Origin of the sequence: Komagataeibacter saccharivorans, from assembly GCF_003207825.1 — a bacterium.
GTDB lineage: Bacteria > Pseudomonadota > Alphaproteobacteria > Acetobacterales > Acetobacteraceae > Komagataeibacter > Komagataeibacter saccharivorans.
Map to the genome: position 1 here is coordinate 1 of NZ_NKTY01000010.1, position 104,156 is coordinate 104,156.

95 protein-coding genes, 4 tRNA genes, 2 other RNA genes and 2 pseudogenes are annotated in these 104,156 nt (G+C 63.1%); 42 read left to right on the plus strand and 61 right to left on the minus strand.

Annotation, left to right across the window (positions count from 1 at the left end; all coding sequences use genetic code 11):
* Positions 1-415 precede the first annotated feature (415 nt).
* Positions 416-1,240, plus strand: a complete 825-nt coding sequence (locus tag CFR79_RS07580; protein ID WP_102325212.1) for an SDR family NAD(P)-dependent oxidoreductase — start codon at positions 416-418, stop codon at positions 1,238-1,240.
* Positions 1,241-1,286: 46 nt separating this feature from the next.
* Here CFR79_RS07580 and CFR79_RS07585 read toward each other — a convergent pair whose 3' ends face one another.
* The gene (locus tag CFR79_RS07585) at positions 1,287-2,654 is read right to left on the minus strand and encodes an 8-oxoguanine deaminase (protein ID WP_110547481.1); all 1,368 of its coding nucleotides are present in this window, start codon (positions 2,652-2,654) and stop codon (positions 1,287-1,289) included.
* 178 nt (positions 2,655-2,832) lie between these two features.
* Between CFR79_RS07585 and CFR79_RS07590 the strand changes: the two genes are divergently transcribed.
* Complete coding sequence (locus tag CFR79_RS07590) at positions 2,833-3,396, plus strand: DsbA family protein (protein ID WP_110547482.1); 564 nt, start codon at positions 2,833-2,835, stop codon at positions 3,394-3,396.
* A gap of 44 nt (positions 3,397-3,440) precedes the next feature.
* Positions 3,441-3,617 (plus strand): hypothetical protein, encoded by a 177-nt coding sequence (locus CFR79_RS15850; RefSeq protein ID WP_181417394.1) that lies wholly within the window; start codon positions 3,441-3,443, stop codon positions 3,615-3,617.
* 94 nt (positions 3,618-3,711) lie between these two features.
* On the opposite strand, the gene CFR79_RS07595 is transcribed toward CFR79_RS15850, so the two are convergent.
* Positions 3,712-3,786 (minus strand) — tRNA-Thr (locus CFR79_RS07595).
* Positions 3,787-3,882: 96 nt separating this feature from the next.
* Complete coding sequence (locus tag CFR79_RS07600; RefSeq protein WP_110547483.1) at positions 3,883-6,024, minus strand: AsmA family protein; 2,142 nt, start codon at positions 6,022-6,024, stop codon at positions 3,883-3,885.
* Positions 6,025-6,223: 199 nt separating this feature from the next.
* Between CFR79_RS07600 and ilvD the strand changes: the two genes are divergently transcribed.
* Positions 6,224-8,086 carry a dihydroxy-acid dehydratase gene (gene ilvD / locus CFR79_RS07605; protein ID WP_110547484.1) on the plus strand — a complete coding sequence of 621 codons (1,863 nt, stop codon included), beginning with the start codon at positions 6,224-6,226 and terminating at the stop codon, positions 8,084-8,086.
* 80 nt (positions 8,087-8,166) lie between these two features.
* Here the strand turns inward: ilvD and CFR79_RS07610 are convergent, their stop codons facing one another.
* Positions 8,167-8,412, minus strand: coding sequence for a hypothetical protein (locus tag CFR79_RS07610; RefSeq protein ID WP_181417398.1), 246 nt, complete (start codon positions 8,410-8,412; stop codon positions 8,167-8,169).
* A 95-nt stretch (positions 8,413-8,507) separates the two neighbouring features.
* Here CFR79_RS07610 and CFR79_RS15640 point away from each other — a divergent pair, with 95 nt between their 5' ends.
* Positions 8,508-8,921 carry a hypothetical protein gene (locus CFR79_RS15640; protein WP_181417395.1) on the plus strand — a complete coding sequence of 138 codons (414 nt, stop codon included), beginning with the start codon at positions 8,508-8,510 and terminating at the stop codon, positions 8,919-8,921.
* A gap of 171 nt (positions 8,922-9,092) precedes the next feature.
* Complete coding sequence (locus tag CFR79_RS07615; protein WP_258373462.1) at positions 9,093-9,731, plus strand: hypothetical protein; 639 nt, start codon at positions 9,093-9,095, stop codon at positions 9,729-9,731.
* 15 nt (positions 9,732-9,746) lie between these two features.
* Here the strand turns inward: CFR79_RS07615 and CFR79_RS15855 are convergent, their stop codons facing one another.
* A complete protein-coding gene (locus CFR79_RS15855; RefSeq protein ID WP_181417396.1) occupies positions 9,747-9,914 on the minus strand; it encodes a hypothetical protein in 168 nt (55 codons plus the stop codon).
* 111 nt (positions 9,915-10,025) lie between these two features.
* Between CFR79_RS15855 and CFR79_RS07620 the strand changes: the two genes are divergently transcribed.
* Both CFR79_RS07620 and CFR79_RS07625 read left to right on the plus strand, forming a co-directional pair.
* Positions 10,026-10,835 carry a DNA/RNA non-specific endonuclease gene (locus tag CFR79_RS07620; protein WP_110547485.1) on the plus strand — a complete coding sequence of 270 codons (810 nt, stop codon included), beginning with the start codon at positions 10,026-10,028 and terminating at the stop codon, positions 10,833-10,835.
* A 17-nt stretch (positions 10,836-10,852) separates the two neighbouring features.
* The gene (locus CFR79_RS07625) at positions 10,853-11,134 is read left to right on the plus strand and encodes a hypothetical protein (protein WP_110547486.1); all 282 of its coding nucleotides are present in this window, start codon (positions 10,853-10,855) and stop codon (positions 11,132-11,134) included.
* 215 nt (positions 11,135-11,349) lie between these two features.
* On the opposite strand, the gene rpsI is transcribed toward CFR79_RS07625, so the two are convergent.
* Both rpsI and rplM read right to left on the minus strand, forming a co-directional pair.
* Complete coding sequence (gene rpsI, locus CFR79_RS07630) at positions 11,350-11,853, minus strand: 30S ribosomal protein S9 (RefSeq protein WP_102325205.1); 504 nt, start codon at positions 11,851-11,853, stop codon at positions 11,350-11,352.
* Positions 11,854-11,857: 4 nt separating this feature from the next.
* Positions 11,858-12,340: a 50S ribosomal protein L13 gene (gene rplM, locus CFR79_RS07635; protein WP_110547487.1), complete on the minus strand. Its 483-nt coding sequence runs from the start codon at positions 12,338-12,340 to the stop codon at positions 11,858-11,860.
* 229 nt (positions 12,341-12,569) lie between these two features.
* On the opposite strand from rplM, the gene CFR79_RS07640 reads away from it, so the two are divergent.
* Positions 12,570-13,916 carry a hypothetical protein gene (locus CFR79_RS07640; RefSeq protein WP_110547530.1) on the plus strand — a complete coding sequence of 449 codons (1,347 nt, stop codon included), beginning with the start codon at positions 12,570-12,572 and terminating at the stop codon, positions 13,914-13,916.
* Positions 13,916-14,785 (plus strand): NAD(P)H-binding protein, encoded by an 870-nt coding sequence (locus CFR79_RS07645; RefSeq protein ID WP_110547488.1) that lies wholly within the window; start codon positions 13,916-13,918, stop codon positions 14,783-14,785. Before CFR79_RS07640 ends, CFR79_RS07645 begins: the two co-directional genes overlap by 1 nt.
* A 19-nt stretch (positions 14,786-14,804) precedes the next feature.
* Here the strand turns inward: CFR79_RS07645 and CFR79_RS07650 are convergent.
* Positions 14,805-14,880 (minus strand) — tRNA-His (locus CFR79_RS07650).
* 43 nt (positions 14,881-14,923) lie between these two features.
* On the minus strand, positions 14,924-16,129 hold the full coding sequence (locus tag CFR79_RS07655) for an aminotransferase (RefSeq protein ID WP_110547531.1): 1,206 nt from the start codon (positions 16,127-16,129) through the stop codon (positions 14,924-14,926).
* A 151-nt stretch (positions 16,130-16,280) separates the two neighbouring features.
* Here CFR79_RS07655 and CFR79_RS07660 point away from each other — a divergent pair, with 151 nt between their 5' ends.
* From CFR79_RS07660 to CFR79_RS07685, 6 genes are all read left to right on the plus strand, one after another.
* A complete protein-coding gene (locus CFR79_RS07660; protein ID WP_102325202.1) occupies positions 16,281-16,619 on the plus strand; it encodes a P-II family nitrogen regulator in 339 nt (112 codons plus the stop codon).
* Between the two features lie 121 nt (positions 16,620-16,740).
* Positions 16,741-18,201: a type I glutamate--ammonia ligase gene (glnA, locus tag CFR79_RS07665; RefSeq protein ID WP_102325201.1), complete on the plus strand. Its 1,461-nt coding sequence runs from the start codon at positions 16,741-16,743 to the stop codon at positions 18,199-18,201.
* A 217-nt stretch (positions 18,202-18,418) separates the two neighbouring features.
* Positions 18,419-19,459 carry an NAD(P)H-quinone oxidoreductase gene (locus tag CFR79_RS07670; protein WP_181417397.1) on the plus strand — a complete coding sequence of 347 codons (1,041 nt, stop codon included), beginning with the start codon at positions 18,419-18,421 and terminating at the stop codon, positions 19,457-19,459.
* Positions 19,460-19,473: 14 nt separating this feature from the next.
* Complete coding sequence (locus CFR79_RS07675) at positions 19,474-20,265, plus strand: alpha/beta fold hydrolase (protein WP_110547533.1); 792 nt, start codon at positions 19,474-19,476, stop codon at positions 20,263-20,265.
* A gap of 138 nt (positions 20,266-20,403) precedes the next feature.
* A complete protein-coding gene (locus tag CFR79_RS07680) occupies positions 20,404-21,561 on the plus strand; it encodes an energy transducer TonB (RefSeq protein ID WP_102325200.1) in 1,158 nt (385 codons plus the stop codon).
* A gap of 30 nt (positions 21,562-21,591) precedes the next feature.
* Complete coding sequence (locus CFR79_RS07685) at positions 21,592-23,046, plus strand: AMP nucleosidase (RefSeq protein WP_110547489.1); 1,455 nt, start codon at positions 21,592-21,594, stop codon at positions 23,044-23,046.
* A gap of 72 nt (positions 23,047-23,118) precedes the next feature.
* Here the strand turns inward: CFR79_RS07685 and CFR79_RS07690 are convergent, their stop codons facing one another.
* The 5 genes from CFR79_RS07690 to CFR79_RS07710 all read right to left on the minus strand — a co-directional run bounded on the left by CFR79_RS07690 (position 23,119) and on the right by CFR79_RS07710 (position 25,392).
* Positions 23,119-23,934, minus strand: a complete 816-nt coding sequence (locus CFR79_RS07690; RefSeq protein WP_110547490.1) for a TIGR00282 family metallophosphoesterase — start codon at positions 23,932-23,934, stop codon at positions 23,119-23,121.
* 14 nt (positions 23,935-23,948) lie between these two features.
* A complete protein-coding gene (locus CFR79_RS07695) occupies positions 23,949-24,554 on the minus strand; it encodes a 5-formyltetrahydrofolate cyclo-ligase (RefSeq protein WP_110547491.1) in 606 nt (201 codons plus the stop codon).
* A gap of 10 nt (positions 24,555-24,564) precedes the next feature.
* A non-coding RNA gene (ssrS, locus tag CFR79_RS07700) (6S RNA) lies at positions 24,565-24,723 on the minus strand.
* A 9-nt stretch (positions 24,724-24,732) separates the two neighbouring features.
* Positions 24,733-25,074, minus strand: a complete 342-nt coding sequence (locus CFR79_RS07705; protein ID WP_102325196.1) for a cell division protein ZapA — start codon at positions 25,072-25,074, stop codon at positions 24,733-24,735.
* 3 nt (positions 25,075-25,077) lie between these two features.
* On the minus strand, positions 25,078-25,392 hold the full coding sequence (locus CFR79_RS07710) for a hypothetical protein (RefSeq protein ID WP_110547492.1): 315 nt from the start codon (positions 25,390-25,392) through the stop codon (positions 25,078-25,080).
* Between the two features lie 56 nt (positions 25,393-25,448).
* On the opposite strand from CFR79_RS07710, the gene CFR79_RS07715 reads away from it, so the two are divergent.
* Positions 25,449-25,868 carry a hypothetical protein gene (locus tag CFR79_RS07715; RefSeq protein ID WP_258373464.1) on the plus strand — a complete coding sequence of 140 codons (420 nt, stop codon included), beginning with the start codon at positions 25,449-25,451 and terminating at the stop codon, positions 25,866-25,868.
* Positions 25,869-25,926: 58 nt separating this feature from the next.
* Positions 25,927-26,553 (plus strand): thiamine phosphate synthase, encoded by a 627-nt coding sequence (thiE, locus tag CFR79_RS07720; protein ID WP_110547494.1) that lies wholly within the window; start codon positions 25,927-25,929, stop codon positions 26,551-26,553.
* A 50-nt stretch (positions 26,554-26,603) separates the two neighbouring features.
* On the opposite strand, the gene epmA is transcribed toward thiE, so the two are convergent.
* On the minus strand, positions 26,604-27,626 hold the full coding sequence (gene epmA, locus CFR79_RS07725; RefSeq protein ID WP_110547495.1) for an EF-P lysine aminoacylase EpmA: 1,023 nt from the start codon (positions 27,624-27,626) through the stop codon (positions 26,604-26,606).
* Positions 27,627-27,677: 51 nt separating this feature from the next.
* On the opposite strand from epmA, the gene CFR79_RS07730 reads away from it, so the two are divergent.
* From CFR79_RS07730 to CFR79_RS07755, 6 genes are all read left to right on the plus strand, one after another.
* Positions 27,678-28,757: a lysine-2,3-aminomutase-like protein gene (locus CFR79_RS07730; RefSeq protein WP_110547496.1), complete on the plus strand. Its 1,080-nt coding sequence runs from the start codon at positions 27,678-27,680 to the stop codon at positions 28,755-28,757.
* Positions 28,758-28,843: 86 nt separating this feature from the next.
* Positions 28,844-29,410 carry an elongation factor P gene (gene efp, locus CFR79_RS07735; RefSeq protein WP_102325191.1) on the plus strand — a complete coding sequence of 189 codons (567 nt, stop codon included), beginning with the start codon at positions 28,844-28,846 and terminating at the stop codon, positions 29,408-29,410.
* 99 nt (positions 29,411-29,509) lie between these two features.
* Positions 29,510-30,331, plus strand: coding sequence for an inositol monophosphatase family protein (locus CFR79_RS07740; RefSeq protein WP_162900519.1), 822 nt, complete (start codon positions 29,510-29,512; stop codon positions 30,329-30,331).
* 69 nt (positions 30,332-30,400) lie between these two features.
* On the plus strand, positions 30,401-31,162 hold the full coding sequence (locus CFR79_RS07745) for an OmpA family protein (protein WP_110547497.1): 762 nt from the start codon (positions 30,401-30,403) through the stop codon (positions 31,160-31,162).
* Between the two features lie 12 nt (positions 31,163-31,174).
* A complete protein-coding gene (locus CFR79_RS07750; protein ID WP_102325188.1) occupies positions 31,175-32,221 on the plus strand; it encodes a flagellar motor protein MotA in 1,047 nt (348 codons plus the stop codon).
* Between the two features lie 21 nt (positions 32,222-32,242).
* Positions 32,243-33,205, plus strand: a complete 963-nt coding sequence (locus CFR79_RS07755) for a peptidoglycan -binding protein (RefSeq protein WP_102325187.1) — start codon at positions 32,243-32,245, stop codon at positions 33,203-33,205.
* A gap of 243 nt (positions 33,206-33,448) precedes the next feature.
* Here the strand turns inward: CFR79_RS07755 and CFR79_RS07760 are convergent, their stop codons facing one another.
* The 3 genes from CFR79_RS07760 to CFR79_RS07770 form a co-directional block, all read right to left on the minus strand.
* The gene (locus CFR79_RS07760; protein ID WP_408884565.1) at positions 33,449-34,069 is read right to left on the minus strand and encodes a tetratricopeptide repeat protein; all 621 of its coding nucleotides are present in this window, start codon (positions 34,067-34,069) and stop codon (positions 33,449-33,451) included.
* A gap of 80 nt (positions 34,070-34,149) precedes the next feature.
* Positions 34,150-34,275 carry a type B 50S ribosomal protein L36 gene (gene ykgO, locus CFR79_RS07765; protein ID WP_003617324.1) on the minus strand — a complete coding sequence of 42 codons (126 nt, stop codon included), beginning with the start codon at positions 34,273-34,275 and terminating at the stop codon, positions 34,150-34,152.
* Between the two features lie 98 nt (positions 34,276-34,373).
* Positions 34,374-35,309, minus strand: a complete 936-nt coding sequence (locus CFR79_RS07770; RefSeq protein WP_102325186.1) for a hydrogen peroxide-inducible genes activator — start codon at positions 35,307-35,309, stop codon at positions 34,374-34,376.
* Positions 35,310-35,573: 264 nt separating this feature from the next.
* On the opposite strand from CFR79_RS07770, the gene CFR79_RS07775 reads away from it, so the two are divergent.
* Both CFR79_RS07775 and CFR79_RS07780 read left to right on the plus strand, forming a co-directional pair.
* Positions 35,574-35,650, plus strand: a tRNA-Asp gene (locus CFR79_RS07775).
* 144 nt (positions 35,651-35,794) lie between these two features.
* Positions 35,795-36,892: an NADH:flavin oxidoreductase/NADH oxidase gene (locus CFR79_RS07780; RefSeq protein ID WP_110547498.1), complete on the plus strand. Its 1,098-nt coding sequence runs from the start codon at positions 35,795-35,797 to the stop codon at positions 36,890-36,892.
* Between the two features lie 24 nt (positions 36,893-36,916).
* Here CFR79_RS07780 and CFR79_RS07785 read toward each other — a convergent pair whose 3' ends face one another.
* From CFR79_RS07785 to tkt, 11 genes are all read right to left on the minus strand, one after another.
* Positions 36,917-37,744, minus strand: a complete 828-nt coding sequence (locus CFR79_RS07785) for a fructosamine kinase family protein (RefSeq protein ID WP_110547499.1) — start codon at positions 37,742-37,744, stop codon at positions 36,917-36,919.
* Positions 37,741-38,214 carry a low molecular weight protein-tyrosine-phosphatase gene (locus CFR79_RS07790; RefSeq protein WP_110547500.1) on the minus strand — a complete coding sequence of 158 codons (474 nt, stop codon included), beginning with the start codon at positions 38,212-38,214 and terminating at the stop codon, positions 37,741-37,743. The genes CFR79_RS07785 and CFR79_RS07790 overlap by 4 nt, the downstream gene beginning before the upstream one ends.
* Positions 38,215-38,784, minus strand: coding sequence for a gluconokinase (locus CFR79_RS07795; protein WP_162900399.1), 570 nt, complete (start codon positions 38,782-38,784; stop codon positions 38,215-38,217). It abuts the gene before it with no gap.
* Positions 38,781-39,485 (minus strand): ribose-5-phosphate isomerase RpiA, encoded by a 705-nt coding sequence (gene rpiA, locus CFR79_RS07800; RefSeq protein WP_102325181.1) that lies wholly within the window; start codon positions 39,483-39,485, stop codon positions 38,781-38,783. The genes CFR79_RS07795 and rpiA overlap by 4 nt, the downstream gene beginning before the upstream one ends.
* A 98-nt stretch (positions 39,486-39,583) precedes the next feature.
* Positions 39,584-40,333, minus strand: coding sequence for a 6-phosphogluconolactonase (pgl, locus tag CFR79_RS07805; protein WP_102325180.1), 750 nt, complete (start codon positions 40,331-40,333; stop codon positions 39,584-39,586).
* The gene (locus CFR79_RS07810; protein WP_110547502.1) at positions 40,326-41,156 is read right to left on the minus strand and encodes a Cof-type HAD-IIB family hydrolase; all 831 of its coding nucleotides are present in this window, start codon (positions 41,154-41,156) and stop codon (positions 40,326-40,328) included. Before CFR79_RS07810 ends, pgl begins: the two co-directional genes overlap by 8 nt.
* Before the next feature lie 27 nt (positions 41,157-41,183).
* Positions 41,184-42,011 carry a Cof-type HAD-IIB family hydrolase gene (locus tag CFR79_RS07815; RefSeq protein WP_110547503.1) on the minus strand — a complete coding sequence of 276 codons (828 nt, stop codon included), beginning with the start codon at positions 42,009-42,011 and terminating at the stop codon, positions 41,184-41,186.
* Between the two features lie 4 nt (positions 42,012-42,015).
* Positions 42,016-43,545, minus strand: a complete 1,530-nt coding sequence (gene zwf / locus CFR79_RS07820) for a glucose-6-phosphate dehydrogenase (RefSeq protein WP_110547504.1) — start codon at positions 43,543-43,545, stop codon at positions 42,016-42,018.
* A 155-nt stretch (positions 43,546-43,700) separates the two neighbouring features.
* A complete protein-coding gene (gene gnd, locus CFR79_RS07825) occupies positions 43,701-44,702 on the minus strand; it encodes a phosphogluconate dehydrogenase (NAD(+)-dependent, decarboxylating) (protein WP_102325176.1) in 1,002 nt (333 codons plus the stop codon).
* Positions 44,703-44,821: 119 nt separating this feature from the next.
* Positions 44,822-47,680, minus strand: a complete 2,859-nt coding sequence (locus CFR79_RS07830) for a bifunctional transaldolase/phosoglucose isomerase (protein WP_110547505.1) — start codon at positions 47,678-47,680, stop codon at positions 44,822-44,824.
* Between the two features lie 111 nt (positions 47,681-47,791).
* Positions 47,792-49,903 (minus strand): transketolase, encoded by a 2,112-nt coding sequence (gene tkt / locus CFR79_RS07835; protein WP_110547506.1) that lies wholly within the window; start codon positions 49,901-49,903, stop codon positions 47,792-47,794.
* A gap of 376 nt (positions 49,904-50,279) precedes the next feature.
* Between tkt and CFR79_RS07840 the strand changes: the two genes are divergently transcribed.
* From CFR79_RS07840 to CFR79_RS07855, 4 genes are all read left to right on the plus strand, one after another.
* Positions 50,280-51,305, plus strand: coding sequence for an MBL fold metallo-hydrolase (locus tag CFR79_RS07840; protein ID WP_110547507.1), 1,026 nt, complete (start codon positions 50,280-50,282; stop codon positions 51,303-51,305).
* Positions 51,306-51,402: 97 nt separating this feature from the next.
* Positions 51,403-51,957, plus strand: a complete 555-nt coding sequence (locus CFR79_RS07845; protein WP_102325307.1) for an ankyrin repeat domain-containing protein — start codon at positions 51,403-51,405, stop codon at positions 51,955-51,957.
* An 88-nt stretch (positions 51,958-52,045) separates the two neighbouring features.
* A complete protein-coding gene (hisC, locus tag CFR79_RS07850; RefSeq protein WP_110547535.1) occupies positions 52,046-53,116 on the plus strand; it encodes a histidinol-phosphate transaminase in 1,071 nt (356 codons plus the stop codon).
* A gap of 131 nt (positions 53,117-53,247) precedes the next feature.
* Positions 53,248-53,526 carry a mitochondrial import receptor subunit TOM20 gene (locus CFR79_RS07855; protein WP_102325172.1) on the plus strand — a complete coding sequence of 93 codons (279 nt, stop codon included), beginning with the start codon at positions 53,248-53,250 and terminating at the stop codon, positions 53,524-53,526.
* 92 nt (positions 53,527-53,618) lie between these two features.
* Here the strand turns inward: CFR79_RS07855 and CFR79_RS15645 are convergent, their stop codons facing one another.
* Both CFR79_RS15645 and CFR79_RS07860 read right to left on the minus strand, forming a co-directional pair.
* Entirely contained in the window at positions 53,619-53,813 is a 195-nt protein-coding gene (locus CFR79_RS15645; RefSeq protein ID WP_146220123.1) for a hypothetical protein, read from the minus strand.
* 121 nt (positions 53,814-53,934) lie between these two features.
* The gene (locus CFR79_RS07860) at positions 53,935-55,251 is read right to left on the minus strand and encodes an MFS transporter (protein WP_102325171.1); all 1,317 of its coding nucleotides are present in this window, start codon (positions 55,249-55,251) and stop codon (positions 53,935-53,937) included.
* Between the two features lie 751 nt (positions 55,252-56,002).
* Here CFR79_RS07860 and CFR79_RS07865 point away from each other — a divergent pair.
* Complete coding sequence (locus CFR79_RS07865) at positions 56,003-56,455, plus strand: hypothetical protein (protein ID WP_110547536.1); 453 nt, start codon at positions 56,003-56,005, stop codon at positions 56,453-56,455.
* Positions 56,456-56,476: 21 nt separating this feature from the next.
* On the opposite strand, the gene mdoH is transcribed toward CFR79_RS07865, so the two are convergent.
* From mdoH to CFR79_RS07880, 3 genes are all read right to left on the minus strand, one after another.
* Positions 56,477-58,654: a glucans biosynthesis glucosyltransferase MdoH gene (gene mdoH, locus CFR79_RS07870; RefSeq protein WP_110547508.1), complete on the minus strand. Its 2,178-nt coding sequence runs from the start codon at positions 58,652-58,654 to the stop codon at positions 56,477-56,479.
* Positions 58,642-60,147, minus strand: a complete 1,506-nt coding sequence (locus CFR79_RS07875) for a glucan biosynthesis protein (RefSeq protein ID WP_110547509.1) — start codon at positions 60,145-60,147, stop codon at positions 58,642-58,644. Before CFR79_RS07875 ends, mdoH begins: the two co-directional genes overlap by 13 nt.
* A 127-nt stretch (positions 60,148-60,274) precedes the next feature.
* A complete protein-coding gene (locus CFR79_RS07880; RefSeq protein ID WP_110547510.1) occupies positions 60,275-60,619 on the minus strand; it encodes a winged helix-turn-helix domain-containing protein in 345 nt (114 codons plus the stop codon).
* A gap of 81 nt (positions 60,620-60,700) precedes the next feature.
* Here CFR79_RS07880 and CFR79_RS07885 point away from each other — a divergent pair, with 81 nt between their 5' ends.
* Positions 60,701-61,249, plus strand: coding sequence for a GNAT family N-acetyltransferase (locus tag CFR79_RS07885; RefSeq protein ID WP_258373465.1), 549 nt, complete (start codon positions 60,701-60,703; stop codon positions 61,247-61,249).
* An 18-nt stretch (positions 61,250-61,267) separates the two neighbouring features.
* Here CFR79_RS07885 and CFR79_RS07890 read toward each other — a convergent pair whose 3' ends face one another.
* The 4 genes from CFR79_RS07890 to CFR79_RS07905 form a co-directional block, all read right to left on the minus strand.
* Complete coding sequence (locus tag CFR79_RS07890) at positions 61,268-62,731, minus strand: mannitol dehydrogenase family protein (RefSeq protein WP_110547511.1); 1,464 nt, start codon at positions 62,729-62,731, stop codon at positions 61,268-61,270.
* A gap of 43 nt (positions 62,732-62,774) precedes the next feature.
* Positions 62,775-63,893 (minus strand): FUSC family protein, encoded by a 1,119-nt coding sequence (locus CFR79_RS07895; RefSeq protein ID WP_110547512.1) that lies wholly within the window; start codon positions 63,891-63,893, stop codon positions 62,775-62,777.
* Positions 63,894-63,899: 6 nt separating this feature from the next.
* Entirely contained in the window at positions 63,900-65,459 is a 1,560-nt protein-coding gene (locus CFR79_RS07900) for a DegQ family serine endoprotease (RefSeq protein WP_110547513.1), read from the minus strand.
* Positions 65,460-65,536: 77 nt separating this feature from the next.
* Positions 65,537-66,697 (minus strand): OpgC family protein, encoded by a 1,161-nt coding sequence (locus CFR79_RS07905; RefSeq protein ID WP_110547514.1) that lies wholly within the window; start codon positions 66,695-66,697, stop codon positions 65,537-65,539.
* A 246-nt stretch (positions 66,698-66,943) separates the two neighbouring features.
* Between CFR79_RS07905 and CFR79_RS07910 the strand changes: the two genes are divergently transcribed.
* Entirely contained in the window at positions 66,944-68,092 is a 1,149-nt protein-coding gene (locus CFR79_RS07910; RefSeq protein WP_110547515.1) for an Mrp/NBP35 family ATP-binding protein, read from the plus strand.
* A 103-nt stretch (positions 68,093-68,195) separates the two neighbouring features.
* Here the strand turns inward: CFR79_RS07910 and CFR79_RS07915 are convergent, their stop codons facing one another.
* Genes CFR79_RS07915 through queA form a run of 5 tightly spaced genes read right to left on the minus strand, consistent with a single transcriptional unit; the run spans position 68,196 to position 72,631 of the window.
* Positions 68,196-69,011: a TerB family tellurite resistance protein gene (locus tag CFR79_RS07915; protein ID WP_110547516.1), complete on the minus strand. Its 816-nt coding sequence runs from the start codon at positions 69,009-69,011 to the stop codon at positions 68,196-68,198.
* A gap of 26 nt (positions 69,012-69,037) precedes the next feature.
* The gene (locus tag CFR79_RS07920) at positions 69,038-69,334 is read right to left on the minus strand and encodes a ribbon-helix-helix domain-containing protein (protein WP_102325303.1); all 297 of its coding nucleotides are present in this window, start codon (positions 69,332-69,334) and stop codon (positions 69,038-69,040) included.
* Complete coding sequence (queG, locus tag CFR79_RS07925) at positions 69,331-70,416, minus strand: tRNA epoxyqueuosine(34) reductase QueG (protein ID WP_174234084.1); 1,086 nt, start codon at positions 70,414-70,416, stop codon at positions 69,331-69,333. Before queG ends, CFR79_RS07920 begins: the two co-directional genes overlap by 4 nt.
* Positions 70,416-71,576, minus strand: a complete 1,161-nt coding sequence (tgt, locus tag CFR79_RS07930; RefSeq protein WP_102325160.1) for a tRNA guanosine(34) transglycosylase Tgt — start codon at positions 71,574-71,576, stop codon at positions 70,416-70,418. The genes queG and tgt overlap by 1 nt, the downstream gene beginning before the upstream one ends.
* Positions 71,573-72,631, minus strand: a complete 1,059-nt coding sequence (gene queA / locus CFR79_RS07935; RefSeq protein WP_102325159.1) for a tRNA preQ1(34) S-adenosylmethionine ribosyltransferase-isomerase QueA — start codon at positions 72,629-72,631, stop codon at positions 71,573-71,575. The genes tgt and queA overlap by 4 nt, the downstream gene beginning before the upstream one ends.
* 202 nt (positions 72,632-72,833) lie before the next feature.
* Here queA and CFR79_RS07940 point away from each other — a divergent pair, with 202 nt between their 5' ends.
* Both CFR79_RS07940 and CFR79_RS07945 read left to right on the plus strand, forming a co-directional pair.
* Entirely contained in the window at positions 72,834-73,061 is a 228-nt protein-coding gene (locus tag CFR79_RS07940) for a hypothetical protein (protein ID WP_102325302.1), read from the plus strand.
* A gap of 103 nt (positions 73,062-73,164) precedes the next feature.
* Positions 73,165-73,659 carry a kinase inhibitor gene (locus CFR79_RS07945; protein ID WP_102325158.1) on the plus strand — a complete coding sequence of 165 codons (495 nt, stop codon included), beginning with the start codon at positions 73,165-73,167 and terminating at the stop codon, positions 73,657-73,659.
* Between the two features lie 9 nt (positions 73,660-73,668).
* Here CFR79_RS07945 and CFR79_RS07950 read toward each other — a convergent pair whose 3' ends face one another.
* The 5 genes from CFR79_RS07950 to ssrA form a co-directional block, all read right to left on the minus strand.
* Positions 73,669-74,580 carry an MIP/aquaporin family protein gene (locus CFR79_RS07950; protein ID WP_110547517.1) on the minus strand — a complete coding sequence of 304 codons (912 nt, stop codon included), beginning with the start codon at positions 74,578-74,580 and terminating at the stop codon, positions 73,669-73,671.
* 5 nt (positions 74,581-74,585) lie between these two features.
* Positions 74,586-74,978, minus strand: coding sequence for a VOC family protein (locus tag CFR79_RS07955; RefSeq protein ID WP_110547518.1), 393 nt, complete (start codon positions 74,976-74,978; stop codon positions 74,586-74,588).
* Between the two features lie 65 nt (positions 74,979-75,043).
* Positions 75,044-76,696 carry a fumarate hydratase gene (locus CFR79_RS07960; protein ID WP_110547519.1) on the minus strand — a complete coding sequence of 551 codons (1,653 nt, stop codon included), beginning with the start codon at positions 76,694-76,696 and terminating at the stop codon, positions 75,044-75,046.
* Between the two features lie 108 nt (positions 76,697-76,804).
* Complete coding sequence (locus tag CFR79_RS07965) at positions 76,805-77,389, minus strand: SspB family protein (RefSeq protein ID WP_102325301.1); 585 nt, start codon at positions 77,387-77,389, stop codon at positions 76,805-76,807.
* Between the two features lie 207 nt (positions 77,390-77,596).
* Positions 77,597-77,917: a transfer-messenger RNA gene (ssrA, locus tag CFR79_RS07970) on the minus strand.
* Here ssrA and CFR79_RS15860 point away from each other — a divergent pair.
* The 4 genes from CFR79_RS15860 (at position 77,907) to CFR79_RS07985 (ending at position 80,804) form a co-directional block, all read left to right on the plus strand.
* Entirely contained in the window at positions 77,907-78,047 is a 141-nt protein-coding gene (locus CFR79_RS15860; protein WP_162900400.1) for a hypothetical protein, read from the plus strand. The genes ssrA and CFR79_RS15860 overlap by 11 nt on opposite strands.
* 18 nt (positions 78,048-78,065) lie before the next feature.
* A complete protein-coding gene (gene thyX, locus CFR79_RS07975; protein WP_102325154.1) occupies positions 78,066-79,016 on the plus strand; it encodes an FAD-dependent thymidylate synthase in 951 nt (316 codons plus the stop codon).
* A 417-nt stretch (positions 79,017-79,433) separates the two neighbouring features.
* Positions 79,434-80,171 (plus strand): MlaA family lipoprotein, encoded by a 738-nt coding sequence (locus CFR79_RS07980; RefSeq protein ID WP_102325153.1) that lies wholly within the window; start codon positions 79,434-79,436, stop codon positions 80,169-80,171.
* 18 nt (positions 80,172-80,189) lie between these two features.
* Positions 80,190-80,804, plus strand: a complete 615-nt coding sequence (locus tag CFR79_RS07985) for an MlaC/ttg2D family ABC transporter substrate-binding protein (protein ID WP_102325152.1) — start codon at positions 80,190-80,192, stop codon at positions 80,802-80,804.
* Positions 80,805-80,890: 86 nt separating this feature from the next.
* On the opposite strand, the gene CFR79_RS07990 is transcribed toward CFR79_RS07985, so the two are convergent.
* The 3 genes from CFR79_RS07990 to CFR79_RS08000 form a co-directional block, all read right to left on the minus strand.
* On the minus strand, positions 80,891-81,421 hold the full coding sequence (locus tag CFR79_RS07990; RefSeq protein ID WP_258373466.1) for a GNAT family N-acetyltransferase: 531 nt from the start codon (positions 81,419-81,421) through the stop codon (positions 80,891-80,893).
* Between the two features lie 74 nt (positions 81,422-81,495).
* Positions 81,496-83,175, minus strand: a complete 1,680-nt coding sequence (gene ettA, locus CFR79_RS07995) for an energy-dependent translational throttle protein EttA (RefSeq protein ID WP_102325150.1) — start codon at positions 83,173-83,175, stop codon at positions 81,496-81,498.
* Between the two features lie 100 nt (positions 83,176-83,275).
* Positions 83,276-83,349, minus strand: a tRNA-Ile gene (locus CFR79_RS08000).
* A gap of 240 nt (positions 83,350-83,589) precedes the next feature.
* Here CFR79_RS08000 and ppa point away from each other — a divergent pair.
* Positions 83,590-84,117 (plus strand): inorganic diphosphatase, encoded by a 528-nt coding sequence (gene ppa / locus CFR79_RS08005; RefSeq protein WP_110547539.1) that lies wholly within the window; start codon positions 83,590-83,592, stop codon positions 84,115-84,117.
* A 40-nt stretch (positions 84,118-84,157) separates the two neighbouring features.
* On the opposite strand, the gene CFR79_RS08010 is transcribed toward ppa, so the two are convergent.
* From CFR79_RS08010 to CFR79_RS08040, 7 genes are all read right to left on the minus strand, one after another.
* Positions 84,158-85,411, minus strand: coding sequence for a glycosyltransferase (locus CFR79_RS08010; protein ID WP_110547521.1), 1,254 nt, complete (start codon positions 85,409-85,411; stop codon positions 84,158-84,160).
* 25 nt (positions 85,412-85,436) lie between these two features.
* On the minus strand, positions 85,437-86,504 hold the full coding sequence (locus CFR79_RS08015) for a hypothetical protein (RefSeq protein ID WP_110547522.1): 1,068 nt from the start codon (positions 86,502-86,504) through the stop codon (positions 85,437-85,439).
* 91 nt (positions 86,505-86,595) lie between these two features.
* Complete coding sequence (locus CFR79_RS08020) at positions 86,596-89,553, minus strand: glycosyltransferase (protein ID WP_110547523.1); 2,958 nt, start codon at positions 89,551-89,553, stop codon at positions 86,596-86,598.
* Positions 89,510-91,270 carry an SEL1-like repeat protein gene (locus CFR79_RS08025; RefSeq protein WP_110547524.1) on the minus strand — a complete coding sequence of 587 codons (1,761 nt, stop codon included), beginning with the start codon at positions 91,268-91,270 and terminating at the stop codon, positions 89,510-89,512. The genes CFR79_RS08020 and CFR79_RS08025 overlap by 44 nt, the downstream gene beginning before the upstream one ends.
* Positions 91,271-91,287: 17 nt before the next feature.
* Positions 91,288-92,745 (minus strand): HlyD family type I secretion periplasmic adaptor subunit, encoded by a 1,458-nt coding sequence (locus CFR79_RS08030; protein WP_110547525.1) that lies wholly within the window; start codon positions 92,743-92,745, stop codon positions 91,288-91,290.
* Positions 92,742-94,982, minus strand: coding sequence for a peptidase domain-containing ABC transporter (locus CFR79_RS08035; RefSeq protein ID WP_102325144.1), 2,241 nt, complete (start codon positions 94,980-94,982; stop codon positions 92,742-92,744). The genes CFR79_RS08030 and CFR79_RS08035 overlap by 4 nt, the downstream gene beginning before the upstream one ends.
* 87 nt (positions 94,983-95,069) lie before the next feature.
* The gene (locus CFR79_RS08040) at positions 95,070-95,441 is read right to left on the minus strand and encodes a hypothetical protein (protein ID WP_102325143.1); all 372 of its coding nucleotides are present in this window, start codon (positions 95,439-95,441) and stop codon (positions 95,070-95,072) included.
* A gap of 187 nt (positions 95,442-95,628) precedes the next feature.
* Between CFR79_RS08040 and metH the strand changes: the two genes are divergently transcribed.
* Complete coding sequence (metH, locus tag CFR79_RS08045) at positions 95,629-99,138, plus strand: methionine synthase (RefSeq protein ID WP_110547526.1); 3,510 nt, start codon at positions 95,629-95,631, stop codon at positions 99,136-99,138.
* A 166-nt stretch (positions 99,139-99,304) separates the two neighbouring features.
* Here metH and CFR79_RS08050 read toward each other — a convergent pair.
* The 3 genes and pseudogenes from CFR79_RS08050 to rfaE1 form a co-directional block, all read right to left on the minus strand.
* A pseudogene (locus CFR79_RS08050) lies at positions 99,305-100,111 on the minus strand (IS630 family transposase).
* Positions 100,112-100,195: 84 nt separating this feature from the next.
* Positions 100,196-100,957, minus strand: a pseudogene (locus CFR79_RS08055) (IS5 family transposase).
* A gap of 116 nt (positions 100,958-101,073) precedes the next feature.
* A complete protein-coding gene (gene rfaE1 / locus CFR79_RS08060) occupies positions 101,074-102,510 on the minus strand; it encodes a D-glycero-beta-D-manno-heptose-7-phosphate kinase (protein ID WP_110547527.1) in 1,437 nt (478 codons plus the stop codon).
* Positions 102,511-102,778: 268 nt separating this feature from the next.
* Here rfaE1 and CFR79_RS08065 point away from each other — a divergent pair, with 268 nt between their 5' ends.
* Complete coding sequence (locus CFR79_RS08065) at positions 102,779-103,969, plus strand: AGE family epimerase/isomerase (RefSeq protein ID WP_110547540.1); 1,191 nt, start codon at positions 102,779-102,781, stop codon at positions 103,967-103,969.
* The last annotated feature ends 187 nt before the right edge of the window (positions 103,970-104,156 follow it).

Genomic DNA, 104,156 nt, shown 5'->3' on the forward strand with positions numbered 1-104,156 from the left:
CCGCATACCGTTTCCGCGTAACCTTGCCCATAAAACCCGTCCTCGTTCAGGCCAGATGATAGCTTACCGCCCTGTCCGAAAAATGGGGGCCACTTCTATGTGCCCTTACGGAAAGCGAACAAAAGACAAATCAGGCCGCTGTTGCAGCGCGTCCTCGCGAACACGGGTACAGGCACAAGAAGCGGCCTGTGGCCAAAGACATAATAACCCGGTCGACAACACTGATGAATAACAGTGAATGACGCCATAACGGTGTGTGGTGGTCGACGGATTATTCCATTCCCGATAATATGGACATAATCGGGAAACAGATGATCTTTCATCCTATCGCAGGGAAAATGGCTTGCGGATCATCGGTTGAGAAGCCTATCAGGCACCATGGCAGGGCCAGACCGGCAGGGAAGTATAAAAATCGTTGGAAAATAGTGATTTAAACGAAAAAAGAGGGGCATCTTCCCGCAGAATCGCCGTTGTAACAGGAGCAACCGGGGGGATCGGGCAGGCCCTTGTACGCGACATGACCCAACGCGGTTACACGGTCATCATCCTGTCGCGGCAGTCTCTGCCACAGATGCCCGGCGTTTCGACGGTGCGATGCGACCTGACCGATATGGACAGCGTCCGTCAAGCTGCCGCCGACATTCTCGGGCAGGCACCGCAGATAGACATTCTTGTTCATTGCGCCGGTATCATTACGCCACAGCCCGTAGGCCAGTTGGACAGCGTGACGGTGGCCAGCCAGATTGCGGTTGACCTGAGCGCCCCGATCGAACTGACCAATGCCCTGCTGCCCGCCATGGGGGCCGGGGGGCATATCGTGTTCGTCAATTCGATGGCGGCTGTCTTTCCACTGGCTGGCAGCAGCGTCTATACCGCCGCCAAATTCGGCCTGCGCGGCTTTGCCCGGGCGCTGGAGCAGGAACTGCGGCCACGGCGCATCCGCGTCTCGTCAATCTATCCCGCCAGCGTCAATACACCCATGCTCAAACGGGAAATGGAGACTGGCGGGTCGATGTACAACTTTATCGACCCACCGCTGGAGCCGGAGGTCATCGCCCGGCGGATACTGAAATGCTGTGAGTCCGCCAGCCGCGAAACCTTCAGTTCCGTATTCGACAAGCTGTTCACCCATGCCTGCCTGCTGTCCATGCCGCTGCTCAACCTCAGCCTGCCGATCATGAAAATGCTCGCCCGCCGGGGCTACCGCGCCCACCAGCGCCGGGATTCCTCACGTTCCTGATTCTTCACGGCGGAACATTCAGGAATGTTCCCCGTGAAACAATACTTCAGACTTTTTCCAGCAGTTCACGCGCCAATTCGTTATGCCGCCGGGCCAGCGCGAACGGATCATGCCCCGTAAACTGTCCGTCACGGATCAGTACGCGCCCGTTGACAATGCTGCACGCAACGCGCCGTGGCGTGCAGAAAACCAGTGCCGCCACCGGGTCCGACTGCGCGCCCGCATGGTCGATCCCGCGCAGGTCGAATGCCACGATATCGGCCGCCATGCCGGGGGCCAGATACCCGATATCATCGCGCCCCAGCACGGCGGCCCCACCGCGCGTAGCCAGTTCCAGCACTTCACGCGCACGCATCATCGGCTGATTGTCGGGGGTTTCCAGCAGGCGCCCCAGCAGCATGGCCTGACGGGCCTCACCCAGCATATGACTGCCATCATTGGAGGCGGAGCCATCCACCCCCAGACCGACCCGCATACCCGCCGCAACCATCTTCCGCACAGGGGCAATACCCGACCCAAGCCGCATGTTGGAACACGGGCAATGGGCCATGCCCGTATGCGTCGCGCCAAAGCGGGCAATACCCGCGCTGTCCAGTTGCACGCAGTGGGCGTGCCATACATCCGCGCCGATCCATCCCGTATCCTCGGCATATTCAGCGGGGGTCATGTTGAATTTTTCACGGCTATAGGCGATGTCGCTGGCGTTTTCAGCCAGATGGGTATGCAACATCGTGCCGGTGGCGCGCGCCAGGGACGCCGCGTTGCGCATAAGGTCACGGCTGACCGAAAACGGGGAACAGGGCGCCACCGCGACCCGCTGCATCGCAAGCGGTGCGGGGTCATGATAGGTTTCAATCACACGCTGGGTATCGGCCAGAATCGCGTCCTCATCCTCCACCACACGATCGGGAGGAAGACCGCCCTGACTTTCACCCACGCTCATCGCCCCACGGGCGGCGTGAAAGCGCATGCCCATCAGTTGCGCGGCTTCGATTTCATCATCAAGACGCGCGCCATTGGGGAACAGGTAAAGGTGATCGCTGCTGGTCGTGCAGCCTGACCACAACAGTTCCGTCATGGCCGTACAGGCCGAAACCCGGATCATTTCCGGCGTCAGCCCCGCCCAGATGGGATAGAGCGCCTGCAGCCACCCGAACAGGGAGGCATCCTGCGCCGCCGGAATGACGCGCGTAAGGGTCTGGTACATGTGGTGGTGGGTATTGACCATGCCCGGCATCACCACATGGCCGGTCATGTCCATGACCTCATCAGCGGGGGGCAGCGGGTCCGCCGGAGTGCCGATTGCAGCAATCTGCCGGTCGCGCACCAGCACCCAGCCCCTTTCGATCTCGCGCCTGTCCGCGTCCATTGTCACCAGACGCAGCGTATTCCTGAGCAAAAGAGTGCGGGCCATGCATTACCACCGTACACAAACATAGAAACATGCCGCTTATGCAGGTTTTTCGGTGGGCTGCCTATATGGGACCGAAACGAACCGGTATCCATCTACCTTTTTACAGGCCGTCCAATAGCATTTACGGGTAAAATATCCCGTGCGTCTTCATCCCGAATGACAAAAGGAAACCGTGATCATGTCACTCTCCCCTACCCCAATTCATGCCGATCCGCTGGAATGGGGACATGGCCCCAGGGTTTTTGAAGTTTTTCTGGAACCAACCTGCCCGTTTTCGGTCCGCGCCTTCAACAAGCTCGACGAATTGCTGACCAGGGCGACAGCCGAACGCATCACCATCAGGATCCGGCTTCAGTCCCAGCCGTGGCATATGTTTTCAGGCGTGATCGTGCGCTGCATTCTGGCGGCATCGACACTGGAAGGTGGCCGGGAAACGGCGCGCGCGGTCATGGCGGCAGTTGGCGCGCACCGGGAAGAATTCGAATTCACCGATCACTGCGCCGGTTCCAATATGGATGCCACCCCCAATGACATCATCCGTCGCATCGAGAAATACAGTGGCGTTGCACTGGCGCAGGCATTTGCCCGGCCCGAACTGCAGAAAGTCATAAAATGGCAGTGCAGATATTCCCGCCAGAATGGCATCCACGTCTCACCCACCTTCATGGTCGACGGGCTGATCGACCCCGCAATCAGCAGTGGCGACAGCGTGGAATCATGGATGGAACGCATCTTCGCGTGATGGCCTGCCGGCCGTCCTGACTGCCAATCGGGCCAGGGCAGCCGATGATGCGGAACCGAGCGCCGCCGATCCAGCAGCATCCACAACCGTCTCGACCGGGCATCGAGACGGTGCAGGAAGCGGAAACCGAAACAGCAGCGGCAGACAGCAAGCCAGAGGCGACCGAAGCCACCGCCGGAAAGGAAATCAGGGCCAAAGACCGCAACGCCAGAACCGAATGATTTGACGGTAAAGCCCATGCCGTCTTTTTGACGGGTCCGTATGCGAGACATGCGCCCCGTGCGCTTTTTCAGGTCACTGTTTTGTATGGGGATATGGTGCCGGGTGAGGGATTTGAACCCCCGGCCTTCGGTTTACAAAACCGCTGCACTACCACTGTGCTAACCCGGCCCAGCAATGGATCAGACCCCTTTAACGGGTCATCCAGTGCATCTGTTCCCCCTTTTTGCCGAAATGCCCTGCATGGTCAAGCAGGGATTCCACCCTTTAATGCCTGCTCATCCGTCCTGCCCATACGGACTGGATGTAATCACGTTCAGCCGGGCTCAACCCGTCCGAACCCTTCCTCGCCGCGCCATGCCCATGCGCGGTGGCCGGGGTTTTCCGCGCCGCCACATCCGCACGGCGCGCAGGACGGCTGGCATGGGGCGCGATGCCTGCTGCCGGGTTGGTATTAACCTCCCGTATGGCGTCGGCACAGGCGGACTTCTTGCCCACCCCGGCTTCGATCGTGGGCAGCAGACCGACAGGGGAGAAAACGAAGCCCGTCAGCACGGATGCGACAGCCCGGCCGATTACCTCCGCCCCCGGGCGGACACTGGGGCTTTTCAGCGCACCGGTGATGTAAAGCGGACCGGGAAAGGATGCGACGGCAAAATGGCGCGACCGCGTCAGAAGGGCATATTTGATGGTATTGTTGTTGAAATTGACATCCCCCTTGCCAACCGTGCTGGTGTCCCCCGTTTCCATCAGCATGGTGTGGGTATGGAACACCCCTTCCTGCAGGGGCATATCCACAATCAGGCATTTCAGATCGGTGCGACCGGGCAGGCCGAGGGCGGACAGCAGCGCCTTGCCCAGTTCCAGCCCCAGCAGATCGGGCAGGATGGCGGAAATATCGCCCCCTTCATCCAGCGCCATGGTCACGCCGCCATTGCCGCTGCCGACAATTTCAGCCAGCGAGCGACCACGACCATGCACCATGATGTGGCCGCCAATCGTGCCCTGCCCATGGTAGTTCCCCAGCGCCTGCATGAGACGCGACAGGTCGATCTCCTCCATGTCAACGCGGATGCGCGCATCCACGCCATTGCCTGCCGGGATAAAGGTGCCACTGCTGGCCAGCCTGCCGCTGCCCACGCCAAAATTCAGGTGATGGACGTCAATCGTGCCATCACGCACGTCCAGCAGCACATCGATATTGTCCAGCGGCGTATGCCGGTTTTCGATGTGATCGCCGTGATAGGCCAGATGGACATTGGTGGCCCTGAGCTTGGGCATATTGATCGGCGTATTCGGCAGGACCGCGCCGCTGGCCTCATGCGCCTTTTCTTCCGCCGCCTGCTGCGCGGTCGATGGGTGATCGCCCGGCGTGGCCCCGAAAAACCCGCCCAGATCGGCCAGGTCAACATGACGCGAATGCAGGTCTGTATCCACGAATGTCACCGCCTGATGCGGATCGATGCTCAGCGTGCCGCCAAGGTCGCTGGACCCCACCTTGCCCTCGAAATCATGGAAGCGGATGCGCCGGTCCAGGTAATCAAGGCTGCCCGCCACATTATAGGCGGGCGTCTGCGGGATCACCACGCCGGTCAGCGGATAGAGCAGGGACATGTCCGGCCCCGCCAGCGTCAGGCGCAGCCGCGCGCCCCCGAAGGACAGCGGATCATCCACCGAACCCACCAGTGTAAGCTGCGTGGGGCCATGATGGACCGTCAGGTCCACCGGGTAAGGCCGCGCCCTGTCCGCAAGGGAAACCAGCGCCCCGCCGGAAAAATGGCCGGTCAGCATCTGCCCGGTATAGGTACCCCGTACATCCGCCACGATCCGCGCATCCGTATTGCCCTGCGCCGGGGTCGTATGGATTTTTGCACGCATGTCGCTGCGCAGGCCCGCATGCACCAGATGTAGCTGCCCGTCCGCAATATTGAGTTCACCAATCTGCGGCATGGGGGAAGCTGAAGATCCGTCCCCCTTGCCGGGGAACTGGTAATTGGCCCTGCCATCCTTGCGGGCGGCAAGTTCGACCGCCGGCCTGTCCAGCGCTATGACCGGCAGGTCCACCTTCCCGCCCAGCAGGTGCCACACATTAACCCCTACCGTCAGATGGTCCGCCGTGGCGAAGGGGGGCAGGCTGTCGAAGCCTTCCGGTTCATCAATGCGCACGTCATCGGCGGTGATGCGCGTCACGCGTCCCAGCAGGACATGCAGATGCGCGATGGAGACCTTGCGGCCCAGCGCCTCCCCCGCCTTGCGATCCACGAAGGGCACGAACCAGTCCCACGACCAGAAGATGACCAGTGCCAGCAATGCCGCCGCCAGCGCGCCCGTAACCGGAAAATATATCTGTTCCAGCACGCCGCTTCCCTGACCGTGCGGCCTGCTGTCATGACGGTCCAGTTCGGGCATGCGTTGCGGACTCCTTGCGAAACGTAAAAAAGGTATCAGATAAACGGGCAGCCACAACCGGAGTTGCGGCCCACGCGCCATCATCCCGTCCCCACGCCGCCTGCGGCACGTTTGGGCTGGCATGTGGCACGCGTGTCCTGTATGCGGTCAGGCATCCTTGTCCCGTATGGTAATCTGTTTGTCGCGAGAGGTCACTGTCATGCCTGCCTACCGTTCCCGCACTACGACACATGGCCGCAATATGGCCGGTGCGCGCAGCCTGTGGCGTGCAACCGGCATGCAGGACGGTGATTTCGGCAAGCCGATCATCGCGGTCGCCAATTCCTTCACCCAGTTCGTGCCCGGCCATGTCCACCTGAAGGATCTGGGCCAGCTTGTTGCAGGCGCCGTGGCCGAAGCGGGCGGCGTCGCGCGCGAGTTCAATACCATCGCCGTGGATGACGGCATCGCCATGGGCCATGGCGGCATGCTGTACAGCCTGCCTTCGCGCGAACTGATCGCCGATGCGGTGGAATACATGGTCAACGCCCACTGCGCCGATGCGCTGGTGTGCATAAGCAACTGCGACAAGATCACCCCGGGCATGCTGATGGCGGCCATGCGGCTGAACATCCCCACCATCTTCATATCCGGTGGGCCGATGGAAGCAGGCAAGGTGCTGAACAACGGCACGGAACAGCGTGTTGACCTCATTTCCTCCATGGTGGCGGCGGCCAATTCGGATGTGAGCGATGAACAGTCGGCCCAGATCGAACGGTCCGCATGCCCCACCTGCGGATCGTGCTCGGGCATGTTCACCGCCAATTCCATGAACTGCCTGACCGAAGCACTTGGTCTGGCGCTGCCGGGCAACGGCAGCCTTGTGGCCACCCATGCCGACCGGCGCGAACTGTTCCTGCGCGCGGGGCGCGAGATCGTGGCCCTTGCCCGCCGCTGGTATGAAAAAGACGACGCGACCGTCCTGCCGCGCGGCATCGCCACAAAGCCCGCATTTGAAAACGCCATGTCGGTCGATATCGCCATGGGCGGGTCAACCAATACCGTGCTGCACCTGCTGGCCGCCGCCCATGAAGGGCAGGTCCATTTCACCATGGCGGACATCGACCGCCTGTCCCACCGGGTGCCGAACCTGTGCAAGGTTTCGCCCTCGCGCATGGACATCCATATGGAGGACGTGCATCGCGCCGGTGGCATTCCCGCCATCATGGGTGAACTGGCCCGCATGGGACTGCTGCACATGGATGTACCCAGCGTCCACGCCCCCAGCGTCAGCGCCGCACTTGCCAAATGGGACATCAACGTCACTACGGCGGACGAGGATGCGCGCACGTTCTTCCGCGCGGCCCCCGGCGGCGTACGCACCACGCAGGCCTTCTCCCAGTCCAGCCGTTACAAGGCGCTGGATACCGATCGGGCCAATGGCGCGATCCGCGATGCGGCCCATGCCTACAGTCAGGATGGCGGGCTTGCTGTCCTGTTCGGCAACCTTGCGGAAGATGGCGCCATCGTCAAAACCGCGGGGGTGGCGGCCAACCTGCTGACCTTTACGGGGCCTGCGCGCATTTTTGAAAGTCAGGATGCCGCCGTATCCGCCATCCTGGGCAACGAAATCGTGGCTGGCGACGTGGTGGTGATCCGCTACGAAGGTCCCAAGGGTGGACCGGGCATGCAGGAAATGCTGTATCCGACCAGCTACCTGAAATCCAAGGGACTGGCTGAAAAATGCGCGCTGATTACCGATGGCCGTTTTTCGGGCGGTAGCTCGGGCCTGTCGATCGGTCATATTTCGCCAGAAGCGGCGGAAGGCGGCATTATCGGGCTGCTTGAGGAAGGCGATACCATCGAAATCGACATCCCCAACCGTATCCTGCGCACCACGGTCACGGATGCCGAACTGGCCGCGCGGCGCGACCGGATGGAAGAACGCGGCGACCGCGCATGGCAGCCCGACCGCAAGCGTACGGTTTCCGTCGCCCTGCAGGCCTACAGCGCCCTGACCACCAGCGCCGCCCGTGGCGCGGTGCGTGATGTCAGCCAGCTTGGCCGCCGCACCAGCCGCTGAACCATCCACTGCCCTGAAACGCAGAACGCCCCGGCGGGACAGGATTTCCGCCGGGGCATTCCGCGTTCCATCGTCCCATGTCAGGACTGCACCGGACGGGGCCCCGCAATCTGCCTTACATCCCCACGCACACTGCCCTGTGTGCCGATGCGGCGGAATGTTGCCGTGACACGATGCCGCAGGGCCGCCAGATCCGGCAGGATGGCGTTGTGAAGCGAGCGTACGCTTTCATGGGTCGCATAAAAGCGCAGCGATGTGGCAATGCCGGTAATGATTGCCGCCCCCACAAACACGCCATCTACTTCTATAATCTTTGAATCGAACATCATTTCCTGCCCTGAGATGCCGACGGTCCTGACAGGCCCGCGCATCTCCGTTCCAGATAAGCTGCCAACATGCCGTTTGCGGCATATTCTGCTGTTTGGGTTATTGTGACCGCGCTAACGCAGCAAAAAGGGAAGAAGTTCCACAGGCGCATGATTTTCCAAAAGAAATATACTGCAAAAAACTGTATATCTTTAACCGGATCGACATTATGCACCTGCCATCCATTTCTGAACGGGCGCTATCAAACCCGTTATTATGGCATTTCCATGGCTGGACACGGACCATACGGATCGACACTGAAACAATACATCCACATCATGCCGGAAAAGAAATTATTATTAACGTAAAATATATCTTTACGGTACAGACGAAGGCGCTCTGGCATCGAAAGGCCGGGATGCGAAAAAACGTCCTGACTGACCCATCCCCGGCGGATGATCGAGCAGATACCGGGCATGAAGCCGGATGGGCGGAAACAGTTTCCTACCCTGACTGGCAGGAAACTTGAGAAAGGCCGGGGACCGACGGGCGATGATGGCTGCCCCTACCGGGCAGGACTGTCATCTTCTGCCCCTTCATGACAGAAAGGGCGGGAAGCATTTTCCTTCCATCATGTAACCAACGGACAGGTGCCGCTTTGCCTTGCCTGACACATCATTCCTTCCCGTCATCACGCTCCATGTCTCGTCGCGCAACGTGGGGCGCTGCACTGGCGGTCTGCCTTGCCTTCGCCAGCCAGACGACCAGCACGCAGGCCGCTCCCGCCTATCCCGCGCCAATCGTTGGTAAGGAGACGACTGCCCATGCGTGGGGGGTCGAAACCCGCTTTACCCAGAGCACGCCGTGTCAGGTGGACATCACCCTGAACCAGACAGTTTTTCTGGCCCATATGCCGGAGATGATCCATCAGGGAATCTTCAACAGTCAGGTCACGCCTGCACTGCAGCAGCAGGCACCGCATTACCTGATGAACACGTTCCAGACCGATACAACGCCCGGCTTTGTCCATACGCTGTTCACCCAGAGCGGCGCGCCTGCCCGCTGCCGGTTTGCGTGGTCCTATATCACCCCGGATGGCACGCGCCACCCGATGCTGGCTTTTGACATGACACGGCAGGCCCATGACCGGATCGACTGGAACCACCCGCGTTTTGGCGAAATGGCGGCAGCAGCCCAGAACCCGTGGGTAGACCGGGAGTTTGATACGGTGGTCAATCAGGAAACCCTGGATGTCACCATCGCCCTCGCCAAAAATCACGATTCATCGGCAGACCTGCCGCCACCATCCGACGCGGCATCCCGCACTGACCAGCCCTGATCACGGGGCTGACCGTCATGGTCCGTGCCGCAGCAGTCTTGCCGCCAGATCGATCAGCATCACGGCCAGCAGCAGCACCGTAACCACACGCAGGGCCATACGCGCCCTGCGCTGCACGGGTGTAGGGGGGCTGTTCGCGACGATGCAGGACAAAAGCACCCTGCTGCGGGTCTGTGGGGACATCAGATCGCCTGCTCATTGCCCTGCTCCATCCATAATCCAGTGATAGGCGTCTGTTTTGCCAGACAAGATGGATAACACCACCCCTGTGCCCGATACTTCCACATCATGCGTATGATACGCCGCTTCCTTTTCCTGCCTGTCTGCCTGCTGACAGTTATCGGCAGCCCTGCCGCGCGGGCTCAGGACTGCCCTGATTTCGGGGCCGGGCATCAGTTGCCCATTCTGGACCGGGTCCAACTGGCCCGACAGACGCAGATCCTGTGCAGCAGCGGATTCGCGGTGCTGTATTCCGGGCTGGCGCGCGAACCGCTATGGGCGGCGGAGCATCTTGATGCCACCACGGTACGCGCTGCAATGGCAACCCCGCGCGAAGGTGATTTCCATCCCGATACCCGCCTGCCGCCCGGTTCACGCGCGGAACTGGCCGACTATGTCCGCTCCGGCTTTGACCGTGGCCACATGGCGCCATCAGGTGACATGCCGGACAGGCAGACGCAGGCGGAATCCTTCGCCCTGTCCAACATCGTGCCCCAGCGCGCGGAACTGAACCGGGGCCGGTGGGCGGAAATCGAATCGGCGGTACGCAGGCTGGCCCTACGTGAAGGGGGACTGTACGTCGTGACAGGGCCAGCCTTCCATGCCCGTACCATTACGACCATCGGGCCGGATCGGGTCATGGTCCCGACATCGACATGGAAAGCGGTCTACGACCCGCACAGACAACAGACAGGGGTGTATGTGTGCCATAACGTGCCGCGCAGCCCGCGCTGCAGTTACGTCAGCGTGGCGCGACTGACCCGTATTACGGGGGTTGATCCTTTTCCTGCCCTGCCCGCAGGTATGAAACAGACATGTATGACGCTTCCCTTCGGCCATACAGGCCGCAAGCGGCACAGCCGCCATGCCCGTCCCGTCTGGTAAGGAAAAAGGAGAGGCCCATGACCACCCATCGCCCCACTGCCGATACACCGGCACCCCTTGTTCCCTTTGCCGATAACGGCGCCAGCCGCACCATTGGGGGCATGACCGTTGAAAATGGCACTGACAGCATCGCGTTCTATGGCCAGACCGATCTGGACCGCGACAGGGCCGGACTGGAACGCGCGCAGGCATTGCTGGCATTTTTCCAGCAGGTGGTGGACACGCTTTCCGCCCAGAAAGACCTGCCTGACAGCCTGCCGCCCCGTAAACCGGGCAGGATACCGAATCCGTTTGCCTGAACGCGAACAGGACGGGCAGACCTTTCGCGCCCACGTGCAGCCCGACCGGGCACCTGAAGCCTGCGCATCCGACCGGATCGGGACCGGAGGCCGCCGCCGGTTCCGGAGCTGGCCCCCTGTAACCACAGGGGCCTGATGCACAAAAGGGCCGGTCCATGACTGGACCGACCCTTCTGCAAAACCTGTATCCACCCGCAGGGGCGGAAAAAGCAGGATCAGCGCTTGCTGAACTGGAAGGAACGACGTGCCTTGGCGCGACCGTACTTCTTACGTTCAACAACACGCGAATCGCGCGTCAGGAAGCCCGCAGCCTTCAGGATGCTGCGCAGCGCGGGCTCGTAATGCGTCAGCGCGCGGCTGATGCCATGACGGACCGCACCGGCCTGACCGGACAGACCACCACCGACGACGGTGCAGTACACGTCGAACTGGTTGTAGCGGTCGGCAACCAGGAAAGGCTGCGTGATCAGCATGCGCAGGACCGGACGGGCGAAGTAGGTGCCGACCGGACGGCCATTGACGATGATGTCGCCCTTGCCCGGCTTGATCCACACGCGGGCTACCGCGTCCTTACGGCGACCCGTGGCATAGGAACGGCCCTGGGCATCGCGCTTTGCTTCGTAGACGGGTGCGGCTTCCTGGGAGGAAACAACCTGACCGGACGCAACCGCATCCTTCAGATCGGCCAGCGTGCCTGTACGCTCTTGAGTTTCAGACATATGTTCAGGCCCCGAACTTCTGGGTGTTGACGGCGTTCTTGCGGTTCAGCGATGCAACATCGAGAACCTGCGGCTGCTGCCCGTCATGCGGGTGTTCGCTACCGGCATAGACGTACAGGTGCTTCATCTGCGCACGCTGCAGCGGACCACGGGTGATCATCCGCTCGACCGCCTTGCGCACGACATGACCGGGGTTCTTGCCGGTCAGGCGCTGGGTGATCGTGCGTTCCTTGATCCCGCCGGGATAGCCGGTGTGATAATGGAACAGCTTCTGGTCCACCTTGTTGCCGGTCAGATGAATCTTCTCGGCGTTGATGACGACGATGTTGTCGCCGCAATCAACATGCGGGGTGAACTGGGGCTTGTGCTTGCCGCGCAGGCGCTGGGCGATGATGGCGGCGAGGCGACCGAGAACGAGGCCTTCGGCGTCGATCAGGGTCCAGCCACGCGTCACCTCTGCGGGTTTCAGCGAGAGTGTGGTCTTCATGGATTCAGTGTTCCGTCCAGATAATGTAGCGGTAACGGGTGGCGCGTTATCGTCCGTACGCAACGCAAACGTCAAGGACATAATCCCCTCAGGCGGCATTTTTCCGGTAAAAAACGGCATGTGGTATCATGATACCGCCAGCTTTCCCACCCAACCTTCCCCTCAGGCGATTGCCGAACGGGGCCGGAATGCGATAGCACTCCCCAAGGTCATTACGGATGTCAGGCTCGTGAAGAAACTCTATCCCGCCATTCCCCTGCTTGTACTGGTGCTGCTTGTCGGCGGCTGGGGGGTGCACCATTTCGCCCAGCACAGGCTTGAAGCCGGCATTGCCGACTTCCGCGCCTCCCTCGGGCCTGACGCCACGTTCAGCTATGCCACCGCCCGGCCGCGCACGCTGGCGCGCGGCGCGCATTTCACGGCCGTCACCTATCATAACCCGACCCTGACGCTGACGGCAGCCGATGTGCGTCTGGGCGGGCTGACCGGCAATAACGTGCAGGGCGAGAAGATCGGCAGCCTGGTGCTGCGCGATGTCAAGGTCATGACGGCAGACAGCACGATCTCGCTGGATCAGGTGGCGCTGGACAGCCTTGTCCTGCCCAATACCGTGCGCGCCACCGCCAACATTGCCCGCCCGCTGGGTTTCGATTCCCTTGTTCTGGACCGGGGCACCTTCACCAACCTGCACCTGGCAGTGCCCGGCAGCCAGACCGACATCACGGTTGGCCGCATGGTGGTGGGACAGTACGGGCTTGGCCGGTCGTCCAGCCTCGATCTGGACCGGCTGGCGACCCAGATCAACCTGACGCCGACGCGCCGCATCTCGATCGACCACATCAAACTTGACGGTCCCGATTTCGCCGGTGAGGTCGCAAGCCTGATCCAGTCGGGCCACCTGATCCATGAAAGCCATCCGCAGACGATGGACCTGAAGAAGGTGGAAATCGACAGCACCCACCCCATGCTCCAGATCGATCATGTCACCACATCGCGCTTCTCCACCGAGACGGAGGACAAGATGGACACGACGCTGGGCAACCTGACCGTCTGGTCCACCGGCACGGACAATCCTTCCATCCTCAACGCCTTCGGCTATGACCATTTCACCGGCAACATCCATGCCAGCAGCACCAGCGACCGCAGCGCGGGCCGCCTGCATCTGGAACCGCTGACCATCGATGCGCCGGATATGGGCAAGCTGAGCATGGTGGCCGAACTGGACCAGATCCCCTTTGACGACATGGCCATCATCCCCGAAACCGCCCGCGTCGTCTCCGCCGCGCTGACATGGGATGACAGGTCGCTGGCAGGCCATGTGGTGGCCGGTCTGGCCAAAAGCCGGGGCGTGGATGTGGACAGCTACCGCCAGAACCTGCTGACCGCGCTGAACACGTCCGATGATGCGTCGATGCGCGCCATGGGCCGTTTCCTGCAATCTCCGCTGGACCACCCGCTCCAGATCGCACTGCGCCCGATGAAGCCGGTCAACCTCATGATGCTGGGCGTCGCCCTGTCCATGGCGGGCGACCCGTCAGTCGCAGCCCCGCTGGGCCTGACCATCTCCACACCCTGATGCCCGGCACAGCCCCGATCCATATTATCGGGGCCACCGGCCGTTCCGGTCTGGCGCTCTGTCATGCCCTGACCACGCAGGGACGTTCCATCGTGCCGGTCGTACGCAGCCTGCCCCGCTGGCAGGCAACCGGACTGGCAGCCAGTGCCCGCATCACCCGTCTGGAGCAAAATCCGGCAGCCCTGCGCGCCGCACTGGCTGACGCCACGTCCATCGTCCTGACGGCCCATGCCCGCCACCTGCCCGCCGTTCTGGCTGCGGCTCCCACCAATGCCCGGATTGTCGCGCTGGGCAGCACGCGCATTTTTACCCGCTGGCCGGACGCCCATGCGCACGGCGTGATGGAAGGGGCGCGGGCCTTCGCCCGTTCGGGTCGTCATGGCGTGCTGCTGCACCCCACCATGATCTATGGCGCGCAGGGGGAAGATAACGTGCAGCGTCTGGCCACCCTGATGCGCCGCCTTCCCATCCTGCCGCTGCCCCGTGGGGGCCGTGCGCTGATCCAGCCCATCTGGCAGGGGGATGTGACACGCGCCCTCATCGCGGCACTGGACCGGCAATGGAATGGGCCGCATGAACTGGTGATTGCAGGAGCGGATCAGGTTGCCTACCGCGATTTTACACGTCAGGTCGCGCGCGCGGCGGGACTCCGCCCGCGTGGGGTCATTCCCGTGCCGGGTGCCGTCCTCATGGCGCTGGCGCGGTTACGCCTGCCGGGACTGCCGCGCATCACGCCCGCTGAAATCCGGCGCCTGCTGGAAGACAAGATTTTCGATATCGAACCCATGCGCACGCAGCTCGGGCTACAGCCCGTCACGCTCGCAGCCGGACTGGCCCGGACATTCGGCCAGCAGAGAGCAGATTCATAATTTCAGGGAAAATACAGGTTGGGGCGAACGACGGGGATCGAACCCGCGACAACCGGTACCACAAACCGGCGCTCTACCAACTGAGCTACGTCCGCCACAACTGCGCAGTCATTTAGTAAAACCGCGCAGGCGCGTCAATTACCCTTTTTGAATTTCTGCAACATTTCCTGCACACAGTTTTTCGCGTACCAGCCGCAGGCGCTGCACGGCGGATGCGATCACGCCTGTCTTCTTGCAAAAGGCAAAGCGGACGAAACGATCGGGTATGTCCGTGCCACGCGCGTCATAGAAAGCCGAGACCGGAATGGCCGCGACCCCTACATCACGCACCATCTGGCGGCAGAAGGCGACATCACCGCCGGTAAAGCCCAGCGGCGTGATATCGGCGATAAGGAAATAGCTGCCATCACATGGCAGGACATCGAACCCGGCGCGGCCCAGCCCTTCAGCCAGCCAGTCGCGGGCGGAACGCATGCCTTCGGACAGCCGCTCGAAATAGGCGCTGTCCTTGTCCAGCCCGATGGCCACGGCGCGTTGCAGGTTGGGGGCGACCGTGAAGGTCAGCAACTGGTGCGCCTTGGCCACCAGGGCCGCCAGCGGCGCGGACGCCGTGACGTAGCCGACCTTCCACCCGGTCATGGAAAAGCTCTTGCCCGCGCTGCCGATGCGGATCGTGCGGTCACGCATGCCCGGCAGCGCCATGAGCGGCTGGTGCCGGACGGGGGCGAATGTCAGGTGTTCATACACCTCGTCGCACACCGCATAGGCATCGTAACGGGCGACAAGCCCGGCAATGAACTCAAGTTCCTCACGGGTAAAGACCTTGCCCGTGGGGTTCATCGGGGTATTGAGCAGCACGACCTTGGTGCGGGGCGTGAAGGCTGCGGCCAGTTCCGCGCGCGGCAGGTCCCAGTGCGGCGGGGCAAGGCGCACCGTGCGCACCACCGCCCCCAGCATTTCCAGCACGGGCAGGTAGGTGTCATATAACGGTTCGAACACCACCACCTCATCCCCGCGATTGACCAGCGCCATGAGCGAGGCGGTAATGGCTTCCGTCGCGCCACACGTCACCACGACTTCGCGCAGGGGATCGACCGCGATTCCATAAAACCGCGCATTGGACCGCGCCACCGCATGCTGCAGTTCGGGTATCCCCGCCAGTGGCGGATACTGGTTGCGCCCGTCACGCAGGGCCGCGGCGGCGGCCTCGATCAGGTCCATGGGGCCTTCCGTATCCGGGAAACCCTGCCCCAGATTGATGGCGTCATGTTCCACGGCCAGAGCCGACATGACGGAGAAAATGGTTGTCGGCAGCCCCGAAAGCATGGAGTTCGTCGGTTTCATCGTGGCATCCTGATCGTGCGGGCGTGTGGCTGCGCTGACGCGCTGTTTTTGCCATATCATCCGATTGCCTGAAATCCAAAGCCGTGCAACCCTGTCGCCGCCAAATTACGGCGTACAGACACCGCCCCGAGACGAAAGACCATACAGCGGCATGAACAAGATCGAAGCCATCATCAAGCCCTTCAAGCTCGACGAGGTGAAAGATGCCCTGCATGAAATCGGACTGATGGGCATTACCGTTATCGAAGCCAAGGGCTTCGGGCGGCAGAAGGGCCATACGGAACTGTACCGGGGTGCCGAATACATCATCGACTTCCTGCCCAAGGTGAAGCTGGAAATCGTATGCCCCGACGACATGACCGAACGCGCCATAGAAGCAATCATGACCGCGGCCCGCACGGGGCGTATCGGGGATGGCAAGATATTTGTAACCCCCGTGTCCGACGTGATCCGCATCCGTACGGGTGAACGGGGGGCCGACGCGGTCTGAGACGATGCATCCAGACATGGATACCATGTCTGTAGCCTATCGACAGCGGCCTTACGTTTCCGTAACCATAGCTGCCGCGCCGCATGGAACGGCACACTAAAGTCAGGACAGGTAATTTAACATGGCAAAAAAAGCACAGGCATCTGCCTCGGCCTCCGCGCCGTCGCATTCCGCCGACGCCGTCGCGAAGGTCTTTGAAATCATCAAGGAAAACGCGGTCGAAATGGTTGACCTGCGTTTCACCGATCCGCGTGGCAAGTGGCACCACACCACCCAGTATGTCACCACGATCGAGGAAGACACCTTCCGCGAAGGCTTCATGTTTGACGGTTCGTCCATCGCCGGATGGAAAGCCATCAACGAAAGCGACATGATCCTGCTGCCTGACCCGACAACGGCCGTGATGGACCCGTTCTCCGCCAAGCCGCAGCTCATCCTGATCTGTGACATTGTCGAGCCGTCCACGGGGCAGTTCTACAACCGCGATCCGCGCGCGACCGCCAAGCTGGCCGAGCAGTACCTGCAGTCGACCGGTCTGGGCGATACCGCCTTCTTTGGCCCCGAAGCCGAATTCTTCATCTTCGACAGCGTGCGCTTCGGCACCGGCCCGAACTTCGGCACCTATGAGCTGGACAGCATCGAAGGTCCCGGCGCGTCGCTCAAGGACTATCCCGAAGGCAACATGGGCCACCGTCCCGGCGTCAAGGGCGGCTACTTCCCCGTGGCCCCGGTGGACAGCGAAGGCGACCTGCGCGCCGAAATGCTGACCACGATGGGCGAGATGGGCCTGCCCATCGAAAAGCATCACCACGAAGTCGCGCAGTCGCAGCACGAGCTGGGCACGAAGTTCGCGACGCTGGTGAAGTCGGCCGACTTCATGCAGATCTACAAGTACTGCGTGCACAACGTCGCCCATTCCTACGGCAAGACGGCAACCTTCATGCCGAAGCCGATCTATGGCGACAACGGTTCGGGCATGCATGTGCACCAGTCCATCTGGCGCGACGGCAAGCCCACATTCGGCGGCAACGGCTATGCCGACCTGTCGGATGAGGCGCTGTACTACATCGGCGGCATCATCAAGCACGCCAAGGCGCTGAACGCCTTCACCAACCCGTCCACCAACTCCTACAAGCGCCTGATCCCCGGGTTCGAAGCGCCTGTGCTGCTGGCCTATTCCGCGCGTAACCGTTCGGCTTCGTGCCGTATCCCCTACGCCACCAGCCCGAAGGCGAAGCGCGTCGAAGTCCGCTTCCCCGATCCGACGGCGAACCCCTACCTTGCGTTCGCAGCCATGCTGATGGCTGGCCTGGACGGCATCAAGAACAAGATCCACCCTGGCGACGCCATGGACAAGGATCTGTATGACCTGCCCCCCGAAGAGCTGAAGCAGATCCCGACCGTTGCGGGTTCCCTGCGCGAAGCCCTGACGGCGCTGGAAGCCGATCACGAGTTCCTGCTGGCAGGCGGCGTGTTCACCAAGGACCAGATCGAAAGCTACTGTGAAGTGAAGTGGCAGGACGTCTTCAAGTTCGAGCACACCCCGCATCCGGCCGAATTCGAGATGTACTACTCCGTCTGATACCGCTTCCCTTTACGGAAAGCCTTCGGACAGGGGCGTCGGGACCATTCAGGTCCCGGCGCCCTTTTCATATCCGGCCGCTACCATGCGCCGGACATGGCCGGGTCCGGCAAACACACGTTTGCTCGATTCCCGCACCTGCCTGCTGTAGCTGTCGCCCATATCGCCTACACCTGAGCGTTCACATGCGGCATGCTATACCCACAGGAGGACAGACATGACCCAGCACGTTCCCGACACCATGCAGGCCATTACATGCGGCGAACCCGGCGGCCCGGATTCCCTGCGCCTCTCCATCCTGCCGGTTCCCCGTCCCCAGGCGGGGGAAGTGCTGGTGCGGGTCATGGCCGCAGGCATCAACCGCCCTGACATCATGCAGCGTCAGGGGCTGTATCCGCCCCCGCCGGGGGCCAGTCCGCTCATGGGGCTGGAAATTGCCGGGGAAGTCGTGGCCATCGGCCCGGACGTGCCGCCCGGCGTCTTTCCCGCCATGGGCGCGCGCATCTGCGCGCTGGTCAATGGTGGCGGCTATGCGCAGTACTGCACCGTGCCCGTGGGGCAGTGCCTGCCGTGGCCCGCGGGCTATGACGCCATCCACGCCGCCGCCATACCCGAAACCTTTTTTACCGTCTGGTCCAACCTGTTCATGCTGGCCGGGGTCAAGGCGGGGGACAGCGTGCTGGTCCATGGTGGCACCAGCGGGATCGGCACGGCGGCCATCCAGCTTGTGCGGGCAATGGGCGGCACGATCTACGCCACCGCCGGTACGGATGACAAATGCACGCTATGCACCGCACTGGGGGCAAAAGCGGCCATCAATTACCGGACCGGGGATTTTGCCGCGCGCATCAAGGAACTGACGGACGGGCGCGGCGTAGATGTCATACTGGACATGATTGGCGCATCCTATCTGGAGGGTAACCTGCGTTCTCTGGCAATAGACGGGCGGCTGGTCATCATTGCGCTTCAGGGCGGCATCAAGGCGAACGGGGTCAACCTTGCCCGCATCATGACCCGCAGGCTGGTCGTGACCGGCAGCACGCTGCGCCCGCGCGATGCCGCCTACAAGGCTGAAATCGCCCGCCAGCTTGAAGAACATGTATGGCCCCTCCTGGCGCGCAGGGCGGTGCGTCCGCTCATCCATGCCACCTTCCCCTTTGCGCGGGTTGCCGATGCCCATAAACTCATGGAAAACGGGTCGCACATGGGCAAGATCATGCTGGATCTCCAGCAGTCATCCACCGTCACGGCAGGATAATAGGAACAGAGTTGGTGCTACTGAACGTTATCGAACGCGGCCCCGAGGAAGCAGGGCATGACAACGCGGCACGGCCGCCCATTGTCCTGCTGCACGGGCTGTTCGGGCGGGCACGCAATCTGGGCTTTTTCCAGCGTCGGCTGGCCGTCACCCGCCGTACGCTGGCCGTTGACCTGCGCAACCACGGGGACAGCCCGCATGGCCTGATGGACTACAACACCATGGCCAGCGACCTGCTGGAAACGCTGGGCCACCATAACGCCCTGCCCGCGACGCTGGTTGGTCATTCCATGGGCGGGAAAGTTGCGATGACGCTGGCGCTGACGCGTCCGGGCATGGTGCACAGCCTGCTGGTGGCCGATATTCCGCCCGCCCGCACCGGCCATGGCCAGTTCGGGCTGGGCGAACAGATGCTGCGCGTGCATTTCCCCCCCTTCCTCAATCGCGCGGGGGCGGACAGCCTGCTGCAGCATTACATCGCCAATGCCGATGTGCGCGCGCTGATGCTGCAGAACATACAGCTTGGCGAAAACCCGCACTGGAGCATCGGCCTGCGCGAAATCGTGGACTCGATGCCCAATGTGGAAAGCTGGCCCTATATCCCTGAAGGCTATACCTATCCCGGCCCGACGCTGTTCCTGGCGGGGGGGAATTCGCCCTATATCCGGCCCGAGCATTATGCCATCATGCGCAGGCTGTTTCCGTGCTACCGGCTGGAACTGATCGAACGGGCGGGACACTGGCTGCATGTCGAAAATCCACAGCGATTTGCGCAATTACTGGAAAATTTTACTGAAAAGTATTGAAGCCCCTTCCGTTACACATCCGGTCCTTGACAGACCGGCTCCCTGCGTCAGTTATGCTGATGACATAAATGCTATAACAGGGCAGGCAGGCACGCGGCCCCCACAACAGACCAACATGGCGGAGACCCGTAGCCTTTCATGACGGCGACACTCAGTCCCTCCTCCCGGTGGCGCAATGCCGTGGAGCCCGTACTGATCCCACATGGCCCGCGCGGGAACGACAGCCAGCCGCCCGCGGGCGGACAGGACATGTCTTCCCCGCCCGAACGCGAACGCCTGCTGCCCGGCGGGGTTGTGGCGCAGCCACCCGGCTACCGCAAACTGCGTCCCATGCTGTCGGGCCTGATCCGTCCCGACACGGTGGAAACGCCCGGGCCGGGACGGACCATCGCCGCGTCAGGCCTGCTGCACGCAGCACTGCTGGCAGCCATCCTGATCGAATCCGCCCATCACAGCCAGCACGGCTCGCCTGACGCCACGCAGTCCGAACCGCAGGTGGAGATGGTCTTCTCCCCGCCCACCTCCAGCGGATTGCAGGGCCAGTCGTCGCCCGACATGGCGGGGGGACAGAACGCGCAGCATCCGCAGCAGGACCAGCAGCAGCCCACATCGCAGCAGAAAACACCCGACACCCCGCAGAACCCGGAGGATTCGTCCCCCTCCGCCAACACACCCACGGAGCAGACCCCATCCAGCCCACCGCTGAGCGAGGCGCCATCCGACCTGTCCGTGCCGCAGTCGGAACAGCACGACCAGTTCAATCCCTCCATGCAGACCTCCGGCCATGGCCAGCGCGCGGCACAGCAGGCGCATAACCAGTCCCCCAACGCCTATGCCCCGCTCCATCACCCGATGAACTGGTCGCTTTCGGCATCCCCCCTGCCGCGACGCAGCCAGCATGGACGCGCGGGCGGGACGGGCGGGCCGATTGACCTGTCGCTTGGCCCCGTGGTCAGCAACGGCAAGATCAATGCCCCCTATTCCTCCAGCACCCAGATCAAGGGGGTCAGCGACGATTATGGCAACGAGCTGGACCGCTGGATCCGCAGCCACATGTACTACCCCGAAGAAGCCGCCCGCGCGGGCGAGGAAGGGCCATCGTCGGTGCATGTGGAACTGGACCGCGACGGGCATGTAACCAAGGTGCGGCTGACCGGGCAGTCCGGTTCCTATTATCTGGATGCGGCGACGGTGGGCATGTTCCGCAACGCCCAGCTACCGCCCGTGCCGCCAGACATGAAGGGCGATACCTTCCCCATCGACCTGACCATCAACTACATTCTCATCCGTCGCTAGGCGCAGCATACAGCAGGGAGATTTCGCAGCATGGACACAGCCGGATTCCTGCAAAAGGCAGGGCGTGACTTCCGTACCTTCGACAGCGCCGATGCCGCCGTCGCCCATATCACCGCCCTGTACGACCACGCCGCCAGCCTGATCCGGCATGCTTTCTCCACACGCGATACGACGGGTCTGGCGGATGCGGTCTATCCCTACCTTGCCTTCGCACCACAGGCCCCGCTGCCACCCGACGGGCCGCGCCCGCCCTTTGACGTGGTGCTGGAACCGGGCTTCTACGGCACCACCCTGACGCGCCCCGCCCTGTTCGCCGATTACTGGCGCGAACAGATCGCAGGGCTGCTGCACCATTATCAGGCCCCGGTAATGGTGGGGCGCTCCCGCCAGCCCATTCCCCTGTCCTATGTGATGGAAGAAGCGGTCACGTCCCTGACGGAATCGGACCTGACATGGATCCAGTCGCACTTCGCGCTGCCGGACCTGCACGTAACCGATGATTCGATCGCCAACTGCGACTACATCCCCCGTCCCGGCTTACCGCGTCCGCTGGCGCTGTTCACGGCGGCGCGCACGGATTACTCACTGGCGCGCCTGCATCACTATACCGGCACCGCCCCACGCCATTTCCAGCGTTTCATCCTGCTGACCAACTATCAGCGTTATGTCGATGCCTTTCGTGAATATGGCCATGCGCAGGTCGATGGCGGGACGGAATACAACGCCTTCGTGGAACCCGGCGAGATCATCCACACCCGCGACACCCCCCATATGGCGACGCATGCGGGCCAGAGCCTGCCGCAGATGCCCGCCTACCACCTGTGCCGCCCGGATGGCGATGGCATCACCCTTATCAACATCGGTGTGGGACCTGCCAACGCCAAGACGATTACCGACCATCTGGCCGTGCTGCGCCCGCATTGCTGGCTTATGGTCGGGCACTGCGCGGGCCTGCGCCGAAGCCAGAAGCTGGGTGATTACGTGCTGGCGCACGGTTACCTGCGCGATGACCATGTGCTGGATGACGACCTGCCGCCATGGGTGCCCGTACCCCCCATCGCCGAAGTGCAGGTCGCCCTGCAGGACGTGACCGCGCGCGTCACCGGCCTGCACGATGCGGAGGTCAAGACCCGCCTGCGTACCGGCACGGTCATGACGACGGATAACCGTAACTGGGAACTGCGGCTTAACGCCCTGTTCACCCGCATCAACACGTCCCGCGCCATTGCGGTGGACATGGAATCGGCCACGATCGCCGCCAATGGCTTCCGCTTCCGCGTGCCCTACGGCACGCTGTTATGCGTATCGGACAAACCGCTGCATGGGGAACTGAAGCTGCGCGGCATGGCCAACGCGTTCTACCGCGAACGCGTGCGCCAGCATCTGGTGGTGGGAATCGAAACCATGCAGCAGCTTCGCGCGCAGGGCGTGGACCGACTCCATTCACGCAAGCTGCGCGGGTTTGACGAACCAGCTTTCCGCTAGAAAGAAAGGGGAAGCCGGAGGACCGGAGGCAAGGCGGCTTTCTGCCCCATGCCCCGATCCGGGGCGGGTTTTTCAGAAATCAGGCAATGTCGGGGCCAGATGCCCACCCTGACGCACCGGGGCCATGCGACGGGCCAGGCCGGTCGCATCATCGGTTTCAACCATCATGCCCGCGATACTGGCTTCCCCTTCGGCAGGTTGCAGGCGCTCACCGGGCATCTTGCGCACGAAACGCGCAATGGCCGCATCCTTGCCCATGCCGATCACACTGTCATAATCGCCGCACATACCCGCATCGGTCTGGAACGCCGTGCCACCGTTGAGGATACGGTGATCCGCCGTAGGCGTGTGGGTATGGGTTCCGATCACAAGCGAAACCCGACCGTCGAGGAAATGGCCCATGGCCCATTTCTCGCTCGTGGCTTCGGCATGCACGTCCACCACGGCGGCCTGTACGGTCACGCCCAGCCGGTGGCGTGACAGGATATCCGTGACCGCCCGGAAGGGATCATCCATTGCATCCATGAACTGACGGCCCATGACACTGGCGACCAGCGCCTTGCGCCCGTCCACCAGTTCCACAACCACGCTCCCCTGCCCCGGCGTGCCGGGGGGGTAATTGGCGGGTCGGATAATGCGCGGTTCGCTGCCGATATGGCCGATCAGGTCACGGCGGTCCCAGCTATGGTTGCCCAGGGTGATGACATCCGCTCCCCCTTCCAGCAGATCCCGGCCAATGGCGGGGGAAAGGCCGAAGCCATGGCTTGCATTTTCGCCATTCACCACCACAAGGTCGAGGGCAAGGTCACGCCGCAGGGTCGGAAGACGGGAAAGAACAGCCTCGCGCCCGACACGGCCCACGATGTCACCCAGAAACAGAATTCTCAAGAAAACAGCCTTTTTTACCGCGCCCGCCTGTCACCACGACACCGGATCAGTTCACGTTCGGTCACGATCGCGGGCAAAGCCACGTCATACAGCCCCGTGGGAATGCATGTCACTTCCTGAAAGGACAGTCCGAACCCCATGGCGCGCGCACGCGGTAGCGCGGCCAGCGTGCGATCGTAATACCCACCGCCATATCCCAGCCGCATGCCCCGCCTGTCAAACGCCAGCAGCGGCACGCACACCACATCGGGCTGCACCGGCGGGCCTTCGGGGTGGCAGGTGCCATGATGGCCCGGCTGCATGACGCAGTCCGGCTGCCACAGGCGGAAGGTAAGCGGGCGACGTTTCGCGGTAACTTCTGGCAGGGCGATGCACAGGCCATCGGCATGAAGGGCCTGCATCACGGGGCGCAGGTCGCTTTCACCGGGCAGCGGCCAGACCAGGGCGATGCAGTCCCCCGCCCCGGCCATGCCACGCAGGGTACGCACCATGCGCCGGTGCAGGCTGTATTCAGCCGCTTCCCGGTCGGGGCTGGAAAAGAAGGTGCGCCTGCGCGCGGACATGACGCCACGCAGGGCCTGCTTGGCGTGCGTGACAGGCCAGGATTCAGGAGAAGTCATGAAACCATAATACGGAGCCACCGTGGCCGTTGGTCGGATCAGCCCTCCCGGACCTGCTGACGCAGGTGGGCGCCAGGTAACGTGACCACGATCACGACAGTGCCAGCTCCCTAGGAAGTGCTTATCGGCCCAGGGGTTGAATCATGCCTGACGCACCCGGTAGCCCCGCCCTTTCATTCTAGTCCTCTTCCATGGCGGCTGCAATGCTTTCCGCACGCTCGACCAGATGGGCAAGCTGCTCGGTCCGCCGCTCGTTCTCGATTCGCGCCTGCCTGCCCTGTGCAAGCTGGTGGGCGGTATCGGAGGACATCTTTTCCGCCTTCAGATCATGGATCTCATCGGCCATGAGCAGGGCCGCAAGGGCCAGAAGCCGCCCTTCCCCGCTATGACCACCCAGCGCATGGATACGCTCGATCCGGCGTTCGACTTCCTGCGCCATGGCCTGAAGATGCTTCTCCTGCCCTTCCTTGCATCCCACGGGATAGGAAAAGCCGTTGATGCGTACTGTCACCTGCGCCATGCGCTAGCCCTCCCCACCGGTCAGTCGACCTTCATCACCCAGCACATCGCGCACGCGGGCGATCAGGGCGTCGATATTGGCGGCAAGCGCCTGCAGGTCCGTATCCGGGGCGGACGGACGGCCCACGGATGCCAGTTCGGCACGACGGTCAAGGGCAAAGGCAATGCGGTTCAGCGCCAGTTCAAGGCGGTCGGCCGGGTTCTGGTCATGATGCCGGTTCTGGCCGTTTTCCGCAGGGCCTGTATCAGCAGGCCCGGCATCCGAAGGCGTGTGCGCCATGTCGTGCTCCGGTGGCATGATAATGTCAGACACGTTCATCCTTTCCCGCATTCCTCCCCTTGAACTGATCGCGCGATGGCGTTTCAACGTCAAGCATGATCGACAAACAAGACCATTGTGTGCCCGACCTTCCGCATGTGGTCATTAGCTGCGCGCGGGATCTGGCGCAGGTCATGGCGGTGTTGGCCTCATTACGTGTGGACTGCGCAGTGGTTTCGCCACCGGGGGCGGGGTGTTTCATGGGGGTGCCATGGTGGGCCGCCCTTACGGCTGGCTGCCCCCTGCCTTCCATGCTGGACTGCGGACAGGCCGCGGGCCATGCCGCAGCGGCCCTGCGTGCGGGCATGAAGCATGTGATTGTCAGCGCAACGCCCGCGCAGCAACATGCGCTTGCATCGCTGGCGCAGGCCACGGGCGGCCATGTGCTGTCCCGCCGCCCCGTGGCGCTGGACCTTCCGGCGCGTAACGCATGCGACACGCTGGAACGATACCTGTGCGCCCGTAACCTGACGTGACACGACGCCCATGCGGGGGGTGTTCGCCGCCCGCGCGGTGGCATAGGATCGACCCGACATGACCGATTGCCAGCTTTACCTCATCACGCCCGAATCGCTCGATCCCGTGGCGTTCGCCCCCCTTCTGGCCGAAGCGCTGGATGCCGGCCCCGTTGCCGCCGTCCAGCTTCGCCTGAAAAACGTGACGGACGACGCCATCCGCCATGCCGTGGCGGTGCTCCAGCCCGTGGCGCATGCGCGCAATGTCGCCTTCATCCTCAATGACCGCCCTGATCTGGCCGTTGCCTGCGGCTGTGACGGCGCGCATGTGGGTATGGAAGACATGGACGTGGCCGAAGCCCGCCGTGTGCTGGGCGATGACCTGCAACTGGGCGTGTCATGCTATGACAGCCGTGACATGGCCCTGCGCGCGGGTGAGGAAGGGGCTGACTACATAGCCTTTGGCGCGTTCTTCCCTTCACCCTCCAAGGAAACGGAAGTCCGTGCCGATCCGGCCCTGCTGACGTGGTGGAGCAGCATGATCGAACTGCCGGTCGTGGCCATTGGCGGCATAACGCCAGCCAACTGCGCGCCGCTGGTGCAGGCGGGGGCGGATTTCCTGTGCGTCATCAGCGCCGTCTGGTCCCATCCCGATGGGCCCGGCGCTGGTGTGCGGGCGATGAACGCCGCCATCGACGCCGCCTGAACCGCAACCGCACCCGACAGGCCGCCATCACCCGCAGTGCGGCGGCATGGCTATGCCCCGTCGCCCATCCACTGCACATCGGCAATACGGGGCGTGCCGGCAGCCAGCATCACCAGCCGGTCAAAGCCCAGCGCGATGCCTGCGCACGGCGGCAGGCTGTCCAGCGCCGCAAGGAAGGCTTCGTCCAGCTTCCAGTCCAGTCCCGCAACGTCGGGATACAGTCCGGCCCGCCGTGCGCGGTCTTGTGCAAAACGCTGGCGCTGTTCGGTGCTGTCGGTCAGTTCCTCGAACGCATTGGCAAGCTCGATTCCGCCTGCATAAAGCTCGAAACGCAGCGCCACGCGCGGGTCTGCCGGGTTCCGGCGGGCAAGGGCGGCCTGACTTGCGGGCCAGTGCGTCAGGAATGTGGGCCGCGTACGACCGATATGCGGTTCGACGCAGGCCATCATCAGGCGGAAGAACAGGTCCTCCCACGTCTCGTCCTTACGTAATGCGCAGCCCGCGGCTGCGGCCAGAGCCGCGGCATCCCCTTCGGTTGCCAGAATATCCACGCCCGCATGACGCAGGAATGCTTCCGCCACGCTCAGCCGTTCAAACGGGGCTGCGATAGCGATGGTATCCGTCCCCACCCCGACACTGGGGGGCAGGACCGCACGCAGCAGGGTTTCCGTCTCGTCCATCAGCGTCGCAAGCGTCGCGCCGGGCCGGTACCATTCCAGCATGGTGAATTCATGCGCATGCAGCCTGCTGCCTTCCGCGTTCCGCCACACGCGCGCAAGCTGGTACACGGGCAGGCCCGTTGCCGCGACGATGCGCTTCATGGCGAATTCGGGGCTGGTATGGAGCCAGAGCGGCTCAACCGTGCCGTCCACCCGCTCGCGTTCCGTGCGGAACACCTTCAGATGTACTTCCTCACCCGGAGTCGGAACCGCGTAGGGCGTTTCCACTTCCATGTAGCCACGGGCATCGAAAAACGCCCGCACGCCACGCAGCACAAGGTTGCGCCGCACAAGGAAGGGCAGCCGGTCGGCAATGCGGGCCGGATCGGGACGGGAACGGACAGAATCGGGCATGGGACGGGATCTCCGGTTGCAGCGAATACGGCGGCGCAGTACAGCCCCGGCATGACATCCACGGTCAACCCTTCCACACCCCGGCGCACGGACGCCCGCCGCACGCTGCGCAGCGTGGCGGACCTGCTTGATGCGGGTCTGGTCACGCCAGAACAGGCACCGGAACTGGAACAGGTGGCCCGGCAGTATGCCACCGCCATTCCCCCCGCTTTTGCCGCCCTGATCGAGACGCCCGACGACCCGATCGCGCGGCAGGTCATCCCCGATGCCGCCGAATGCCATACCGAAGCGGTGGAAGACCCGGACCCCATCGGTGATGACGCCCTTTCCCCCGTACCGGGCATCGTGCATCGCTATGCCGACCGCGCGCTGCTCAAACCGCTGCTGGTCTGCCCGCTATACTGCCGCTTCTGCTTCCGCCGCGAACATGTCGGCCCCGGCGGCGGGGTACTGGATGATGCGGCGCTGGCCCGCGCGCTGGACTGGCTGCGCACGCATACGGACATTCATGAAGTCGTGATGACGGGGGGTGATCCCCTCATGCTCTCGCCACGCCGCATGCGCGCCATCATCGCGGCCCTGGAAACGATGGATCATATCCACACCATCCGCATCCATACCCGCGTGCCGGTGGCGGACCCCGCGCGTCTGGACGACGCCATGGCCGATGCGCTGGACACCACGCGCTCCATGTGGGTGGTGGCGCATATCAATCACGCCCGGGAACTGACACCGCAGGCGCGCGCGGCCATCCGCCGGGTGCAGGCCCGCGCCATTCCCGTTCTGGGCCAGTCGGTCCTGCTGCGCGGGGTCAATGACACGCCCGATGCGCTGGAAGCCCTGCTGCGCGCGCAGGTCTCGGCCCGCATCCGCCCGTATTACCTGCACCAGCTTGACCCCGCACCTGGCACCGCGCGTTTCCATGTACCCATCCGCGAGGGGCAGCGCCTGCTGGCTTCCCTGCGTGGGCGGGTCACGGGTATTGCATGGCCAACCTATGTGATCGATATTCCGGGTGGGTACGGCAAGGTACCCATAGCGCCCGACTACCTGCATACCGGGGCGGATGGCTACCTGCGGGTCACGGCACCCGATGGCGCAATCCACCGGCTTGCACGGGAACGGGGCTGAAAAGACAGCGCGCAACCTTGCCCTTCCGCGCCGGGGACGCTAGAAGCCGAACCGCCATACTTCCCACAACCATTACAGGGACCACCATGAAGCAGCAGGCAAACCTGATCCGCGCCGGACAGGTTATTGAGCACGACGGCCGTCGCTGGACGGTCCTGAAGCAGCAGATCATCACCCCGGGCAAGGGCGGCGCGTTCATCCAGGTGGAAATGCGCGACCTCAAGACCGGTAACAAGACCAACGAACGCTGGCGCACCGCCGACACCGTTGAACGCCTGATGACCGAGGAGAAGGAATACACCTACTCCTACATGGACGGCGACAACATCGTGCTGATGGACCCCGAGACGTTCGAACAGCTTCTGCTGCCGCTGGAACTGCTGGGCGATCAGGCTCCGTTCCTGCAGGACAACATGACGCTGGTCCTGAACCTTGTCGAAGGCGACCCGGTCGGTGTTGTCCTGCCCGCGCAGGTCACGCTTGAGGTGGTCGAGGCCGATCCCGTGGTCAAGGGCCAGACGGCAAGCTCGTCCTACAAGCCCGCGCGCCTGTCCAATGGCGTCAAGACCATGGTGCCCCCCTTCATCGAAGCGGGTGAGCGCATCGTGGTCCGCACCGAGGACAGCACCTACGTCGAGCGCGCCAAGTCCTGACCACCCACCGGCCGGTGCGGGTCGTCCCGCGCCAGCCACTTTTCCAGACCCCTACCTTCATCCCACCGCACGAACCAGACAGGACCGATCACCGTGGCAATGCGACTCTCTCCCCATATGACGGTGATGCAGAACGCTGCCCAGAAGGCTGCACGCCGTCTTCTGCGTGACTTCAACGAAGTCGAGCAGCTTCAGGTCAGCATCAAGGGCCCTGGCGATTTCGTGTCGCAGGCCGACCTGCGGGCCGAAACCACCATTCACGAGGAACTGGCCCGCGCGCGCCCCGGCTATGCCTTCCTGATGGAAGAAAGCGGTGCGTCGGGAAGCGAAGGCTGGACGTGGCGCTGGGTTGTCGATCCGCTGGACGGCACGACCAACTTCCTGCACGGGCTGCCGCACTGGGCCATTTCCATCGGCCTGCAGCGCCGCCTGCCCGATGGCACGATCGAGATCGTGGCCGGTCTGGTCTACAACCCCGCCGCCAACGAGATGTTCTGGGCCGAAAAGGGCGTGGGCGCCTTCCTCAACGATCGTCGCCTGCGCGTCTCCGCCCGTCGTTCAATGCAGGAATCGCTGTTCGCCACCGGCATCCCGTTTGCGAAGGTTTCAGCACGCAACCGCCTGTCCTTTGCCCGCACGCTGGGCGCGCTCATGCCACAGGTGGCCGGCATCCGCCGATTCGGCGCAGCAGCACTCGACCTCGCATGGGTCGCGGCAGGCCGGTATGACGGTTACTGGGAACTGGGCATCAAGCCGTGGGACTGCGCCGCCGGTATCCTGCTGGTGCGTGAGGCCGGTGGTTACGCCACCAATCCCGCGGGCGAAGACCTGAACGACCTGCCCGCGTCGATCGATGCGGTGGTGGGCAACCCGCACCTGCACGCCCAGTTGCGCGAACTGGTCGCCAGCAGCATCGACTGAGGCCAATGCTGCAACCGGCCTGTTTTGCCGATTGCAGCATCCCCCGTCCCCCGGTAGCCTGCCGGGGCAATGCAGCATCTATCCCTTCCCTTCTTCCGACGTTCCCTGCATGGGCTGGCCCTGCTTGGTGTCGCCACATGCGGGCTGTGCGGTCTGGCCACGCCCACGCATGCGCAGGTTACGACCAGCAGGAGCGCGCTTGATGCCCTTGGCGCGCCCCAGCATCCCGCAGCCACCCCGCATGAGGGTGGCACAACCGCGACCGCAACGGGTCCGGGCGGGGATGTACCGGGCAGCCATGCCCCCGCAAGCGCCATAGCCTCCCCTGCCGCCCTTGCATCGCTGCCACCAATCGCCACGAAGCCGCCTGACAATCCCGTGCTCCGGCCGCCGGAACTGCATGTCCCGCAGCATCCCTTCCCGCCCCCGCCGGAGGTCAAGGCCAATCCTGATGCCCGTGGACGCGCGGAACGGATTCCCGGCGGCACGCGCCTGCACTTCACCAGCCAGTCGGCGGACATGAATTCCCGCATGATTACGGCCCTGCAAACATTTGCCACAGTCATGGCGAAACTGCCCGATCAGCATGTGATCGTGGCCGCGTATGGCGAGGGACGGCAGGATGATCCGTCCACGCCCCGCCGTGTTGCGCTGTCGCGCGGGCTGGCGGCGCGTTCGGTGCTGATCCATGCGGGCGTGGCCCCCACGCGCATCTATGTCCGCGCCATCGGCCTCCCCGATGAAAACGCGCATGGTGCGGGCGCGGATTGTATTGACGTCACCCGTTCCGGTGTGGTGGCCTCGGACACTACAGGTTCATCTGCGCATTAAGGAAATCACTGCGTGACACGTCCGACGACCTATCTTGTACGGGTTCTGCTGTTTCTTCTGGCGGTCGGGGGTGTCACAGCCCTGCTTTCCTCCACACTTTATCAGGCATTCTGCAACAATCCCTATCTCGACGGGCTGATCGTCGGCATCCTCCTGCTGGGGATCGGGTGGAACATCACCATGATCCTGCGCCTGGTGCCCGAGGTCCGGTGGGTCAACATCCTGCGCCATCCACGTGACGGACTGACGACACCGCCGCCACCGCGCCTGCTGGCCCCGATGGCGTCCATGCTGGCAACGCACGAGAAGGGCCGCAGGCTGACCCTGTCCGCCCCGGTCATGCAGTCCCTGCTGGACAGCCTGTCCGCCCGCCTGGACGAAGGACGCGAACTGTCGCGTTACCTGACGGGGCTGCTGATCTTCCTTGGCCTGCTGGGCACGTTCTACGGCCTGCTGCTGACCGTGGGGTCCATTGCGGATGTGATCGGCAACATGAGCGTGGGCAGCGGCGACATGAACGTCATGTTCGACCAGCTCAAATCCGGGCTGGCCGGACCGCTGCATGGCATGGGCACGGCGTTTTCGGGGTCCATGTTCGGGCTGGCGGGCGCGCTGGTTCTGGGCTTTCTGGACCTGACGGCAGGACAGGCGCAGACCCGGTTTTTCAACGAACTGGAAGAATGGCTGGCCAGCATCACGCGCCTGTCTGCCGGCGGGCTGCAGGTTGGCGGCAGTGACGCGACGGTTCCCGCCTATGTGCAGGCACTGCTTGAGCACACGGCCGAGAACATGGACAAGCTTCAGGTCCTGCTTTCACGCAGCGAGGAGACACGCGCGCAGGAACACCGCCTGCTGACCGCGCTGAACGACCGGCTGGTGCAGATGACCGACAGGAGTGGTGAAGACCACCTGCAGGGCATCGAATCCCTTCTGGCGCGGCTGGTACAGGAATCGGCGGCGGGACGGGAGCAGATGGTGACAGACATCCGCAATGACCTGCGCCTGCTCGCGCGCACCATTGCTGCCAGCGCCCCCGGAAAGAACCCTTCCGCCTCCTGACCGCATATTAAGGTTCATCCCATGGCGCGCCGCTCCCGTCGCTCGATCCGTTCCGAACTCAACGCCTGGCCCGGCTATGTCGATGCGCTGTCAACGCTGCTGATGGTCATCATCTTCGTGCTGCTTGTTTTCGTGCTGGGGCAGGCTTTCCTGTCGGTAGCACTGAACAAGCGCCAGCAGGCGCTGACCCAGCTTGAACATGAAGTTGCCAAACTGGGGCAGATGCTCTCGCTTGAGCGCAGTCATACCAGCGCGCTCCAGCATGAGGTCGCAGGTCTGCAGAAAACCCATGAGGCGGACGCCGCGACCGCAACATCCCTGACCGCGCAGCTTAACCAGCAGACCAGCGAGCGCGACAACGCGCAGGCCCGCGCCACCGCGCTGGATGAGCAGGTCGCCCAGCTACGCCAGCAGCTCAGCGCGCTTTCCACCGCGCTGGATGTGACGGAAAACGACGTGCGGGAGCGCGACAGGAAGATTGACGCGCTTGGCATGCAGCTCAATGTCGCGCTGGCGGAAAAGGTGGAACAGCTACAGCATTACCGTTCCGAATTCTTCGGGCGGCTGCGCGACGTATTGCAGGGCCACAAGGGCGTGCAGATCGTAGGCGACCGCTTTGTGTTCCAAAGCGAGGTGCTGTTCCCCCCCGGCGGGGCCGAGCTGTCACCCGAAGGGGTGAAGGAGATCAGGATTCTGGCGCAGACCCTGCGGCAGATCGCGCAGCAGATTCCGTCTGACGTACCATGGATACTGCGCGTGGACGGCCATGCCGACCGTCAGCCGATCCACACCGCCTTCCCCAGCAACTGGGAACTGTCATCCGCCCGCGCCATCACGGTGGTCAAGCTGCTGATTGCGGAAGGGATCGATCCGCACCATCTGGCCGCAACCGGCTTTTCGGATTACCAGCCGCTGGACCACGGCACGACACAGGAAGCCTTTGCCCATAACCGGCGCATCGAATTCCGCCTGACGGATCGCTAGGGGCGATCATACAGCCGTCTTTCGGTCCAGAACTGATCGCCAGTCGGTTTCTTTTGGGGCGTGGGATAGATGCCGGACCGGATGTACGGTTCGGGTCCTGCGCTCTTCCAATGGATGTAATCCGCAGTACCCATTGGTGAATCTTTTTTCAAAAAGCTTCAGGCAACACCGCCTTTTTGAAAAAGGCGCGCCCAAAAACTTCTTCTATTTTTTATCGACGGATTGTTTGAAGGCCGCTTTTACTCAGGTCGGCTGGCCAAAGGCCTTAAGCCGCAGGCGTTCGGTTTCATGGGCGGCATCGGGCGTTGTGGGATCAAGTTCCACCACATGCTGCCATGCCTTCCACGCCGCCAGCCAGTCGCCGCGCTGCTGCTCGGCATTCACAAGAATCTTCCACGCCATGATATCGCGCCCGTCATGATGCAGCGCCACGCCCAGATCCGCCACGGCACCATCAGGATTGGCCGCCGCCAGACGCGCCTGCGCACGGTTGCGCCACAGCACTTCCACATCGGGCTGAAGCAGCAGGGCATCATCCATGTCCTGCGTCGCATCCAGCGGGCGCTGGGCGTTCAGGTCATCCTGCGCGCGACGCAGCAGCAGGGTGGTGGTGGGGGCCAGATCCTTTATGCGCAACTGCTCGATCCGCCCCAGCAGATCACGTGCGGCCTGCACGCTGGCCGCATGCGCCAGTTCCGTTTCCAGCCCGTCAATTCCCGTACCGGCCTGCTGCCGGCTACTGGCATAACCGCGGGCCGGTGGCCCTGCATGCTGGCCCAGATCATGGGGCGGGGTCACATCGGAGGCCTGCGCGGGTAACAGACCGGCGGCAACAAGCAGGGGTACGCACGAAAAGCCACGCAAACAGGCTTTTAAAAACCTGTCTACGCAGCTTTGCGGCTGTCTGAAGAAAATGCTGACGGACAAAACGCCGTCCGGCACAATCAGCCCTGACGGGCCTTCATGCGCGGGTTCTTCTTGTTGATGACATAGACCTTGCCACGGCGACGGACCACGCGGCAGTCCTTGTCGCGAACCTTTGCCGATTTCAGGCTGTTTCTGATTTTCATGATCCGACCCTCGACTAGCGGCGGAATACCGCCAAAGAGGCGCCCGAATACCCCTGCCTGCGCCAAGAGTCAACTCCATGGCCGGATTCTGGTGGTTTTTATAGCAGCGAATTCGCCTCCGGGATGGAATCGGGCACGAAAAACGGGGCGATGGTATGAAAATCCGTCGCACGTGGCGAACGCGGCCGCCATGCAAGCCCGATGGTGCGCCATGCCTGCGCCCCCGTTACGGGCCTGACCGCCAGAAGCTGCCCATCCAGCAGGGGAGAATCGACCGCAAGCTGCGGCACCAGCGCCAGCCCCATGCCCGCGGCCACCATTTCCAGCATTGTGTAAAGGGACGTCACCGCACAGGTGGCATCCTCCCCGTTCTGGCTCCAGCCGCGCACCTGACGGCACATGGCCAGCGTCTGGTCGCGCAGGCAGTGCCCGTCCTCCAGCATGATCATGTTTTCATGCACGATGCTGTCCACCGGCACCGATGGCAGTTTCGCCAGCGGATGGTCACGCGGCATGACCAGCATGAACGGGTCGCGCCACAGGGGCAGCGTCTCGCTATCATCACAGTCGCAGGGCATGGCCAGCAGCACCAGGTCCAGCCTGCCCAGCGCCAGCTTTTCCATCATGTTGTGGGTCATGTCCTCATTGAGCGAAAGCCGGAGCTGCGGATAGGCATGCGGCAGCCGACGGACCAGCGAGGGCAGGACAAACGGCCCGATGGTGGGAATGACGCCGATGCGCAGCAGTCCGCTCATCGGTTCGCGCGCCGCCACGGCTACATCCAGCACGCCCTGAAGGGCATCAAGGGCGATACGGGCGCGGGCCAGCACCTTGTCCCCCAGCGGGGTGAACACGACCTTCTTGCCGACATCGCGGTCAAGCAGCCTTGCATCCATCTGGCGCTCAAGGGCCAGTATCCCGGCTGAAAGCGTGGACTGGGTCACGGCGCAGGCCCGTGCCGCCCGGCCGAAATGACGCAGTTCGGCCAGAGTGACAAGATAACGCAACTGCTGGGCGGAAGGCATCGGCAGCATCGGTAATTCCGATCAGGCATATGTGGATTATTCCCCATCACGATAGCATTACCGTCGGCACGGATACAGGCTGCCAGTCGTAACGCTGCCACCCGGGCAGCCTGCTTCCACACGGAAAGGGCCTGCGCATGCCCTGCTGCCAGCAAAACGCCCTCAACATGATGTTCAGGACGTTTTTTTTCGTCTGCCCTGTTGCCATGACGGGACCGGCCTGTTATTTGCCCTTTCACCGAACGGTTGCAGCCCCACGGGGCGGCAGCGGATGCGGGTGTAGCTCAGTTGGTTAGAGCGCCGGCCTGTCACGCCGGAGGTCGCGGGTTCGAGCCCCGTCACTCGCGCCATTTTACGGTGCCCTCCCCACATAATATCTATCTGCCCTGCTGCAGCCTTGCACGGCCCCTGTATGCCACGCATGCCTGACGCATTGCGTCATCTGCCAGACAGGATCAGTCTGTCCGCCATTCCGTGCTGATGGATGCAGAAAAATGACTGATCTCTTTACCCCCTACACACTCAGGGGCACGACCCTGCGCAATCGCATCGTGGTCTCGCCCATGTGCCAGTACATGGCGGTCGATGGTGTCGTGAACGACTGGCATCATGCGCATTACGCGGCGCTGGCGCGGGGCGGCAGCGGACTTGTGGTGGTGGAAGCGACCGCCGTTTCACCAGAAGGACGGATCACCCCCGGATGCCTCGGGTTATGGAACGATGCACAGGCCGAAGCCTTTCGCCCACTGGTGCGCGCCATGCGTGACGCGGGGGCGGTGCCGGGCATCCAGATTGCCCATGCGGGCCGCAAGGCCAGCGCCAACCGCCCGTGGGAAGGAGACGATTCGATCGCAGCCGATGACCCGCGTGGCTGGGAAACCATCGCCCCTTCGGCCCTGGCCTTTGGCGCGGGACTGCCCAAGGTGCCGCGCGCCATGACGGTGGCGGATATTACCCGCGTGCGGCAGGATTTCGTGGCGGCGGCGAAGCGGGCGCGCGATGTGGGCTTTGGCTGGCTCATGCTGCATTTCGCCCATGGCTATCTGGGGCAGAGCTTCCTTTCCCCCCATTCCAACCAGCGTGATGACAGTTACGGCGGCAGCCTTGAAAACCGTGCGCGGTTTCTGGTGGAAACCCTGCTGGAAGTACGCACCATCTGGCCGGAGGACCGCCCGCTCAGCGCACGGCTTGGCATGATCGAGTTTGATGGACAGGACGAACAGACGCTTCAGGACGCCATCACGGTTGCCAGGATCTTTCGCGAATCCGGACTGGATTTTCTGGATGTCAGCATCGGCTTTTCAACACCGGCGGCGAAAATTCCGTGGGGACCGTCCTTCATGGCCCCGGTTGCGCGCCGTGTCCGTCAGGAAAGCGGCCTGCCGGTCGCCACAAGCTGGTATCTGGGCAATGCGCAGACCATTGACGGGCTGATCCGCACGGAACAGATCGATCTGGCCATGATTGGCCGCCCCCTGCTGGAAAACCCGCACTGGCCTTACGCCGCTGCCCGCGCGCTGGGCCGTGAGGACGCCCCGTGGGTCCTGCCCGCGCCCTATGCCCACTGGCTGTCGCGCTACCGCTCCCTTTAGGCCAGATCAGGCGGGATTGCGCCTTCAGGCGCGTCCCGCACCCGCCACATCGAGATAATGCGCCACCAGCGGCATATAGGTCGCGCCAAAGCGGCGCAGATGCACAAGCGCGATCCACAGCCGGTAGATGGCGAAACGCACTTCATACCCCGCCTCAACACCACCATGGGCCGTGTAGAAAGCGGCGCTGGGGCGATCAAATACCCCTGCTGTCGCCAGATCGACCTCCGCATGACCGTAATGGCAGCAGGGGTCGATCAGCCCTGATACCCGGCTGCCCGATACCAGCACGTTCCCGCCCCACAGATCACCATGCAGCAGGGATGGAACCGGTTTGTGCGGCAACAGGTCAGGCAGGCGACGCATCAGGTTTTCAAGCTGGCGGGCAAGGTCCGGTCCGACATGATCCAGATGCACGCCAATGCGGTGACGTGCCCAGAATTCGGGCCAGTTTTCCGTCCATTCATTGCATACCGCCACGTCCCCGAAGGCATGGTCGGCATGCCAGCCATAACGGATTGCATCCCCCTCCGGCCTGCCGGTATGGACCTGCGCCAGCACCCGCCCCAGATCGTCCCAGCATCCCGGCAGCCTGCCATCGGGCGGCAGGTACTGCAGCACAACTGCGTCCTCATCCACCGCCAGAACCTGCGGCACGGGCGCACCGGTCCGGCCAAGGCTGCGGAGCATCGCGGCCTCCTCCACCGGATCGGGACCGTTCTTGACGACAACCTTGCGCCCGTCATTGAGATAGAGGAGCAGCGTCTGCGCCGTATCCCCGCCCTGCAGCGGATGCCAGTTCCATATCTGCGCCCCCAGCAGGGCAGCGCCGTGGCGGGCCAGACGGGTCATGACCGGCGCTGCAGCTTCCTGACCAAGGCTTCGACCCCCGCCATGACATCCTGCCAGGTCGTGTCAAAGCCGCTGGCGCTGCCGTAATAGGGGTCAACCACATCGCGCCCTTCCATGCCCGGCACGTGATCCATCAGCAGCGAGACTTCCGCCCGGTAACCAGCAGGACGGATGGACAGCAGATATTCCAGATGGCTGGCGTCCAGGGCGATGATATGGGTGAAACGGTCGAAATCAGCCACCTTGACCACCCGCGCACGATAGCCACTGATATCGATCCCGTGCCTGCGGGCCACGGCGCAGGCACGCCGGTCGGGTGGAGCACCTGCATGCCAGTTGCCCGTGCCCGCCGAATCGACCGTGACCGCCAGCCCCGCCTGCCGGGCGGCATGGCGGAAGGCGCCTTCTGCCAGCGGGGAGCGGCAGATATTGCCGGTACAGACGAACAGGACAGCAGGCGACTCGGTCATTTATTCCCGTCCGGCGGCATTGCGTTCAGGAAATTTCTGTTTCAGCAGGCCAAGGGTCTCGGCGATGAGTTCGGCCGGTGTCGCCTCCAGATGCACGACAACGGGATGCTCATCCGCCGTCGGCGGCTCCAGCGTGGCAAGCTGGCTGGGCAGCAGGCTGGCGGGCATGTAATGTCCCCGCCGCCGACGCAGGCGATCGTACAGGGTCGATTCCGGTATTTCCAGATAGACGAACACGATATCCGCAGCCCCGTCGGCCCGCAGCAGGTCACGATAGGACCGCTTGAGCGCGGAGCAGGTCAGGATACCCCCCTGACCCGACTTCACACGTTCCAGCAGCCATGTGTGGCAGGCTTCCAGCCATGGCGTGCGGTCGGCATCGGTCAGGGGAATGCCTGCGGCCATCTTCTGTACGTTGGCGCGGGGATGCAGCAGGTCCCCTTCCTGATACGGCCAGCCCAGAAGGTTGTGCAGCCCTTCGGCAAGGGTGGTCTTGCCGCAGCCCGAAACGCCCATGACGACCAGCACCAGCGGCCGGATGCCCTGATCCTGCAACCCCGGCCCGGTCATGCCACGCGCAGCCGCTGCAGGCCATCCACCGTGGCAACGATCACTTCCGACGTGCGGCCGATGAACAGCCCGGTCTCGATCACGCCGACGATCCCGTCCAGTCGCCGCTGCAGTTCGACCGAATCGGCAATTTCACCGAAATGGCAGTCGAGGATCATGTTGCCCCCGTCTGTTACGAACACATTGCCGCTGCGGTCCAGGCGCTGGGTCACGCGCGCGCCCAGACCTTCAAGCTGGCGGGCCGTGCTGGTCCACCCGAAGGAGGCGACTTCCACCGGCACCGGCACGCGCGCGCCCAGCCGGTCGACCAGCTTGCTGTCATCCACCACCACGACGAATTTGCGTGAAGCCGCCGCCACGATCTTTTCACGGAACAGCGCCCCGCCCAGCCCCTTGATGAGGTTGAGGGAACCGCGTTCCACCTCATCCGCACCGTCGATGTCTATGTCGATCTGGGGATGGGTTGCGAACGTCACCAGTCTGATCCCGTGCGAACGCGCCTGCTCGGCTGAGCGTTCGGATGTGGGAATCGCGCAGAACCGCAGCCCTTCGGCCCAGCGGCGGCCCAGTTCCTCGATCATGAAGGCGGACGTGCTGCCGGAACCCAGGCCGACAACCATGCCTTCCGTGACCATGTCGGCCGCTTCGATCGCGGCCTGCCGCTTCAGTTCTGCCCTCGGGTCCGTAGTGTGGGTGGACATGCGCTGTTTCCTCTGCTGCGGGGCATCCCTTTCCCGGGTGCCCCGTCATTCTTATTTGCGTAACGCGTATCCAGGCGGCCAGATACGCTTCTCCGCACTTATTGCCCTGCTGCCGCCTTGTCCATAAGCCAGATGAGTTCGCCTTCGGTTGTGATGTGGCTGGCCGGTTCCGCCGGATCACCCGCGCGCACTTTCGCAAAGGCTTCCTGCTTGCCCGCGCCCGCCAGCATGAACACTACATGGCGGCTGGAATGGATGGCGGGATAGGTCAGGGTCAGGCGCGTATGCGGCGCGTCATCGGGCACGCAGGTCGAAACCCACAGCTTCGTTTCCTTCAGCACCGGCTGGCGGGGGAAAAGCGATGCGGTATGCCCGTTATCCCCCAGCCCCAGCATCACCACATCAAATAGCGGGCGACCCGGTTCAAGCGTGCTGCCGCCATAGACCTTTTCCAGTTCCGCCTGATACGCCGCCGCCGCCTGCACCGGATCGCCCGATGTCGGCATGGGATGCACGTTGGCGGGCGGCACGGGAACGTGGGCCAGCATTTCGGTCTCGACCATGTGGTAGTTGCTGGCCGGATCGCTGTCGGGCACGAAACGCTCGTCCCCGAAGAAGAACTGCGTGTTCGCCCACGGGAAGCGGTCGCGGTAGGCGTCGGATGCAAGGATCTGGTACAGCCGCTTCGGCGTGGACCCGCCCGACAGGGACAGCACGAACGGGCCGTCCTTCTTCGCCAGCGCCTGTTCCGTCAGCCACTTCGCCATATGTTGGGCAATGGCCTCCCCATCGGGGAGGACAACCATCGCGCCCGTTTTCACGTCATGTCCACCGGTCATGTCACGCATCTCCCAGCACGTATTTCTCGATCCCGTTGGCGAACCCTTCCTCCTCGCACGAGGTGGAAACGTATGTCGCCTGCTTCTGCACTTCGGGGCAGGCCTGTCCCATGGCGATCGACATGCCGCTCTTGCGGAACATCAGCACATCATTGGGCTGGTCGCCCAGTGTCACCATCTGCGCCGCAGGAATGCCCAGCAGGCGTTCCAGCGTCATGACCACGCCGCCCTTGTTCGCATCCCTGTTGGTCACGTCCACATAGTACGGCTGCGACAGGGCTGCCGAAGCCGTATCGCCCAGCACCTGCTGCAGGTCGTGTTCAAGCCGTTTCATGAGATCGAGGTCATCGCTGACACCGGTGATCTTGACCACCTGATCCAGCTTTTCTTCCACATTGCCGACCACCGGCGGGAATTTGACCGTCCACTGCTCACGCGCCACATGCGCGGCGTCGGCATTGGAAACGATCCAGTCATTGCCGTTATAGACCCACGGATCGGCCTTGTGATCGCGGATGATGCCAATGACCTTGCGCGCGGTATCAGCAGGCAGCGTGCGGGCCTCGATCACGGTAAAATCGGGCCGGACCATCATGCCGCCGTTGAAGCCTGCGATAGGTTCGGAAATTTTCAGCGGATCGATCACCATCTTCATCCCCTTGGGCGGACGCCCGCTGGTGATGGTGAACAGGATGCCACGTTCGCGCAGGCGTTCGACCGCACGGATGGCACGCGGCGTCAGGATCTTGTCTTTCGTGACCAGCGTGCCATCCACATCCGCCAGCACCAGCCTGATCTGATCGGCCGATGGTTTAACTGCATCCTGTGGCATGTTCTCTCCCTGTCATGTGCCGCGCGATCATGCGCGGGATAGTACGAAACTTTCCATGGCAAACGCCCATCCGTCCTGCGTGTTGGGCCTTGTCACGAAACGGGCATGGGCCTTCACATTATCCGGGGCGTTGCCCATGGCGATGCTGACCCCGGCTTCCTTCAGCATGGGTATGTCGTTGTTCATATCCCCGATGCATGCCGTATTGCGGATATCAGTATCCAGCAGATGCGCCAGTTCTTTTGCCGCATAGCCCTTGTTCGCGCGCGGATGCGTAATATCAAGGTAGATGGGGGAAGACTGGTGTACGCTCGCCCCCCCACCCAGCATGGCCGCCAGTTCACGCTCCACGCCCGGCAGGCGGGCGGGGTCCGCCGAAACGCCCATGATCTTGCCGACATCACTGTAATGCCCGGCAAAATCGTCCACCTGCACCGGGGTGGTGCGGACCACCGCGCATTCATGGTGAACCTGTGGCGTATCGGCGCGTCGCACCAGCCAGTCATGGCCGATGAACAGCCACGGCTCGACCCCGTTGGCCAGCAGGAATTCCACGGCCCGGCGGGCAACATCCGCCTCCAGCGACAGGCGTTCGCGGATCGTGCCATCGGGATCACAGATCAGCCCGCCATTCAACCCGGCTATGGGCGTGCTGATCTTCAGTTCCTTCACGAACTGCATCATCCCGCGCGGGGCACGGCTGCTGACAAGGCTGAGCCGGATTCCCGCGCGTTCCAGATCGCGCGCGGCACTATGGGCGGCGGCTGTGATCTGGCGTTCGGGAGTAATCAGGGTGCCATCGATATCGGATACGACCAGACGGACACCATCCGCCGGAGTAACGGGTATGGACATGGGATTATCCGATCTTCAGCCAGTGGCGGTTGTCGCGGGCCAGCAGGGCATCGGCTGCGGCGGGCCCTTCGCTGCCCGCGGCATAGGGGGCCAGTGTCCGCCCGTCCTGCCCCCAGTCCAGTATCGGCTGCACGGCCCGCCATCCGGCTTCGATATTGTCCGCGCGCTGGAACAGGGTCGCATCCCCGATCATGCAGTCATAGATCAGGGTTTCATATCCGGTGCTTGGCCCTTCGCTGAACCATTCGGCATAGTCGAACTTCATGCGCACACCGCCCAGCCTGACGGCAGGACCGGGAATCTTGGCTGAAAACTGCAGCGTTACCCCTTCGGTCGGCTGGATATGGATGACCATGATGTTGGGGGTCAGGCTTTCCACCGGCGTATCGCGGAACAGGGCATAGGGCGCGGATTTGAAGTGGATTGCGATTTCCGTCTTGCGTGCCGCCAGCCGTTTGCCCGTGCGCACGTAAAACGGCACCCCGGCCCAGCGCCAGTTATCGATCTGGAACTTCATGGCCGCGTATGTCTCGGTCAGGGAATGGGGATCGACCCCCGGTTCCTGCCGGTAGCCGGGCACATCCTTGCCGCCCACGACACCAGCCGCGTACTGCCCGCGCACCACATCCCCGGGCGCCAGGGTGTGGATGGCGTCGAGTACCTTGGTCTTCTCGTTGCGCACCGCATCGGCGTCGAACGAAATCGGGGCTTCCATCGCCGTCATGGCCAGAAGCTGCATGACATGGTTGGGCACCATGTCACGCACGGCACCCGTACCTTCATAGAATTTCGCACGCTGTTCCACGCCCACCGTTTCGGCGGCGGTGATCTGTACGTGATCGATGTTCTGGCGGTTCCATAAGGGTTCGAAAAACCCGTTGGAAAAACGCAGCGCAAGGATGTTCTGGACCGTTTCCTTGCCCAGATAATGGTCGATACGATAGATCTGCTGCTCGTCAAGGGTGTTGAGCAGTCGTGTATTGAGCGCAATCGCCGATGGCAGGTCATGGCCGAACGGCTTTTCCACCACCACGCGGCGGAATGTGTTGCGGCCTTCGGTCACCAGCCCGGCTTCACCCAGCCGGTCCACGATGGGTCCGAAGAAACGCGCGGCAACGGCAAGGTAGAAAATGCAGTTCCGCTCACCTATGGCGACGGCAATATCCTGATAGGTCTGTTCGGTTTCAAAATCGCCCCGCACGTAGCTTATGCGCGGCTCCAGCCAGGTCCATACGTCATTACGCAGGGCTACGGCTTCCGCCCCGCGACGGGCGACGAAATCTTCCAGTGCGGCGTGCATGTTCTGGCGTAGCTGCGCATCGGTCAGATCCGCACGGTCAACCGCGATGACACTGAAACCGTCATCCAGCAGGTCGGCGCAGGCAAGATTGTAAATGGCGGGCAGCAGGAGGCGGTGCGTCAGGTCGCCGCCGCCACCAAAAATGACAAACGACCCCGGCGGACTGCGTCGGGGGGCATTTTCCCGTCCGGCGTCGTCTACCTGCGAGACCGCAGATGCGATGATATTTTCCATTGCAATACTGTTCCTGAACTGTTTTCCGCCTGTGTTCCTCCTCCGGCTGTTCCGGGCGCAGTCATTTGATTGCTGTCTTGTGTTCTGAAACAGCCGGGGGGCCCGGATACGGATGTATCCGGGCGGACCCGGTCAGTTACCGACCGGGAACAGGGTCAGTTATTGGTGCCTTCGATGTGACCGCCAAAGCCGAAGCGCATGGCCGACAGCATCTTTTCGGCAAAGTTGTTGCCCGTGCGCGAACGGAAACGCGTGAACAGCGATGCCGTGATGACGGGAACCGGCACGGCTTCCTCAATCGCGGCTTCGATGGTCCAGCGGCCCTCGCCCGAATCGGCAACGTCACCCTTGTAGTTGGACAGGTCCGGGTTGCCCGCCAGCGCGCTGGCCGAAAGGTCGAGCAGCCACGACGACACCACGCTGCCGCGACGCCAGACTTCGGCAATGTCCGCCATGTTCAGATCAAAGCGCTGTTCTTCGGGCAGGTCGGTGGAGTTCTTGGACTTCATCACGTCAAACCCTTCCGCGAAGGCCTGCATGATGCCGTATTCGATGCCGTTATGGACCATCTTCACGAAGTGGCCCGAACCGGCGGGACCACAGTGCAGGTAGCCCTGCTCCGCACGGGGATCAAAGCCATCCTTGCCGTCGCGGCCCGGCGTGCGCGCAATGTCGCCAATGCCCGGTGCCAGGGCGGACAGGATGGGATCGATGTAATCGGTCGCGGCCTTGGTGCCGCCGTACATCATGCAGTAGCCACGCTCCAGCCCCCACACGCCACCGGATGTGCCGACATCGATGTAATCAATGCCTTTCTTCACCAGTTCAGCGGCGCGGCGGATATCGTCCTTGTAGAAGGAGTTGCCACCGTCGATCACGATGTCACCCGGTCCCATCAGCGTACCGAGTTCCTGTACCGCCTGTTCCGTCACCTCGCCTGCGGGCAGCATGAGCCAGATCACCTTGCGGCCTGACAGCTTGCCAACCATGTCCTTGAGGCCGGTGGCCGGGGTGGCGCGACCGGCTTCGGCCTGTTCGCACACTTTCGCGGTAACGGCGGAATCGCGATCATAGGCCACCACATCATGACCGTGGCGTGTCAGGCGGATGGAAATATTGCCGCCCATCTTGCCAAGACCAACAATACCGATTTGCATAATCAAACACTCCTGAAGATGGGGTTAAGGCTGTATGCCTACCGCCTTCGTGACCATTTCCCAATGACCGTTATCAAAAACCCGCCCCTCCGGGGGAGGGACGGGTCCGTAAATGTGGATTACACCGCGCGGGCGATATCCTGGGCCAGTTTCTCAAGCCCTGATTTCAGATCGCCATGGATATGGACGCGCAGCACGCGACGCCCCCGTTCGGCCAGTACTTCCATGTCACCACGGGCCTGCGCCTCCTTCACGATGCCGAAAGTGTATTTCTCACCCGGCACGGGCAGGTTTACGGCGTCATCGCATGTGATCTGCAGGAATACGCCGGTGTCGGGGCCCCCCTTGTAGGCCTGTCCGGTCGAATGCTGGAAACGGGGACCGAATTCCGCCGCCGTCGCCACCTTCAGCGCATCGCGCAGGCCAAGGCGGACCGTCTGTATCCATTCCCGCGTTGCGGTATCACGGTCGATATAGGCCAGCAGGGCCACGTAATCACCCGCCTTCGCACGGGCGAAATGGGCCTTCAGGATCGCATCCGCCGACGTACCGCCCTTCAGCGCCGCCGCGTTTTTCGGATCGGCATAGAAGGCAAACGGGCCATCCTTCGCAAACGGCTCGTACGGCGGCAGCTTGCCGGTTTCGTTATAGGCGGTGGTGATCTTCTTGGTTTCGATCTTCGACGCCTCGACATCGGGCTGGTTGAAGGCGTTGATCCCGATGATCGAACCCGCGACAGCGGTCGCGAATTCCCAGCGGAAGAACTCTTCCAGCACCTGACGGCGTTCATGCAGTTCGATGGTCACGACCGGCTCACCCGCTTCGGCCAGCGCCGCGAAGGCCGCATCCTGCTTCGGGCAGGGATCTTCAGCCAGACGCAGGTAAATGAAGACCCGGTCCTTGCCATACACGTCGGGCCTGCCGATGGTCTCGTCATCGATGGGGATCAGGCCGCGGCCTTCCTTGCCCGTCGATTCCGCCAGCAACTGCTCCAGCCATGCCCCCATGTCGTAAATGCCGGGGGATGCGATGATGGTCACCTTGTCGCGCCCGAAATCGCGCGCGGCCACACCCAGCACGCTGCCCAGCACCACACCGGCATTGCGCGCGGGCGGGACGGAAGCGGCGCATGACTTTTCGCCATACAGGGCAGATTCCAGCAGCAGCCTGAGCGGCAGACCAGCGATGGCGGCGGGCACCAGCCCGAAATCGGACAGCACGGAATACCGGCCCCCGATCTGCTTTTCGCCATAGAAGATTTTCCAGAAACCGTCCTTCTTCGCCACGTCTTCCATGTGCGATCCGGGATCGGTCACGGCAACGAAGTGAGATCCGGCCCTGTCCCCCAGAACCTTCTTCGCTTCATCGAAGAAATAGGCCTTGAGGATGTTCGGCTCCAGCGTGCCGCCCGACTTGGACGAGACGATGAACAGGGTCTTGGAAATATCGATCTTTTTTTCGAAATCACGGATCTGCTGCGGGTCCGTGCTGTCGAGGACATACAGGTGCGGGAAGCCTTCATGCTTGCCGAATGTCTGGGCCAGCACTTCCGGGCCAAGGCTGGAACCACCCATGCCCAGCAGCAGCGCATCGCGGAAACCGCGTGCTTTCACTTCCGCCTGGAATTCCTCGAACTTCGACAGGGCTGCAATCTGGTCATCGGTGATGTCCAGCCATTTCAGCCAGCTTGCCTCATCCTGACCGGTCCACAGTGTTGCGTCCCGGTTCCACAGGCGACGCACCTTGCCCGCCTTGCGCCATTCCTCCAGTTCCGCATCAACGGCCTTGTGCAGATCGGCAGGCAGCTTCAGTGCCGTGGACGTAACCTTCTTGCCAAGGAATGCCGCCTGTTTGGCCGCGACCGACCCCAGCAGGTCGTCAAACGCATCCGCGAAGGAGGCGACACCTTCATCAACCAGCGTCGTGGTCACGCCATCGAGGTCAAGGCCCAGACGTTCAGCTTCCGCCAGCACCTTACGCGCGCCAGCCACATCCTGCGTCAGGGTTTCAGCCACCTTGCCGTGGTCACGGAAGGCATCGAACGTGGCAGGCGGGATGGTGTTGACCGTCTCCGGCCCGATCAGGCCATCGACATACAGCACGTCGCTGAAGGACTTGTCCTTCGTACCGGTGCTGGCCCACAGCAGGCGCTGCGGATGGGCACCGGCATCGGCCAGCTTCTTCCAGCGCGGGCTTGCCGTCACTTCCTTCCAGTATTCATAGGCCATCTTGGCGTTGGCGATGGCGACCTTGCCGCGCAGCGCCTTCAGGCTGGCCGCTTCCCTGTCGCCTGCGCCGACGCGGGTATCGATTTCCTTGTCGATCTTCACATCGATACGGCTGACGAAGAAGGAGGCGACGCTGGCGATGCCCTTCACGCTCTCGCCACGGGCGAGGCGTTCTTCCAGCCCGGCGATATAGGCTTCCAGCACTTTTTTGTAGGCATCGATCGAGAACAGCAGGGTGACGTTGATGCTCAGACCCTGCGCGATGGCGGCCTTTACGGCGGGAACGCCTTCGTCAGTGCCGGGAATCTTGATCATGAGGTTGCGGGCATCAACCGCTTTCCACAGGCGCAGGGCCTCATGCAGCGTGCCTTCGGTATCGCGCGCCAGATAGGGCGAGACCTCAAGGCTGACATAACCGTCCACGCCCTTCGTCTGTTCATAGACGGGATAGAGCACCTTCGCCGCCGCGCGGATGTCATCAATGGCCAGCAGTTCATACAGCGTGCCCGCATCGACAATCCGGTGTTCCAGCACCGAGCGGATCTGCGCATCGTAATCCGTGCCCTGACCCATCGCCTTCTGGAAAATGGCCGGGTTGGAGGTCACGCCCTTCAGCCCGTCTTCTTCCACCAGTTTTTTCAGGCTGCCATTCTCAGTATAGGAACGCTGGATGAAATCCAGCCAGGGGGACTGATCATACCGGGCCAGTTCCTTTAGCGGATTTTCCCCACCAGATTCACGCGCAGTCATGGCTGTGCTTCCTTTATCTTCCAGCGACGCGAAAGATTTCCTGTCGCCTTACCAGTTCCTCAGAAACAGTGCAGGCAGGACCAAGGGTCCTGCCTGCTTTCGTCGTATCCTCTATTTTCCGGCCTGCCTGCGGGCGGCGGCCACGACGGCCTCCACCGTGAAGCCGAACTTGACTTCCAGCTTTTCCGCCGGGGCGGATGCCCCGAAGCCGTGCATGACGATCGTCTCACCCGCAAGGCCGGTGTAACGGTCCCATCCAAGCTGTGCCGCCATTTCCACCGCCACGCGCGCGGTGACATCCGGCGGCAGCACACTGTCGCGATAGGATTTGGGCTGGGCCTCGAACAGGTCCCATGACGGCATGGAGACAAGGCGTACCTTGATCCCGTCCGCCTTCAGTTTTTCCGCCGCCTTGATGATCAGTCCGACTTCGCTGCCCGTGGCCATAAGGATCACATCGGGACGCCCCTCGCTATCCGCAAGGATATAGGCGCCTTTTGCCAGACCTGTTGCCGGCGCATAGGTCTTGCGGCAGATGGTTGGCAGGTTCTGGCGGCTCAGCGCCAGCACGCTGGGCCGGTCGCGGATCTGGATCAGCGTGCGCCACGCCTCCGCCACTTCGTTCGCATCGCCGGGGCGCAGCACGGTCACGCCCGGTGTGGCGCGAAGCTGGGCAAGCTGCTCGATGGGCTGGTGGGTCGGGCCATCTTCCCCCACACCGATCGAATCATGCGTGAAGATATAGGTGACCGGCAGCTTCATCAGCGACGACAGGCGGATGGGCGGCTTCATGTAATCGGAAAAGATCAGGAAGCCCGAGCAGTAGGCATGGATGCCATACAGGGCGATACCATTGCTGATCGACCCCATGGCATGTTCACGCACGCCGAAATGCAGGTTGCGCCCGCCATAGGACCCGCCCCATTGCGGCGGCTGGAAATCGCCCGCGCCGTCAAAGGTCAGGTGCGTCTTGGTGGAAGGCGACAGATCCGCCGAACCACCGATCAGCCACGGATAGTTCTTCGCAACCGCATTGAGCACCTTGCCCGAGCTTGCGCGCGAAGCCACACCCTTCGCATCCGTGTCGAATACCGGGATGTCCCTGTCCCACCCTTCGGGCAGGGTGCCCGCGAAGATGTGGTCAAGCTGTACGGCTTCATCGGGATACCGGGCGCGATAGGCCGCGAACAGTTCGTTCCATGCCTTGCTTGCGGCGGCGCCGCGCGTTGCGATCCCCTGCTGGAAATGCGCTTCGACCCCGTCGGGCACATAGAAGTTCCTGTCTTCCGGCCAGCCGTAGAATTTCTTGGTCTCGCGGATTTCTTCCACGCCCAGCGGCGCGCCGTGGGCTTCCGCCGTGCCGGCAAGGTGCGGCGCACCCCAGCCGATGATGGAATGGACGATGATCAGCGTGGGGCGCGACGTTTCGGCCTTGGCTTCCGCCAGCAGGCGGCGGAAGTCACCCGTATCGTTGGCGTCCTTCAGTTCAAGGACGTGCCAGCCATAGGCTTCGTAGCGCTTGTGCACGCTTTCGGTGAAGGCGAGGTCGGTCGAGCCTTCGATGGAAATGCGGTTGCTGTCATAGATCCATGTCAGGTTGCCAAGCTTCAGATGGCCCGCAATGGATGCGGCCTCGCTGGCTACGCCTTCCATGTTGTCGCCATCACCGCACAATGTGTAGATGTGATGGTCAAACAGCTTAAAGCCGGGGCGGTTATAGCGTTCGGCCAGCCATTTTTCCGCAATCGCCATGCCGACGGAGTTGCCGCAGCCCTGACCCAGCGGGCCGGTCGTGGTCTCGACACCGGCGGTATGGTGATATTCCGGATGACCGGGGGTGAGCGAGTCGAGCTGGCGGAACTGCTCAAGGTCTTCCAGCGTCAGGGCCGGGCCGTTGCCCGGCGCCTTCCCCGGACGCACGTCGCGGATACCGGCAAGGTAGATCAGCGAATACAGCAGCATCGACGCGTGCCCGATCGACAGTACGAAACGGTCGCGGTTGGGCCATAGCGGTTCGGCGGGATCATAGTTCAGCACGTCGCGCCACAGCGTATAACCAACGGGGGCGAGCGCCATGGCTGTGCCGGGATGGCCGGAATTCGCCTTCTGCACCGCGTCCATGGACAGCGTGCGAATCGTATTGATGCACAGCGTATCGATATTGGCAGGCATGCTGCCGCCTCCTTCTGGTGCCATCGGGGGAGATGTAAACACGGAACGCATAAAAACCGGCCTCCTTACAGCCATGGTTGATATCCGGGTCAGGCCGGGCAGGACACAGGGGGCCGGACAACCTTTCTTGCTCTTCTTTCCGCAACCACCCGCAGCCTGTCGCCCGCAGGCCACAGAATGGGGGACACGGGGCCAAAAGGCTCTTGACGGCACGCACCTTCTCACGACCTTGGGGCCGGAACAAGCCATCTCATCAAGCCGTTACCAGCGCCATTCGTCCCGGTATCCCCTGCCCTGCTTCCCGGTAGTACCAGCGTATGGTCGGTTATCGGGTTGCACGGGGCCGCCAGCGGGGCCGGATTTGACACGACGGCGCGGCCCCTTTCTCCTGTCCATCCAGAACGCGCAGGCACCATGGAGATCGCGCATGAAGCCGCTGCCCCACAGCGATCACACGGACGGAACACGCTTTTTCAACCCGCCTTACCTTCGCCGCGAAACCGCCGGAAGCAGCCGTATCCGGCCACTTTCCATCCTGAAATGGCAGTGGAACCGGCCGAAATCGGACTGGCCTTCATGGATCGAAAATCCCCACCCCACGGGCGACCCGCATGCTGGTGTGCCACACGGCGGCGTACAACTAACATTTATCGGACACAGCACCTTCCTGATCCGGATGCCCCGTCCCGACGGGACGATAACGACCATCCTGACGGACCCGATCTTCTCACAACGTTGTTCCCCGCTGTCCTTCATGGGGCCACGACGCGTGCGCGCGCCGGGACGCCAGCTTGCGGATCTGCCGAAGGTGGACATCATGCTGGTCTCACACGCCCATTACGACCACATGGACCTGCCCAGCCTACGCGCGCTGGCACGCCGGGGCGACGATCCGCTGGTCATCACACCGCTACAAAACGCCCGTTTCCTGCGTAAGACCGGCCTGCGACGCATCATGGAACTGGACTGGTGGCAGGCTGTCAGCAGTGCGGGCGTGCAGATCACCTGCACGCCTGCCGTGCATGGCGCGGCCCGCACGCCTTTTGATCACAACAAAAGTCTGTGGGGCGGGTTCATGCTGCGCGACGAAACTGGCCACCAGCTCTTCTTCGCCGGGGATACGGCGCATGGCCGCCACTGGGCGCTGATCCGGGAACGGCTGGGCGTGCCCGATATCGCGCTGCTGCCCATCGGGGCCTATGCTCCGCGCGCGCTCATGGCCAGCGTGCATGCCACGCCCGAGGAAGCCGTATCCGGCCTGCACGAACTGGAAGCCGGACGGGGAATCGGCATGCATTTCGGCACTTTCCGCCTGACCGACGAACCGATGGATGAGCCGGTCCACCGTCTGGCGCAGGCCCTGCGTGACAGGGGCCTGCCGCCCGATACCATGGGCGTGCTACAGCATGGGGAATGCCGCAACATGACATGGTCCCCACCCGAGCGGGCATGATTGCCCGATGTTCTTTTCAGCCGAACCATCCTATGATGCACCGGCTCCAGGCGGAACGGCCCCCCGTTTTCCGCAAACCGACCAGCGAGACAGGCATATGAGCAATACAACCGCCAGCGACACCCCTGCCGCCGCACCCGAATCCTTCAGCACCGCGGAAATCGAGGCCCTGTTCCTGTCCGCCGCGCGCGACGGGCAGACGGATCTTGTAAACGAATTCCTTTCCGCGGGCATAAACCCCGATACACGCAACGACAAAGGCTACACGGCCCTGATCCTGGCCGCCTATAACGGCCATGCCGAAACCGTGCGCGCCCTGCTGGCCGGTGGCGCTGCCCCAGACCTGCAGGATGACAAGGGGGCGACCGCGCTGGCTGGCGTCGCCTTCAAGGGCGACCTGCCCTGCGCCCGGGTACTCGTGGAATATGGCGCGGGCATCGACATACCCAATTTTGTGGGGCGCACGCCGCTGATCTTCGCGGTGATGTTCAACCGCGATTCCATGGTCCCCTTCCTGCTTGAACACGGCGCCAATCCCGACCTGCGGGACGGGGAGGGAATCAGCGCGCGCATCTTCGCAACACGGCAGGGCAAGACGGCCCTGCTGGCGGCGATGAACCGCGCCCCGGATGCTGCCGCCACGCAGGCCTGATCCCTACGCCTTTCCCCCTTTATGCGCCGCCATATCGCGTTATGGTGGCGCATATTTTTTTGCCCCTGTTGATCTGGAATTTCCCCTGATGAGCCGTTTCTGGAGCCCTGTCGTCCACACCCTGACCCCGTATGTACCGGGGGAGCAGCCCAGACTGGCCAACCTGATCAAGCTGAACACCAATGAATGCCCGTACGGCCCGTCGCCGAAGGTCATCGTGGCGCTGAAAGCGGCGGTGGACGACACGCTGCGCCTTTACCCCGACCCGACCGCGCAGGCGCTGTGCGCCACGATCGCGCAGGACCATGGCGTACCAACCGATCATGTATTTGTCGGCAATGGCTCGGACGAAGTGCTGGCCCACGCCTTCCAGGGGCTGCTCAACCACGAAAACCCGCTGCTTTTCCCCGACATCACGTACAGCTTCTACCCCGTCTATTGCGGCCTGTACGGCATCCGGCACGAGACGGTGCCGCTGGATGAGGCGATGCGCATCGACATCACCGATTACCGCAGGCCGTGCGGCGGCATCATCATTCCCAACCCCAACGCCCCCACCGGCATAGCGCTTGACCTGTCCCGTATCCGCGTCCTGCTGGATGAACACCCCGATGCGGTGGTGGTGGTTGATGAAGCCTATGTCGATTTTGGCGCGCAGACGGCGATTTCGCTGGTTACGCAGTATCCAAACCTGCTGGTGGTGCGCACGCTGTCCAAATCCAGCGCACTCGCCGGGCTGCGCGTGGGTTATGCCATTGGCCAGCCTGATCTGGTTGCCGCCCTGACCCGCATAAAGGACAGCTTCAATTCCTATCCGCTGGACCGTCTGGCGCAGGTGGGCGCCATTGCCGCGATCGAGGACAGGGAATGGCTTGCAAAAACCACCGGGAAGATCATAAGCTCACGCAACAGGCTGACCGACAGCCTGGGAAAGATGGGGTTTGAGGTTCTGCCGTCGCAGGCAAATTTCATATTTGCCCGGCACCCGGACCGTGATGCGGCATATCTGGCGTCTGCCCTGAGGGAACGGGCGATCATCGTGCGTCATTTCCGGACCCCGCGTATCGCACAATGGCTGCGCATCAGCATCGGCACCGACGCCGAATGCGATGCCCTGGTAACAGGACTGGCCGACGTGCTTGCGCAGAACGGGGGCTAGCCCCCGGTTCATCACACACTGCACCCGCTGCCCCGCCCACAGGCGGGCTACGGGTCAGTACGTGCTGTCCACCTTTCCACATATGGTTAACAACTCATTTCCTGGACCCGAGGTCCACAGGATACCTGATCATGCGCGCATTCCACGGACAGATGTCCGACAACCAGCCGATCCGTCGCACGCTTCCTGAAAAGCAGAAGCAACTGCGCGACCTGCGCGAAACGCTGGCTTCCATGAAATCGCATACATCGCCCGCCCTGCGCGAAAGCGTGCAGAAACGCATCCGCCAGCTTGAAAGCGAAATCAGCGCAGCCCCGGCGCTAAAGACCGGGGAACAGCGCAATACCCCCCGCCCCGGCGGCACGGACCGGCCGCGCAGCCCGCGCAGGCGGCCTGAACGCAGCATCTGAACAGACAGGAAAAAGGCCGGCCCCATGGGGACCGGCCTTTTTCATGCCCTGTCGCCTCATATTTCCGCCCTATGGTTCATCACATCGGTTCGTCACATCGGTTCGTCACTGCCTGAAAACATACGGTTGACAGGTGAGCGTTTCCGGATGCCGCCTTTTTTCAAGAAGACTGTGTTTTTTTGAATCTTTTTGAAAAAATCCTCACCAGAAACTTCGGCTATTGCCCGGTTTCCGTCCATACGACCGGTTGCGCCAGCCCGCGGGAAAATCGCCCTGAACGCCAGCATTTCAGGCTGAGCCTGTCATCTCACCTGCAACCTTGAGGACAATAAAAAACGGGCCTGCCTTGCGGCAGACCCGTTTTCCACCCGTATCGGAACACCCGACCGGATCAGGATTCATGATGGATCAGTGACCAAGCGTCACTTCTTCCGCCACATCACCGCGTGCAGCAGCGGCGTCAATGTAACGACGGGCTTCGGGCGAGACGGTCAGCACCAGCGTCATCAGGGCCGAGGCAACATACAGGCCGGAGAAGATCCAGATGATCCCCTCGATCCCACGCCAGCTTTCAAACCACGTCACAATGGCCGGACCAACCCATGTGCTGGCACCGGCACCCAGACCCAGGGCAGACAGGGCGGCAGCCTTTTCCTTCGGGCAGATCTGCGGCACCAGACCGGACAGCGGCACGAAGGCGGCAATCGTCGCGCCATACAGCGCACCCATGGCAGCCGCGATGGGGAAGTTGCCGGGGAACATCTGCGGCACATAGTAGAACAGCGGCACGGTGATCGCAGCACCCACGCAGCCGAACAGGGCAACAACGGTGCGGTGACCCAGACGGTCAGCCGTGATGCCGGACACAAGGTTCACCAGAATGTTCGACAGGAAGATGATCGACAGAAGCTGCAGCCACTGCGACAGCGAGAAGCCGATCACCTTGGTGAAGAACGCCGGCATGATGACCAGAAACGCATATTCGGACGACGTGTTGATGGTCCGCACGATCATGGCGACAAACGTCTTGGGCTCACGCCACAGGATGCTGATCGAACTGAAGAAGATCGTGCCGGGCTTCGTGCCCACCGGGGCAAGGCGGCGGGAACCGATGGGCTCACGCGTCATCAGCAGGGCCAGCAGGCCACCGAACATGACCAGCGCCAGCGAGGACCAGAACGTCGCCATTTCGCCAATCAGCGGAATGGAGAAGCTGGCGAACAGCGAACCCAGCGTGGGCAGCCCGCCGGAGAAGGCGAACCAGAACCAGCCCGCGGCCGAGCCAAGCTGACGCGGCGGGGTCGCGGCCGCGATCCAGACCAGGAAGCCATAGGTGAACAGCGGATAGCCAAAGCCACGCATGGTATAGGCGGCCAGCATGATGGGATAGCTGTTGACGGCCACGCCGAAGGTCAGGAAGACGACCTCGAACACGCCCCAGATGGCAAGGCCGATCCACATGACCCGCTTGGGGCCCCACAGATCGGACAGCGGCCCCGATGCCCATGAGGACAGCGAGACGGTTACACCATAAATGGTAAACAGCAGCGCGGTATTGCGCGATGAAATGCCCTGCCCCTCCAGATAGGGGGCCAGATAGCCGGCCTCCACCCCATCACCGATCATGAAGAACAGCAGGCCGACAAAACCCCAGAACAGGGGTGCCGGAATGCCAAGCCGGTCAGCGAAGGACGTTGATTCGGACAGATTGTCTGTCTGTTTCAAGGGGAGATACTCCTCTTTCACAGGCAGCCGACACGAAGATGAGGGGCTCCACCTCATTGCGGAGCGTCGATGCAGGCTGCGTCCGCACAATCCGGGCCTTGCCCGGAACTCCAGTGCGGAACCTCAGTTTCATAAGGTCGGGCATGCGGGCGCCCGGGCCGGTTACAGCAGGGAAAACGTGGCGCGGATTTCAGCGCCGGACCAGCAGCGCATCGGGCTGGAAAAGCGCTTTCCCCTCTATGTCACCGACAGAATTCGTCAATCCAGCAGGAAAACGTGCCCTGTGGCACGACTTTCATTACAAATTGATGAAAAAACACAAAAACGTGCCGAATAGCCGGTACGATTATGTGATCTCTCACCGCCAGAAAGACCATTAATTGAACAGATATACAAAATCGTTGCAGTTTCGAACGATTTCACAGTGATGCGATAGTTTCCAACCTCCGCCAAAGCGCAAAAAATATATTCAGTGGGATCAATCTATACTCAAAAAGCCGCATGAATGTAAGGGAATTCTCAAATTTTTGACGCAATTCCCGTTTGTCCCTTATTATATCAGAAGATTCTGGATCACATTTTGCGCAGACCTTGCATGCGCCCAGCGTCTGGACCATCTTTCATAACGGATGGGTTCCTGTCATAGTCTCCTCCCGCTCCCGCCTGTCCGGCGGGGCCTCACTCCCGCATGCGGCTGCCGTTGCCTGCCGCATCACCCATGCCGGGGATATGGACAAACGGAACGGTCACGGTGAACATCAACCCGTCTCTACGCCTTGCCGCACTGCCGATCGCGTTACTGCTTTCTTCCCCGCTGCTATGCGCGCCCGCCCATGGGCAGAGCCTGTCGGTGCAGAAAGTCCAGCGCGCGCTGGATGTGCTGCGACTCAAGCCGGATCTGGCCAGTCAGGCATGCCTCGACAAGCTCGATGACCTGCACAAGATGGAAAAGATTATCGAGGAAGCAGGCGAAAGCGCGCATAACCCCAACCTGTCGCTGGCGCATGACGTGATGACGTCCGATTATGAGGACGCGACGGAAACCTGTGTCCCCGATGCCGCCAAATTCTGCGAAGCACCCGGTTCGTCCGCCAGCGCGAACCAGAAGAAACTGTGCAATGCGCTTGATGCGGTGATGTCGGTCGATGGTTCGGATGAAGGGGAGGAAGTCATTTCCGCCCCGCAGGGCACGTCAAGCGACTGACGGCCCCACGGTCCGGGCGCGTCAGGGAAGCTGCGCGATCAGGCGCAGCCCCTCCGCATTGCCCAGAACGGCGGATTTTTCCGCACGGTTGAGTTCACGCACCGCCGTTTCCACATCAGGGGCCTCGCGCAGTTTCAGCAGCCCGACCAGCAGGGCCGGATTGATCGGGTCGCCCTTGCGGCGTGGCGGCGGCAGCATGATTTCATGCACCCGCAGCAGCCCCGCCCGCGCCCGCAGGGCGGCAATGGCTTCCTGCACCGGATGGCCCGCCATCTGGTCCATATAGGTCACGGCCTCGCTCAGAACCGAAGGCGGTGCGGTTTCTTCGGGTATCAGCAGCAGGCGGACGCGACGGAATGCCTGTCCCACCGCAACGCTTCCGGTCAGCACGGCCAGCGGAATGGCGCAGACCAGCCCAAGGGTGACCGGCAGCATCCACAGGAACAGCGGCAGCGAGACGCTCCATGCGGCGGCGGCCAGTGCCAGACCCAGTATGGTATGGAGCATGTACAGCCGCACATTGGCCATGATCTGCAGGCCGCCCGCATCGCGCCGCTGGGCGTTCCAGCCGGAATCACGCCCCATCAGGATGGAAAGGACGCCCCCGGTCTGGATCATCATGGCGATGGGGGCCAGCAGGCCGCCCACCAGCGTTTCAGCCACAATGGATGCGGCCGCAGCAATCGCGCCCCCACAGCCGCGCCGCAGCGGTCCGTCCAGCAGCAGCAGGACATAAGCAAGCAGTTTGGGCGCCAGCAGCACGAACATGGTACCCAGGAACATGTATTCGGCCTGCACCGGGTCAACATGCGGCCAGTGGGGATAGAGCAGCTTGGTATCCCCAAAATATTCCGGCTTGTAGAACCGGTTCTGCAGCGAAACCACGATGCCCACCAGCAGGAAGACCAGCCACAGCGGCGACGTGACATAAGACCCTATGCCCATGAGCATGTGCATGCGGCTGATCCAGTGCAGGCCCCGGGCGGATATCACCTTGGCATGCTGCAGGTTGCCCTGACACCAGCGCCGGTCGCGGATGGCGATATCGGTCAGGGAGGGCGGGCTTTCCTCATACGATCCGTGTAGCGCCGGAACCATGTGGATTGCCCAGCCACCCCGGCGCATGAGGGCGGCTTCGACAAAATCATGGCTCATGATCGCCCCGCCAAACGGCTTGCGGCCCGGCAGGTGCGGCAGTGCGGCCTGCTCGGCAAAAGCCCGGGTGCGGATGACCGCGTTATGCCCCCAGTAATTCCCTTCCGATCCATGCCACCATGCGATCCCGTGGGCGATCAGCGGGCCATATACACGTCCGGCAAACTGCTGCATGCGGGCGAACAGGGTGCGCCCGTTCACGATCACCGGCAGGGACTGGATCAGCCCCACGCCGGGATTACGCTCCATGGCGGCGGTCAGCCGCACGATCACGTCGCCTGACATGATGCTGTCGGCGTCCAGCGTGATCATCTGCTGGTAGGCTGCGCCATAGCTGCGCACCCACTGCGCGATGTTCCCGGCCTTGCGGTCGGTATTGACGGCACGGCGACGGTAAAACAGCCGCCCGCCCCACCCCGTCGCACGGCACAGCGCCATATAGGCGGCTTCTTCCGCCACCCATACGTCCGGATCGGTGGTGTCGGAGAGGATGAACACGTCAAAGGCGCGTTCCTGCAATGTGGCGCTCAGACTGTCGATGGTGGCGCGCAGGCCCGCCATGACCCGGCCAGGGTCCTCGTTATAGGTGGGCATGAGCAGCGCCGTGCGGCTGGACAGGCGCGGCAGCGGCCCGGTGCGCTCGATCCCCAGCCCCAGACCACCATGGTTGAGCATCGACCAGAACCCGGCAATGGCCGAGGTAAATGCCAGCCCGATCCATAAAAACAGCACGACGAACAGCACCAGCATCACCATGCCGGCAACCGAACGCTGCACGGCATTGAACACCAGATCCATTTCATAACCGGCAAGCCCGGTCATGACGACGGCGCCCCCGATTACCAGCAGACGCCGCAGGTGGATCAGCTTCCACTGGCTGACCGGCACACGACCACGCCCATGCAGGTCCGGTTCATCCGCCAGCGCATGAACGGGCATGTCCAGCGGTGCCGCAGGTGGCAGCGCCGCCCAGCCCTGCGGCAGAAGGGTGGACGGCGCCCCCGCCGGCGGCCCGGACGGAGGAACTTCCCCTACGGCGTCCATCGATACACCCATTCTTCCGATACGGGGCCGTTGTCATCGGCCAGCACGCAGTTCAGTTCAGCCACCTTTGCATCGCCGGGCGCGAACTCGAACGTACTGCGCCAGCCATGGATGGGGGGAACCGGTTCGACCACCACATTGCGTATCTCCCCAGCCGAAGTGCGACACTGCAGGTGGAAATGCGGATTTTCGGGCAGGTGGTCGAACGGTGCGCCGACAAAGTCGAGATCGAAGAAACGGGTATGCGAATCATCCGTCGACTCACCCACGCGGGTTGCCGCGATACGGGCAAGCCGCGTGGGCCAGGGCGTGTCCCAGCCCCAGTACATGCGATAGGTGAATATGTATTCCCGTCCCGCGGTCAGGCCATCCTGCGGACGCCAGAAGGAGACGATGTTGTCATTCACCTCATTGGGTGTGGGGATCTCGACAAGATCGACGGCACCGGCACCCCAGTCGCCTATCGGTTCGATCCACAGGGAAGGCCGCTTTTCGTAATTCAGGGCCACGTCCTCGAAATCCGTAAAGGCCCGCTTGCGCTGCATGAGGCCAAAACCATGCGGCCTGACATCGCTGAAGGCCGAGAACTGCAGATCACGTGGATTGCGTAGCGGCCGCCACAACTGCTGGCTGCTGCCCGTCCACATCAGCAGGCCCTCGCTATCATGCGCGGCGGGACGCCAGTCATCCACGCGCGCGCGGTCGTTCGCATCGAAATAGAACATGCCCGTAAGCGGCGCGATCCCGGATTCCGCAAGGGTCTTGCGCGGATACAGGTAGGACTGGACATCGAATACCGTGGTCTCGCCGGGGCGGATGGTAAAACGGAACGCACCGGCAAGCGATGGGCTGTCCAGCAGCGCATGAACGACCACGCTGTCCACTCCCGCCTTGGGCTTTTCCAGCCAGAACGCGCGGAACAGGGCAAATTCCTCACCCGCCGGATCGCCTGTGCCATTGGCGAAGCCGCGTGCCGACAGACCGTAATTCTGTCCCTTCGCCACGGCGCGGAAATAGGATGCGCCGAGGAAGACGCAGAATTCCTCCATGACGCCGGGCGTGTTGATCGGCGCGCGCAGCCGCAGCCCCGCAAAGCCGATATCGTCACTCACCCGCAGGGCAGGATCGTTATAGGTAAACATGTCCGGGTTGAAGGTGATGGGACGGGACTGTCCGTCAATCACCTCGTTCATTTCGATCCGGGGGGCGTACAGATAGCCACGGGGAAAGAACTCGACATCGAAGCCCAGATTCTCGCCATGCCACAATGCCTGTTCCGAACGGAAAGCCATGGAACTGTACTGATCAAAATTCAGGTTACGCAGCGGGGCAGGCAGGGTCTGTGAAGGCGGCTGGTAAGCCTGCTGTGAAAGCTGGTGCGCCAGCGTACGCACCGTGGTGGAGTCAAAGTTACTGCTTTCAGCCGCACCGGCAGGTCGTGCCGCCCCCATACCCACCAGAGACAGGGCAGACAGGGCGGTACCCGCTTTCATGAAATCACGTCGTAACACTGAGTTGAACTCCAGTTCATTTTTCTTATTTAACGCGCTGACACACTATTCTTGTTTATTGGTAAAGCCGGGGCGGTAATACGTGTGATCGTGACAGCTTATGGCTTTTTCACGGCGGGGATGAACACATGCCCGCCAATGTTTCAAGCGGTCCCGCGGCAGCGGCGCGGGCCGCATCCTCTATTTCCCGGTACAGGCGCAGCACCGCTTCCCCTTCGGGCGAAAGGCCCGCACCACCCCCACCACCGGGGCGGGCAGACACCAGGGGATGCGTGAAGGCGGTGTTCATCGCCTCGACCAGCAGCCATGCCCTGCGATATGACATGCCCATTGCCCGGGCCGCGGCGGAAATGGACCCCGTCTCGCCAATCTGTTCCAGCAGCCTGATCTTGCCGTGCCCCAGCAGCGGGTTGCCATTTGCGTCAAGCCGTATTGTCAGGCGCATTTTTGTCATGGTTTTCCGTACTCCCGCCGGCAGCTATATCATCCGTCCCTTCTACCGGAAACGGCTTCTTCTGGAACGGAATTTTCCCCCATGTGCCCATCCATCCCCTCCACCGGACCGACCACGATACCCCCCGCGAACCCATGGCGGCCCATGCGGGCTGACGATCTGGATCGCGTTGTCGCGGTGGCGGCACAACTCCATCCTGACTACCCCGAGCGGCGCGACGTGCTGGATGAACGCCGCAGGCTATGTCCGCCCGGATGCCTGATTCTGCCCGATGCGCGCGGCAATCCGGGCGGATATGTTCTGAGTCATCCGGGACGCATCGCATCCCCGCCCGCACTGGATACGTACCTCCATACCCTGCCTGAACAGCCCGATTGCTGGTACATCCATGACATCGCCATCCTCCCCGCCCTGCGCGGGCAGGGTGCGACACGGGACGCATTACAAATCGTTACAGGGCGGGCCCGCCAGCACGGACTGCACTGGCTGGCACTTATGGCGACACCGGCCGCGCGTGGATTATGGACGCATCTGGGCTTCACCCCCATTGCGGACATCCCACCCCATATCGCCGCGACCTATGGCAGCGAGGCCTGCCCGATGCGCAGGCCCCTTTCCCCCGGCACATAAGCGGGGGCTAAAACCGGATCACACCGGAAGCGCGGCGCGCAGTCCTCTGTCGCGGATGGCCTTGCGGGCTGCAACCACCGCTGCGTCCAGCGCCGTGGTGTCCATGTCACGCCAGCCGTCAAAGGCAGGCAGGGCAAGGGCCGCGGCAAGGTCATCGGCGCGAACCAGCGCCAGATCCTTCTCATTCAGCGTCGGTTCGACCGGCTTGTACGCCTGCCCCTTCTCATCATGTCCGCGCAGCATTTCCAGATAGGCGGCAATGCCGAAGGCAATACGCTCAAGCGGCCGCCCGCTGGTCAGCGAACGACGCACCGTATCGGTCCAGAACACACGCACCTTCGATGCACCATCACTGCAGATGCGCAGAAGCGTGTCAGCCACCGACGGATTGGAGAACCTGCTGAGCAGACGCTGGCGATAGGCATCCAGATCGACACCTTCCGGCGCATCGATCTGCGGCATGGCGTCCTGCATCCAGTATGCGTTGACCAGACGTTCCAGATCCGCGTCCTGCACCGTTTCATGCGCGTAGCGGTAACCCAGCAGCAGCCCGGCCGAACCCAGCAGCAGATGCGCGGCATTGAGCATGCGCACCTTCACCTGCTCGTAACCGGCAACGTCATCCACGAACTCCACACCGACCTTTTCCAGCGCCGGGCGGCCATTGCAGAATTTGTCCTCCAGCACCCACTGGCTGAAATCCTCGGCCAGGACGGGCAGTTCATCATCCAGGCCGCTGCCCTTGTTCAGCGCCTTGCGGGTCGCGTCATCGACACCGGGGGTGATGCGATCCACCATGGCGCAGGGGAAAGTCACGTTGGCGTCGATCCATGCGGCCAGATCCGCATCCAGCGCGCGTGCGTACCCGACAAAGGCCTCATGCGCGACATGGCCGTTGCTGCGCAGGTTGTCACAGGACAGCACGGTAAACGGCGCAATCCCCGCATCCCGCCTGCGGCGCAGGGCTTCCACCACGTAACCGAACACGGTGGCGGGGGTGCCCGGGTTTTCCAGATCGGCACGGACGGCAGGGGTATCGAGGCGGAAGCGCCCCGTTTCCTCATCGATGTTGTAGCCGCCTTCGGTAATCGTCATGCTGACGATTCGCGTCTGCGGATCGGCAAGGCGGGTCAGCACGGCTTCGGGATTGGCGGGGGCAAGCAGGTATTCGCGCAACGCCCCGATCACGCGCACGCTGCGCGCGCCATCGGCGGTCACATCCGTCAGGGAATACAGGCAGTCCTGTTCCTGAAACGCCTTCGCCTTGGCCGCGCCGCGTGCGCCGCCACCAAGGCCCACCCCGACAATGCCCCATTCCGACTGCCCCGGCAGGGCGAGACATTTATCCACGTACCAGGCTTCATGCGCACGGAAGAAATTGCCAACACCAAAATGAACGATCCCTCGTCCCACCTCCGCCGGTTGGTAACCCGGCGCCTGCACGCCAGCGGGAAGATGATTCAGGGTTGTTTCATTCAGCATGGTGTCTTTTGAACTCCTGTTTATGTCTGTTCGCGCGGCAGCCCTATCGCTTCACCGGCACGCTGGCGCCCGATGGTCCGAACGAAACCTCGGCCAGAACCGGGTCTCCCGCAGGGGGGAACGGACTTTCGTCGGTCTGCCCATCAGACCAGATATTGCACACGGCAAGCCGCATATCGGCGTGCAACAGTCCCAGGGCAAAACGCATGACGGGGGTCCAGTGTTCCCCTGCCTGACGCTCCAGCCGGTCCACAATGTCGCGCATGCCCTCATCCGCGGGGGCATGGCCACGGCGGCTGGCCGCCAGCGCATCGCAGCGATCGGCCATCTGGCCCAGTATCTGCGCCAGCATGTCGCGCTCATGTTCGAGCATGTCACCCGTACGGGCGGTTTCACCTTCAACCGCCGCGCGTGCGATAAAGATAGCATCCGCACGGACCCGACGCAAAAGTCCCGGCAGGCGGGCCACCAGCGGGTCATGCCGCGCAAGGGTGCCGGGATGTTCGACCTCGGCTTCCTGCACCCCGTCGTTGATGTCCTGCAACAGGGTGCGGCACATCACATCCGCCGTGGCCAGCGCATCATAATCGGGATGCTGGTGCAGGGCGCACGAAACCAGATCGGCCAGCCTGCGCAGCAGGCTGGCGGAATTGGTCAGCACTTCGCGCCGCGCCTCGTTCCGCAGGACGAAGAACGAGACCGCAAACGACACCACAACCCCGGTCATGATCGAGGCGATACGTTGCAGGGGCCGCGAAAACGGCGCGCCGCTGGATGGAAACAGCAGCACCACCATCAGGGTTACGATCGCCACCCGCATCTTGGGTCGCAACGCCACCAGAACGGCCAGCGGCATGAGCATCACCCAGAACACCACGAACAGGGAAAACCCATACCACTGTTCAAGCGCGATGGCCGACATACCGGCGGCAGCCCCGATCAGGGTACCGACAATCTGTTCGCGCCCGGTGGAAAGGGTCTGGGTCAGGCGCGTCTGGGTAATGACGATGACGGAGGTGATAAGCGCCCAGACCGGTTCGTCCAGATGGATCATGGCCGCAACGATGCCGGACAGGACGAGCGAGACGCTCATCCGCACCACCTGCCGCCATGTGCCCTGCTGCATGATCGAATGCAGCAGGATTTTCATGCGTGCGTGCATGTGCGATCAGTGCCCGGGATTATCCGGCAGGGGGAAGGGCACCCAGCGCAGGCCATCGGCATTCTGCACAAGGAACAGGACCGTCTTGCGATGCACGGCACGCGCGGCATCAAGCTGGCGACGCAGGTCGGCCGGCGCGTTGACGGCGGACTGCTGCACTTCCGTCACCACATCACCGGGGCGCAGGCCCCTTTCCGCAGCGGGGCTGTCCTCGGTCACGCCGGTCACCAGCACGCCTTTCTGCCCTTCGGCCATGTTGTATTTCTGCCGCGCGATGTCGTCGATCTCGCCCACGGTGAAGCCCATGCCCGTTACGGCCACGCTGCCCTGGGCCGGTTTTTTCGCGGCCGCATGGTCGGGATCGTCCTTGGCGGCCTTTTCTTCGGGCAGGGCGCCAATGGTGATGGCGACATTCGTCTGCTGGCCTTTGCGCCACACGCCCAGATGCGCGACACTGCCACCCGCAAGCTCGGCCACCAGCCGGGGCAGTGCGCGGCCATCAATATCCTTGCCATTCAGGCTGACGATCACATCGCCGGTCTGCAGATGGGCCGCGGCCGCGGGTCCCTTGGGTTCGACACCTGCGATCAGCGCGCCATGGGCGTTCTGCAGGCCCAGCCCGTCGGCGATTTCCTGCGTCACGTCCTGAATGCGCACACCGATCCACCCGCGCGTGACGGTGCCATGATGGCGAAGCTGTTCGATGATGCCCCGCGCCTCGGCGGAGGGGATGGAGAAGCCAATCCCGATCGACCCGCCCGAAGGGGAGAAGATGGCCGTGTTGATCCCGATCACCTCACCGCGCAGGTTGAACAGCGGGCCGCCGGAATTCCCCTTGTTGATGGGAGCGTCCGTCTGGATGAAATCATCGTACGGCCCCTGTTCGATATTACGCCCGCGTGAGGAAATGATCCCCGCCGTAACCGTGCCGGACAGGCCGAACGGATTGCCGATGGCCAGCACCCAGTCCCCGACCCGTGCATGGTCGCTGTCGCCAAAGGGCACGGCGGGCAGCGGTTTGGGGCTGTCCACTTTCAGCACGGCCAGATCGGTCCGGTCGTCATGGCCCAGCAGCCGCGCCTTGAGCACGGTATTGTCCTGCAGCGTAATGGTGATCTGGTCGGCATGGCGCACGACATGGTTGTTGGTCACGATCACGCCGGAAGGGTCGATGATGAAGCCCGAGCCCAGCGCCTGCATCTTGCGCGGCGGGGCGTTGGGGCTGTCCTGCCGGTTCATGAAATCGTGGAAGAACTTCTCGAACGGCGAGCCTTCGGGGAAGTTTGGCACCTGCGGCGTGCTGTCACCGTCATCGCCGCCTTCATCATCGTCCTCGCCGGGGCGGACCATCTCGGTGGTGGAAACATTGACAACCGCAGGCAGCAGCCGTGCCGCCAGATCGGCAAAGCTGTCGGGCATGTTGCGTCCTTCACCCGGCAGGTGAAGCGGTGTCGCGGATGCCGGGGCAGGCGCAGGATCGGCCGCATACGCGCCGGTGGCCCCCAGTGTCGTAAGCAGCCCCATGGCAAGGCAGGATCGGGAAAACGCAGCGGCACGGAAAGACATGGGGCACATACATCCTGCTTAACGGGATTGAATGGCGTACCTATACCACGCCCGTCACCGGCACGGAAACCACGCCCTCAGTTACGGCATAACGGCGCGGCCGCGTGCAGGTCGTCCGGTTTCGACTGCGGCGGGGTGCGGGCGGCCACGCGCGCGCGTTCCTTCATCCGCGCCACGGCCAGCAGCACCACGAACCCCACCACGTTGACGGCCACCTGCATCATCCATCCGGTGCCAAAACTGGTCAGCACCAGACGGCCATACAGGTCGATGATCGTACCCATGGTAAAGATTTCCAGCGAATGCCGCCCGAACAGCGCCATAAGCTGTCCGCCACGCGTATTCGCCAGCCGCGTCGCCCCGTGTGAGGACTGAACTAGATAGAACACCGCCAGCACGTCAACCAGCCGCCACGGCGAAAGGATCATCTTGTCCGGTACCGCCATGACGACGGGGCGCAGGTCATGAAAACCCCACTGCGTCCACGGAAAGGACTGCACGCCTGAAAAGACCAGATACATGGCGCATCCCCATGCCAGCAGGCGCGAACGCGGCAGGCTGCCATCGTGCTGGCCCGCCACACGCGCGGCACATACCCCCAGCACGAACAGGAACTGCCATGCCAGCGGGTCAAAGAACCATCCGTCAGGGTCAAGCCAGTTGGGAAAGTTCAGCCGGGGGTTGATATTGACCACCAGCCATACCAGCCCGCTCAGCCCCAGCACCACGGCGGTCCCCGCCCGGCGCAGCAGCACGTAAAGCGGCGCGAACCCCAGCAGAAGCACGATATACAGCGGCAGGATATTCAGGTTGCCCGGCAATGCGACCAGCGACAGCACACGCCATACCGAATCCAGCCCATGCGCCAGTTCGGGTTCCAGAAAATCAACAGGAACGGGCCAGAAATTCCGCCATATGCGAATGGTGGCGACACAGACCACCACCATCACGATCTGGAATACATATAGCTGCCAGCACCGCCGCCCGATCCGCGCAAGGACGGTGGGCACCGGCTTTCTGGCAAACCCGCGCCCGTAGGCCAGCCATGACGCATAACCCGCCAGCAGCACGAACACCTCCGCCGCATCGGCAAAACCGACATTGCGCATGGTGAAACGGTTGAGCACGTCCTGCGGAATGTGGTCGATACACATCATAAGCAGCGCCACGCCGCGCAGGGCATCGACCCGATGATCCCGCCGGTGCGGTACAGCCGCCTGTGGAGTGGAAGTGCCCATCGTAATCCCTGCCCGCCTGAACGACACCCATGAAAGCCGTGCCCTTCATGTAATGGGGGAAGCGTAAAGCAGCAAACCCGCGGGCTGACCATTCCCCCACCGCACATATGGCGCGCGCGGCCCGCATGACCATGCCCTGCCCGCGCCCGTCACCGGTCAAATGCGTCATCCCGCCGTTTCATGACTCGACCGCCACGGGCCGCCCCTTCTATACCGCAGGGGCGACAGAGCAGGGAGCGCACACGCATGACCAGTCCCGACCGGAACACCATCGAGACCGTACTGCAACAGGTCCATACGGCTGACAGATCGGCCAGCGTCGCCACGCTGGGCAGCCTGGACGCATTCATGGTCCGTGACGGTGTGCTCCATGTCGCCATTGCGACCGATCGCTCGCGCGCGGCGGCATTGCAGCCGCTCCTGCCGGAACTGGAACGCGCCCTTGTTGCGGCGGTACCCGGCTGCACCGCTGCAAGCGTGATCCTGACCGCGCATCGCGCGGCTCCGCCACAGGGTGCGCCTGCGCAGGATACGCCGCCCCCTGCCGCCAGCGGTCACCGCCCGCTCAACCTTGGGGCCAGGCACGGCAAGGCGGCCACCGGCCCGCTCCCTGCCGGCGTGGGCGCGGTCATTGCCGTAGCGTCCGGCAAGGGAGGGGTTGGCAAGTCCACCACCGCCGTCAATCTGGCGGTGGGGCTGGGACAGGAAGGACTGAAGGTTGGCCTGCTGGATGCGGATGTTCATGGGCCGTCCCTGCCCCGCATGATGGGCGTGAGCGACCGGCCAGAGGTGCGCGATGGCCATCTGGTGCCCCCGCATAAATGGGGCATCACCGCCATGTCGATCGGCATGCTGGTGAACGAAAATGATGCCATGATCTGGCGCGGGCCGATGGTGATGGGCGCGATCGGGCAGTTGCTGGGCGATGTGGAATGGGGCGCGCTGGATGTGCTGGTAGTGGACATGCCGCCGGGCACGGGGGACGCGCAACTGACACTGGCGCAGAAAACCGCGCTGGCGGGGGCTGTCATCGTTTCCACGCCGCAGGATATCGCGCTGCTGGACGCACGGCGTGGCGTCGCCATGTTCGAGAAGATGAACGTGCCCGTTCTGGGCGTGGTCGAGAACATGTCCTATTTCTGCTGCCCCAACTGCAACCACCGTACCGAACTGTTCGGCCATGGTGGCGCACGGGCGGAAGCGGAAAAGCTGGGCGTACCCTTCCTGGGCGAAATCCCGCTTCTGGCCGATATCCGCGCCAGCGCGGATGAAGGCGCGCCAATCGTGATCTCCGCACCCGAAAGTGCCGCGGGACAGGCCTATCGCACGCTGGCCCACACGGTAGCCGGCGCCCTGCGCCGCCTGCTGGACAAGAAGAACAAGGCCGCCACCTGACGGACGGAAAAGAACCGGCGCGGGATCGACAGGTGCCGGTTCCGCACCGTTACCCATGCCGACTTCCTGACCCGACGTGACGGAATCAGGGACAGGTCAGCCGCTAAAGCCTGCGGTCGCGCTTGATCCGGTCCCAGGCCGCATTGATCTGCGCGATGCGGGCCGCACCCTGTGCCTGCTGGGCCGGGGTGGCGCCGCGCGCCGACATGACATCGGGGTGGTGTTCACGCACCAGACGCCGCCAGACCACGCGCACTTCCTCATCACTCACATCCCGGCTGACACCCAGCACGGCATAGGCGTCGACCTCGCTCACACCGGGGCGGGCACCGCCGTCACGCGCGCGATCCCATGCGCCGGGGCTCAGGCCAAACGCCTTGTGCACACCGCGCAGGAACGCTTCCTCCTGCGCGTTGATCTCGCCATCCGCGCGGGCGATCACGAACAGGGAGGCCAGCGCCTCCTCCAGCATGCCGGTACGCCCCGCGAAGGCACGGCCCAGCTCGGTGGCGAATGCCCGGTAATCATCCGTGCGCTGGCGCGCGCTGTCGAACAGGCGCCCCACTTCCTTCATGTTTTCGGGCGGAAGGTGGAAACGGCGCTTGAAGGCGTCGATCTCGGCCCGGTTCACCGCGCCATCGCATTTCGCCATCTTGGCCGAAAGGATGATGATGACCAGACCATACATCTGGTCGCGCTTGCCCATCGCCCCGGCCATCTTGGCCGCAATGAAGGTCGCGGCCCCCTGCGGGTCCGCGTTCATGCGCGGACCCCAGCGGTCGGTCCAGCCCCCTACCGGCGTTTCCAGCAGGGAACCGTTATCCGCCGCATGGCCCAGCGCGGTGCCGACGACAGCCCCCATGGGGCCGCCCACCGCGAACCCCGCAACGCCACCAAAAATCTTGCCCCATATCGCCATGCCCCGACGCTAGCACGGATGCGGGCTCAACCCAACTGATCTTCCCTGTTGTTATCAGCCATTTCCGTCAGGTCAGGCATCCATTCCCGCAATGCCTCCACCCGCAGGGCCGACGCAAGCGGGCGGTCCGGCGGGCGTGCCGCATCGACCTGTCCCACCAGTCCCGCAAGGGTCAGGGCGCGCTTCTGCGCAATCAGGTTCAGGGCGCACCAGAACTCGGGCTCCAGCGCGACACTGGTCCGGTGGCCCGACAGGTTCAGGCTGCGCTTGTGCAACGGGCGGGCACCCCGCTGTGCGGGCAGCGGCAGGGCATGATCGTTCATGACGGCAGCCGCACGGTGGCCCACTGCGCGGCTTCTGCCACCACCGGGTCCGCATCGGCGCACAGGGCGGCCACCACGGGCCGCAGTTCGGGCCGTCCGCTATTGCCGATGGCCACGGCCACATTGCGCACGAACCGGTTGCGACCGATGCGCTTGACGGGTGAGCCGGAAAACCGCGCGCGGAATCCCGCATCATCCAGCATGGCCAGATCGCGCAGCGCAGGTGCGCGCAGGTCATCGCGTGCGGCAAGCTTCATGTGGTTCGTCGCCCGTGCAAAGCGGTTCCACGGACAGACGGCCAGACAGTCGTCACAGCCATAGATGCGGTTGCCCATGGCGGGCCGGAATTCATGGGGGATGGGATCGCGGTTTTCAATCGTGAGATAGGAAATGCACCGCCTTGCATCCATTATCCCCGGCTGTGGAAACGCACCGGTCGGGCAGGCATCGAGACAGCGCGTGCAGGTGCCGCATCCCCCGCCGGAAGGGACGGATTGCGGCAGGTCCAGCGTCGTGTAGATCTCCCCCAGGAACAGCCAGCTTCCATGCTGGCGGGAAACGAGGCTGGTATGTTTGCCCTGCCAGCCCAGCCCGGCATTCTGCGCCAGCGGTTTTTCCATCACCGGGGCAGTATCGACAAACACCTTGACCTCCGCCGCACCGGCACCCTGCCGCCGCCCGGCATTCACCACGAACTGGGCCAGATGCTTGAGCATGCCCTTGACCACATCATGATAGTCACGATGGCGGGCATAAACGGAAATATTGCCCGCTTCAGGCTGGCGGGTAGTGGCAAGCGGGTCGTCTTCCCCCGGTGCGTAGCTGACCCCCAGCGCGATCACGCTGCGTACCTCGGGCCACAGGCCCCGCGGGTCACCGCGCTGTTCCATGCGCTGCGCCATCCACTCCATGCCGCCGGCGAAGCCGTTTTCCACGAACGCGGCCAGACGGGCGCGCACGCCATCATCCAGTTGCGCCGGGGCGAATCCGACCGCATCGAAGCCCAGTGCCCGTGCATGCCCGGCAATGGCTGCGGCAAGGCGCACCGGATCAGCCATGGCCGATGCGCACGGCCCGGCCATCAGGCAACCGGTGGTATGTCGGGAAAGGGCATTTCATCGCCGCTCCAGTCATCCAGCGCCCATTGCGCGCGCAGGTGGGTGGCATGGGCCGTAAAGCCGCCATCGACGATCGCCGCCCGCATCCCGCGCATGAGACGCTGGTAATAGGCAAGATTATGCCATGTCAGCAGCATCGGGCCGAGGATTTCATTCGCCCGGAACAGGTGATGCAGATAGGCGCGGCTGTGGCGCGAACAGGCCAGACAGTCGCAATGCGGCGAAATGGGCCGCGAATCGGTGGCATGCCGGGCATTGCGCAGGTTGAGCGTGCCGCGTTCGGTATAGGCGCGCGCCGTGCGGCCCGCACGGGTCGGCATGACGCAGTCGAACATGTCCACCCCGCGTTCCACCGCGCCCAGCAGGTCATCGGGGGTTCCCACGCCCATGAGGTAACGGGGGCTGGCATCGGGGATCAGCGGCACGGTCACATCAAGGGTGGAGAACATGAGTTCCTGCCCTTCCCCCACCGCGAGGCCACCGATGGCATATCCCTCGAATCCGATACCCGTCAGGGCCTTGACACTTTCGGCGCGCAGTTCCGGTTCGGTACCACCCTGAATGATGCCGTACTGCGCATAGCCGGGGCGCTGGACAAAGGCATCACGACACCGTTCGGCCCAGCGCATGGACAGGCGCATGGATTTCGCGATCACGTCCGCTTCCGCCGGAAGGGCGGGACATTCGTCAAAGCACATGCTGATGGTGGCATCGAGCGCATGCTGGATATCGGTCGAGCGTTCGGGGGAAAGGCGGTGTTTCGAGCCATCGATATGCGAACGGAAGGTGACGCCATCGGCATCGAGCTTGCGCAGCGGCCCGAGTGACATGACCTGAAACCCGCCCGAATCCGTCAGGATCGGTCCGGGCCAGTCCATGAACCGGTGCAGGCCGCCCAGTTCGCGCACCCGTTCGGCCCCCGGCCGCAGCATGAGGTGATAGGTATTGCCCAGCACGATCCCGGCACCCGTGGACCGCACGTTGTCCATCGTCATCGCCTTGACGGTGCCAACCGTGCCCACGGGCATGAAGGTCGGCGTGGGTACGCTGCCATGGGCGGTATCAAGCCAGCCCGCGCGGGCATGGCCCGCACGCGCTTCCGGACGCCAGCGGAAAGAGGTCATGGCAGGTCTCCCTCGGCGCGATGCAGCAGGCAGGCATCGCCATAGGAATAGAAACGGTAACCGCTGGCGATGGCATGTTCATATGCAGCGTGCATGCGGCGATAGCCGCCAAAGGCGCAGACCAGCATGAACAGCGTCGAACGCGGCAGGTGAAAATTGGTCAGCAGCATGTCCACCGCACGGAAGCGGTAACCGGGCCGGATGAAGATGGCGGTCTCGCCATGGAAGGGATGTACGATGCCGTTTTCATCCGTCGCACTTTCCAGAAGGCGGAGCGATGTCGTGCCCACGGCGATGATACGCCCGCCCGCCGCACGCGCGGCGTTGATGCGTTCGGCTGCATGGGGGCTGATCGTGCCGCGTTCGGCATGCATGCGGTGTTCGGATATCTGTTCGCTGCGCATGGGCAGGAAGGTGCCTGCCCCCACATGCAGCGTCAGGGTCTGGCGGAGCACGCCCGCCGCATCCAGCGCCGCCAGCAGGCCAGGCGTGAAGTGCAGCCCCGCCGTCGGGGCGGCGACCGCGCCGCGATGCTGTGCGAAGATGGTGGCGTAATCCCGACGGTCTTCTTCCGTCGGGCCTTCGGGACGGGCGATATAGGGGGGCAGCGCCAGACGGCCCGCATCATGCAGGAACTGATCGAAGGCTTCCCCCTCCGCCGAAAAGCGCAGGGTGACGTCACCCGCGTCGCCACGGCTGACCACCTGCGCCGTGACCGGACTTTCGCCAAAGGTCAGCGTATCGCCCGGATGCAGGCGGCGCGCATTGCGCGCCAGCACGTGCCATGTGCCATCGGGCAGGATGCGGTCAAGCGTGATGCCGATTTTCGCGGCCCCGCGCATGGCCGATAGCTGGGCCGGGATCACCGCCGTATCATTGGCCACCAGAATGTCGCCCGGCCGCAGGCAGCCCGGCAGGTCGCGCATGTGGCGATCCATGATCGGGCCTTCCACCGGCACATCCAGCAGGCGCGCGCTGTCACGCGGGCGGGCCGGGTGGTCGGCGATCCGTTCGGGGGGAAGCGTGAAATCGAAATCAGAAACCAGATCCGTCATGCGGCCCCCTTTACGGAATCCGCACGATACTTGCCAGCCCGAACTACGCCCTTCGCCATGAAGCCGCAGGCCATCTGCCGCCCGCGCCGGGATATTGGACAGAACCGGCGGCGAGCGCCACAATAACGCAGCGATTCCCCTGCGGGAATTTTTTCGTCCCGCCTCCGCATGCCGGATGCGACAGCATAAGGAAGAAATCACCATGTCCTACGCAGCACTGGATGCCGTACGCATCACCAAGGCCTGCAAGACCGCCCTGCATGTGCTGGAAACGGTCGAGGAACAGGACCGCACCGAAGCCCACCAGCGCAAGACGCTGATGATCCAGCGGATCGAGGCCCTGGCCCGCGCCGCAGCCGAAAGCAAGAACGGCGATCAGGCCATTACCCTGACATCCGAGGAATTCTGGCTGATCAGCCAGAACTGGTAAGTCCCTTCCACATCCCTGCCGGATGACAGCGCCCTGTCCGGGCGCTACCCGGCAACGGGATGTGCGATATGCCTTCCCACTGCGCGCAGAGCAGGAAAACGACATGACCTTTACACTGACCAGCCGCTGCTTTCACGATGGTGATCGCCTGCCCCAGGCGCAGGTATTCGACGGCATGGGCCATTCCGGCGGCAATATCTCCCCCCCGCTTGCGTGGCAGGATGCGCCGACGGGCACCAAAAGCTTCGCCATCACCATGTATGACCCCGATGCCCCGACCGGATCGGGCTGGTGGCACTGGGTCGTCATCAACATCCCGGCCACCGTATCCTCCCTGCCCGCAGGTGCCGGATCGGGTGACAACAGCCTGCCCGAACCCGCCGAGATGACGCGCACCGATTTTGGCGGGAATGTCTATGGTGGCGCCGCACCGCCGCCGGGACCGGACCATCACTACATCTTCACCATCCATGCGCTGGATATCGAGCGGATCGAACTGCCCAGTGATGCGTCGGGTGCCATGGTGGGCTTTGTCATCAACCAGCACCGTCTTGCCTCGGCCACGCTTACGGCGGTTTATGGCAAGCAGCCCAGATAAACCCTGCGCCTAGATACGCGGCAGCAGGAAAGGCGCGCGTCCATGATGCCCGAAATGGGCGACGCGCGCCTCAAGCACCCGCACCCTGCCGAACAGGCCCGTATGCACAAGCAGCACGACCGCAAGGGCCGCCCCGCAGAACGGGGCCGTGCAGTAAATCCAGAACGCATGCCACTGACCGGAGAAAACGGCGGGACCAAGACTGCGCGCCAGATTGGTGCTGTCGCCTGACAGCCATGCCTCGAACGGATTGAGCATAAAAAACAGCGGACCGGACAGAAGCGGCGTAAGCCAGCGCAGCCGCGCGTGGCTGCCGGTCAGCAGGACACCCGCGATCAGCAGCATCGTCGCCCCCGCTTCCCCCATGAAGGGCCAGCTTGCAGGCACGGCGGGATTGGGGACTGTGCCTGCGTAATGGTCCATGACCGCCCAGTGCCCCCAGGCAGGGAAAACCCGCCCGGCCAGCGCCAGCAGGGCCGTACCCGCCACAGCGCCCGCGCATTGGGCCAGCATGTAGCCCACCATGTCCCGCCATGCGAGCCGGGATGCCAGCGCGAAGGCAAACGAGACGGAAGGGCTGACATGGCCGCCACTGACCCGACCGAAGGGGGATAGCGCGGCAAGCGTTCCCCCTGCGCCGAAGAACAGGCCCTCCATCCCGACCCGCAGGACCGGATGGCCCGCGAACTTTGGGGCGAGCGGACTGGCCGCCGCCCCGATCAGCACATTGGTGACAATCCCCACCAGCATGAGTACGACCGTGCCCATGAATTCGCACGCGTACAGGCGCAGGTGAAACGGATGGTCGGGCCGGGCCGCACCCGCCAGCGGACGATCCAGCGGGTGCGGGTAGAACAGGTGGTCAACAGGACGGACCTGCGGCGTGGAAGGGGACGATGCGGAGGGGGTACCAGCCGCCATCGCCCCTACCCCTGATAGGATGCGATCTCGATCAGGTTGCCATCGGGATCATGGCAATAGACCGATGTAACCGGCCCAAGCGCGCCAAGGCGGGCCACCGGCCCCTCCGTCACGCACACACCGCATTTTTCGAGATGTTCGATCACGTCGGCACTGTTGACGGCCGTGATGAAGCACAGGTCATTGGTGCCGGGCAGGGCGTCTTCCGCCGTGACCCATCCCTCCGCCCCGTGGGGACGGAGGTTGATTTTCTGGCCGCCGAATTTCAGGGCCGTGCGGTTGTTGCGGCCATATTCCTCACGTTCCATGCCCAGTACACGCTGGAACCATGAGGCCGAGACCTCAAGGTCACGGACACTCACCACAAGGTGGTCAAGACGATCGACGGTAAAACGCATGGCGTTCACAAACCTCCGGTATGTCCGGCCCTACAGGCAGGCCGGACGGACCGCAGGGGTCACGTTCAGCCGGTCAGGCCATCGTAAAAATCATTACCCTTGTCATCAATCACGATAAAGGCCGGGAAGTCCTCGACCTCGATCTTCCACACCGCTTCCATGCCCAGTTCGGGGTATTCCAGCACCTCGACCCTGCGGATGCAATCCTGCGCAAGGCGGGCGGCCGGACCACCGACGGAACCAAGATAGAATCCGCCATATTCCTTGCACGCATCACGCACCGCGCGCGAGCGGTTGCCCTTGGCCAGCATCACATATGATCCGCCCGCTTTCTGCAACATGGCGACATAGCTGTCCATGCGACCGGCGGTCGTGGGACCGAACGCGCCGGTGGGCATGCCTTCGGGCGTCTTGGCGGGACCGGCGTAATAGACGGGATGATCCTTGAGGTACTGGGGCAGCCCCTCCCCCTTTTCCAGCCGTTCGCGGAACTTGGCATGCGCGATGTCACGGGCCACGACCATCGTGCCGCTGAGCGAAAGCCGCGTGCGCACCGGATACTGCGACAGCTTGCGACGGATTTCGTCCATGGGCAGGTTGAGGTCGATCTTCACCGCCTCTCCCTCAAGGTCGTTATCCGTGGTTTCGGGCAGGAAACGTGCCGGATCGGTCTCAAGCTGTTCAAGGAAAATGCCATCGGCATTGATGCGCGCCTTCACCTGACGATCCGCCGAACAGGACACCCCGATCCCCACCGGCAACGACGCGCCATGACGCGGCAGGCGCACCACGCGCACATCGTGGCAGAAATACTTGCCGCCAAACTGCGCGCCGATGCCCAGACGCTGGGTGAGCTTGTGGATTTCCTCTTCCATTTCCAGATCGCGGAAGGCATGGCCCTGCGGGCTTCCCTGCGTGGGCAGGCTGTCAAGCCAGCGGGTCGAGGCGAGCTTTACCGTCTCGAGGTTCTGCTCGGCGGACATGCCACCGATCACGACGGCAAGATGATAGGGCGGGCAGGCCGACGTGCCCAGCGTCCGGATCTTGCCATCCAGCCATTTCAGCAGGTTTTCCTTACCCGACAGCAGGGCGCGGGTTTCCTGAAACAGGAAGGTCTTGTTGGCCGAACCACCCCCCTTGGCGACGAACATCAGGTCCATCTGTTCGGCATGGTAATCGCCGGGGGTGGCCGAGATGTGGAACTGCACCGGCAGGTTGGTGCCGGTATTCACTTCCTCGAACATCGAAAGCGGGGCCATCTGCGAATAGCGCAGGGAAGTGCCGGTATAGGTGTCGTACACCCCGCGTGAGAAGGCTTCCTCCTCATTCCCATCAACCCAGACACGCTGTCCCTTCTTGCCATACACGATGGCCGTGCCGGTATCCTGACACATCGGCAGCACGCCGCCTGCGGCGATGCAGGCGTTCTTGAGCAGGTCCAGCGCCACGAAACGGTCGTTATCCGACGCTTCGGGGTCCTTGAGGATGCTGGCAAGCTGCGCCAGATGGCCGGGACGCAGCAGATGCGCCACGTCGTTGAAGGCACGCGCGGCCAGCGCGGTCAGGGCTTCAGGCCGGACATGGACGACCGTGCGCCCACCAAGGACCGAGGTGGTTACCCCCTCGATCTCCAGTTTCTTCCACGGCGTATCATCATCATGCAACGGGAATAGCGGCCCAAACACAAATGGTTTGCGCGCGGGTGCGGATATATTCAACGGACGGTCTCCTCTGCCTTATCTCCCCCGGATTGTTTCCAGGTGGCGGCGTTCAGGTAATCCAGGGCGCGTCCGGTGCATCCGGCGCACCCGGATGGATGGTGTGGCTCAGCCCGGTCCCCCCGGCCCCCGCTTGCGGAAGGCGGCCAGACTCACGACCTGCGAGCTTTCGTTCCGGTCCGTTTCCTCTTCCTCATCCGTCCCGGCGGCTGGCTGCGACTCCGCCGGGGCTTCCCCTGCAGGCTGCACCTGCACCACATTTTCGGGCATGGTGGCCATCGGCGCGTGCTCGGGCACGGTGAAGCGCAGCGTAAGGCGGATATGCGGATCGGCAAAGGCCGAGACCGCCGACACCGGAATGACCAGCGTGGAGGGAATCCCCCCGAACGAAAGCCCGACCGATATGGTCTGCTGCGCCCGGTCCACCTTCAGGCCCCAGAACTGGTGCTGAATGACGATGGTGATTTCATGGGGATACTGGGCGCGCAGGTGGTCGGGCATTTCCACACCCGGCCAGTCGGTCCGGAATGTCAGGTAGAAATGATGATCGCCTGACAGCCCGTGCGCCGCCGCATGCTCGAGCGCGTGCAGCATGACCTGGCGGTAGGCATCCTCGATCCAGGAATCATAGGGCATGAGGCAGTCGGGAATGGCGGTGTCAAAACCGTTTTCCTCGTCGTGATCATCGGACATTTCGGACTTCTCCGTGACATCCGCCCGGACGCACGCGCCGGAGCGGATTTTTGCAGACATGCGGGTTCGGACCACGCCGTGCCACAGTAGCAAGCTGTGCGTCAAACTTCCGGTGATGGCAACCCACCGGCATGACCCATTCCTTCACGAAGCGGATACCACGTCCGCAGCCTGACCCATGCGAAAGAAAAACGAAAAAGACAGAGGTGGGAGGGCTTCTGTTGCCCGGTGCCCTCCCGAACCGCGCTTATCGCTTATGCAGCGACAGCGAGCACCTCAGAGTTATCGTTGGCACTTGTGATTTAGCCCGATAACGGTGGTACAATGCCGGGCAAAAGGCGGGTCTTTACCATGCGTGTCGAGCCTGTTTCGTCCCCCTGTTCCCCATAAAGGGGAAAATGGTGGAGACGCCGGGTACCGCCCCCGGGTCCACAACACTTATTCCACGCGCCGTTTATCGCCATAGCCAAGGGGCAAGCCCCTCCTGCACCTGTGAACATAGGGAGCGCCAAGGCATATGGCAAGGGGCATCAGGGCGGCGAAGCCACTGGTCGGGTGCGGCCAGATATGGCATGTTGCCGGGGCGGCGGACGGCGCGCGCAAAGACATCCGCGCCATCCGCGGTCGCGCCGCCGTTGCCGCCATGCAGGCCATATAGCACAGGACGGTAGGATACATGTTTTCCAGTGAGCAGAAATCGGCAATCGAGGCAGCCCGCGCCGGGTGGGCGCAGACACGCCGCCTTGTCGTACCCGCGATGGAAGACGTGCTGTATGCCCCCGTCCCCGTACTGGAAACCGGCTTCGTCCGCGCGGTGGACTACATGGGTGGCGATAGCGGCGTGGTGCAGGGTGCCCGCGTATCCTATGGCAAGGGCACGCGCAGCACGTCCGATGACCGGGGGCTGATCCGCTATCTCATGCGCCACCGCCACACCAGCCCGTTCGAGCTGGCCGTGCTGAAGCTGCATGTGCGCGCACCCATTTTTGTCACGCGCCAGTGGTTCCGCCACCGCACCGCCAGCATCAATGAATACTCGGCGCGCTATTCCGTGCTGGAAAAGGAATTCTACTTCCCCCGGCCCGAAGACATCGCCACCCAGTCCACCAACAACAAGCAGGGACGTGCCGACAGCCTGCCCCCCGAACAGGCGCAGCAGGTACTCGACATCCTGCGCGATGACGCCTCGCGCTGCTACGACCATTATGTGGATCTGCTCAACGAGGACGAAAACGGACAGACGCGCGACCCCTCCCGCCCGTCGGTGGCCCGCGAACTGGCCCGCATGAACCTGCCGGTCAACATCATGACGCAGTTCTACTGGCAGATTAACCTGTGGAACCTGCTGCATTTCCTGCGCCTTCGCGCCGACAGCCACGCCCAGTACGAAATCCGCGCCTATGCGGACGCCATTCTGGGCCTTGTCGAAAAATGGGCGCCGCTGACATTCGAAGCCTTCACCGATTACATGCGCGATGCGGTGCTGCTGTCCGGTCCGGCGCTGCGCGTGCTGCGTGCGGCCATGAGCGGCGAGCCGGTCGATCCGGCGGCGCAGGGGCTGTCCAAGCGCGAGATCCGCGAACTGGCTGAGATGTTTCCCGAAATCGCGCCCCGGCTGACGGTCTGACCCCCGGCTCCGGTCAATAAACCGTGATGAGCCACCACAGCCAGCACGGCCCGTCATGGCCATGGGCTGTGGATTCTACGTCACACTTCATGGGGCAATTCCACCGGCATGGCCTGCATATGGCGGTTGCCATCGCCGGTTAGCCCCCATGTTGCTGCTGCAATGCAGACACAATATGCCCGTGATCCCATGGCAAGCGGATTGCACAACAGCATTCCCATGCTAGAGAGTGACGCAAGAAAGGGCGTTGCGCCCGGTTCAGGATTCTTCAAACGCATTGGGCCATTCCGCCATCACATGGCGGGGAAGCGAAGACAGAGGGAAGCGGAAACGAGCATGCGAGCAGAGACAGGATCGAATTCTTGGTCGTCCCGCCCGTTCCCGTCCCTGCGTCGTTCGGCGATTCGCGTCGCAGGGGTGGCACTCGGCCTGCTCGGACTTGCCGGATGTGCGGCCCCCCCGCCCACCGATCCGGATGCGCTGGCTGAATACAAGGAAGCCAACGACAAATACGAAAAGCTGAACCGCAAGGCCTTCGATGTGACGATGTGGGCCAACAAATATACCCTGCGCCCGGTCGCCAAGGCCTATATCTGGGCCGTGCCGCGCCCGCTGCGCAATTCGTTCGGCAGTCTGTACCAGACCATGAACGAACCCGTCGTGTTCTTCAACGACGTGGGCGCGGGCAAGCCGCGCCGCGCGGGCGACGCCTTCGTACGCTGGTGCATCAACATGACGGCGGGCATCGGCGGGCTGATCGACGTTGCGAACTATGCCGGTTACAAGCACCATGACAACGACGCCGGCCTGACGCTGGCGACATGGGGCGTGCCGTCCGGGCCTTACCTGTTCCTGCCGGTGCTGGGTCCGTCCTCGTTCCGTGACGGGATCGGCTATGGTATCGATACCGGCCTGTCACCGTGGAACTACGTGCCCCGGGGCTATGGACTGATCACCTTCAACTGGGCCTATAACATCATGGGCACCATCAACGGCATGGCAACCAACGTTGATGCGCTCGATCAGGTCATGAAGGATTCGCTCGATCCCTATGCCACCATCCGCAGCGCCTACCAGCAGCAGCGGCAGGCCATGGCCGAAGCCATAAAGAACGACCACCGGGCCACCGTGCCCGACTGGTACCACACAAGATAACCAAAAAGGGATACAGCGATGCAGACAGCCATCCCCCGTCGCCACGCACTGGCTCTGCTGGCAACCTGTGCCGCCACGCCTGTTGCCTCAGCATGGGCGGTTGATGCACTCACGCAGGCCCGTTCCTTTGTCTCCATGTTCGGTAACAAGCTGGTCGGCATCGTCAACAGCGACATGCCACTGGAAAAGAAGAAGCAGGACATCCTGCCCCTTCTCAACCAGTACGTCGATGTGGACGCCATCGGGCGTTACTGCCTTGGCCGCTACTGGCGCATCGCAACCCCCGAACAGCAGGCACGCTACATCAAGCTGTTCCATGAAGTGCTGGTCAACGCCATTACCGACAAGATCGGCGACTACCGTGGCGTGACATTCGTGGTCGGCACAAGTGCCCCGTCCGGTGACGATACGGCGGTGTCCACCGTCATCAACCGTCCCGGCCAGCCGGGTGCCGATACGCAGTGGATCATCAGCACCGCAAGCGGCAGCCCCAAGGTCGTCGATGTGGTGGGCGAAGGCGCGAGCCTGCGCCTGACGCAGCGGCAGGACTACAGCTCCTTCATCGCGCGCAACAGCGGCAATGTGGATGCGCTGCTGCATGCGCTCGACAAGCAGATCGCCAACCACCACTGATCCCTGTGCCTGCCCGTCATCAACGCGGGCAGATGGACGCCAGAAAGCCGGTAGCATTCCTACCGGCTTTTTTAATGCAGGTTCATTTAATGCAGGCGGGCGGCATCCGTCCCGGTACGCACGCTCTGATAGAGCAGGATGTTTTCGCCCCCCGGCACGGGCTGCGCATCGCATACGCTCATGCCCGCCCCGCCAAAGACCTGCCGGGCCATGATGTCGCTTTCCCTTACATAGGAAATGATCCGCCTGACGCCCCCTTCATGGGCAAAGGCCAGCGCCAGACTGGCGGCTTCGCGCGACAGGCCGGGTTCACGGGCCTGCGGGACAATGGCGAACTGCAGTTCGTGACAGTCAGGTGACGTGGCGGAAGGCTGGACCCCCGCCAGACCGATAAAACGGTCCTGCTGGCGGATGGTGAACATGCCAACACCTTCCCGCCCCCATGTCATGAGATCGGTCATCATGTCCTGTTCACTCAGGACACGATTGGATACTCCGGTCGCCAGTCGACCGGATACCCCGGCGCTGGCCTTGAGCCGCGCCACATCTTCCAGATCAGCCCAAGAAACCGGATCAAGCCGCATCCGGCCTGTCTGTATGCGGTATCTGCCACCCATGGCTGCCTCCATCCCGGCAGGGTTTATCGACCTGCCGTTATTGACGCAGATAACAGGGCGGGTGGCAAATGGAATCAGCGTTCGATGGGACGGTACTTGATCCGGCTCGGCTCGGTCGCGTCCGGTCCCAGGCGGCGGCGCTTGTCTTCCTCATAGGCCTGGAAGTTGCCTTCGAACCATTCGACGTGGCTGTCGCCCTCGAAGGCGAGGATGTGGGTCGCCAGACGGTCAAGGAACCAGCGGTCATGGCTGATGATGACCGCGCAGCCCGCGAACTCGGCCAGTGCGTCTTCCAGTGCGCGCAGGGTGTCAACGTCAAGGTCGTTTGTCGGCTCATCGAGCAGGATGACATTGCTTTCCTGCCGCAGCATCTTGGCCAGATGTACGCGGTTACGCTCACCACCCGACAGGACGCCAACCTTTTTCTGCTGGTCCGGTCCCTTGAAGTTGAAGGCCCCGACATAGGCGCGTGACGGCACAGCGCGCTTGCCAAGGTAGATCACGTCCGTCCCGCCGGAGATTTCCTCCCACACGGTCTTGTCGTCATCCAGGCTGAAACGCGACTGGTCAACATAACCCAGCTTGACCGTCTCGCCGATGGTAAGCGACCCGCTATCGGGCGTTTCCTGCCCCATGATCATCTTGAACAGCGTGGATTTACCCGCACCGTTCGGCCCGATCACGCCCACGATCCCACCGGGCGGCAGCTTGAAGCTCAGGTCATCGATCAGCAGGCGGTTGCCGAAGCCCTTGCGCAGGTCCTCCGCCTCGATCACGGTGCCACCCAGACGCGGGCCGGGCGGGATGACGATATCGGCCACGCCACCGGCCTTCTCGGCGTTCTGGGCCAGCATTTCCTCATACCGCGCGATACGGGACTTGCTCTTGGCCTGACGCGCCTTGGGGGAGGAGCCAATCCACTCCTGCTCGGCGGCAAGGGCGCGCTGGCGTGCGCTTTCCTCTTTCTCTTCCTGCGCAAGGCGCTTGCGCTTCTGCGTCAGCCACGACGAGTAGTTGCCCTCGAACGGATAGCCACGGCCGCGTTCGAGTTCCAGAATCCAGTTGGTGACGTTATCGAGGAAGTAACGGTCATGGGTAATGACCATCACCGTGCCCTCGTAGTCACGCAGCGTCTTTTCCAGCCACGATACGCTCTCGGCATCAAGGTGGTTGGTCGGTTCGTCAAGCAGCAGCAGGTCAGGCTTTTCGAGCAGCAGGCGGCACAGGGCCACACGGCGGCGCTCACCACCGGACAGCTTGTCCACCGGGCTGTCGGCAGGCGGGCAGCGCAGGGCCTCAAGGGCGATTTCCAGCTTGCGGTCCAGTTCCCAGCCGTCGCCCGCGTCGATCACTTCCTGCAGTTCGGCCTGTTCGGCCAGCAGGGTGTTCATCTCGTCATCGGACATGGGTTCGGCGAACTTCATCGAAATTTCGTTGAAGCGGTCCACGGCCTTTTTCAGCTCACCAAAGCCCAGCGCCACGTTCTCGCCAACGGTCAGGCTTTCGTCCAGCTTGGGTTCCTGTTCCAGATAACCCACGCGGGCACCTTCGGCGGCCCATGCCTCGCCACCGAATTCCTTTTCCACGCCCGCCATGATCTTGAGCAGCGTGGACTTACCCGCACCGTTGACGCCCAGAACACCAATCTTGACGCCAGGCAGAAAGGACAGGGTGATACCCTTGAAGACTTCACGCCCACCCGGATACGCCTTGGTCAGGTCCTTCATCACATAGACATATTGCGTGGCGGCCATGACGGTCGGCTCCTGATAACTGAGAGAAAATGGCAAGTGACCCGCACCACACGATCGGGCGCGGGACGCGCCACAGTGCAGTGCTGCATGCTAAAGAGCCTGCGCCCGGCAGGACTTGAACCCGCAACCAAGCCGTTATGAGCGGCCCGCTCTAACCAATTGAGCTACGGGCGCGCAGGCAGCCCCTGATCTCGCGCATGTGGAGGGATTTGGCAAGATCCATGCACCCATTTCCACGCATTTTTTCCATGCCGTCCAGCCGCAATGGCAAAAGGAAGCATGATGCGCGGCACATGCCGGCAGAACATGGCTTGCGCGGCAAAGCGTGGGGGCTATACCGTCACCGCCGTAAAATCACGCCGCGACAGCATGCTGTTACGGCACAGCACACAGGCAGCAGGAGGTCTGGAAGCAATGGACGTATCAAAGATTTCACCCGGCAAGGACGTTCCCGACGACATCAATGTCGTCATCGAGATCCCGCAGGGTTCCGGCGTCAAATACGAGATCGACAAGGACAGCGGCGCGGTCGTGGTCGACCGTATCCTGTTCACGCCCATGGTCTATCCCGCAGCCTATGGCTTCATCCCCAACACGCTGGCCGCCGATGGCGACCCGACCGACGCGCTGGTGCTGATGCCTGCCGCCGTGGTGCCCGGCTGCGTGGTGCGCGCGCGTCCCATCGGCATGCTGAAGATGGAAGACGAAAGCGGACAGGATGAAAAGATCATCTGCGTCCCGCACGACAAGGTCCACCCCTACTATTCCAAGGTGGAGAAGCTGGAAGACCTGCCCGAGATCGTGCTGAAGGAAATCGAGCATTTCTTCACCCGTTACAAGGACCTGGAAAAGGGCAAGTGGGTCAAGGTATCGGGCTGGGCCGACAAGAAGGCCGCCGGTGAGGCGATTGTTGAATCCATCAAGGCCGTAGCGGGCAAGTAAGCCCCAGGGTGCAGCCGCCGGGTCCGTCGGGATCCGGCGGTCAGGCCACGTCGCACAGCGCGGGCCGCCCGCCACAGGCCACAAGCTGGCCGATCAGCCAGTGATAGCGGTCCAGATAGTTACGCATGTCCAGCGTGGCGACTGCGTGTTCGCGCACGCTGGCGCGCAGCCTGCGGGCCAGCCGCCGGTCTTCCAGCAGTTCCACAACGCCATCGGCGATACGCTGCGGTTCAAGGAAGGGGACAAGGCGCGCAGTTACGCCATCACGGAGGAATTCCTCCACCGGGGCCGTCCGGCTGCCCACAATGGCGCAGCCACAGGCCATGGCCTCGCGCAGCGACCATGACACCACGAACGGATATGTCAGATAGACATGCGCGTCCGAACGCTGCAGCAGGCGGCAGAAACTGCCATAATCCACGCGCCCGGCAAAATGGACCCGTTCCATATCCAGTGTCCGGCCGACTTCGGCCATCATATGCGCCCGCCACGTCATCCCGCCCGGTGCCCGCGCGCCATAGCTGACGCCATCCCCCCCCACGACAATGACCCGTGCATCCGGCCTGTGTTCAAGGATACGCGGCAGCGCACGCATGAAAACATGGAAACCCCGATAGGGCTCCAGATCCCGCGCGACATAGGTGACCAGCTTTTCCCCCGGCCGGACATGAATGTTGCCCAGCGTAAAGGACTGCATGCGCGCATGGGGATCGGGCACGCATTTTTCCAGATCCACTCCTTCAGGGATCAGGGTCAGGCGGTCGCGCGCCCAGTCGGGATAGGTATCGCGCTGGAAATGGGTCGGGGTATGCCCCCAGCCTGATCCGGCCAGCGCCAGAAGGTTGAGCGTATTGCGGGCACGGATCAGGGGGGCCACGGTGGCTGGAGGTGCGAATTCCGGATCAAAACCCACATCCAGCCCCGTGGGCCGATAGAAGAATTCATAATAGCCCAGTATCGGGACATCGGGGTACACATCGGGCAGGTCCAGCATCTCGCCCCAGCCGTGATGGCCGATGATGATATCGGGAACATAGCCCAGATCGCGCAGGGTACGCGCGGCACGCGCAACCGCCGCCGCACGCTGCATGCCCCTGGCCAGTTCATCCACCGGCGCGGGGGCATCCACACGCGCGGGTTGTGGCATGCGATACGATACCCGGCGTACGCCCGGTATCTGCATACGGCCCGATTCACTTATGAAAACAATCTCGTTGCCACCCTGCACCGTCAGGGCGCGCACGAGATGCACGAACTGGGCAGGAAAATTCTGGTGCACGAACAGGTATTTCATAAGGAAGCTCCTGTCCTTGCCACCTTCATGATCCCGCTGGCTTACGCCGCCGCGTAGCCCTACGCCGGCGGGGAGATGCGGATGCCACGGGGGCAGCCGCAGCTTTCCCCTGTGACATCCCTTCCACCACCAGATCATCGGACGTTTCCATCGACTGTTCCGCAGGCATCCGCCTTACCTGTCCCGGCGATGACCGGACCGGCTGGGTTGCGGGCGTCAGGGCAGCCAGAAGCGCTTCTTCCGCCGCATCTTCCGGTACGGATGGACGAAGCACGGAGCGGGACGGGCAGGGACGTAATTCAATACGGAACGCTTCCAGCGGCGCCTGTGTCGGGGCCATGACGGGCGCGTCTTCAGTCGGGCCGACACGGCTGCCATCAATGAAGCTGGCTTCGACCAGACAGGTGAACGCCGACGCCGCCTTCCCCTTCAGGCGGACCCGCAGGCCCAGTATGGGCAGCGCCATGCCCCGGCTGCCGCAATATTCCCCACCGCCAATCCATGGGGAAAACCAGTCCTGACCCAGAATGGCCTGATATTCCAGATCATCCACCGCAACAGCACTGCCTGGCTGAATGGCGAATCCCTCCATCCATTGTCCACTGCCGGTTTTGCCCATCCATGCCCCAAGCGGGGCTTTTACATCGCCCCGGCGCTGGATATGGGCGGTCATGCTTCCGTCATGATCCCCTGCCGGCAGGGCGGTCTCCGCAGGGTCGGGGTCGGATACAGGCGGTGCCACGCGTCCGGTCCCGCCGGACAGGCGGACCACCTGCAATCCGGGCAGGTCGCGGGCATGCTCCGTATCGCGGTAGGTCGTGACCAGAACTGCGGCGCCCCGCGCGGGTATGCGGACCAGCGCCGCGCCATCGCGCCCCCCGATCCAGCCATCCGCGTCGAACGTACTGACCTGCACCGCCGTCATTCCCGGCGGGGAACTGATCCGCATGCCTGACAGCCCGCCGGTCCGCATATCCGCCGGAGGAGCAGCATGGAAAATGCAGTATGTGCCTTCTGCCAGCCGTATGAGCCGGGCGGTGGCCTGTATCGTATCGGCCTGCCCCGTACGGGCGGCAGCGTGTCCGCTTTCCATCACCCTCTCTCCGCATTACGGAAAAAGGGGGGGAATACGGCGGGCTGACCGGCGGGAGAGATAGGGATCAAGACAGGCCTCTTTCCTGTGGTCATGAACGGGCAGAGGCATAAGACAGTAAAAACGTATTCAATTGGTGAACGGGCAGACCATGCGGCACACATATCCCGCGCCCCGTCGCCCTGATACGCGCCGCCACCGCCCCGAGATCGAAGGCGACACTGCGCAGCCCCGCCCGCCACAGAAGTGTCAGGGTAAAACACCATGTCTCGGGGCAGATGGATGGCACCAGCCCCACCTGCCCCCCACAGGACCGTATTAGGGCCACGGCCTGCCCCGGTTCGTAGGGACCTGTAATGAATACCCGCCCCGTTTCCAGAAGCGGCGCGTCATCAGATGTATGTCCCACCACCACGAATTCCAGCGGCAGGTCACGCATGCGCGCATCCCGCGCAGCGGCCAGCAGGACCGCATATCCCTTGTCCGGCCCGATCGCGCCCACCACCACGACCCGGCACAACCCCGTATCCGGCATAAGGGTCAGGGAATGATCGTGCAGGGGCTGGGCAAACTGCCGCAGGGTCTGATCAGGGCGGTCATCTTCGAGCGGTTCCGTCCCGAACCGGATATCGGGAAAATAGCGCGCCAGCCTGCGCGCCACATCGGCGCAGGGTACGACCACGCGCCGCGCACGGCTCAGGTCGTGTCCTGTCTTGCGCCGCAGGCGATCAGCATCCGTTTCCTCCACCCGCGTCCCCAGTGCGCGGACACATCTCCGGCACTCCGTAATGTCAGGTTCGCCACAGTAACGGCCCTCCCTGCCAACCAGCGTAACGCGCGGACAGATTCCGGCGTAATCATGCACATACCGGTCATACGGCACCGCCAGTCGCTGGCACAGTTCACGCGCCCGGTCGCCATGGCCCATGTGATGGTGGATTTCGACATGCTCCAGCCCCAGCGCGCGCAGCAGCGCCACAAGGGCCGCGCCCTGTGCGGGCCATACGAAATGCAGGGGCGGACATGACCCCTCATGCCTGCCATCCCTTATGACAAAACCATCGGGAAACGGTTCCACAACGACAGGCAGCACGCCCTCCGTCAGCCACATCCGCGCGCGGTCGGCCACGACCTGCGCCACGCCGCCCGCCCTGCCGTGGCTGACCAGAAGCACCGTACCACGCAGTCCCGCACGCAGGACGGCGCGATGCCAGACCAGCAGTGACAGGCGCTGGCGGGCAGCGGCAAGCGGATCGGCCGCAATATGGTCCTGAACCAGCCGGTCATAGCCGGGAAACAGCCGGTTCAGCACCCAGTGGTTGCGCTGTTGCAGCGCCGGACGGCTGAGACCAAAGGATGCACCGCCCGCATGCCCCACAAATACGCCGGGCGCTGCGTAATGCCGCCATCCCGCCAGCCGGGCGCGCATGCAGAAGTCATTTTCCTCCCCATATCCCCGGCCATACAGTTCGGGACGGAACAGGCCCGTATGACGCAGGCAGTCATGGCGGATCAGCATGCAGAAACCGTGGCCTGTGGGAATTTCAGGGCCCTGCCCGCCATTGGCCGTTAATGCCGCGGCCATGAAGTGGCGCACATCATCCATCCCGCCAGCCAGTGGGGATGGCCGTTCGGGATCAGGCCATGTCAGGATCGTGGCATCGTTCGACAGGGGGGATACAGTGCCCGCATCGGCGCGCGCATAGGCTGCCCGCAGCATTTCATCCAGCCAGCCATCGGCCACCAGCGTATCGCTGTTCAGCAGCACGACATCCATCCCGGCCGCATCAGAAAGCGCCGTATTGACCGCTGCGGGATAGCCCCGGTTGGTTTCATGCCGCCGCAGCACGATCCGCCCGTGCGTCGTCAGATCATCCAGTACAGCGGCCATTACGGGATCAGGGGAGGCATCATCCACCACCATGATTTCCACTACTGGCCCTTCCACACGTCGGGCCAGCGTTGCCAGCACACTGTCCAGACAGGCGAGGGTGCGCTCCCGGTCCGCATGGACCGCAACCACGACCCGGCAGCGCGCGGCGCGTCCGGGCGGGTGCAGAAGTCCATTCCCGCGCGCCCGCATGGCGGGAAAGACCCGTCGCGCGCGTGGCAGGCGGACCGGGAGAGGAGAACCGGTCAGATCCCGCCCCTGCCCCGTGACAATGCGCACGCGTCCCTGTGGAGCGATATCTGCCCACCCGACCCGGAATGCCCATACCGACGTGGAAGGACCGGCGCTGGCCGCCGCCATCGGCACGATCCTGCGTGTAAGCTTCAGCCGCCGCCTGCCATGTGCATCCATCAGATATAGCGCGGGGCGGCCCTCCGGGCGGGCGGGCATGATCGCCCATCCCGCAATGCCCTGCCCGTCTGGCAACGCAACGCCAGCGACCTGACATAAGGCCACCGGATCGGGGCTGCCGCCCAGCAGGGGCATGCCATCATGCAATATCCCGATTTCCCGCGCCTGACGCCAGCGCGGCGGCAGGGACATGGACGAGCCGGCCATACGACGCGGGCCGAACCTGCTGCCGTCCAGCCAGACCACCGGCACGCATCCTTGTGGCAGGCCGCCCCAATGCAGCACGCCCCGTCCTCCGTCCAGCGCGCACCAGCCGGACCGGCCCATATGCTGGCATGTCAGATCCGCCGGAACGGACAGTGCCGGATCAAAGCCGTATCGGGTAAAAAACCGCTCCAGAGCTACTGCCGCGCGCGCCCATGCGCCCGCCGCGCAACAGGCCAGCACCAGCAGGCGCAGCCCGGCGCGAAAGCCCTGCCCTGCGGCCATGACGGTTTCCACCGCTTCCGCGGCACCCGTGCCATCGCCAGCACCCAGCCGGACCGCAGCCAGCGCGTACAGCACAGCCCTGTCATCGGGTGCCAGCCGCGCCGCGCGTTCCATCCACGCAAGGGCCTGCGCATGCCGTCCCTGCCCCGCCAGCAGCCGGGCATGCCCCACGGCGGCCGCCACATCCGCGCCCGGCGCAACGGATGGACCGGATTCAGGACGCGGTATGGTCTGCCTCCACCCATGCCAGCCGGTCATATTCGTCCTGCGCCGCGCCCAGCCCCTGCGCCGCCGCGCGGGCGAACCACTCCCGCGCCTGCACCGGGTCTGCCGGCCCCGCCAGCCCGCGACCCAGATACCGCCCCAGCATGAGCTGCGACAGGGCATTGCCCCCCTGTGCGCCCTGACGGAACCAGTGCAGCGCCTGCATGCGGTCGGGGGCGATATCGTGGCCACCACCGTACATGGCCCCAAGGGAAAACATGGCTTCGACCCGCCCGGCACGCGCCGCCACATGATAGAGGGCAAGCGCGCCAGCATGGTCGCGCGGTCCCCCATGGCCATCCAGCCGAAGCTGGGCCGCGACAAGGCAGGCATCGGGCAGGCCATGTTCCGCTGCCTGTTCCAGCCACTGGCGGGCACGTATCGGATCAGCCGTTCCGCTCCCTTCACCCAGCAGCATGCGTCCCAGCCAGTACTGCGCATTGACCACACCCGCCCGGGCCGCGCGTTCCATCCATATGACGGCCTGCCTGCGTTCAGGAGCAGTTCCCGTTCCCCGGTACAGGCTGACCGCCAGATTGAAGGCGGCCACCGGATCGCCCGCCTGCGCGGCCGCATGAAAATCAATACCCGGCGCGTCTGCCTCCGCTCCCTCCGTCAGCAGGGTTGCCGCAAGGTCGGTCATGGCCGCGACATCACCCAGCACGGCCGCACGCTTCACCCACATACGGGCCAGCGTAAGGTCGGCGGGAACACCACGCCCCTGTATGTAAAGCATTCCCAGCATGCGGCAGGCCACGGCATGGTCCTGTTCAGCCGCCATGCGGTACCATGTCGCGGCTTCATGGGCGCAGGGCACGGCGGCTTCCCCGCGCGCGTGCATGTCCCCCAGCAGGGAGGCGGCTTCACGGTCCCCGGCATGGGCGGCACGACGCAGCCATGTCTCGGCGGCCATGACATCGCGTGCTCCCTGCACGCCCTGTAACAGCAGGGCGCCGTAACGGGCCTGTGCCGGCCGTATGCCCTGCCCGGCGGCACATGCGTACCAGTGCGCGGCCTGTGCCCGGTCCTGCGCCACGCCCCAGCCCCGCTCATGCAGCAGGCCCAGCATGTACTGCGCCGTCGGCAGCCCCCCCTGTGCCGCGCGGGTCAGCGCCGCGACCGCATCGGGATCACTGCCGGGTGCCATACCGGATGCGCTGAGATGCGCCAGCGCCAGACCCAGATCACCCTGCGGGCAGCCTGCCCGTGCGGCCTGTGCGCACCATGACCGCGCCGCCTGCGGGTCCCGCACGCTATCCGGGCCGGTAGCGAGCAGATAGCCGTACAAAGCCTGCGCATCCGGCAGGCCCTTTTCCGCCGCGCACGCGGCCCATGTGGTGGCGGCAACAGGATCGGGCCATCCGGCAATGCCTTCGGGCAGGGATACAGGCAGCAGGCTGTCAGCCCCAACGGTACGGGGCGGCGCCCCCAGCAGCAGCAGGGCAAGGGAAAAAGCGGCCTCCACATGGCCTGCGGTCGCGGCCTCGTGCATCCAGCGCAGGCCCTCGACCGGACTTGGGGGGACGCCCGTTCCCTCCAGATAGGCGCGGGCCACCTGATACTGCGCGGCGAGCATGCCCCCGCGCGCCAGTGTCCCGAGCAGCGCAAACCCCTGTGCCGCGCGCCCTTCGCGTTCCAGCAGGTCGCATGCACGCCGGAAGCGCGCGGCGGGGGTAAGACCATCCCGCAATCCCGACAGGAGCCTGCGCATGACCGTGCGCCCCCGGCCTAAGGTTCGCGCATGCCGTCGGTCACGGCGGGCAGCAGGCGGTTGAGCAGATACTGCATCATGGTCCGCCGCCCGACATGAATGTCGGCTTCCACCGGCATGCCGGGCCGGGGCTGGAAAAAGGGCGGCACCCCATGCAGGGTGTAACGGTCGACTGACAGGCGCACGCGGTAATAGACCGTCAGCGGATCGCCGGTCCCGTCGCTGCCCTGCTGGGCATCGCCGCCCGCGCGGGCAGGCTGACCGGCAAAGGCATCCGCGCTGATGACACGCACGGTCGCTTCCCCGCCGCCGTACTGGGTGTAGGGAAAGGCCGCGAATTTCAGCAGTGCCGGATCGCCCGCACGCACATAACCCGCATCCACGCCGCGCAGGGTCGCTTCCACATCAAGGTGGCTGCCGGTCGGCACCAGCGTCATGAGCGGACTGGCCGCCTGAATGACCGAACCGGCGGACAGGTGCGCGATGCTCAGCACCACCGCGTCACGATCCGCCCGCATGACGATCAGGTCATGATGCAGCATGGCCTTGCTGTAGCTGCCATCGGCATCCGCCAGCCGGTGCTGGGCCAGCGCCAGATCCTGATACACGGTCGCGTGCCAGTTGCTGGCGTAGCCATCGCGCTGCGCCTTCATCGCATCCAGCCGGGCGCGCGTGCTGTCGGCCTCATGCCGGGCGGATACCTGCGAACGCACCACTTCCATCAGGGTGTCCTGTGCCGCCAGCGTGGACAGGCGGCTGCCGACCTGTTCATGCTGCAGGCGCTGGCGCATGTCCTGCACGTCGCGGGCAACGCGCGCGCGGGCGCCATACATCGCGGCACTGGCCTCATAGCCCTGCAGTTCGCTCTGCAATGCTGCGATCTGACGGTCATACCCGGCCATCTGCGCGTCATATTCCGCCTGCCGGCGCAGATAGGCTGCCGCCTCCTGCACCGATGCGGGGTCGTTCATGTCAGCCCGGTAGGGCCTGCCCGCCGCTTCCGCCGTACGGCGCGCGACCTCAGCCCGGTACGCCATGACCTGATGGCGCAGGTTGGTCACATCCGCATCCGTCATGGTCGGATCAAGCCGGGCCAGCACCTGCCCTTTATGCACGGTATCGCCTTCATGCACGTCAAGCGAGCGGATGAGCGAGGTTTCCAGCGGCTGGATGACCATCGTCTCGTCAAAGGGCGTCAGTGTGCCATTCACGCTGATGACCCGATCCAGCGGGAAGAAGGTCATGACCAGCAGACCCGCCCCGGCAAGGGCCGCGACCAGCCAGACCACATACCGCGCCGCATCGGATGGCGGCAGATCCACCAGCGCGGCACTGGGTGAGTAGAACGCCAGCAGCGCGGGCGGCAGATCGGCCGGAACGTCCGCGGCCGGGGGCGGCAGGACGGACAGGATACCGCCCACGCCATCATCGCCCGCATCGTCCGGCGCGGGGGGGGCGAGGTCGCCGTCGCTCATGCCGCGTCTCCATGCAGGGAGGACGGGGGCGGCGCATCGTTGCCGCCACCATCGTTGAAACGGTTCTGCTGCATCCACAGGGTGCGGTAGATGGGGCTGCGCGTCAGCAGTTCGGCATGCGTGCCGATCGCCGCGACACGTCCCCGGTCCATCACACAGATCTGGTTGCAGTCCACCAGCGAGGCGAGACGGTGCGAGACGATCACCATGGTCCGACCGTGGGCGAGGCGACGCAGGTTGGCGTTGACCACGGCCTCGCTTTCCGGATCGAGGGCGGAGGTCGCCTCATCAAGGATCATGAGCTTCGGGTCGGAAATTACCGCGCGCGCTATGGCCAGCCGCTGCCGCTGTCCGCCGGAGATGTTGGTGGAACCTTCCTCGATCCACGTATCGTAGCCTGCCGGCATCCGTTCGATGAACTCTTCCGCCCCCGCCAGACGGGCGGCGCGGATCACGTCCTCCAGCGTCAGGCCGGGACGACCGGCGATGATGTTGTCGCGTATCGTGCCCCGGAACAGGAAATTGTCCTGCAGCACCACCCCGCAGGAGCGGCGCAGGTAGGTCAGGTTGATCTCGCGCAGGTCGATGCCGTCAAGGCGCAACTGCCCCGTATAGTTGCGGCTGACGCCTTGCAGCAGCCGCGTGATGGTGGACTTGCCCGACCCGCTGCGCCCCACCAGCCCCAGCATGGTGCCCGCAGGCACCGAAAACGTGACATCGGACAGGGCTGGACCGGATGCGGCGGGATAGGTGAAACAGACATCCGAAAACGCCAGCGCGCCGCGGATGGGCGGACGCAGGCCGGTGGTAAGGGCGCGCGTCTCGGTCGGGCGGTTGAGCACGGAGCCCGCTTCGGACAGGGCGCTGCGCACTTCGTTCAGGTCATCGATCAGCCGCGCCATGCCCACCAGCGGTGCTGCCACGCGCCCCCCCAGCATCATGAACGCCATGAGCGCCCCGGCTTCCATGTCCGCCGTGGGGGCGGTCAGGGCCAGGTACGCACCAACAAGGATGATGCCGCGATTGATGAACAGGTCCAGCGGCATGACGGCGCTCGCCACCCAGTTGCCCATGCGTCCCGCATCCAGCGATGCCGTTACGACAGATGCTGTTTTTTCATCCCATGCTTCCCGCCGCACGGGTTCCAGCGCCAGTGTCTTGACCGTACGGATACCGGCGACGGTTTCGTACAGCGTGGCGCTACGGTCCATTTCGGCACGGACCTGCCGCCCCACCATGCGCCCCATGCCCGGCATCGCCACCAATATGATGCCACCGATCAGGGCCGCCGCCGCCACGGTCATCCACGCCAGCGAAAAGCTGAGCCAGAACAGGAAAGGCAGCACCACCAGCAGCGTGAACAGGTCGAGAAAGGTACTGAGCAGCCTGCCGGTCATGAACTGGCGCACCCTGTAGATGGCACTGACGCGGCCGATCACGTTGCCGGTCTGCTCGCGTTCGAAAAACTCCAGAGGCAGGGCAAGCAGCCGGTCGAAAACCGCCAGAGAGATGCGCGTATCCAGCCGCGTGGTCAGCACCAGCGTCAGTTCGCGCCGCGCGTAGCTGAGCAGGATTTCGTAAAACGCCATGACCACGACCAGCCCGGTCAGGGAAATGAGGGTGGCCATGGAATGGAAGCTGACCACCCGGTCGATCACCTGCATCACGATCAGCGGTGGAAAAACCGCCAGCACGCTTATGACGACGGAGGCCAGAACCACATCGCGCAGCAGCCGCCGTTCCCCCAGCACGAGCCGCCGCAGCCATGCGAAATCGACCGGTTCCTCGACCGGTGCCCCACCACCGCGCCCGCGCACCAGCAGCACGTCGCCCCCCCATACGGCGCACAGGCGCAGTTCATCGACCGCGACAGGCGGACTGTCGGGACTGGCGAACGGATCGACCAGCCAGATGACGCCATTCACCTCGTCCGCACCGACCATAAGCCCTGCCGAACCGTCGTTGAACATCAGGGCTACGGGCGGGACATCACGCAGGCGAACAAGGTCGCGCCATTGCAGGTGCAGGCCACGGGCGGTCCCGCCATTTTCCTCCACCCACCGTGCGAGGGCGGGGATGGAAGGGGCCGCATCGTCGGATGCGCCCGCGAAATCATGCACATCAAGATCAATGCCGTGAAACCGTGCCGCACGCAGCACCGCCTGTAGCCGGATCAGGGCTGGCGCGGGGCGGGACGGGCCGCCCGCCTGGTCCGCTGTCTGGTCTGAATGGCCCACGGCATCCCTTTGCTTTGCAGGTTCTGTCCATCACGGCCACCAGATCTAGGGACACAAAGCTGAAGGGTTCCTTAACAGGTCATGTTTTCATGCAGGCCCCGGCGGACATATGGCAAAACGCGCGCTGGCCAGCACGTCCCCCGCCAGCGCCGCACGCCATGCCGCCTCCTGCCCGGTCGGGGGCAGCACGATGATGCGGGTGAACCATTTCACGCCCCCCGTAGCACGCCTGCGGAATATATCGCCCAGTGCGGCGGCGATCCCCTCGCCCCGCCCCGTGCAGCACAGGCATCCGGCCACATGCGCGAACGGGGACGTTACGGCGTTGATCACCGCCACATCGGCCCATGCCCCGACGGCTGGCGGCGTGCGGCCATCGCCCACCACCAGCAGCGTATCGGAACGCGGGACGGGTATGGCGGTCACGAATTCCAGTGGGATACGCCCGTCAGCGGTCATGACTTTCTCCGTTCGTCGGGCCGGGCCGACGGCATTCTCCCCTTATGGGCAATGATACTGGACACCGGCCGGAAGTTGGGGGAATAAAGAGCACCAGACATACCCAATGCAAGACAGCCGGAATACGGGCCTGAACCTGCCGCCCGCGCGTGGTGACATGCCCCTGTCATGAGATTTCAGGATAACAATGACCACTCGTCCCCATCTTCTCGATGCCCTTCGCGACCAGGTTCTGCTGTGTGACGGCGGCATGGGCTCCCGCGTGCAGCTACTGGATCTGGAAGTCGAGCGCGATTACTGGGGGCAGGAAAACTGCACCGAGATCCTGAACCTGTCGCGCCCCGAACTGGTACGCGAAATCCACCGTGGCTATTTCGAGGCCGGGGCAGACATGGTGGAAACCAACAGCTTTGGCGGCTCGCCCATCACGCTGGGTGAATTCGGGCTGGAAGACAGGGCGCGGGAAATCAACCGCACGGCAGCCCATCTTGCACGCGAAGCGGCGGAAAGCTTTTCGGACGGACGCCACCGCTATGTCGTCGGCTCCATCGGGCCGGGCACCAAGCTGCCTTCGCTGGGCAATATCGATTACGACACGCTGGAAGCCGGTCTGGCCGAACAGTGCCGTGGCCTGATCGAAGGGGGCGTGGACTGCCTGCTGATCGAGACGTGTCAGGACACGCTCCAGATCAAGGCCGCCGTCAATGGCGCCAAGATCGCGCGGGCGGAGATGGGCACGGATACCCCCATTTTCGTGCAGGTCACGGTCGAGACGACCGGCACGCTTCTGGTCGGGCCCGACATCGCGGCGGCAGCCACGGTCATAAACGCGCTGGACGTGCCGCTCATGGGCCTGAACTGCGCCACCGGCCCACAGGAAATGGCCGAACATGTACGCTGGCTGGCAGAAAACTGGCCGGGCCTGATCTCGGTCCAGCCCAATGCCGGGCTGCCCGAACTGGTCAACGGCAAGACGCACTACCCCCTGACCCCGCAGGAAATGGCAAGCTGGGTTGACCGCTTCATTACCGAGGACGGGCTCAACCTCATCGGCGGCTGCTGCGGCACCTCCACCCCGCATACGCAGGCGCTGGACCAGATGCTGCGCCGCCGCGCGGAAGGTACGGGCCGCATCCGCCCGGCACCCGTGCCACGCAAGCCGGTGTGGATTCCGTCGGTCGCCAGCCTGTATTCACAGGTCCCGCTGCGTCAGGAAAACAGCTATTTCTCCATCGGGGAACGCTGCAACGCCAACGGGTCGAAGAAATGGCGGCAGTTGCAGGAAGCGGGGGACTGGGACGGCTGCGTGGCCCTTGGCCGCGAACAGGCGGCTGAAGGTTCGAACGCGCTGGATATCTGCACCGCCTTCGTCGGCCGGGATGAAATGCGCGAGATGAACGAGGTCGTGACCCGCTTCACCGCCTCGGTCAATGCGCCGCTGGTGATCGATTCCACCGAAACCCCCGTGATCGAGGCCGCACTGAAGCTGCATGGCGGCAAGCCGATCATCAATTCCATCAATTTCGAGGATGGGGAGGCGATCGCCAGCGAACGCATGCTGCTGGCGCGCAAGTTCGGGGCATCCGTCATCGCGCTGACCATTGATGAAGTCGGCATGGCCAAGACGGCGGAAGACAAGCTGCGCATCGCCACGCGTCTGGTCGAATTCGCGTGCGGGAAGCATGGCCTGCCGCAATCCGACCTGATGATCGACCCGCTGACATTCACCATCGGCACCGGCACTGAAGATGACCGCAAGCTGGGGGAATGGACGCTGGAGGGCATCCGCCTGATCCGCGAACGTTTCCCCGATATCCAGATCGTGCTCGGGCTGTCGAACATTTCGTTCGGCCTGAACCCGGCGGCGCGCGCGGTGCTGAATTCCGTCTTCCTTGACCATGCGGTGCGTGCAGGCATGACGGCGGCGATCGTGCATGTATCCAAGATCCGTCCGCTGCACCTGATCGCGAAGGAAGAGGTGAAGGTTGCCGAAGACCTGATCTTTGACCGCCGTAGCGAAGGCTATGACCCGCTGCAGCGCATGCTGGAAATCTTCGCCGACCGCAAGGCCGCCGACGCGGTCAAGAAGGCCCGGGCCGAAACCGCTCCCGAGCGCCTGAAGGACCGCATTGTCGATGGCGACCGCAAGGGGCTGGAAGATGACCTTGCCGAAGCCATGCGCGACATGGCCCCGCTGGACATCATCAACACCGTGCTGCTGGATGGCATGAAGGTGGTGGGCGAACTGTTCGGCGCAGGCAAGATGCAGCTTCCGTTCGTGCTCCAGTCCGCCGAGACGATGAAGGCTGCCGTGGCCTGGCTGGAACCCCACATGGAACGCACCGAAGGCCAGGCCCGTGGCACCATGGTACTGGCCACCGTGAAGGGTGACGTGCATGACATCGGCAAGAACCTTGTTGACATCATCCTGACCAATAACGGCTACCGGGTCATCAACCTTGGCATCAAGGTGCCGGTGGCGGACATGATCGCCGCTGCCCGGGAACACAAGGCTGATGCCATCGGCATGTCCGGCCTGCTGGTCAAGTCCACCGTTATCATGCGCGAAAACCTTGAGGAAATGCACCGCCAGGGCATTGATGCACCCGTCATGCTGGGAGGCGCCGCCCTTACCCGCAATTATGTGGAGGAGGACTGCACCGCCGCCTATGGCGAAGGCGGGCGCGTGGCCTATGCGCGTGACGCATTCGATGGACTGTCGCTTATGGACAAGGTGGTGAAGGGCGAGTTCGACACCTATCTTGCCGCCATCCAGTCCCGCCGCGCAGGCAAGGCCACCCGCACCAACCGTACGCAGGATATCGAGGAGGCGTCGACCCGGGGCTTCGGTCCGGTGGATGTCGCCGCAAGCCGTGCCCGTCGCGCGCGCATGACCGCAGACGAACCCGTCCTCACCCCGCCCTTCTGGGGACCACGCGTTCTGGAAGCGACACCGGAGGCGGTGCTGCCGTTCCTGAATGAACGCTCACTGTACCAGTTCCAGTGGGGCTTCCGTAAACAGGGCCGTTCGCTGGATGACTTCATGGTCTGGGCGCGCAAGGAACTGCGTCCGGTGCTGCGTCAGATGCTGACCATGTGCGCAGAGCAGGACATCCTGCATCCCCGCGCCAGCTACGGCTACTGGAAGGCGGCGGGCGAAGGCAATGACCTTGTGCTGTTTGGCGAGGATGGCACGAATGAAGTCGCCCGCTTCACCCTGCCCCGCCAGCCGCGTGAGGACGGTGCGTGCATTGCCGACTTCGTGCGCGATATCGACGACGCCCAGCGCGACGTAATCGGCCTGCAGGTCGTAACCGTAGGGCAGGATGCATCGGACCGGGCGCGGGAATGGTTCGAGGCTGACCGCTACAAGGATTACCTCTACCTGCATGGCCTGTCGGTCGAAATGGCGGAAGCCATGGCGGAATACACCCACAAGCGCATCCGCGCCGAAATGGGTTTCGCGGCCGAGGATGACCGCGACATGGCGAAACTGCTCCAGCAGGGTTACCGGGGTTCACGCTATTCATTCGGCTACCCCGCCTGCCCCCGACTGGAGGAGCAGGAACCGATCCTGAAACTGCTGGATGCGGAAAAGATCGGCGTATCCCTGACAGACGGCTTCCAGCTTCATCCGGAACAGTCCACATCGGCGCTCGTGATCCTGAACCCGCACGCCAAGTACTTCTCGATCTGACGCAGGGCATACCATACTGCGTTGCAGGCGGCGGTATGTGATCCGGAATAATGGATACACATGCCGCTCCGCCCGAAAGGAAAGGTAGACCAAAACGGCTGGTATCCGGCACAGGGCTCATGCTTATGCAATCCGGGCCGCTGTGTACATCGTATTATACCAACGATTATAAAGACTGACCTGTGTTAGCCCACTTTCTGAAACCGATGGATCGGATGGTATCAGGCAGGGCGGCAAGGTTGTGCCAAGCGCAGTAGGCGGCGTCGATGATATGCTCGATGCCGTCGAAGACGATGTTGGACAGCCAGCTGGCGCGTAGGAACTGCCAGATATTCTCGACCGGGTTCAGTTCGGGAGCACGGGACGGCAGGAAGATCAGGCTGACATTGCGGGGCAGCTTCAGCCTGTCGGTGATGTGCCATCCTGCGCGATCGAGCAGCACGACGGCGTGAACGCCGCGAGCGACGCAGCGCGAGATTTCCTCGATATGCAGTTGCATGCTGGCCGTACCGATGAACGGTAGCGCCAGGTCGGCGCCCTTGCCGCGCGCCGGACAGATTGCCCCGAACAGTCAGGCATTATCGTAGCGTTGGTCAACCGGCTGGCGTGGCCGCGTGCCGCGTTTGGCCCATTGTCGGACGATGCCGTTCTTCTGGCCGATGCGGGCCTCGTCCTGGAACCATATCTCGATCGGCTTTCCCTTTGGCAGAGGGCCGGTATGGACGCTCAGGATGCGGGAAAGTTTTTTTGAATGCCTCCATGACGGCAGGATCCTGCCCCGGATGACGCGGCCGGGTGCTAATAGTCGCGCAGGTCATTGGGCCCTTCGGCATTGAAGCAGTGAACCCAGTCTCGCAATGTCTGGCGGTCCATACCACCCACCCGGGCCGCATCGGTGTGACTCGCTCCGTCACGGATCGCCGCCAAGGTCAGAGGCCGAATAGTCATCCCGTAGCTTCACCGCTCTCGTCATCAGCCAGTTCCTCCCGCAGCAAGAGAATCAGAGCCAACGTCATTCGTCACTTCACACACGAGTCAGTGGCTACATCCTTTAGTATTAGGCCTCAATATAGTCTGCTGTAGCCGCGATGAGCATGACGGAGAGGAAGGATAAGGCTGTCTTCTCGTATCGGGGCCCGCCATTCCTTAAGTCTCGCCCACAGGTTTTCGACCAGATGCCGATGCCTGTAAGATCATTTGAGACAGGCGATTCTGGATCATTCTTTCCTGGCGGGATCACCGGTTCCAGAGATATTCATGAAATTTGTGCGCGGCATACCCACGGTCACAGACGACATAGGTCGGTGGATGCGACAGGTCGTCGAGTAGAGCAGAGCATAAGCGGATGCCAGTTCATGCTCCTGACCGGGCGACAGCGTGAAGGACAGCACTCTACCATGACCGTCTGCGGCTACGCAGGCCCTGGCGCCAAAACCTCCACATGAGCGGCCAGGCGCCTCACGATCCCTGTGACGTTCATCGTATCTCCTTTTTTGGTGGCCCCGGCCGCCTTGTGATGGGCACGGATCGTCGTGCCATCAGGAAAAACCATGCCCGGTGCCGGGTCCGTGCCCCTGAGCTTTTCAGACAGGCGCTCCCAGACACCGGGCTTCGACCAGCAAATGAACAGTTGTGCGGCAATCCACCAAGGACCAAACCCGGACGGCAGGACGCGCCACTTCGCGCCGTTCTGATGGTGCCAGAAAATCACCGATATCGTCCGTCGAAGGTTCCTCGGCGGGGTCTTGCCCTTCGGACGGACTCCCTCGATCAGCGGCTCCAGGACAGACCAGGCCTGATCAGAAAAGACAGGCTGCATCATGCTCATCATAAATAGCTGTGCAGCCCGTTCTATTATTCAGAACCTAACAGGCCCTGTTCTTTTTGAATTAACCCACCTATCAACTCGAAGTTGCCTGCCCAGTAACTGCCTTCCTAAACCGCCTGCTGCATTTTCCTGACCAGCGATGTTGTCGAGCGACCGGAAACAATATCGATCAACGCGACCCGACCGCCATTCTGCTTGACGAAATCGCCGCCAACCACATTTTCTTCAGTATAATCAGCACCTTTTACCAGAACATCGGGTTTCAGGGCCCTGATCGTCTCAAGTGGCGTGTCCTCATCAAAAATTACTACCATATCCACATCCCGCAGGGCGCCGATCACCATCGCACGTGCCTGCTCATCCTGTACCGGTCGGCTTTCACCCTTCAGGCGCCTGACGGACTGGTCGCTATTGATCGCCACGATCAGTTTATCCCCTTCACGGGCAGCGCCATGCAGCAGTGCAATGTGACCGGGATGCACCAGATCGAAACAGCCATTGGTAAAAACGACCCGCGCGCCATGCTGTCGCCAGTTCTGGACCACCTGCACTGCCTGATCGAGGGGTAGGGTCTGCCCGGTTTCAACCATTTCAGCCCGCAGCGCGTGGCTCAGTTCCTCTTTTGAAACGCTTGCAGTGCCCAGTTTGCCAACAGCGATGGAGGCTGCTGTGGTCGCAATCACCATGGCCGTATCCAGTGTCTGGCCAGCGGACAGCACTGCCGCCACCGTAGCTACAACCGTGTCACCCGCACCGGACACGTCATAGACTTCCGATTTGCGGGTGGCCGCATCGGTCATGGTTCCATCCGTGCGCCACAGGGTCATGCCCTCTTCCGAGCGGGTTAGCAGCACATCCCCCCCAAACGCGGCCGATGCCGCGCGAGCGGCACGCTCGATTTCATCATGCGTGTGCAGGGGCAAGCCGGTCGCCTGGGCCAGTTCCTTGCGGTTTGGAGTAATGAGCGAAGCGCCACGATAAACCGCCAGATCCCTGCGTTTGGGATCGACGATAACGGGAATGTCCCGACTGCGGGCGGTCGCTATAAGTTCTGCCAGAACATCCTCGGACAATACGCCCTTGGCGTAATCGGAACAGACCAGCACATCACATGTGGCAATCGCAGCCTTGCCAGCAGCGATGAGCCGGGCGGTCAGTTGTGCCGACGGTGTTTCAATGCGTTCATCATCAATACGCACGATCTGCTGGCGCCCACTCAGCACGCGCGTTTTTGTAATGGTGGTCCATTGAGGGTCCGCCAGAATGCCGGTGCAGTCGATAGTGTCCCATGGTGCCAGCGCATGGCGCAGCGCATCCGCCGCTGGATCGCAGCCCACCACACCGATCAGTTTTACGGCACAGCCCAGTGCTGCCGCATTGACCGCGACATTCGCAGCGCCCCCCGGCACGGAAGCCTGTCGGTCGCGCCGGAGCACTGGCACCGGCGCTTCAGGTGAAATCCGCTCCACCGAGCCGTAGATATATTGATCCAGAAGAAGATCACCGATGACGACCAGAGAGCCAAACTGGAAATTTTCAATCATGAACTTCTTACGATCAGGAGTGGGTTACAGGGATATAGATACAGGCAACATCATGAAAATTCACCCATCAAAAACGGACAGGTCTGGGTTACAGGTCGTTCTGCCAATGGGAGTATCCCAGCCTACTGGCGTCCACGAGTTGTATTTCACGAAAACAGTTTTGTATCGCCATGCAGATTGTGGCAGGCACACGGGAATGGGACAGGGCACTTGATAGGGCGATGGTTCCTGTCCATATTTTCAGCCCTTCGTGTTTGCGGAACCCCTGATGATTGACTTCGGCTTGTGTAAGACCCTGTGGCAGGACTGGCTGAAGGAATCGGCGCTTCCCCTGTGGAGCCAGTGTGGTTTTGACCGCAGCAGAACACTTTACCACGAACGCCTGACCTTTGAGGGCACGCCGGTTTTGCTACCGGAACTGCGTCTGATGGTGCAGGCCCGTCAGGTGGCGACTTATTGCCGTGCCGCACTGGATGGCGTGCATGATGCGGCGGAACAGGCAATTGACTGTCTGGAGGAAATTGGCCGCCGCTATCATGGCAGCGATGGGGAAAAGGGATGGATTTTCTCCCTTGCGCCCGATGGCAGGCCGGGCAATCGTACGCGCGACCTGTATGCACATGCGTTCATTCTTTTTGGTTACGCATGGGCCTATCGCCTTACGGGTAATGGGACTTATCTGGCTACGGCCCGCCAGACCGTTCTGGAAATCGACTTGATCTTCAAGGCGGAAAACGGTGGCTATCGTGACGCCATGCCCACGCCCGACATGATCCGCCGTCAGAATCCGCACATGCATCTGCTGGAGGCTTATCTCGCCCTCTTTGAAGTCTCTTCTGACAGTTTCTATCTCGATTATGCCCAGCAGATCGTTGCGTTGGCCCTGAAACATTTTATCGATCCGGGATCGGGAATGCTGCTGGAATACTTTGATTCCAAATGGATCCCGTTGCAGCCTGCAGGCCAGAACAGGGTAGAGCCCGGTCATCTTTTCGAATGGTCGTGGCTGTTTACCGAATACTGCACACTAGCGTCCGGCGAGTCCCATGAAGATGCCCTGCTGCGGGTAGCCGATGGTCTTTTCCAGACAGGCAGTCGCCATGGGACCGCTCCCGACACAGCCGATGTATATGATGCAATTACGGAATCCGGCACGCAGCTTGAATTATCCACCCGCATATGGCCCCAGACCGAATTCATGCGCCTGCTATGCCAGCGCCTGAAAAACGGACTGCCCTGTGACAGGACGCTCCTGTCTATGCAGGCTACACGGTTTTTTACCCTTTATGCGCCGGCACGCCTGCATGGTGGCTGGGTAGACAGGTTGACGCCTGACGGGCGTACATTCGTTGATTATATGCCAGCCAGTTCGCTTTACCATATCTACGGTGCGGCCCGGGAAATCGCGCGGGTGTCCGTTACGCAGGAACAGACCGCGGTGTCGGCACAACCCAATTGATTCCCATGTGCTCCGTCCTTTCTGCGCTAGCAGATACAAATGCGGAAGCCTGTCACATCGTCTGATAACGAGCAATCTTCTCCATCATTAGGTTCTGTTGACAAAAGGTCTTTTCAGACTGGCTTGGACGTGATTCAACGTTGGTCTTTGCGGAGACCTGTGGATGCGTGGCGACCTGACGGACGAG

Bases quoted from the DNA above. Each gene is read 5' to 3' on its own strand.
- CFR79_RS07585 (WP_110547481.1), bottom strand. From the start codon at position 2,654: ATGGCCCGCACTCTTTTGCTCAGGAATACGCTGCGTCTGGTGACAATG.
- CFR79_RS07590 (WP_110547482.1), top strand. From the start codon at position 2,833: ATGTCACTCTCCCCTACCCCAATTCATGCCGATCCGCTGGAATGGGGA.
- CFR79_RS15850 (WP_181417394.1), top strand. From the start codon at position 3,441: ATGATGCGGAACCGAGCGCCGCCGATCCAGCAGCATCCACAACCGTCT.
- CFR79_RS07600 (WP_110547483.1), bottom strand. From the start codon at position 6,024: ATGCCCGAACTGGACCGTCATGACAGCAGGCCGCACGGTCAGGGAAGC.
- ilvD (WP_110547484.1), top strand. From the start codon at position 6,224: ATGCCTGCCTACCGTTCCCGCACTACGACACATGGCCGCAATATGGCC.
- CFR79_RS07610 (WP_181417398.1), bottom strand. From the start codon at position 8,412: ATGTTCGATTCAAAGATTATAGAAGTAGATGGCGTGTTTGTGGGGGCG.
- CFR79_RS07615 (WP_258373462.1), top strand. From the start codon at position 9,093: ATGTCTCGTCGCGCAACGTGGGGCGCTGCACTGGCGGTCTGCCTTGCC.
- CFR79_RS15855 (WP_181417396.1), bottom strand. From the start codon at position 9,914: ATGTCCCCACAGACCCGCAGCAGGGTGCTTTTGTCCTGCATCGTCGCG.
- CFR79_RS07620 (WP_110547485.1), top strand. From the start codon at position 10,026: ATGATACGCCGCTTCCTTTTCCTGCCTGTCTGCCTGCTGACAGTTATC.
- CFR79_RS07625 (WP_110547486.1), top strand. From the start codon at position 10,853: ATGACCACCCATCGCCCCACTGCCGATACACCGGCACCCCTTGTTCCC.
- rpsI (WP_102325205.1), bottom strand. From the start codon at position 11,853: ATGTCTGAAACTCAAGAGCGTACAGGCACGCTGGCCGATCTGAAGGAT.
- rplM (WP_110547487.1), bottom strand. From the start codon at position 12,340: ATGAAGACCACACTCTCGCTGAAACCCGCAGAGGTGACGCGTGGCTGG.
- CFR79_RS07645 (WP_110547488.1), top strand. From the start codon at position 13,916: ATGCCCGGCACAGCCCCGATCCATATTATCGGGGCCACCGGCCGTTCC.
- CFR79_RS07655 (WP_110547531.1), bottom strand. From the start codon at position 16,129: ATGAAACCGACGAACTCCATGCTTTCGGGGCTGCCGACAACCATTTTC.
- CFR79_RS07660 (WP_102325202.1), top strand. From the start codon at position 16,281: ATGAACAAGATCGAAGCCATCATCAAGCCCTTCAAGCTCGACGAGGTG.
- glnA (WP_102325201.1), top strand. From the start codon at position 16,741: ATGGCAAAAAAAGCACAGGCATCTGCCTCGGCCTCCGCGCCGTCGCAT.
- CFR79_RS07670 (WP_181417397.1), top strand. From the start codon at position 18,419: ATGACCCAGCACGTTCCCGACACCATGCAGGCCATTACATGCGGCGAA.
- CFR79_RS07680 (WP_102325200.1), top strand. From the start codon at position 20,404: ATGACGGCGACACTCAGTCCCTCCTCCCGGTGGCGCAATGCCGTGGAG.
- CFR79_RS07685 (WP_110547489.1), top strand. From the start codon at position 21,592: ATGGACACAGCCGGATTCCTGCAAAAGGCAGGGCGTGACTTCCGTACC.
- CFR79_RS07695 (WP_110547491.1), bottom strand. From the start codon at position 24,554: ATGACTTCTCCTGAATCCTGGCCTGTCACGCACGCCAAGCAGGCCCTG.
- CFR79_RS07705 (WP_102325196.1), bottom strand. From the start codon at position 25,074: ATGGCGCAGGTGACAGTACGCATCAACGGCTTTTCCTATCCCGTGGGA.
- CFR79_RS07710 (WP_110547492.1), bottom strand. From the start codon at position 25,392: ATGAACGTGTCTGACATTATCATGCCACCGGAGCACGACATGGCGCAC.
- CFR79_RS07715 (WP_258373464.1), top strand. From the start codon at position 25,449: ATGATCGACAAACAAGACCATTGTGTGCCCGACCTTCCGCATGTGGTC.
- thiE (WP_110547494.1), top strand. From the start codon at position 25,927: ATGACCGATTGCCAGCTTTACCTCATCACGCCCGAATCGCTCGATCCC.
- epmA (WP_110547495.1), bottom strand. From the start codon at position 27,626: ATGCCCGATTCTGTCCGTTCCCGTCCCGATCCGGCCCGCATTGCCGAC.
- CFR79_RS07730 (WP_110547496.1), top strand. From the start codon at position 27,678: ATGACATCCACGGTCAACCCTTCCACACCCCGGCGCACGGACGCCCGC.
- efp (WP_102325191.1), top strand. From the start codon at position 28,844: ATGAAGCAGCAGGCAAACCTGATCCGCGCCGGACAGGTTATTGAGCAC.
- CFR79_RS07740 (WP_162900519.1), top strand. From the start codon at position 29,510: ATGCGACTCTCTCCCCATATGACGGTGATGCAGAACGCTGCCCAGAAG.
- CFR79_RS07745 (WP_110547497.1), top strand. From the start codon at position 30,401: ATGCAGCATCTATCCCTTCCCTTCTTCCGACGTTCCCTGCATGGGCTG.
- CFR79_RS07755 (WP_102325187.1), top strand. From the start codon at position 32,243: ATGGCGCGCCGCTCCCGTCGCTCGATCCGTTCCGAACTCAACGCCTGG.
- ykgO (WP_003617324.1), bottom strand. From the start codon at position 34,275: ATGAAAATCAGAAACAGCCTGAAATCGGCAAAGGTTCGCGACAAGGAC.
- CFR79_RS07770 (WP_102325186.1), bottom strand. From the start codon at position 35,309: ATGCTGCCGATGCCTTCCGCCCAGCAGTTGCGTTATCTTGTCACTCTG.
- CFR79_RS07780 (WP_110547498.1), top strand. From the start codon at position 35,795: ATGACTGATCTCTTTACCCCCTACACACTCAGGGGCACGACCCTGCGC.
- CFR79_RS07785 (WP_110547499.1), bottom strand. From the start codon at position 37,744: ATGACCCGTCTGGCCCGCCACGGCGCTGCCCTGCTGGGGGCGCAGATA.
- CFR79_RS07790 (WP_110547500.1), bottom strand. From the start codon at position 38,214: ATGACCGAGTCGCCTGCTGTCCTGTTCGTCTGTACCGGCAATATCTGC.
- CFR79_RS07795 (WP_162900399.1), bottom strand. From the start codon at position 38,784: ATGACCGGGCCGGGGTTGCAGGATCAGGGCATCCGGCCGCTGGTGCTG.
- rpiA (WP_102325181.1), bottom strand. From the start codon at position 39,485: ATGTCCACCCACACTACGGACCCGAGGGCAGAACTGAAGCGGCAGGCC.
- pgl (WP_102325180.1), bottom strand. From the start codon at position 40,333: ATGCGTGACATGACCGGTGGACATGACGTGAAAACGGGCGCGATGGTT.
- CFR79_RS07810 (WP_110547502.1), bottom strand. From the start codon at position 41,156: ATGCCACAGGATGCAGTTAAACCATCGGCCGATCAGATCAGGCTGGTG.
- CFR79_RS07815 (WP_110547503.1), bottom strand. From the start codon at position 42,011: ATGTCCATACCCGTTACTCCGGCGGATGGTGTCCGTCTGGTCGTATCC.
- zwf (WP_110547504.1), bottom strand. From the start codon at position 43,545: ATGGAAAATATCATCGCATCTGCGGTCTCGCAGGTAGACGACGCCGGA.
- gnd (WP_102325176.1), bottom strand. From the start codon at position 44,702: ATGCAAATCGGTATTGTTGGTCTTGGCAAGATGGGCGGCAATATTTCC.
- CFR79_RS07830 (WP_110547505.1), bottom strand. From the start codon at position 47,680: ATGACTGCGCGTGAATCTGGTGGGGAAAATCCGCTAAAGGAACTGGCC.
- tkt (WP_110547506.1), bottom strand. From the start codon at position 49,903: ATGCGTTCCGTGTTTACATCTCCCCCGATGGCACCAGAAGGAGGCGGC.
- CFR79_RS07840 (WP_110547507.1), top strand. From the start codon at position 50,280: ATGAAGCCGCTGCCCCACAGCGATCACACGGACGGAACACGCTTTTTC.
- CFR79_RS07845 (WP_102325307.1), top strand. From the start codon at position 51,403: ATGAGCAATACAACCGCCAGCGACACCCCTGCCGCCGCACCCGAATCC.
- hisC (WP_110547535.1), top strand. From the start codon at position 52,046: ATGAGCCGTTTCTGGAGCCCTGTCGTCCACACCCTGACCCCGTATGTA.
- CFR79_RS07855 (WP_102325172.1), top strand. From the start codon at position 53,248: ATGCGCGCATTCCACGGACAGATGTCCGACAACCAGCCGATCCGTCGC.
- CFR79_RS15645 (WP_146220123.1), bottom strand. From the start codon at position 53,813: ATGCTGGCGTTCAGGGCGATTTTCCCGCGGGCTGGCGCAACCGGTCGT.
- mdoH (WP_110547508.1), bottom strand. From the start codon at position 58,654: ATGGACGCCGTAGGGGAAGTTCCTCCGTCCGGGCCGCCGGCGGGGGCG.
- CFR79_RS07875 (WP_110547509.1), bottom strand. From the start codon at position 60,147: ATGAAAGCGGGTACCGCCCTGTCTGCCCTGTCTCTGGTGGGTATGGGG.
- CFR79_RS07880 (WP_110547510.1), bottom strand. From the start codon at position 60,619: ATGACAAAAATGCGCCTGACAATACGGCTTGACGCAAATGGCAACCCG.
- CFR79_RS07885 (WP_258373465.1), top strand. From the start codon at position 60,701: ATGTGCCCATCCATCCCCTCCACCGGACCGACCACGATACCCCCCGCG.
- CFR79_RS07890 (WP_110547511.1), bottom strand. From the start codon at position 62,731: ATGCTGAATGAAACAACCCTGAATCATCTTCCCGCTGGCGTGCAGGCG.
- CFR79_RS07895 (WP_110547512.1), bottom strand. From the start codon at position 63,893: ATGCACGCACGCATGAAAATCCTGCTGCATTCGATCATGCAGCAGGGC.
- CFR79_RS07900 (WP_110547513.1), bottom strand. From the start codon at position 65,459: ATGTCTTTCCGTGCCGCTGCGTTTTCCCGATCCTGCCTTGCCATGGGG.
- CFR79_RS07905 (WP_110547514.1), bottom strand. From the start codon at position 66,697: ATGGGCACTTCCACTCCACAGGCGGCTGTACCGCACCGGCGGGATCAT.
- CFR79_RS07910 (WP_110547515.1), top strand. From the start codon at position 66,944: ATGACCAGTCCCGACCGGAACACCATCGAGACCGTACTGCAACAGGTC.
- CFR79_RS07915 (WP_110547516.1), bottom strand. From the start codon at position 69,011: ATGGCGATATGGGGCAAGATTTTTGGTGGCGTTGCGGGGTTCGCGGTG.
- CFR79_RS07920 (WP_102325303.1), bottom strand. From the start codon at position 69,334: ATGAACGATCATGCCCTGCCGCTGCCCGCACAGCGGGGTGCCCGCCCG.
- queG (WP_174234084.1), bottom strand. From the start codon at position 70,416: ATGGCCGGGCCGTGCGCATCGGCCATGGCTGATCCGGTGCGCCTTGCC.
- tgt (WP_102325160.1), bottom strand. From the start codon at position 71,576: ATGACCTCTTTCCGCTGGCGTCCGGAAGCGCGTGCGGGCCATGCCCGC.
- queA (WP_102325159.1), bottom strand. From the start codon at position 72,631: ATGACGGATCTGGTTTCTGATTTCGATTTCACGCTTCCCCCCGAACGG.
- CFR79_RS07940 (WP_102325302.1), top strand. From the start codon at position 72,834: ATGTCCTACGCAGCACTGGATGCCGTACGCATCACCAAGGCCTGCAAG.
- CFR79_RS07945 (WP_102325158.1), top strand. From the start codon at position 73,165: ATGACCTTTACACTGACCAGCCGCTGCTTTCACGATGGTGATCGCCTG.
- CFR79_RS07950 (WP_110547517.1), bottom strand. From the start codon at position 74,580: ATGGCGGCTGGTACCCCCTCCGCATCGTCCCCTTCCACGCCGCAGGTC.
- CFR79_RS07955 (WP_110547518.1), bottom strand. From the start codon at position 74,978: ATGCGTTTTACCGTCGATCGTCTTGACCACCTTGTGGTGAGTGTCCGT.
- CFR79_RS07965 (WP_102325301.1), bottom strand. From the start codon at position 77,389: ATGTCCGATGATCACGACGAGGAAAACGGTTTTGACACCGCCATTCCC.
- CFR79_RS15860 (WP_162900400.1), top strand. From the start codon at position 77,907: ATGGCAAGGGGCATCAGGGCGGCGAAGCCACTGGTCGGGTGCGGCCAG.
- thyX (WP_102325154.1), top strand. From the start codon at position 78,066: ATGTTTTCCAGTGAGCAGAAATCGGCAATCGAGGCAGCCCGCGCCGGG.
- CFR79_RS07985 (WP_102325152.1), top strand. From the start codon at position 80,190: ATGCAGACAGCCATCCCCCGTCGCCACGCACTGGCTCTGCTGGCAACC.
- CFR79_RS07990 (WP_258373466.1), bottom strand. From the start codon at position 81,421: ATGGGTGGCAGATACCGCATACAGACAGGCCGGATGCGGCTTGATCCG.
- ettA (WP_102325150.1), bottom strand. From the start codon at position 83,175: ATGGCCGCCACGCAATATGTCTATGTGATGAAGGACCTGACCAAGGCG.
- ppa (WP_110547539.1), top strand. From the start codon at position 83,590: ATGGACGTATCAAAGATTTCACCCGGCAAGGACGTTCCCGACGACATC.
- CFR79_RS08010 (WP_110547521.1), bottom strand. From the start codon at position 85,411: ATGAAATACCTGTTCGTGCACCAGAATTTTCCTGCCCAGTTCGTGCAT.
- CFR79_RS08015 (WP_110547522.1), bottom strand. From the start codon at position 86,504: ATGGAAAGCGGACACGCTGCCGCCCGTACGGGGCAGGCCGATACGATA.
- CFR79_RS08020 (WP_110547523.1), bottom strand. From the start codon at position 89,553: ATGACCGGCTGGCATGGGTGGAGGCAGACCATACCGCGTCCTGAATCC.
- CFR79_RS08025 (WP_110547524.1), bottom strand. From the start codon at position 91,270: ATGCGCAGGCTCCTGTCGGGATTGCGGGATGGTCTTACCCCCGCCGCG.
- CFR79_RS08030 (WP_110547525.1), bottom strand. From the start codon at position 92,745: ATGAGCGACGGCGACCTCGCCCCCCCCGCGCCGGACGATGCGGGCGAT.
- CFR79_RS08040 (WP_102325143.1), bottom strand. From the start codon at position 95,441: ATGACCGCTGACGGGCGTATCCCACTGGAATTCGTGACCGCCATACCC.
- metH (WP_110547526.1), top strand. From the start codon at position 95,629: ATGACCACTCGTCCCCATCTTCTCGATGCCCTTCGCGACCAGGTTCTG.
- rfaE1 (WP_110547527.1), bottom strand. From the start codon at position 102,510: ATGATTGAAAATTTCCAGTTTGGCTCTCTGGTCGTCATCGGTGATCTT.
- CFR79_RS08065 (WP_110547540.1), top strand. From the start codon at position 102,779: ATGATTGACTTCGGCTTGTGTAAGACCCTGTGGCAGGACTGGCTGAAG.